General features: G+C 72.6%; 100 protein-coding genes and 5 pseudogenes (1 of these 105 only partly in view). 65 read left to right on the top strand and 40 right to left on the bottom strand.

Annotated elements, in window-relative coordinates; all coding sequences use genetic code 11:
* The 6 genes from LN251_RS01870 to LN251_RS01845 form a co-directional block, all read right to left on the bottom strand.
* Window positions 1–1,295 carry the 5' portion of an MFS transporter gene (locus LN251_RS01870; RefSeq protein ID WP_458242789.1) on the bottom strand. Its footprint begins 331 nt before the window's first position, so the window shows 1,295 of its 1,626 coding nt (coding positions 1–1,295); its start codon is at window positions 1,293–1,295; its stop codon lies off the left edge, out of view.
* A 112-nt stretch (window positions 1,296–1,407) separates the two neighbouring features.
* A complete protein-coding gene (locus tag LN251_RS01865; RefSeq protein ID WP_458242788.1) occupies window positions 1,408–4,089 on the bottom strand; it encodes a LuxR C-terminal-related transcriptional regulator in 2,682 nt (893 codons plus the stop codon).
* A 128-nt stretch (window positions 4,090–4,217) separates the two neighbouring features.
* Window positions 4,218–5,918 (bottom strand): allophanate hydrolase, encoded by a 1,701-nt coding sequence (atzF, locus tag LN251_RS01860; protein WP_458243244.1) that lies wholly within the window; start codon window positions 5,916–5,918, stop codon window positions 4,218–4,220.
* The gene (locus tag LN251_RS01855) at window positions 5,915–9,430 is read right to left on the bottom strand and encodes a 5-oxoprolinase/urea amidolyase family protein (protein ID WP_458242787.1); all 3,516 of its coding nucleotides are present in this window, start codon (window positions 9,428–9,430) and stop codon (window positions 5,915–5,917) included. Before LN251_RS01855 ends, atzF begins: the two co-directional genes overlap by 4 nt.
* Complete coding sequence (locus LN251_RS01850; RefSeq protein ID WP_458242786.1) at window positions 9,427–10,047, bottom strand: urea amidolyase associated protein UAAP2; 621 nt, start codon at window positions 10,045–10,047, stop codon at window positions 9,427–9,429. Before LN251_RS01850 ends, LN251_RS01855 begins: the two co-directional genes overlap by 4 nt.
* Window positions 10,044–10,868 (bottom strand): urea amidolyase associated protein UAAP1, encoded by an 825-nt coding sequence (locus LN251_RS01845; protein ID WP_249836608.1) that lies wholly within the window; start codon window positions 10,866–10,868, stop codon window positions 10,044–10,046. The genes LN251_RS01850 and LN251_RS01845 overlap by 4 nt, the downstream gene beginning before the upstream one ends.
* Window positions 10,869–11,080: 212 nt before the next feature.
* Between LN251_RS01845 and LN251_RS01840 the strand changes: the two genes are divergently transcribed.
* The 6 genes from LN251_RS01840 to LN251_RS01815 all read left to right on the top strand — a co-directional run bounded on the left by LN251_RS01840 (window position 11,081) and on the right by LN251_RS01815 (window position 16,524).
* Window positions 11,081–11,707: a TetR/AcrR family transcriptional regulator gene (locus LN251_RS01840; protein WP_458242785.1), complete on the top strand. Its 627-nt coding sequence runs from the start codon at window positions 11,081–11,083 to the stop codon at window positions 11,705–11,707.
* Window positions 11,708–11,987: 280 nt separating this feature from the next.
* Window positions 11,988–13,571: a sensor histidine kinase gene (locus LN251_RS01835; protein WP_458242784.1), complete on the top strand. Its 1,584-nt coding sequence runs from the start codon at window positions 11,988–11,990 to the stop codon at window positions 13,569–13,571.
* Entirely contained in the window at window positions 13,568–13,975 is a 408-nt protein-coding gene (locus tag LN251_RS01830; protein WP_058926362.1) for a roadblock/LC7 domain-containing protein, read from the top strand. The genes LN251_RS01835 and LN251_RS01830 overlap by 4 nt, the downstream gene beginning before the upstream one ends.
* The gene (locus LN251_RS01825) at window positions 13,972–14,379 is read left to right on the top strand and encodes a DUF742 domain-containing protein (protein WP_058926363.1); all 408 of its coding nucleotides are present in this window, start codon (window positions 13,972–13,974) and stop codon (window positions 14,377–14,379) included. Before LN251_RS01830 ends, LN251_RS01825 begins: the two co-directional genes overlap by 4 nt.
* On the top strand, window positions 14,360–14,980 hold the full coding sequence (locus tag LN251_RS01820) for a GTP-binding protein (protein WP_458242783.1): 621 nt from the start codon (window positions 14,360–14,362) through the stop codon (window positions 14,978–14,980). Before LN251_RS01825 ends, LN251_RS01820 begins: the two co-directional genes overlap by 20 nt.
* Before the next feature lie 53 nt (window positions 14,981–15,033).
* Entirely contained in the window at window positions 15,034–16,524 is a 1,491-nt protein-coding gene (locus LN251_RS01815) for a cytochrome P450 (protein ID WP_458242782.1), read from the top strand.
* Window positions 16,525–16,541: 17 nt separating this feature from the next.
* On the opposite strand, the gene LN251_RS01810 is transcribed toward LN251_RS01815, so the two are convergent.
* The 3 genes from LN251_RS01810 to LN251_RS01800 form a co-directional block, all read right to left on the bottom strand.
* Window positions 16,542–17,483, bottom strand: a complete 942-nt coding sequence (locus LN251_RS01810) for an RluA family pseudouridine synthase (RefSeq protein ID WP_458242781.1) — start codon at window positions 17,481–17,483, stop codon at window positions 16,542–16,544.
* A 44-nt stretch (window positions 17,484–17,527) separates the two neighbouring features.
* Window positions 17,528–18,604, bottom strand: coding sequence for a terpene synthase family protein (locus tag LN251_RS01805; protein WP_458242780.1), 1,077 nt, complete (start codon window positions 18,602–18,604; stop codon window positions 17,528–17,530).
* A 128-nt stretch (window positions 18,605–18,732) separates the two neighbouring features.
* On the bottom strand, window positions 18,733–20,247 hold the full coding sequence (locus LN251_RS01800; RefSeq protein ID WP_458242779.1) for a hypothetical protein: 1,515 nt from the start codon (window positions 20,245–20,247) through the stop codon (window positions 18,733–18,735).
* 511 nt (window positions 20,248–20,758) lie between these two features.
* Here LN251_RS01800 and LN251_RS01795 point away from each other — a divergent pair.
* Window positions 20,759–22,198 carry a cytochrome P450 gene (locus tag LN251_RS01795; RefSeq protein ID WP_458242778.1) on the top strand — a complete coding sequence of 480 codons (1,440 nt, stop codon included), beginning with the start codon at window positions 20,759–20,761 and terminating at the stop codon, window positions 22,196–22,198.
* A gap of 68 nt (window positions 22,199–22,266) precedes the next feature.
* Window positions 22,267–22,848, top strand: a complete 582-nt coding sequence (locus LN251_RS01790) for a GNAT family N-acetyltransferase (protein WP_458242777.1) — start codon at window positions 22,267–22,269, stop codon at window positions 22,846–22,848.
* On the opposite strand, the gene LN251_RS01785 is transcribed toward LN251_RS01790, so the two are convergent.
* The gene (locus LN251_RS01785) at window positions 22,845–24,362 is read right to left on the bottom strand and encodes an amino acid permease (RefSeq protein WP_458242776.1); all 1,518 of its coding nucleotides are present in this window, start codon (window positions 24,360–24,362) and stop codon (window positions 22,845–22,847) included. The genes LN251_RS01790 and LN251_RS01785 overlap by 4 nt on opposite strands.
* Window positions 24,363–24,593: 231 nt before the next feature.
* Here LN251_RS01785 and LN251_RS01780 point away from each other — a divergent pair, with 231 nt between their 5' ends.
* The 3 genes from LN251_RS01780 (at window position 24,594) to LN251_RS01770 (ending at window position 27,188) form a co-directional block, all read left to right on the top strand.
* Window positions 24,594–25,220 carry a PadR family transcriptional regulator gene (locus LN251_RS01780; RefSeq protein WP_458242775.1) on the top strand — a complete coding sequence of 209 codons (627 nt, stop codon included), beginning with the start codon at window positions 24,594–24,596 and terminating at the stop codon, window positions 25,218–25,220.
* A 178-nt stretch (window positions 25,221–25,398) separates the two neighbouring features.
* The gene (locus LN251_RS01775) at window positions 25,399–26,415 is read left to right on the top strand and encodes an ATP-binding cassette domain-containing protein (protein WP_458242774.1); all 1,017 of its coding nucleotides are present in this window, start codon (window positions 25,399–25,401) and stop codon (window positions 26,413–26,415) included.
* Entirely contained in the window at window positions 26,412–27,188 is a 777-nt protein-coding gene (locus tag LN251_RS01770) for an ABC transporter permease (RefSeq protein WP_458242773.1), read from the top strand. Before LN251_RS01775 ends, LN251_RS01770 begins: the two co-directional genes overlap by 4 nt.
* 101 nt (window positions 27,189–27,289) lie before the next feature.
* Here LN251_RS01770 and LN251_RS01765 read toward each other — a convergent pair whose 3' ends face one another.
* The 3 genes from LN251_RS01765 to LN251_RS01755 all read right to left on the bottom strand — a co-directional run bounded on the left by LN251_RS01765 (window position 27,290) and on the right by LN251_RS01755 (window position 29,555).
* Window positions 27,290–28,138: a siderophore-interacting protein gene (locus LN251_RS01765; protein ID WP_458242772.1), complete on the bottom strand. Its 849-nt coding sequence runs from the start codon at window positions 28,136–28,138 to the stop codon at window positions 27,290–27,292.
* 113 nt (window positions 28,139–28,251) lie between these two features.
* Entirely contained in the window at window positions 28,252–29,172 is a 921-nt protein-coding gene (locus LN251_RS01760; RefSeq protein ID WP_458242771.1) for a 5'-3' exonuclease, read from the bottom strand.
* Window positions 29,173–29,201: 29 nt separating this feature from the next.
* Window positions 29,202–29,555 carry a hypothetical protein gene (locus LN251_RS01755; protein WP_458242770.1) on the bottom strand — a complete coding sequence of 118 codons (354 nt, stop codon included), beginning with the start codon at window positions 29,553–29,555 and terminating at the stop codon, window positions 29,202–29,204.
* Window positions 29,556–29,696: 141 nt separating this feature from the next.
* On the opposite strand from LN251_RS01755, the gene LN251_RS01750 reads away from it, so the two are divergent.
* From LN251_RS01750 to LN251_RS01735, 4 genes and pseudogenes are all read left to right on the top strand, one after another.
* Window positions 29,697–30,749 carry a quaternary amine ABC transporter ATP-binding protein gene (locus LN251_RS01750; protein ID WP_458242769.1) on the top strand — a complete coding sequence of 351 codons (1,053 nt, stop codon included), beginning with the start codon at window positions 29,697–29,699 and terminating at the stop codon, window positions 30,747–30,749.
* Window positions 30,742–33,355 (top strand): annotated as a pseudogene (locus LN251_RS01745) (ABC transporter permease/substrate binding protein). The gene LN251_RS01750 and the pseudogene LN251_RS01745 overlap by 8 nt, the downstream one beginning before the upstream one ends.
* 350 nt (window positions 33,356–33,705) lie before the next feature.
* Entirely contained in the window at window positions 33,706–34,281 is a 576-nt protein-coding gene (locus LN251_RS01740) for a helix-turn-helix domain-containing protein (protein WP_458242768.1), read from the top strand.
* A complete protein-coding gene (locus LN251_RS01735) occupies window positions 34,281–35,006 on the top strand; it encodes a helical backbone metal receptor (protein ID WP_458242767.1) in 726 nt (241 codons plus the stop codon). Before LN251_RS01740 ends, LN251_RS01735 begins: the two co-directional genes overlap by 1 nt.
* Here the strand turns inward: LN251_RS01735 and LN251_RS01730 are convergent.
* The gene (locus LN251_RS01730; RefSeq protein ID WP_458242766.1) at window positions 34,918–36,081 is read right to left on the bottom strand and encodes a TDT family transporter; all 1,164 of its coding nucleotides are present in this window, start codon (window positions 36,079–36,081) and stop codon (window positions 34,918–34,920) included. The two genes, LN251_RS01735 and LN251_RS01730, sit on opposite strands and share 89 nt — an antisense overlap.
* A 70-nt stretch (window positions 36,082–36,151) precedes the next feature.
* Between LN251_RS01730 and LN251_RS01725 the strand changes: the two genes are divergently transcribed.
* Window positions 36,152–37,087: a LysR family transcriptional regulator gene (locus LN251_RS01725; protein WP_249836631.1), complete on the top strand. Its 936-nt coding sequence runs from the start codon at window positions 36,152–36,154 to the stop codon at window positions 37,085–37,087.
* A 114-nt stretch (window positions 37,088–37,201) separates the two neighbouring features.
* Here the strand turns inward: LN251_RS01725 and denD are convergent, their stop codons facing one another.
* On the bottom strand, window positions 37,202–38,206 hold the full coding sequence (gene denD, locus LN251_RS01720) for a D-erythronate dehydrogenase (protein ID WP_458242765.1): 1,005 nt from the start codon (window positions 38,204–38,206) through the stop codon (window positions 37,202–37,204).
* An 89-nt stretch (window positions 38,207–38,295) separates the two neighbouring features.
* Here denD and LN251_RS01715 point away from each other — a divergent pair, with 89 nt between their 5' ends.
* Complete coding sequence (locus tag LN251_RS01715) at window positions 38,296–39,264, top strand: phosphotransferase (RefSeq protein WP_458242764.1); 969 nt, start codon at window positions 38,296–38,298, stop codon at window positions 39,262–39,264.
* On the opposite strand, the gene LN251_RS01710 is transcribed toward LN251_RS01715, so the two are convergent.
* Window positions 39,233–39,919, bottom strand: coding sequence for a gamma-glutamyl-gamma-aminobutyrate hydrolase family protein (locus LN251_RS01710; RefSeq protein ID WP_458242763.1), 687 nt, complete (start codon window positions 39,917–39,919; stop codon window positions 39,233–39,235). The two genes, LN251_RS01715 and LN251_RS01710, sit on opposite strands and share 32 nt — an antisense overlap.
* 82 nt (window positions 39,920–40,001) lie before the next feature.
* On the bottom strand, window positions 40,002–40,736 hold the full coding sequence (locus tag LN251_RS01705) for a FadR/GntR family transcriptional regulator (RefSeq protein WP_458242762.1): 735 nt from the start codon (window positions 40,734–40,736) through the stop codon (window positions 40,002–40,004).
* An 85-nt stretch (window positions 40,737–40,821) separates the two neighbouring features.
* Between LN251_RS01705 and LN251_RS01700 the strand changes: the two genes are divergently transcribed.
* The 3 genes from LN251_RS01700 to LN251_RS01690 are packed head-to-tail and all read left to right on the top strand — an operon-like array spanning window position 40,822 to window position 44,352.
* Window positions 40,822–42,186, top strand: a complete 1,365-nt coding sequence (locus LN251_RS01700; RefSeq protein WP_458242761.1) for a glutamine synthetase family protein — start codon at window positions 40,822–40,824, stop codon at window positions 42,184–42,186.
* A gap of 7 nt (window positions 42,187–42,193) precedes the next feature.
* Window positions 42,194–43,573: an aldehyde dehydrogenase family protein gene (locus LN251_RS01695; RefSeq protein WP_458242760.1), complete on the top strand. Its 1,380-nt coding sequence runs from the start codon at window positions 42,194–42,196 to the stop codon at window positions 43,571–43,573.
* On the top strand, window positions 43,570–44,352 hold the full coding sequence (locus LN251_RS01690) for a 3-oxoacyl-ACP reductase (RefSeq protein ID WP_458242759.1): 783 nt from the start codon (window positions 43,570–43,572) through the stop codon (window positions 44,350–44,352). The genes LN251_RS01695 and LN251_RS01690 overlap by 4 nt, the downstream gene beginning before the upstream one ends.
* 6 nt (window positions 44,353–44,358) lie before the next feature.
* Here LN251_RS01690 and LN251_RS01685 read toward each other — a convergent pair whose 3' ends face one another.
* The 3 genes from LN251_RS01685 to LN251_RS01675 form a co-directional block, all read right to left on the bottom strand.
* Window positions 44,359–45,561, bottom strand: coding sequence for an amino acid deaminase/aldolase (locus tag LN251_RS01685; RefSeq protein ID WP_458242758.1), 1,203 nt, complete (start codon window positions 45,559–45,561; stop codon window positions 44,359–44,361).
* 1,082 nt (window positions 45,562–46,643) lie between these two features.
* Window positions 46,644–46,796 (bottom strand): hypothetical protein, encoded by a 153-nt coding sequence (locus LN251_RS01680; RefSeq protein WP_458242757.1) that lies wholly within the window; start codon window positions 46,794–46,796, stop codon window positions 46,644–46,646.
* A gap of 36 nt (window positions 46,797–46,832) precedes the next feature.
* Complete coding sequence (locus tag LN251_RS01675; RefSeq protein ID WP_458242756.1) at window positions 46,833–47,063, bottom strand: hypothetical protein; 231 nt, start codon at window positions 47,061–47,063, stop codon at window positions 46,833–46,835.
* 142 nt (window positions 47,064–47,205) lie between these two features.
* Between LN251_RS01675 and LN251_RS01670 the strand changes: the two genes are divergently transcribed.
* A complete protein-coding gene (locus LN251_RS01670; protein ID WP_458242755.1) occupies window positions 47,206–48,060 on the top strand; it encodes a hypothetical protein in 855 nt (284 codons plus the stop codon).
* A gap of 62 nt (window positions 48,061–48,122) precedes the next feature.
* Window positions 48,123–49,268, top strand: a complete 1,146-nt coding sequence (mycP, locus tag LN251_RS01665) for a type VII secretion-associated serine protease mycosin (RefSeq protein ID WP_458243243.1) — start codon at window positions 48,123–48,125, stop codon at window positions 49,266–49,268.
* A gap of 3 nt (window positions 49,269–49,271) precedes the next feature.
* Here the strand turns inward: mycP and LN251_RS01660 are convergent, their stop codons facing one another.
* Window positions 49,272–50,276 (bottom strand): serine hydrolase, encoded by a 1,005-nt coding sequence (locus LN251_RS01660; protein ID WP_458242754.1) that lies wholly within the window; start codon window positions 50,274–50,276, stop codon window positions 49,272–49,274.
* A 161-nt stretch (window positions 50,277–50,437) separates the two neighbouring features.
* On the opposite strand from LN251_RS01660, the gene LN251_RS01655 reads away from it, so the two are divergent.
* Entirely contained in the window at window positions 50,438–51,166 is a 729-nt protein-coding gene (locus LN251_RS01655) for an SseB family protein (protein WP_458242753.1), read from the top strand.
* A gap of 1 nt (window position 51,167) precedes the next feature.
* Here LN251_RS01655 and LN251_RS01650 read toward each other — a convergent pair whose 3' ends face one another.
* The gene (locus LN251_RS01650) at window positions 51,168–51,539 is read right to left on the bottom strand and encodes a DUF1844 domain-containing protein (RefSeq protein ID WP_351568828.1); all 372 of its coding nucleotides are present in this window, start codon (window positions 51,537–51,539) and stop codon (window positions 51,168–51,170) included.
* A 349-nt stretch (window positions 51,540–51,888) separates the two neighbouring features.
* Between LN251_RS01650 and infC the strand changes: the two are divergent.
* The 10 genes and pseudogenes from infC (at window position 51,889) to LN251_RS01600 (ending at window position 62,791) form a co-directional block, all read left to right on the top strand.
* Window positions 51,889–52,582, top strand: a pseudogene (gene infC / locus LN251_RS01645) (translation initiation factor IF-3).
* 112 nt (window positions 52,583–52,694) lie between these two features.
* Window positions 52,695–52,889: a 50S ribosomal protein L35 gene (gene rpmI / locus LN251_RS01640; RefSeq protein WP_004933563.1), complete on the top strand. Its 195-nt coding sequence runs from the start codon at window positions 52,695–52,697 to the stop codon at window positions 52,887–52,889.
* Window positions 52,890–52,990: 101 nt separating this feature from the next.
* Window positions 52,991–53,374 carry a 50S ribosomal protein L20 gene (rplT, locus tag LN251_RS01635; protein ID WP_004933571.1) on the top strand — a complete coding sequence of 128 codons (384 nt, stop codon included), beginning with the start codon at window positions 52,991–52,993 and terminating at the stop codon, window positions 53,372–53,374.
* 94 nt (window positions 53,375–53,468) lie between these two features.
* Window positions 53,469–54,311, top strand: a complete 843-nt coding sequence (locus tag LN251_RS01630) for a TrmH family RNA methyltransferase (RefSeq protein ID WP_458242752.1) — start codon at window positions 53,469–53,471, stop codon at window positions 54,309–54,311.
* Between the two features lie 54 nt (window positions 54,312–54,365).
* Window positions 54,366–55,502, top strand: a complete 1,137-nt coding sequence (locus LN251_RS01625; RefSeq protein ID WP_058926395.1) for a sensor histidine kinase — start codon at window positions 54,366–54,368, stop codon at window positions 55,500–55,502.
* Window positions 55,503–55,681: 179 nt separating this feature from the next.
* Complete coding sequence (gene pheS / locus LN251_RS01620; protein ID WP_458242751.1) at window positions 55,682–56,803, top strand: phenylalanine--tRNA ligase subunit alpha; 1,122 nt, start codon at window positions 55,682–55,684, stop codon at window positions 56,801–56,803.
* Window positions 56,803–59,313 carry a phenylalanine--tRNA ligase subunit beta gene (gene pheT / locus LN251_RS01615; RefSeq protein WP_458242750.1) on the top strand — a complete coding sequence of 837 codons (2,511 nt, stop codon included), beginning with the start codon at window positions 56,803–56,805 and terminating at the stop codon, window positions 59,311–59,313. Before pheS ends, pheT begins: the two co-directional genes overlap by 1 nt.
* A gap of 120 nt (window positions 59,314–59,433) precedes the next feature.
* A pseudogene (locus LN251_RS01610) lies at window positions 59,434–60,499 on the top strand (PP2C family protein-serine/threonine phosphatase).
* A gap of 330 nt (window positions 60,500–60,829) precedes the next feature.
* Entirely contained in the window at window positions 60,830–62,170 is a 1,341-nt protein-coding gene (locus LN251_RS01605) for a transcriptional regulator (protein ID WP_249836649.1), read from the top strand.
* A gap of 75 nt (window positions 62,171–62,245) precedes the next feature.
* On the top strand, window positions 62,246–62,791 hold the full coding sequence (locus LN251_RS01600) for an NUDIX hydrolase (protein ID WP_249836650.1): 546 nt from the start codon (window positions 62,246–62,248) through the stop codon (window positions 62,789–62,791).
* 27 nt (window positions 62,792–62,818) lie between these two features.
* Here the strand turns inward: LN251_RS01600 and LN251_RS01595 are convergent, their stop codons facing one another.
* Window positions 62,819–63,076, bottom strand: coding sequence for a hypothetical protein (locus LN251_RS01595; RefSeq protein ID WP_058926401.1), 258 nt, complete (start codon window positions 63,074–63,076; stop codon window positions 62,819–62,821).
* 223 nt (window positions 63,077–63,299) lie between these two features.
* A complete protein-coding gene (locus LN251_RS01590) occupies window positions 63,300–64,160 on the bottom strand; it encodes a 3-hydroxybutyryl-CoA dehydrogenase (protein ID WP_058926402.1) in 861 nt (286 codons plus the stop codon).
* A 187-nt stretch (window positions 64,161–64,347) separates the two neighbouring features.
* On the opposite strand from LN251_RS01590, the gene LN251_RS01585 reads away from it, so the two are divergent.
* Entirely contained in the window at window positions 64,348–65,607 is a 1,260-nt protein-coding gene (locus LN251_RS01585; protein ID WP_458242749.1) for a glycoside hydrolase family 10 protein, read from the top strand.
* Between the two features lies 1 nt (window position 65,608).
* On the opposite strand, the gene LN251_RS01580 is transcribed toward LN251_RS01585, so the two are convergent.
* Together LN251_RS01580 and LN251_RS01575 are read right to left on the bottom strand one after the other, a co-directional pair.
* On the bottom strand, window positions 65,609–65,803 hold the full coding sequence (locus LN251_RS01580; RefSeq protein ID WP_458242748.1) for a DUF1918 domain-containing protein: 195 nt from the start codon (window positions 65,801–65,803) through the stop codon (window positions 65,609–65,611).
* Between the two features lie 92 nt (window positions 65,804–65,895).
* Window positions 65,896–66,831, bottom strand: a complete 936-nt coding sequence (locus tag LN251_RS01575; RefSeq protein WP_458242747.1) for a DMT family transporter — start codon at window positions 66,829–66,831, stop codon at window positions 65,896–65,898.
* On the opposite strand from LN251_RS01575, the gene LN251_RS01570 reads away from it, so the two are divergent.
* From LN251_RS01570 to LN251_RS01560, 3 genes are all read left to right on the top strand, one after another.
* A complete protein-coding gene (locus LN251_RS01570; RefSeq protein ID WP_458242746.1) occupies window positions 66,830–68,266 on the top strand; it encodes an aminotransferase-like domain-containing protein in 1,437 nt (478 codons plus the stop codon). The genes LN251_RS01575 and LN251_RS01570 overlap by 2 nt on opposite strands.
* Window positions 68,267–68,306: 40 nt before the next feature.
* A complete protein-coding gene (locus LN251_RS01565) occupies window positions 68,307–68,750 on the top strand; it encodes a GNAT family N-acetyltransferase (protein WP_458242745.1) in 444 nt (147 codons plus the stop codon).
* Between the two features lie 117 nt (window positions 68,751–68,867).
* Window positions 68,868–69,446, top strand: a complete 579-nt coding sequence (locus tag LN251_RS01560) for a histidine phosphatase family protein (protein WP_249836656.1) — start codon at window positions 68,868–68,870, stop codon at window positions 69,444–69,446.
* On the opposite strand, the gene LN251_RS01555 is transcribed toward LN251_RS01560, so the two are convergent.
* Genes LN251_RS01555 through LN251_RS01545 form a run of 3 tightly spaced genes read right to left on the bottom strand, consistent with a single transcriptional unit; the run spans window position 69,443 to window position 70,823 of the window.
* Window positions 69,443–69,928 carry a DUF6314 family protein gene (locus LN251_RS01555; RefSeq protein ID WP_458242744.1) on the bottom strand — a complete coding sequence of 162 codons (486 nt, stop codon included), beginning with the start codon at window positions 69,926–69,928 and terminating at the stop codon, window positions 69,443–69,445. The genes LN251_RS01560 and LN251_RS01555 overlap by 4 nt on opposite strands.
* Window positions 69,929–69,963: 35 nt before the next feature.
* Window positions 69,964–70,404 (bottom strand): carboxymuconolactone decarboxylase family protein, encoded by a 441-nt coding sequence (locus LN251_RS01550; protein ID WP_458242743.1) that lies wholly within the window; start codon window positions 70,402–70,404, stop codon window positions 69,964–69,966.
* The gene (locus LN251_RS01545) at window positions 70,401–70,823 is read right to left on the bottom strand and encodes a MerR family transcriptional regulator (protein WP_458242742.1); all 423 of its coding nucleotides are present in this window, start codon (window positions 70,821–70,823) and stop codon (window positions 70,401–70,403) included. Before LN251_RS01545 ends, LN251_RS01550 begins: the two co-directional genes overlap by 4 nt.
* A gap of 311 nt (window positions 70,824–71,134) precedes the next feature.
* Here LN251_RS01545 and LN251_RS01540 point away from each other — a divergent pair, with 311 nt between their 5' ends.
* The 8 genes and pseudogenes from LN251_RS01540 to LN251_RS01505 all read left to right on the top strand — a co-directional run bounded on the left by LN251_RS01540 (window position 71,135) and on the right by LN251_RS01505 (window position 80,002).
* Window positions 71,135–73,741, top strand: coding sequence for a YfhO family protein (locus tag LN251_RS01540; protein ID WP_458242741.1), 2,607 nt, complete (start codon window positions 71,135–71,137; stop codon window positions 73,739–73,741).
* 19 nt (window positions 73,742–73,760) lie between these two features.
* Window positions 73,761–74,711: a glycosyltransferase family 2 protein gene (locus LN251_RS01535; RefSeq protein ID WP_458242740.1), complete on the top strand. Its 951-nt coding sequence runs from the start codon at window positions 73,761–73,763 to the stop codon at window positions 74,709–74,711.
* The gene (locus LN251_RS01530; RefSeq protein ID WP_458242739.1) at window positions 74,711–75,142 is read left to right on the top strand and encodes a GtrA family protein; all 432 of its coding nucleotides are present in this window, start codon (window positions 74,711–74,713) and stop codon (window positions 75,140–75,142) included. The genes LN251_RS01535 and LN251_RS01530 overlap by 1 nt, the downstream gene beginning before the upstream one ends.
* Before the next feature lie 34 nt (window positions 75,143–75,176).
* Window positions 75,177–76,205: an N-acetyl-gamma-glutamyl-phosphate reductase gene (gene argC, locus LN251_RS01525; protein WP_458242738.1), complete on the top strand. Its 1,029-nt coding sequence runs from the start codon at window positions 75,177–75,179 to the stop codon at window positions 76,203–76,205.
* Window positions 76,202–77,354 (top strand): annotated as a pseudogene (gene argJ / locus LN251_RS01520) (bifunctional glutamate N-acetyltransferase/amino-acid acetyltransferase ArgJ). The gene argC and the pseudogene argJ overlap by 4 nt, the downstream one beginning before the upstream one ends.
* A complete protein-coding gene (gene argB, locus LN251_RS01515) occupies window positions 77,351–78,259 on the top strand; it encodes an acetylglutamate kinase (protein ID WP_458242737.1) in 909 nt (302 codons plus the stop codon). The pseudogene argJ and the gene argB overlap by 4 nt, the downstream one beginning before the upstream one ends.
* Window positions 78,256–79,443, top strand: a complete 1,188-nt coding sequence (locus tag LN251_RS01510; RefSeq protein ID WP_458242736.1) for an acetylornithine transaminase — start codon at window positions 78,256–78,258, stop codon at window positions 79,441–79,443. Before argB ends, LN251_RS01510 begins: the two co-directional genes overlap by 4 nt.
* Window positions 79,444–79,462: 19 nt before the next feature.
* Entirely contained in the window at window positions 79,463–80,002 is a 540-nt protein-coding gene (locus LN251_RS01505) for an arginine repressor (RefSeq protein WP_058926418.1), read from the top strand.
* 483 nt (window positions 80,003–80,485) lie between these two features.
* Here LN251_RS01505 and LN251_RS01500 read toward each other — a convergent pair whose 3' ends face one another.
* The 5 genes from LN251_RS01500 to LN251_RS01480 all read right to left on the bottom strand — a co-directional run bounded on the left by LN251_RS01500 (window position 80,486) and on the right by LN251_RS01480 (window position 85,466).
* Window positions 80,486–81,223 (bottom strand): FAD:protein FMN transferase, encoded by a 738-nt coding sequence (locus LN251_RS01500; RefSeq protein ID WP_458242735.1) that lies wholly within the window; start codon window positions 81,221–81,223, stop codon window positions 80,486–80,488.
* 58 nt (window positions 81,224–81,281) lie between these two features.
* A complete protein-coding gene (locus LN251_RS01495; RefSeq protein WP_458242734.1) occupies window positions 81,282–82,118 on the bottom strand; it encodes an FMN-binding protein in 837 nt (278 codons plus the stop codon).
* A gap of 28 nt (window positions 82,119–82,146) precedes the next feature.
* The gene (locus tag LN251_RS01490; protein ID WP_249836670.1) at window positions 82,147–83,529 is read right to left on the bottom strand and encodes a ferredoxin reductase family protein; all 1,383 of its coding nucleotides are present in this window, start codon (window positions 83,527–83,529) and stop codon (window positions 82,147–82,149) included.
* Between the two features lie 76 nt (window positions 83,530–83,605).
* A complete protein-coding gene (locus LN251_RS01485) occupies window positions 83,606–84,094 on the bottom strand; it encodes an FMN-binding protein (RefSeq protein WP_458242733.1) in 489 nt (162 codons plus the stop codon).
* Window positions 84,095–84,113: 19 nt separating this feature from the next.
* Window positions 84,114–85,466, bottom strand: a complete 1,353-nt coding sequence (locus LN251_RS01480) for a ferredoxin reductase family protein (RefSeq protein ID WP_458242732.1) — start codon at window positions 85,464–85,466, stop codon at window positions 84,114–84,116.
* A gap of 151 nt (window positions 85,467–85,617) precedes the next feature.
* Between LN251_RS01480 and LN251_RS01475 the strand changes: the two genes are divergently transcribed.
* Window positions 85,618–86,355, top strand: a complete 738-nt coding sequence (locus tag LN251_RS01475) for a response regulator transcription factor (RefSeq protein ID WP_458242731.1) — start codon at window positions 85,618–85,620, stop codon at window positions 86,353–86,355.
* Entirely contained in the window at window positions 86,352–87,809 is a 1,458-nt protein-coding gene (locus LN251_RS01470) for a sensor histidine kinase (RefSeq protein ID WP_458242730.1), read from the top strand. Before LN251_RS01475 ends, LN251_RS01470 begins: the two co-directional genes overlap by 4 nt.
* A gap of 9 nt (window positions 87,810–87,818) precedes the next feature.
* Here LN251_RS01470 and LN251_RS01465 read toward each other — a convergent pair whose 3' ends face one another.
* Window positions 87,819–88,424, bottom strand: a complete 606-nt coding sequence (locus LN251_RS01465) for a pyridoxamine 5'-phosphate oxidase family protein (protein ID WP_458242729.1) — start codon at window positions 88,422–88,424, stop codon at window positions 87,819–87,821.
* A gap of 131 nt (window positions 88,425–88,555) precedes the next feature.
* Window positions 88,556–89,470 (bottom strand): hypothetical protein, encoded by a 915-nt coding sequence (locus LN251_RS01460; RefSeq protein ID WP_458242728.1) that lies wholly within the window; start codon window positions 89,468–89,470, stop codon window positions 88,556–88,558.
* A 197-nt stretch (window positions 89,471–89,667) separates the two neighbouring features.
* Here LN251_RS01460 and argH point away from each other — a divergent pair, with 197 nt between their 5' ends.
* The 4 genes and pseudogenes from argH to LN251_RS01440 all read left to right on the top strand — a co-directional run bounded on the left by argH (window position 89,668) and on the right by LN251_RS01440 (window position 94,406).
* Window positions 89,668–91,101, top strand: a complete 1,434-nt coding sequence (gene argH / locus LN251_RS01455) for an argininosuccinate lyase (RefSeq protein ID WP_458242727.1) — start codon at window positions 89,668–89,670, stop codon at window positions 91,099–91,101.
* Window positions 91,102–91,263: 162 nt separating this feature from the next.
* Window positions 91,264–92,235 (top strand): aldo/keto reductase, encoded by a 972-nt coding sequence (locus LN251_RS01450; protein ID WP_458242726.1) that lies wholly within the window; start codon window positions 91,264–91,266, stop codon window positions 92,233–92,235.
* Window positions 92,236–92,318: 83 nt separating this feature from the next.
* Window positions 92,319–92,886: pseudogene (locus LN251_RS01445) on the top strand (TetR/AcrR family transcriptional regulator).
* A complete protein-coding gene (locus tag LN251_RS01440) occupies window positions 92,883–94,406 on the top strand; it encodes an MFS transporter (RefSeq protein WP_458242725.1) in 1,524 nt (507 codons plus the stop codon). Before LN251_RS01445 ends, LN251_RS01440 begins: the two are co-directional and overlap by 4 nt.
* 117 nt (window positions 94,407–94,523) lie before the next feature.
* Here LN251_RS01440 and LN251_RS01435 read toward each other — a convergent pair whose 3' ends face one another.
* On the bottom strand, window positions 94,524–95,195 hold the full coding sequence (locus LN251_RS01435; protein ID WP_249841294.1) for a lysophospholipid acyltransferase family protein: 672 nt from the start codon (window positions 95,193–95,195) through the stop codon (window positions 94,524–94,526).
* A 333-nt stretch (window positions 95,196–95,528) separates the two neighbouring features.
* On the opposite strand from LN251_RS01435, the gene LN251_RS01430 reads away from it, so the two are divergent.
* The 3 genes from LN251_RS01430 to LN251_RS01420 all read left to right on the top strand — a co-directional run bounded on the left by LN251_RS01430 (window position 95,529) and on the right by LN251_RS01420 (window position 97,814).
* A complete protein-coding gene (locus LN251_RS01430) occupies window positions 95,529–96,689 on the top strand; it encodes a glycerophosphodiester phosphodiesterase (RefSeq protein ID WP_458242724.1) in 1,161 nt (386 codons plus the stop codon).
* Between the two features lie 74 nt (window positions 96,690–96,763).
* The gene (locus LN251_RS01425) at window positions 96,764–97,270 is read left to right on the top strand and encodes an RNA polymerase sigma factor (protein WP_458242723.1); all 507 of its coding nucleotides are present in this window, start codon (window positions 96,764–96,766) and stop codon (window positions 97,268–97,270) included.
* 46 nt (window positions 97,271–97,316) lie between these two features.
* Complete coding sequence (locus LN251_RS01420; protein ID WP_404152281.1) at window positions 97,317–97,814, top strand: GNAT family N-acetyltransferase; 498 nt, start codon at window positions 97,317–97,319, stop codon at window positions 97,812–97,814.
* Here LN251_RS01420 and LN251_RS01415 read toward each other — a convergent pair.
* Together LN251_RS01415 and LN251_RS01410 are read right to left on the bottom strand one after the other, a co-directional pair.
* Window positions 97,804–98,232: a hypothetical protein gene (locus tag LN251_RS01415; protein WP_458242722.1), complete on the bottom strand. Its 429-nt coding sequence runs from the start codon at window positions 98,230–98,232 to the stop codon at window positions 97,804–97,806. The genes LN251_RS01420 and LN251_RS01415 overlap by 11 nt on opposite strands.
* 1 nt (window position 98,233) lies before the next feature.
* Window positions 98,234–98,593, bottom strand: a complete 360-nt coding sequence (locus LN251_RS01410; protein WP_249841299.1) for a hypothetical protein — start codon at window positions 98,591–98,593, stop codon at window positions 98,234–98,236.
* A gap of 69 nt (window positions 98,594–98,662) precedes the next feature.
* On the opposite strand from LN251_RS01410, the gene LN251_RS01405 reads away from it, so the two are divergent.
* The 10 genes from LN251_RS01405 (at window position 98,663) to LN251_RS01360 (ending at window position 111,772) form a co-directional block, all read left to right on the top strand.
* On the top strand, window positions 98,663–99,313 hold the full coding sequence (locus LN251_RS01405; protein ID WP_458242721.1) for an HAD-IA family hydrolase: 651 nt from the start codon (window positions 98,663–98,665) through the stop codon (window positions 99,311–99,313).
* Between the two features lie 325 nt (window positions 99,314–99,638).
* A complete protein-coding gene (locus tag LN251_RS01400) occupies window positions 99,639–100,670 on the top strand; it encodes a methionine ABC transporter ATP-binding protein (RefSeq protein WP_458242720.1) in 1,032 nt (343 codons plus the stop codon).
* Window positions 100,667–101,404, top strand: coding sequence for a methionine ABC transporter permease (locus tag LN251_RS01395; RefSeq protein ID WP_383669724.1), 738 nt, complete (start codon window positions 100,667–100,669; stop codon window positions 101,402–101,404). Before LN251_RS01400 ends, LN251_RS01395 begins: the two co-directional genes overlap by 4 nt.
* A gap of 66 nt (window positions 101,405–101,470) precedes the next feature.
* Window positions 101,471–102,301: a MetQ/NlpA family ABC transporter substrate-binding protein gene (locus LN251_RS01390; RefSeq protein WP_458242719.1), complete on the top strand. Its 831-nt coding sequence runs from the start codon at window positions 101,471–101,473 to the stop codon at window positions 102,299–102,301.
* A 211-nt stretch (window positions 102,302–102,512) separates the two neighbouring features.
* A complete protein-coding gene (locus LN251_RS01385) occupies window positions 102,513–103,151 on the top strand; it encodes a GNAT family N-acetyltransferase (protein ID WP_458242718.1) in 639 nt (212 codons plus the stop codon).
* A 102-nt stretch (window positions 103,152–103,253) separates the two neighbouring features.
* The gene (gene cbiE / locus LN251_RS01380) at window positions 103,254–104,471 is read left to right on the top strand and encodes a precorrin-6y C5,15-methyltransferase (decarboxylating) subunit CbiE (RefSeq protein WP_458242717.1); all 1,218 of its coding nucleotides are present in this window, start codon (window positions 103,254–103,256) and stop codon (window positions 104,469–104,471) included.
* A gap of 442 nt (window positions 104,472–104,913) precedes the next feature.
* Entirely contained in the window at window positions 104,914–109,116 is a 4,203-nt protein-coding gene (gene cobT / locus LN251_RS01375) for a nicotinate-nucleotide--dimethylbenzimidazole phosphoribosyltransferase (protein ID WP_458242716.1), read from the top strand.
* 139 nt (window positions 109,117–109,255) lie between these two features.
* Complete coding sequence (cobA, locus tag LN251_RS01370) at window positions 109,256–110,488, top strand: uroporphyrinogen-III C-methyltransferase (RefSeq protein WP_458242715.1); 1,233 nt, start codon at window positions 109,256–109,258, stop codon at window positions 110,486–110,488.
* A 64-nt stretch (window positions 110,489–110,552) separates the two neighbouring features.
* On the top strand, window positions 110,553–111,371 hold the full coding sequence (locus tag LN251_RS01365; protein ID WP_058926445.1) for a TrmH family RNA methyltransferase: 819 nt from the start codon (window positions 110,553–110,555) through the stop codon (window positions 111,369–111,371).
* A gap of 2 nt (window positions 111,372–111,373) precedes the next feature.
* Window positions 111,374–111,772 (top strand): NUDIX domain-containing protein, encoded by a 399-nt coding sequence (locus tag LN251_RS01360; protein WP_458242714.1) that lies wholly within the window; start codon window positions 111,374–111,376, stop codon window positions 111,770–111,772.
* Window positions 111,773–111,977: 205 nt separating this feature from the next.
* On the opposite strand, the gene LN251_RS01355 is transcribed toward LN251_RS01360, so the two are convergent.
* Complete coding sequence (locus LN251_RS01355) at window positions 111,978–113,396, bottom strand: serine/threonine-protein kinase (protein ID WP_458243242.1); 1,419 nt, start codon at window positions 113,394–113,396, stop codon at window positions 111,978–111,980.
* Window positions 113,397–113,592: 196 nt separating this feature from the next.
* Here LN251_RS01355 and LN251_RS01350 point away from each other — a divergent pair, with 196 nt between their 5' ends.
* Complete coding sequence (locus LN251_RS01350; protein ID WP_458242713.1) at window positions 113,593–113,868, top strand: hypothetical protein; 276 nt, start codon at window positions 113,593–113,595, stop codon at window positions 113,866–113,868.
* The last annotated feature ends 90 nt before the right edge of the window (window positions 113,869–113,958 follow it).

The raw sequence follows: 113,958 nt of genomic DNA, 5'->3' as shown, positions 1-113,958 counted from the left end.
GCGGCGAGCGCGCCCAGGAGGATCGAGCCGATGAGTGCCGTGCCGAGCGCGGAGCCCAGGTTCTGGGCCGTGAACTGCAGGCCGCCGACCTCACTGCGTTCCTCCTCGCCGGCGGTCGACTGGACGACGTTGCCCAGCTGCGAGGCCAGCAGGCCGGTGCCGACCCCGACCAGGGCCATGGCGCCGGCGAACTGCAGGTCGTCGATGACCGGGTCGATGGTCGCCAGCAGCCATACGACGGCCCCCGCGAGGACGACCAGGGCCAGCCGGACGACCCGGCGCGGACCGGCCGCCCGGCCCAGCTTGGAGGCGAGCACGGAGGCCACGAGCATCGTGACCGAGACCGGAAGCAGCCTCAGGCCCGTCTGGAACGCGTCGAAGCCCTGCACCACCTGCAGGTACAGGGGGATGACGAAGAACAGCCCGAGCAGGATCAGGTTCTGGCCCAGCAGGGCCAGCAGGCCGGAGCGCAGGGCGGGCCTGCGCAGCAGGGGCAGATGGACGAGCGGGTCGGCACCCGTGGCCTCGCGGTGCCGCTCCCAGTGGGCGAAGCCCGCCAGGACGAGGACGCCGGCGCCGACGACGAAGAGGGTGGGGGAGAAGCCGAAGACGGTGAAGGGAGGGTTGCGGGGCGACACCCAGCCCCAGGTGCTGCTCTGCAGCACGCCGAGCACGCCCAGCGCCAGCCCGGACGCCGACAGCACGGCCCCGACCCCGTCGAGCCCGGGACGCCGGGCCGTCCGCGCGACCTCGGTGATCATCCGCCGGCACAGCAGCATGGCCAGCACGACCACGACCTCGCCCGCGAAGACCAGCCGCCAGGTCAGGTACGTCGTCACCCAGCCGCCCAGCAGCGGGCCGACCGCGATGCCGGCGCCGGCGAGTCCGCCGATCACGCCGTAGGCGACCGCGCGGTCCGGCCCGCGGTAGGACTCGGCGACCAGGGCCGCCATGGCCGGCAGCACCATGGCCGCACCGATCCCCTCGATGACCGACCAGCCCAGCGCCAGGACCCACACCGAGGGCGCCACGGCGGTCAGGGCGGACCCGGTGCCGTACACGACCAGTCCCAGGAAGAAGACGCGCCGGCGTCCCAGGATGTCGCCCAGCCTGCCCCCGATGATCATGAATGCGGCCATGACCAGCGCGTACAGCGTGATCACGGCCTGGATGGTGGTGACCTCGGTGTCGAAGTCCTTGACCAGCTGGCTGATCGAGACGTTCATCACCGAGGTGTCCAGGACCATCAGGAACTGGGCCGTCCCCAGCACGATCAGAGCGCGCCAGCGTTTCACTGTGCCCACCTCGCCGAGTCGGGCCGGAGCGGCGCCGGGTCGGGCGCCGGTCCCATCGCACCGGAAGCGGGGCACCGGGCGCCTCACCCGTCGCGGGCGAGCCGGGGTCCGCTCACAGCAGTCCCATGTCCCGGGCGCGCCGCACCGCGGCGCCGCGCCGGTTCACCGCCAGCTTCCGGTACAGGCTCTTCAGGTGCGTCTTGACGGTGTTCACCGACACGTACATGTCCGCGGCGATCTCCTGCGTCGACATCATCTGCGCCAGTCGCCGCAGGACGTCGCGCTCGCGTGCGCTCAGCTCCTCCACGACGATCGGCGCGGGCGGCGTCCCGGGCCCGGCCGGGTCCTCGCCGGCCGGGTGACCGGCGGTGAGCCAGCCCGCCGCCAGCCGGTCCAGCGGCGCCGTGACCAGCAGCGGCCGGATCCACCGCCCGGCGTCGAGGAACGGCCGCCGCAGCCGCTCGCGCCGGGCGTCGAGGAGGGCCTGCGCGACGAGCCTGCGGGCGGTGGCGGTGTCACCGGCGGCGTCCGCGGCCATGGCCTTGACCAGCGTCGCCCGGACGGTCACCGCCGGGCCGGTCCGGCCGTCGGCGCGGACGCTGTCGAGGAGGTCGATGGCCTCCTCCACGTTGCCGGCTGCGCACTGGATGCGAGCGGCCTCGGTGGCCCACGACGGCTGGTCGTCTCCCAGCTTCCGCAGGATCTCGGTGGCCTCCCCGGCCCGCCCTTCGGCCAGGCGGGCCGCCGACGTCACCAGCTTCTCGTGGCTCTCGGCCCACGGCGAGGCCACGACGGCGAAGACGTCCGGGTCGGCCGCCTCGACGGCCGCGCGGGCGTCGCCGCGGGCCAGCTGGAGCCGGGCGCTGACGATGGCCCGGCCGGCGGCCGTGACCGGATCGTGCGGGGCGGCGGAGTGCTCGGCCGCCTCGTCCAGGAGGGTCTTGGCCCGGCCCAGTTCGTTGCGGTCGACGGCGACGCCCGCCAGTACCACCTGCTCGATCCCGGAGCCGGCCGGCGGGGACGGGTCGAACCGCTCCGCCTCGGCGACCGCCTCCAGCGCCTTGTGCTCCGCCCTGCCGAGCCAGCCGTCCAGGTAGTCGATCAGCGCGAGGTGCCCCAGGGACTCCTTGCGGGCGAGCACGGTCGAGGCGCTGTCGGGTGCGTCGGCCGCCTTGGCCAGTGCGGCTCGTGCCTCCTCGAAACGCCCGGCCCACAGGCGCGTGGAGCCCAGGTGGGTGAGCAGGAGCGCGGGCAGCTCCGGGTGCTTGAGCAGCAGATCGGGGGCCACGTCCTGCCGCACCTCGTCGGCGGACTCGGCGGCCAGCTCCGCGCGGGTGGGGGAGCCGGTCAGCCGGGCCGCCAGGGCCTCCAGCAGTGCACAGCTCAGCCGTGCGGCCGCCGGATCACCGGTGACGCCGTCCAGCCGGGCGCGTGCCTGGCGCAGATGGGCGCTGCCGTGCCGGAAGTCGCCGTGCGAGAGGTCGCGGGCCGCCCGTACGAGTTCGGTGGCGGGGCTGGTGGTCTCGGGCCCCATCCCGGAGAACAGCTCGGCCAGGTCGTCGGAGCGCAGTCCGGTGAAGAACCGGCCGATGGCCAGGTCGTCGACGAGGGCGGCGGCGGTGAAGTCCCAGTCGCCCGCCGCGGCCCCGTGGGCGAGGGCCTCGGGCAGCGATCCCGCCTGCCGCAGCCACCGGGCGGCCCGCCGGTGCAGCTCGGGCGCCAGGCCGGGGCGGCGCACGCACAGGTGGGCGCGGAGTATCTCCCCGAACAGCGGGTGCAGCCGGTACCAGGAGTGGCCGAGCTGCTCGACGAAGGCGTTCTCCCGGTGCAGGTCGGCGAGGATGCGCGCGGAGTCGGCGCGCCCGGTCAACGTGTTGGCCAGATCCGGATTGAAGCGGTCCAGGACGCTGATCCGCAGCAGAAGGTCCTGTGTGGCCTCCGGCTGCCGTTTGAGCACCTCGGCCAGCAGGAAGTCGGCGATGGTGCTGCGGTCCGCCTCGAACTCCTTGAGATAGAGCTCCGGGTCCTGGCTCTCCTGCGCGGCGAGCGCGCACAGCCGCAGTCCCGCGGCCCAGCCCCGGGTGCGGTCCACGAGAGCCCGCGCCGCCGGCACGGACAGCCGCAGACCGTGCAGCCGGAGCAGCGCCACCGTCTCCTCGGGGGTGAAGGCCAGCTCGGCGGCGCGGATCTCCGTCAGTTCGCCGGCCGCCCGGTACCGGTGCAGCGAGAGCAGCGGTTCGGTACGGGTGACGAGGATCAGCCGCAGCCCCCGCCCGGCGTGCTGCAGCACGAACTCCAGCTGCTCGGCGACGTCCGGTTCCGTCACGCGCTCGTACTCGTCGAGGACGACGGTGACGGGCGGGTCGGCGGTGGCGAGGTCCTCGGCGATCGCCGACAGCAGCCTGCGGTCCACGTGGTGTGCGTCGGCGGGATCCTCGATGCGGTCCGAGAGGTGTCTGCCGCTGGTGCGCAGGGCCTGGAGGAAGTACGCCCAGAACATACCGGGCCGTTTCTCCTCCGCCTCCATGGTGAGCCAGGCCACCGGCCGTGCCTGGCCGGCGGCCCAGTCGGCGAGCAGCAGCGTCTTCCCGGCGCCGGCCGCTCCGTTGACCATGGTCAAGGGAGTCGGCGGCGAGTGGTCCAGACGCTCTTTGAGCCGCGGTCGCGCCAGGAAGGTGACAGGCCGCGACGGCAAGGTGAAGCGCGTGCGTAGGTAGGGGTCCCCGAGCGGATCTGTGTACTGTTCGGCCGATTCGAGCTGGTCCTCGTCGACAGACACGGCGCTCACCACCACAGTGCGTCAGGTCATGGGCAGCGCTCCCCATCGCTGATCATCCCATCGTTCTCCGGTCCGCGCTCGGCACACATGAGCCAAAGGTCTGCGGGCAGGGCCGAACGTCCCGGACCGAGCGACCTATGGGCCTACAACCCCCGGCCGGCCTCCCGGTACGCCCGCCAGCCGCCGTACGACGTGATGTCCTCGGCGTCCTCGAGGGCGCTCGGTTCGCACAGGAAACCGGGGACCAGGCTGCCGTCCGCCAGTTCCACAGGGCCCAGGGTCATCGGGCGGGGCAGGGCGGCCAGCAGGCGGCCCAGGCCCTCGGCCGGAAGGCGCCACACCTCGGCGTCGATCGCGGCCCCCGTCTCGCCGACCCGGACCAGACCGGGCTTCGGCGGGGTGGTCCGCAGTGCGTGCAGACGGTACGCCGGGGCGGTCGTGGTCGTGCGCTCCAGGCGGGCGCCCAGCGACAGCAGCTGGGGGTTCAGGGGCTGGCCCGACAGGTGGGCGCCGACCACCGCGACCCGGGTCTCCGGCCGGAGCAGGCCGGCGATCGTCGTCAGCCGCCGGTCCGTGAACGCCGGGCCGATGAGCATCACCCCGAACGGGAGCCCGTTCACCTCGCCCGCCGGTACGGCCACGGCCGCCAGGTCGAAGAGGTTGGTGGAGTTGGTGAAGCGGCCCAGGCGGGCGTTGGCGCCCAGCGGGTCGGCGGCGACCTCGGCCAGGGTGGGATGGCCGGGCGCGGTGGGCAGGAGCAGGGCGTCGGAGTCGGCGAGCTCGGCGAGGGCGCGGGCGCGCAGGACGGCGAGGCGGTCCAGGTCGGCGTAGAGCCGGTGGGCGGGGATGTCGCGGGCCCGGGTGATGATGCCGGTGACGGTGGGGTCCAGCCCCTCGGCGCCGTCGCGGACCGCTTTGTCGAGGAAGGCGCCCACCGCCGTGTAGCGCTCGGCCACGAACGCGCCCTCGTAGAGCATCGCCGCCGCCTCGGTGAACGGGGTGAGGTCGAGCGTGCGCACGTCGGCACCGGCCGACCTGAGCTGTGCCACGGCTGCCTCGTAGGCCTGTGCCCAGCCGTCGTCCAGTGCGCCGAGCCGGCCGGGCGCCGGGATCGCGACGCGCCAGGGGCCCGGTGCCCGCTGCGGGAGCGGGGGGAGTTCCCGGGCCGGCGGGGACGTCATGTACGACAGGGCCTGCTCGGCCTCCGGGAGGGTGCGGGCGAACACGGTCACGCAGTCGAGGGACGCGCAGGCCGGGACGACGCCCGTGGTGGGGACCAGGCCGCGGGTCGGTTTCAGGCCCACGATGCCGTTGAAGGCCGCCGGGACCCGGCCTGAGCCCGCGGTGTCCGTGCCGAGGGCGAAGTCGACGATGCCGAGGGCCACGGCGACCGCCGACCCGGAGCTGGAACCCCCGCTGATCCGGGCGGGGTCGTGGGCGTTGCGCACGGCGCCGTAGGGGGAGCGGGTGCCCACCAGGCCCGTCGCGAACTGGTCCAGGTTCGTCGTCCCCAGCACGATCGCGCCCGCCGCCCGAAGCCGGGCGACCACCGGTGCGTCGGACGCGGGCCGGTAGGCGTACGCCGGACAGCCCGCGGTCGTGGGCAGTCCGGCCACGTCGATGTTGCCCTTGGCCGCGAACAGGCGTCCGGCGAGCGGAAGCCGCTCACCGGCGGCGACGCGTTCGTCGACGGCCCGGGCCTCCGCCTCCACCTCCTGCCGCGGACGCAGGTCGATGAAGATCTCGGGCCGGTCAACCGCCTCGATGCGGGCGTGGGCGGCGCGGACACGGGAGAGAGCGGACATGGTGTGGGCCTCTTTCGCTTCCTCGACCGGAGCGGTCAGTTCGTCACCGGGGCCAGGACGAGCAGGGCCGTGCCCGCCTCCACCTGGTCGCCCGGTCGCGCCAGGATCTTCGTCACCACGCCGTCCGTCGGCGCGTGCACCCTGGACTCCATCTTCATCGCCTCCAGCGCGAGCAGCGGCTGCCCGGCCGACACCGTCTCGCCCGGCCGGACGTTCACCTGCCAGACCGAGGCGGCGAACTCGGCCTCCACCAGCCTGCCCCCGGGCGGGAGCACGACCTCGGCGGGCGCCGCCGGTGGCGCGGCCGCCGCCTCGGCGCGGGCGAACTCGCCCGCCGCCTCCCACGCCTCGCGCTCGGCCGCGAACGCCGCCTGCTGCCGGGCCCTGAACTCGCCGATGGCGTCGGCGTTCTCGGCCAGGAACGCCTGGTGGGCGGCGAGCGAGAAGGTGCCCTCCTCGATGCGCGGCACGAACCGGCCCGAGGTGATGTCGGCCCGCAGCTCCAGGAGTTGGTCCGGGCCGACGGGATACCACTTGATGCGGTCGAAGAAGCGCAGCAGCCAGGGGGAGCCCGGTGCGAAGGCGCCGCGCTGCTGCCAGCCCGACCAGACCTGGGTGGTGCGGCCGACGAACTGGTAGCCGCCGGGGCCCTCCATGCCGTAGACGCACAGGTAGGCCCCGCCGATGCCGACCGAGTTCTCGGCCGTCCAGGTGCGCGCCGGGTTGTACTTGGTGGTCACCAGGCGGTGACGGGGGTCGAGCGGGGTGGCCACGGGGGCGCCCAGGTACACGTCGCCCAGGCCCAGGACGAGGTATTCGGCGTCGAAGACCGTGTCGTAGACGTCGTTCACCGAGGCGAGGCCGTTGACGCGGCGGATGAACTCGATGTTCCACGGGCACCAGGGGGCGTCGTCGCGCACGCCCGCCATGTAGCGGGCGATCGCCTCGCGGGTCGCCGGGTCGTCCCAGGAGAGGGGGAGGTGGACCGTGCGGGAGGGCACGACGAGCTCGTCCGTGGGGGGCAGGGCCGTCGCGATCTCCCGTACCCGGCACAGGAGTTCGCGCTGCGGCAGGCGGCCGGGGTCGGTCCGGATCTGCAGTGAGCGGATGCCCGGGGTGAGGTCCGTGACGCCGTCCAGGTCCGCCGCGGCCACCGCTTCCATCAGCGCGTGGACGCGCATGCGCAGCGCCAGGTCCAGCTGCATGGGCCCGAACTCCACCAGCAGGTTGTCGTCGCCGCTGCGGCGGTAGGTGACGTCCCCGTCCCGGGCCAGTACGCCGCCGTCCACGATGTCCGCGCGCGGCGAGCCGTCGACGGCCACCGGCGCGAAGCGCACCGTGTCGCCGGGCCGGAGTTGCCCCAGCTTCCAGCGCTCGGCGCTGAGCACCGTCGCCGGGCACACGAAACCGCCAAGCGACGGCCCGTCCGGGCCGAGCAGCACCGGCATGTCACCGGTGTAGTCGACGGCGCCGACCGAGTACGGGGTGTCGTGGATGTTGGACGGGTGCAGGCCCGCCTCGCCGCCGTCGGCGCGGGCCCAGCGCGGCTTGGGGCCGACCAGGCGCACGCCCGTGCGCGCGGAGTTGAAGTGCACCTTCCAGTCGGCAGCGTAGAAGTCGCGGATGTCGTCCTCGGTGAAGAACTCCGGTGCCGCGTGCGGGCCTTCGACGGCGCCGATCCGCCACACGGCGCCGAAGGACGGCCGGTCCGCGGCCGGCACCGGCGCGCCGTCCCGGGTCTGTCGGCCGCCGTGCAGGACGTCACCGGTGCGCAGCGCCCGGCCGCCGTGGCCGCCGAACCCGCCCAGCGTGAAGGTGCTCGCGCTGCCGAGGAAGGCCGGGACGTCGAGGCCGCCCGCGACGAGGACGTAGGTGCGCAGGCCGTGCCGGGCCGGTGCGGCCGTCTCCAGGACGGCACCGGCGGGCACCGTCACCGGCTCCCACTGGGCGACCGGCGCACCGTCGACGGTGACCTCGGCGGGGGCGCCCGTCACACACACGGTCGTGGGGTGCGTGAACCGCAACGCCGGTCCCTTGAGCGTGCATTCGAGACCGGGGGCGCCCTCGTGGTTGCCGACGGCCCGGTTGCCGAGCCGGAAGGACAGGTCGTCCATCGGGCCGCACGGGGGCACACCCACCTGCCAGTGGCCGGTGCGGCCCGGCCAGTCCTGCACGGTGGTCAGGGTGCCGGCGGAGACGACCTCGATGCGGGGAGTGGGGTCGGTGACGCGGGCGAGGGTCGCCGTCGAATGACCGGCCGTGCGGAAGGCGTCGTCCGCCAGGGCCGCGCGGACCAGGCCCAGGTTCGTCTCGATGCCGTCGACGCGGGTGCGGGCCAGGGCCTCGTCGAGCCTGCGGAGCGCATGGGCGCGGTCGGAGCCGTAGGCGACGACCTTCGCCAGCATCGGGTCGTACGACGTCGTCACCTCGGTGCCGGTCTCCACCCAGCCGTCGACCCGCACGCCCGCCGGGAACTCCACCCGCGTCAACAGGCCCGCGCTGGGCCGGTGTTCACGGGAGGGGTCCTCGGCGTAGAGCCGGGCCTCGACGGCGTGGCCGCGCGGGGGGCCCGGGTCGCGGACGACGTCGCGTTCGCCGCGGGCCAGGCGCAGCATCCAGGCGACCAGGTCGACGCCGTACACCTCCTCGGTGACCGGATGCTCCACCTGCAGACGGGTGTTGACCTCCAGGAAGTAGGCCTCCTCCCGGGCGGCGTCGTAGACGAACTCGACCGTGCCGGCCGAGCGATAGCCGACGGAGGCGCACAGGTCGCGGGCGCTGGAGGCCAGCCGCGCGCGCACCTGGTCCGGGAGACCGGGGGCCGGTGCCTCCTCCACCACCTTCTGGTTGCGGCGCTGCAGCGAGCAGTCGCGGTCGCCGAAGGTGACGACCCTGCCGGCGCCGTCGCCGAAGACCTGCACCTCGACATGGCGGGCGTGTTCCACCAGGCGCTCCAGGAACACCCCGGCGGAGGCGAAGGAGGCGGCGGCGACCCGCTGGACGCGCTCCCAGGCGTCGGCCAGCTCCTCGGCCGACCGGCACGCCGACATGCCGATGCCACCGCCACCGCCGGTCGCCTTGAGCATGACGGGATAGCCGATGGCGGCCGCCTCGGCGAGCGCCTCGTCCAGTGACGCCAGCAGTCCCGTCCCCGGCGCCAGCGGCACCCCCGCCGCCTGGGCCGCCGCCCGCGCGGTGTGCTTGGCGCCGAACAGCTCCAGCTGCTCCGGCGCCGGCCCCACGAACACGATCCCGGCGTCCTCGCACCGGCGCGCGAACAGGGCGTCCTCGGACAGGAAGCCGTACCCGGGGTGGATGGCCCCCGCCCCGGTGTCCTTGGCCGCCTTCAGCACCAGGTCGGCGTCGAGGTACGACTCCTTCGCGGGCGCGGGGCCGAGCCGTACCGCCTCGTCGGCCAGGCGGACGTGCGGTGCCGAGCGGTCGGGGTCGGAGTACACGGCGACCGTGCGCAGGCCGAGTTCGCGGGCGGTGCGGATGATGCGCACGGCGATCTCGCCGCGGTTGGCGACCAGCAGCGTGTCGAAGGTCATCGTGCCCCTCCGGTGACCGTCATCTCCACCGCCGTCGGCTCGAAGCCGTTGCAGGGGTTGTTGATCTGGGGGCAGTTGGAGACGAGGACGAGGACGTCGCGCTCGGCGCGCAGGACGAGCCTCAGGCCCGGGGCGGAGAGACCGTCGACGATGCCCAGGGTGCCGTCCCGCTCGACCGGCACGTTCATGTACCAGTTGATGTTGGAGACCAGGTCGCGCTTGCCGAGGCCGTGCCGGGCGCCCTCGGCCAGGAAGTTGTCCACGCACGCGTGCTGCGCGTACGTGTGGTGACCGTAGCGCAGGGTGTTGGACTCCTTGGAGCAGGCCCCGCCGACGGTGTCGTGGCGGCCCACCTCGTCCTCGACCACCGTCATCAGCGGGCTGTGCTCGTTGGACATCAGCACGCTGCCCGTGGTCAGGAACAGGTTGCCCTGCGCCTGGATCGTGTCGGGCGCGCTGTAGCGGACGGCCGTGTCGTGGGCGTCGTACACGAGGAAGTCCACGGCCTGGTTGCCGTGCAGATCGGTGATGGTCAGCGTCTCGCCCTCGCGGACGATCGACGACCAGGCGGCGCGGGCCGGGACCACGGTCTGCGTACGAGCCGCGTCGGTTGTCATGCGAGCCCCCTGGAAGAGAGGAATCCGGCGGTGTTGAGGAAGGCGCGGCGGCCCTCGGGGGTGGCGTCCCACAGCGGGTCTCCCGGTGCGGTCGGCGCGGCGCGCCAGGCCAGTACCTCCAGCGGGGTGGAGACGTACTCCTCCCGCGGGTCGGCCGGGTGCGGCACGTTGGCGATCAGCACGGTGACGTCCTGCTCGGTGCGCAGCGTGACGCTGCCTCCGGGGCCGGCCGAGCCCGTGAAGTCGAGGGAGCCGTCCTCGCGGACGCGTACGCCCTGGAAGAAGGAGAGGGAGGGCGGCAGGTCACGCGGCTCCAGGCCGTTCTTGGCCGCCGCCAGTTTCAGCAGCTCCCGGCCGGCGGGGGAGGCCGACTGCGGGGTGCCGTCGCCGTACCGCCGGGTGTTGCGTACGAGGGTGGAGGTGCCGCACAGCGCGTCGTGCCGTCCGGAGGTGTCGGCGACGACCGACGCCAGGACCCGGCCCTGGTCGGACAGCAGCAGCCGGCCCTCGCCCAGGTAGGCGTTCCACTGCACCTTGACCGTGTCGGCGACGTTCAGCCGCTCCCAGGGCCGGTCGGCGACGTACAGCAGCAGATGGGCGCAGGCGTCGCCGCGCAGGTCGGTCAGGCGCAGCTCGGTGCCGCGGGCCAGCACGCGGTGCGTGTAGTTGCCGCCCGCCACCGTCTCCGCCCACAGCAGGTGACCCGCCTCGCAGGGCGGGGCGGGCCAGTCGGTCGCCGGGACGACGGGCATGGCCTCGGTGCGGGCGCCCTCCTGGGCGCGGGCATGGTCTCGGGCTCCGTACGTGGTCGCTGTCGCCATCGCGGACCTCCGGCTGCGGGGTGGCTCGTAGGGGGTGGGCCCCGGGGGGCTCCCGGGGTACTTCTGTCGATCGACGTATTTCTGTCGTTCGACAGAAATTAGAAGGGCCGGGCGGGTCGAGGGCGTTGCCCGCGCGTTGCCGGTCGGTTACCGGGTGCTCACCAAGATCACCGCGAGGCCGGTGGAAGGGCCGGTGTGCGAGGATCGACCGCATGGGGACGACAGGTGGGCGCCGGGTCGGCAGGCCACGGGCCGCCGGGCGGCCGGACAGCGGGCTCTCGCCGCGCGACGAACTGCTCACCGCCGCCGCCGAGTTGTTCACCACCCGCGGTTACGCGGCCACCTCCACCCGGGCGGTCGCCGAGCGGGCGGGCATGCGGCAGGCCTCCATGTACCACTACGTCTCCGGCAAGGAGGAACTCCTCGCCGAGCTGCTGGAGTCCACCGTCACGCCCTCGCTGGCCTGCGCCCGTGACCTGCTCGCCGACGACGCCCGGCCGGCCGGGGAGCGCCTGTGGGAACTGTGCCGCACGGACGTGGCGCTGCTGTGCGGCGGCCCGCACAACCTCGGCGGACTGTATCTGCTGCCCGAGGTGCGCGCCGAGCGGTTCGCCGGCTTCCATGCCGTACGCGCCGAACTCAAGGACGCCTACCGGCAGTTGCTCGCCGCGACGCCCGCCGGCGGGGCGCTCGCCAAGAGCGAGCTCGACCTCCGGACGGATCTGCTGTTCGGGCTGATCGAGGGCGTCATCCTCGTGCACCGCTCCGACCCCGACCGCCCGGTGGCGGTGTTCGCGGAGGCCACGGCGGACGCGGCCCTGCGCATCGCCGGCGTCTGAACCGGCCGCCGGGTCACGGCCGGAAGTCGACCTTCACTCGTCACGGTGAGTGATTGTCGCACCCGCATTCGCCGTCACTCGCTGTGTGCGACCGAGGGCGGTCCGTGTAAATGGAGCCGAGCGTACTCGCTCCCGGTGCCCCTTTTCAGGGGCTTGCTGAATATGACACGGCGATGACCCGGTCGGACTAAGCTCGCCCGCAGCGCACCGAGTTGAGATGTATTCGTGCGCTTGTTCCCTATATGTGCGACTCCCTGCCGATTCGTTTCAGAGGGCCTAAATGGTGAGTGTTCAATCCCCGCCCGGGCGCCGCGAACTGCCCTACGCTCGCGTGTTGTTGCTGCCCGCGATACTGATGGCCGCGGTGACCGGCGCCGCCGTCGCCGTGGTGACCGACCCGGCCCGGGCCGCCGTCGGCTGGTGCGGCGCCGCCGCCACGCTCCTGGTGATCGCGACGGCGGCCGAAGCGGTCCGGCGCGGTCGCGGCCTGCGGACCCTGCTCGAGCAGAGCGCCCGTCACACCGCGTATCTGGAACAGCGCATCGCCGGACACGAACAGCAGATGCTCCGCTTCGCACGCGAGATCGCCCCGAACGCGATCTACTGGCTGCGCAGGGGAAACTCGCCCACAGAGGTGATTCGCCAACTTCCCAAGGTCGACCCGAGCTACGCCGAACTGCCCGAGTCACAGCTGCGGTTGCTCAAGACGGTGCTCGACATCATCGACACCGAGGAAGCCATCCGTGACTCCTCGCAGCGCTCCTTCGTCAGCATCGCCCGCCGCGTCCAGGCGATCGTGCACCAGCAGGCCAAGGAACTCCGCGAGATGGAGGAGGACCACGGCCGCAACCCCGAGGTCTTCGACGACCTGCTGCGCATCGACCACGGCACCGCGCTGATCGGCCGGCTCGCCGACTCCATCTCCGTCCTCGGCGGCGGCCGCCCCGGCCGCCAGTGGCCGCAGCCCGTTCCGCTCTACAGCGTGCTGCGCGGCGCCATGTCCCGGATCCTGGAGTACCGGCGCATCTCGCTGGACACCATCGCCAAGGTCAACATCCGCGGCATCTCCGTCGAGCCGGTCATCCATGCCTGCGCCGAACTCCTCGACAACGCCACCCGCTACTCCCCGCCGCAGACCAAGGTGCACGTCACCGCCACCGAGGTGCAGACCGGCATCGCCATCGAGATCGAGGACGCCGGCGTCAGCCTCAGCGAGGAGGCCCGCGCCAAGGCCGAGGGCATGCTGGAGCGCGCCAAGGCCGGCGTCGACCTCCAGGAGCTCGGCGAGTCCCCGCGCCTCGGCCTCGCCGTCGTGGGCCGTCTGTGCAAGGCCTACGACATGCAGATCTCGCTGCGCGCCTCGGCGTACGGCGGCGTCCGCGCCGTACTCGTCGTGCCGCGCGTGATGGTGACCGAGGACATCGCGCCGGGCCTCGCCCACGGCATCGGCGCCACCGCCGCGCCCAAGCTCGACATCGGCGGCATCGAGGGCCCCAAGCGCGCCCCCAAGCGGCGCCGCCCCACCAGCCCGCGCATCCCCGCCGGCGTCTCCATGGAGGACGACGTCCCCGTGGTCACCGAGTGGACGGCCGGCGGTCTGCCGCAGCGGCGCAGCCGGGTCAAGACGCCGCTCAGCGTCCGGCTCGCCGAACAGGCCGCCGCCGAACGGGAGGCCGAGGAGGCCCGGTCCGCCTGGGCGGCGCCGGAACCCGAGCCCGAGCCGGAGAAGGACGAGCCCGAACCGGGCCTGTGGGTCGAGGCGTTCTGGAACGGCCTGAAGGGCACGCCCGACCCGTTCGACATCCCCCAGCCGACCAACGAGCCGGCCCGCCTTGAGGCCGACGACGAGAGGGACCCCAAGTGATCCAGCAGCGAGCCAACTTCGACTGGATGCTCAAGGATCTCGCCGATGGAGTACCGGGCATCGAGATGATCGTGGTGCTGTCCGCGGACGGCCTGCGCATCGCTCGCTACGGAGGCGACCCGGACGCGGCCGACCGCGTCGCCGCGGCCTGCGCGGGCCTGCAGAGCCTCGCGGGCGCGGTCGCCCAGGAGATCCCGGACAGCGACGGCCGGATGAAGATGGTCCTCATCGAGATCAACGGCGGCTACTTCTACCTCATGGCAGCCGGCCCCAACGCCTACCTCGCGGTCCTGTCGGACGTGGTCGCCGAACCGGGCCTGATGAGCAACCGGATGCGCGACCTCGTCGTCCGCATCGGCGCTCACCTCACCAGTCCACCTCGACGCAACGGGCAGGCCGTATGACTCCTCCGCAACGCCGGCGACGACAGCACAACCGGCAACCTCCCCCGCCGCCGACCCCGCGGACCGCCAAGCAGGGCGACGAGAAGGCCCCGGAACGGCTGTACGTCGTCGCCGGCCCGGATGGCGAGCGGGCGGACATCGACCTGGTGACCTTAATCGTGGCGCGCGCCGATCCGCCGCCCTCGGCCACACCGGAGCAGACGGCGACGCTCCGGTTGTGCGCGGCCCCCCTCTCGGTGGCCGAGCTCTCGGCCTATCTGAACCTGCCGTTCAGCGTGATGACCGTACTGCTCACCGAGATGCTGGCGGCCGAACTGGTGCAGGCGCGCGCCCCGATCGTACGGCAGGCGCTTCCCGACCGTTCCCTCCTCGAAGCGGTGATGCATGGACTTCAAAGGCTCTGACACCATCCCCGGACCACGCACAGAGGATCATCTGCCGCAGACGGCCCAGGCCGCGGTGAAGATCGTGATCGTGGGCGGCTTCGGAGTCGGCAAGACGACGATGGTCGGTTCGGTCAGCGAGATCAGGCCGCTGACCACCGAGGAGACCATGACGCAGGCCGGCGTCGGGGTCGACGACAACTACGGCTCCGAGTCGAAGACGGCCACCACCGTGGCCATGGACTTCGGCCGCATCAGCATCACCGACCAGCTGGTGCTCTACCTCTTCGGCACGCCCGGCCAGGAACGCTTCTGGTTCCTGTGGAACGGCCTGTTCGAAGGCGCGCTCGGCGCGGTCGTCCTGATCGACACGCGCCGCCTCGAGGTCAGCTTCGACGTCATAGGACGACTGGAGGAGCGGGGCGTGCCCTTCGTCGTCGCCGTCAACTCCTTCCCGGACGGGCCGCGTTACCCCATCGAGGACCTGCGCAGCGCCCTCGACCTGGCCGACGAGATCCCGATCATCGAGTGCGATGCGCGCCGCCGGGCCTCCAGCAGGGACGTCCTGATGACGCTCATGCGTTTCCTCCACGCCCTGGCCACGGCGAAGGCGCCGGCGTGAGCCCCGACCTCCCCCCTTACCCCTGATCCACCTCAGTTCCCGGAGCGACCATCGTGACGCCTGACCCCTTCTCCCCGACCGACATGGACGAGCCCCTGACCGTCCCACCCCCCGGCTGCCCCGCCCACGGCATCGGCCCCGGCGGGCTGCGCCGGCTGTACGGCCCCGGGACGGAGGATCTCAGGCCCGTGTACGAGGCGCTCCGTGCCGAGCACGGCCCGGTGGCACCGGCGCTGCTGCACGACGACCTGCCGATCTGGGTGGTGCTCGGCCACAGCGAGAACATGCAAATGGTGCGCACGGCCTCGCAGTTCACCCGTGACCTGCGCCTGTGGACCCCTCTGCGGCAGGGCATGGTCAAACCCGAGAACCCGCTCATGCCGCACCTCGCGTGGCAGCCCATCTGCAGTCACACCGAGGGCGACGAGCACCTGCGGCTGCGCGGCGCGGTCACCGGCGCCATGTCGACCATCGACCACCGGGGCATCCGCCGCTACATCAACCGCGCCACCCAGCACCTCGTCAACAAGTTCTGCGAGGAGGGCCGGGCCGACCTGGTCGGCCAGTTCGCCGAGTACCTGCCGATGGCCGTGATGTGCGAGATCCTCGGCATGCCCGACGAGTACAACGACCAGATCGTGCATGCCGCCCGCGACATGCTCAAGGGCAGCGAGACGGCCATCGCCAGCAACGCGTACATCATGGACGTCCTGATGCGGCTCACCGCGCGCCGCCGGGCCGACCCCCAGGACGACTTCACCAGCCACCTGATCAACCATCCGGCGCGGCTGACCGACGACGAGGTGGGCCAGCACCTGCGCGTCGTCCTGATCGCCGCTTACGAGGCCACCGCCAACCTCCTCGCGAACGTGCTGCGCGTGGTGCTCACCGATCCGCGGTTCCGCGCCCAGCTCAACGGCGGCCAGATGACGGTGCCCGAGGCGGTCGAGCAGTCCCTGTGGGACGAGCCGCCGTTCAGTACGATCCTCGGCTACTTCGCCAAACAGGACACCGAGCTGGGCGGCCAGCACATCCGCAAGGGCGACGGCCTCCTCTTCGGCATCGCGCCCGGCAACGTCGACCCGCGCGTCCGTCCGGATCTCACCGCCAACATGCAGGGCAACCGCTCCCACCTCGCCTTCGGCGGCGGCTCCCACGAGTGCCCGGGCCAGGACATCGGCCGTGCCATCGCCGACGTCGGCGTCGACGCGCTGCTGACCCGTCTCCCCGACGTCGAACTGGCCTGCCCCGAGGACGAGTTGCGCTGGCGGTCGACCATCTCCAACCAGCACCTGGTGGCCCTGCCGGTGGAGTTCGCGCCGAAGCCCCAGCAGGACGTCATGGAGCGGCTCACCATCTCCCCGGTGCCGCCCCAGCGCTCGAACGACTGGCAGATCGGCAGCGTGCAGACACAGCTTCCGCCTCAGCGACCCGCCGCCGAACCCGCCGCCGCGATGCCGGCCCCGACGCCTGCCGCCACCCCCGAACCGGCCGGCCGGCCGAATGTGTTCCGGCGCTTCCTGCGCTGGTGGCAGGGCGAATGAGCCGGCCGGCCACCGGGCTAACCGGCCCACTCGTCGTACGACGACCAGGCCCGCAGCCGACGTGAGCTGACGAACCGGTGCTCGTGCCCCGTGACCGGGTCGGTGAACTCCAGCGCACGCGCCAGCAGTTGGAGCGGCCGACGGAAATCACCCTCCGGCACGGGGCCGGTCACCACGGGGTAGAGGGGGTCGCCGAGGATCGGCACCCCCAATGCGCTCATGTGCACCCGGAGTTGGTGGGTCTGGCCGGTGTGCGGCTTCAGCCGGTACCGGGCGCGTCCGTCCCGCTTCTCCAGCAACTCGACCCGGCTCACGGCGTTTGGCTCGCCCGCGACCTCGCGGGCCGCGACCACCCCGCGCTCCTTGACGATCCGGCTGCGCACGGTGCGCGGCAGGTCGAGTGAGGGGTCGTGGGAGGCGACCGCCTCGTACTCCTTGCGCACCCGTCGCTCCTGGAACAGCGCCTGGTACCTGCCGCGCTCCTCGGGGCGCACCGTGAACAGCACCAGTCCGGCCGTCAGCCGGTCGAGCCGGTGCGCCGCCCCGAGCGTCGGGAGGTCCAGCTGCCGCCGCAACCGGGCCAGGGCGGTCTCGGCGACATGACTGCCGCGCGGGGTGGTGGCCAGGAAGTGCGGCTTGTCGGCCACGACCAGGTGCTCGTCGCGGTACACGATGTCGATCTCGAACGGCACCCGTTCCTCCGGGGGCAGCTCCCGGTGGAACCACACGTACATCCCCGGCACGTACGCCGCGTCCCACGGCACCGGACGCCCCGTGACATCGACGATCCGGCCCGCGTGGAACATCTGGTCGATCACCCCGGCCCCGGGCGCGAGCCGCGCCACGAGATGGTCCCGCACGGTCGCCCAGCCGCCCGCGGGCGGCAACCGCACCCGCACGGGATCCACCCCCGCGCGCTGCGGCAGGGGAGAGGGCGGGGGCGGGGTACGGCGTCTCATCGTGTCCAGCTTACGAAGGCGCCGGCCCCTCGCCGCCTACCCCCTCACCCGGCGACCCTGCTGGACAGCCGCCCCCACCAGGCGATCGACGGGATCTCCAGCGGGTCGAGGCCGGAGGGGCCCGGTGCGGGGCGCGTGGGGGTGATCCGGATGACGGGGCCGCCGTGCGGGACGGTGTGGCGGGGGCAGGTCGCCGCCCAGTCCAGGTGCCCGCGGATCATGGACGCGAGGTTGGCGAGATGGCCGGCCAGGGCGGGAGCCGCGGTCCCGTTCACCCGGTCGCACAGGCCCAGCCAGTGCTCCAGCACCCGGTCACGCATCGCCACGGCCTGGGCGAGGGCCTCGGCGGGACCGGCGCCGGTGGTGCGGGCGAGGACGTCGGGCAGGTTGTTGACGTCCACGACGCCCTCCCGTCGGTCCTTGGCGTAGCCGCAGATGTCGTTGTCCCATCCCAGGATGAGGCCGGTCATCTCGGTCAGCGCCCGTACCTCCGGTCGGTCCAGGTCCTCGGGCGCCGGTTCCGTGCCGTCCACGCAGGCCGCGAGGTCCGTGAGCGGCAGTATCCAGGTCGTGGCGAGGCGGTTGCGCACATAGGTGTCGAGGTCGGGCGGCAGCCGGCGGACATTGTGCGTGCTTTCGCGCACCTCGGCGGCGAGGGTGACACGGAAGTCCCGGACCAGGCGTGCCCGGAGAGCCGGGGACATCGACTGTCCCAGACGCCGGCCGATGTCGTGGAGCGCCCGTACCGTCGGTTCGGCCGGTTCGTCCGGGGGGCCGCCGTCGAGCGCCCGGTTGAGCGCCGAGGCGTACGCCGTGAACGCGTCGGGCCGACCGCGCAGCCGTCCCTCGTCGTTCAGGTCGTCGATCACGAACGTCAGGGTGAGCAGGGCGGCCATGGTCCGGGCGCCGGCCGGCGTGGCACGCGGGACGAAGCGGGCGGCGAGCCCGGCGATGTCCGCGGCGGCGAGGCGGGCCGCCTCGGCGTCGCCGCGGACGAGCCGGTGACGCACGCTCCAGTCGAGCTGGAACTCGGTGACGGAGGCGCGTTGCGGGTGGACCGCGCTGGGGATCGGGCACCACAGCGAGGGGGTGGGGAGCGATCCACTCGGCTGCTCGTTCATGCGTACTTCCTTCCTGGCCGCCGGTTCTCGGCGGGGCGCGGCCGACGGCTGGCGACATGGGCGGGCCGGTCGGGACGGGCCCCGGCGGCCGAGCGGTCCGTTGCGCTACGGCCGTGTCGCGGCCCGGGTCATGGCGTCGCCGGGTGCCGCAGCAGGTCCATGAGCCCTCGACAGGTCAGGGCGTGTGCCTGGGCGAGCACGTCGGTCAGGAACGGTCGTGGGCCGCTCATGAAGGGGTCCGGCTCGTCCCAGGTGCCGTCGTCCAGCTGAGTGTCGACGAGGAAGCGGGCGGCGCGCGCGAGAGCCTGCGGTGTGCTGGTCCGGGAGCGGACGAGGACGGTCGCGGCGAGGGCCGTCGCCGCCGGGCTGGAGGCACGTGCGCCGGGGAACGCGGGCCAGCCGCCGTCCCTGTGCTGGCCGGCCGCCAGGGTCCGCGCCTCGGAGCGGGCCGCGTCGGTGCTCCAGCCCACCACCGGACCGATCTCGGCGGCCGGGTAACCGGGGAAGACGTACCAGTCGGCGGTCCAGCGACGGGCACCGCGGTGCTGCTGGTGGAGCCAGTGAGCCGCCCGCCCGACCTCGACGCCGGCGCTGCCGTGGGCACGTATCCCGCCGACCATGTGGGCGACGGTGTCCTGGGCCACGGTGTCCCGGGACGATCTCCAGGTGGTCCACAGGCCCCGGTCGTCCTGGTTCTCGCGCGCGTGGACCACGACGGACGGCCAGGCGCGGCGGCCCTGTTCCGTGCCGGCCAGAGCCAGCAGGGTGTTCCCCGTGGTGTCCGCGTCACAGTCCAGTCCGCTGCCGGCGACCGCCGACGACACACTGCCCCAACCTCCTTGCGGCGACTGGGCGTCGGCCAGGAAGTCCAGGGCTTTGGGCCGGGCCAGCGAGTCGAACGCGGAGTTGCCGCGCAGGCAGCGCAGCATCAGGCCGGTGTCCCAGACGTCGAAGGTCGTGAACCGCCATGTTCCGTCCGGGTGTTGATCCGCGAGGAGCCTGGCCGTGGCGCGCTGCGTGGCGGCCCGCCCCGGCGCGACCCGGGTCAGTGCCAGGCAGGCCATGGCGGTGACGAGCGGCATCGCGTGGTACGAGCCGTCCGGTGCCTGTTCGGCGGTCAGCGCGGCGACCAGCCCTTCGTCCACCGGCAGGCCGACCGCGTGCCGGGCGATGAGCGCGGCGGACAGGAACTGGGCGCGATGCCAGCCGGTCAGCGAGGTGCCGTCCGCGTGACCGAGTGCCTTCGTGGCCTGGTCGAGCAGTTCGTACGGGGAGCAGCCCGGCGCGCCCGCGGCCACCCCCAGAGTCTGCAGAAGCAGCAGGCGCCGCCGGTGCGCGGCACTGTCGCGCGGAACGACGGGCAGCGGGGGAGGGTTGGTGACGTCGAGGGCGAGGGCACGAAGCCAGGCGTCCGCCGCCGCCGTGAAGGCGTCGTGTCCCTGGGGCTCGGCCTGCCGGAGCCAGGCACGCACACGGTCGTGGTGCGGCGCGGCGCATTCCGCCTTGGTCAGGGCGAAGGCCGCCAGGGCGTTCTCCAGGATGCGGGGGCGCGCGGGCGTCGCCCACGAGCCGTTGGGCCGCTGTAACTCCAGGCAGGCGGCGGCGGCGCGGTCCAGGCAGCGCCGTGTCTCGCGGGCCGGCACAGGCGTCCGGCTCAGAGGGTGCCATGCAGTACGGGAACTATTCATAACGGCTCAACTCCGCAGCGCAGGTGAGGGCCATGGGGGTTCCGATCAAGGCGTGCCGAGGAACAGCGTCGGGGACCACCTTCCCGCCCGCCACACCGCGCGACGCGCGTGCTGGTGCGCCCCAGCGCGCGCGGTCGTGACGTGCGGGCCTCAGTGCGTCTCACAATGAGGTTTGTGTCATCGGTAGTTGCAGGCTGCGGGCCTGAGCGGGGGGCGCACGGTGGCGTGCAGAGCAGGAACGGTCAGGTCCGCACCTCCATGTGACTAGACCCTACTTCCGTGCGCCCTCATGTGGTTGGCTTGCGTACCAAACTGACAGGGCACCTTCCGAGGGTCGCGGGTCGAGGGCATCGGCCCCACGCCCGCGGTCAGTTGTCGGGCACACCGCCGCGCGAGACGGTGGCCTCGAGGCGCGGCGCGACCTGATCTGTGCGGGTGGATGCGCACCCACAACGGTGGAGGACCGATGGCGCAGGCCGAGTACTCGTTCGTCACCGCGCCGGGGGCGTTGCCGCTGCTCGGCCACACACTGCGGTTCCTGCGCGACCCCCTGCGCTTCCTGCGTTCCCTGTCCGACGTCGGAGACGTCGTCACCATCCGGCTCGGACCCGTCAGCGCCGTCGTCGTCTGTGCTCCCGACCTCGTCCGCCGGGTCCTCGTGGACGACCGCACCTTCGACAAGGGCGGCTTCCTCTTCGACCGCAGCCGCGAGTTCCTGGGCAACGGCCTCGGCACCTGCCTGCACAAGGACCACCGCCGACAGCGACGGATGATCCAGCCGGCGTTCCACCGCACGCGCCTGCCGGGCTACGCGCGGGAGATGAGCGCACAGGCCCACGCGGTGACCGACGCGTGGCGGCACGGGCAGACCATCGACGTGCTGGCCGAGACGACGACGATCAGCCTGCGCACCACAGCGGCGACGATCTTCTCGGCCGCGCCCGCCGCCCTGCGCGAGTCACTGGCGGCCGATCTGGCGACGCTGGAAGAAGGCGTCTTCCGGCGCATGCTCCTGCCGCCGCACGTCGATGCCGTGCCCACACCGGGCAAGCGGCGCTACGACCGCGCGCACGCCCGGTCCCAGCAGACCATCCACCGCATCATCGCCGACTACCGGGCCGACGGCGTCGACCACGGCGACCTGATGTCCATGCTGCTGGCGGCCCAGGACGATCTCGCCGGCCCGGGCACCGAGGGGGCGCGGCTGTCCGACGAAGAGGTCAGGGACCAGGTCATGTCGTTCCTCTTCGCCAGCACGGACACGATCGGCAAGGCTCTCGCCTGGGCCCTGCACCTGCTCGGACGCCATCCCCACATCGCGGAGCGCCTGCACGCGGAGGTCGACGCCGTGCTCGGCGGCGGTGTCGCGGGCTTCGAGGATCTGCCGCGGCTGGAGATGACCCGGAACGTCATCACCGAGACCATGCGGCTGTATCCGCCGGGCTGGCTGCTGACCCGCACCACGACGGTCGACGCCGAACTCGGTGGCCTCCACCTCCCGGCCGGCACCGACGTCGCCTTCAGCCCCTACCAGATCCATCATCGCGGCGATCTGTTCACCGATCCGGAGCGTTTCGACCCCGAGCGATGGACGCCCGACCGGGCGGCGGCCGTCCCCCGTGAGGCGTTCCTGCCCTTCGGAGGAGGCGCGCGCAAATGCATCGGTGACGCGTACGCGTTGACGGAGGCCACCCTCGCGCTGGCGACCATCGCCGCTCGATGGCGACTGGAGCCCACACCCGGCCGACGGGTCAAGGCGGCGCCCTACGCGCTCGCCCTGGGACCGAAGGGGCTGTTCATGCGAACCGTCGCACGCGATGTCGCGGGACACGAAGCCCCGGGGCGCCCGGCGGCCTCGGGGAAGGGATCAGTGCGTCCGAAGGACACGTCGGCCCCACGGCCGTGAGGGAGTCGGCCGGTCCGGCGCCCGAAAAGCGTTGGGCGGGCGCCCTGATGGGGCGGCAGGATGCCCCCATGCCGTACACCGCCGACGAAGTCCTGCCCAAGGGCGCCCTCTCCCGTGCCCCGCAACCGCTGCTGGCCACCGGCGACGGGCTGGTCCTGCGGCCCTGGCGGGTCGAGGACGTGCCCGCTGTGCATGCGGCGTACCAGGACCCCCTCATGCACCAGTGGCACATCCGCCGCAGCGACTCCGAGGAGGAGGCCGCCGGGTGGATGCAGGAGTGGCTGACGGAGTGGGAGGGCGAGCGCAAGGCCCAGTGGGCCGTCGTCGACGCCGACACCGGCCGGCTGCTGGGACGGGTGGCCCTGCTGAGCATCGTGCTCGCGGAGGCGCAGGCCAAGGTCGCCTACTGGACCACGGCGGCGGCCAGGGGCCAGGGCGTCGCCACCCGCGCGACGCACACCCTGACCCGCTGGGCCTTCGACGAGATCGGCTTCCACCGCCTCGAACTCCTGCACGCCACCGCCAACCCGGCCTCCTGCCGGGTCGCCGCCAAGGCCCGCTTCGCCCTGGAGGGCACCAAGCGCCGCGCCGCCTACCACCAGGACGGCTGGCACGACATGCACCTGCACGCCCGCCTGCGCGACGACTAGACGGCGGCTTCCTGAACGGCCGGTTCCGGTACGGGAGTCGGAGCCTCGGCGGTCCTGCGGTACGCGCGGTAGGCGGCGCCGGTCAGGACGGTGGCGGCGAGGAAGAGGACCGTGAACCACTGGAAGTACCAGTGGCCGCCCGCCGGGTCGTACACCGCCGCCCGCGGCCAGGCCAGGTTGACGGTCATCAGCAGGCCGTAGAGCAGGGCCAGCGCGTTGACCGGGACGCCCCAGCGGCCCAGCGAGAACAGCTTCCCGCCCGTCTCGTCCGTGCCCCGCGAGCCGAACTCGCCGCGGACGCGGCGGACCAGCAGCGGGCCGGTGACCATCGCGTACGCCAGGTACAGCATCACGATGCAGGTGGTGCCGATGGCCAGGAAGGCGTCCGGCGAGGCGAAGTTGAGCAGGAGCAGCGCGGCGGCCAGGACGCCGACGACCACGGCCGGGGCGCTCGGCATACCGGTGCGCGGGTTGACCCGTGCCAGGCGTGCGGAGAAGGGGAGTTGTCCGTCGCGGGCCATGGAGAACAGCATCCGGCAGGCCGCCGTCTGGATGGCGAGGGTCGCCACCGCGATCGCCACCACCACGTCGGCGAGCAGGACCTTGCCGACCCCGTCGCCCAGGCTGCTGGTCAGGACGTAGCTGAGGCCGTCGACCCCGAGGTGCCCGTCGGTGAGGCTGGGCGCGGCGAGCAGTCCGCCGAGGATGATCAGCCCGCCCAGCAGGCCGGCGGCGGCGAGGGCGGTGAGGATCGTACGCGGCGCCGTACGGCGGGGGTTGTGCGTCTCCTCGCTCATCTCGCCCGCGCTGTCGAAGCCGATCATCACGTACGCCGCCGTGAACGACCCGACGAGCAGCGCCCCGAGCAGGCCGGAGCTCGCCGCGCCCTCGGTGTGGAACGTGATGCCGGGGGAGCGCTCGGAGTGGGTGAGCAGCAGGACGACGATCAGGACCGCGCCGATGATCTCGGCGGTCACGCCGACCCGGTTGACCACGGACATCACGCGGTTGTCGACGACGTTCACGATCGTGGTCAGCACGAGCAGGACCACGCCGAGGACCGCCGCGTTCGCCGCGCCGTCCGTCGAGGTCACCGCGGGGTCGGTGCCGACCAGTTGGAAGCCGGACCAGATCGCCGGCAGCACCATCTGCAGGGCCAGCGCCGCCGCGGCGACCACCACGATCTGCCCGATCACCATGATCCAGCCGGCGAACCAGCCGAAGGTGACGTTGGACAGGCGGGAGGACCACTGGTAGACGGCGCCCGAGATGGGGTAGCGGGCGGCGAGTTCGGCGAAGCACGCGGCCACCAGCAGCTGGCCGAGCAGCACCGCCGGCCACGCCCAGAAGAAGACGGGGCCGCCGAAGGCGTACCCGAAGGCGAAGAACTGGAAGACGGTCGTGAGGACCGAGATGAAGGAGAAGCCCGCCGCGAAGGAGGCGTACCGGCCCAGGCTGCGGTGCAGTTCCTGTCGGTAGCCGAATTCGGCGAGGGAATGGTCGGTTGTCGGCACGGCGGCACCTGCCTTCGGCACGGTCCTGCGAGCGGATTCCTGTCAGGCGACAGAAATTAGGGACGCGCTGTTTCGGCCGCGTCACGCGGGCGTGTCGGGGGCGGGCCCAAGTCCTCACGCGCTTGCCCCGCGCACGAAAACGCGATACATCGTGTGTATTGACGCTCGCGTTCGCATCGCGATATGTTCGGGCACGGATATTCGTCAGCGAGGTCATCAGGGGGTGTGGCGATGAAGCGGCGCAAGCTCGGCAACCCGCTCGCGCTCGCCGTGATGGTCACGCTCTGGCAGAAGCCCATGCACCCGTACGAGATCGCACAGACCCTTCGCCGCCAGGGCAAGGACACCAGCACGAAGATCAACTACGGCTCGCTCTACACCGTCGTGCAGAACCTCGAAAAGCACGGCTTCGTCGAGGTCACCGACGTGGAGCGGCAGGGCAACCGCCCCGAGCGCACGGTCTACGGCCTCACCGCGGCCGGCCGCGAGGAGGCGACCGAGTGGCTGTCGGACCTGCTGGCCGTCCCGGCCAAGGAGTACCCGGTCTTCGAGAGCGCGCTGTCCTTCGTCGGAGCCGTGCACCCCGATGAGGTGGTGCGGCTTCTTCGGGAGCGGCTGATGACCCTGGAGGTGGAGGCGGCGCGCTCCCGCGGGGCGCTGGAGAAGCTGTACGAGTCCGTGCCCCGGCTCTTCCTGGTGGAGGTCGAGTACCGCCTCCACATGGTCGAGGCCGAGGCGCAGTGGGTCCGCGGCTTCGTCGAGGAGATCGGCGACGGCAGGCTGCCGGGCGTCGACACCTGGCGCCGGTTCCACGAGACGGGCGAGCTGCCACCGGACTTCATGGAGGAGATCACCTAGATCACCCAGGAACGAACAGACCCCGGCAGGGCTGTTGCAGCAGCCTCGCCGGGGTCTCGAACCCCGAACTGACGCCGCCGTGCGGCAGGCCAGGCGATCGAGGTGCGGCACACCCAGGATAGCCCGGCCCTCCCCACGCGGATCAGTTGTCATCCGTTCACTCAGGAGAGCTGTCCTCATGAGCAGTACCCGTGCGCCCGCCGTCGAGGCGCGTCAGCTGATCAAGACCTATCCCGGCGACGTCACCGCCCTCAACGGCATGGACGTCACCGTCGAACCGGGCACCGTCTTCGGGCTCCTCGGCCCCAACGGCGCCGGCAAGTCCACCACCGTCAAGATCCTCACCACCCTGGCCCGGCCCGACTCGGGCACCGCCGCCGTCGCCGGGCACGACGTGCTGCGCCACCCCGACCGGGTGCGCCGCGCGATCGGCGTGGTCGCCCAGGGCTCCGGTGCCGACCCGGTCGCCACGGGCCGGGAGAACCTCCGGCTGCAGGGCAGGCTCTACGGACTGACGGGTGCCGCCCTCGACCTGCGGGTGGACGAGCTGCTGGACCGCTTCGGCCTCGCCGACGCGGGCCGGCGCCCCGTCAAGGGCTACTCCGGCGGCATGCGGCGCCGCCTCGACGTCGCCCTCGGCCTGGTCCACCGGCCCGAGGTGCTCTTCCTCGACGAGCCCACCACCGGCCTGGACCCCGAGGCCCGCACGGCGATGTGGGACGAGATCGACCGGCTCGCGGGGGAGGAGGGGCTGACGATCCTCCTCACCACGCACTACCTCGACGAGGCCGACCGCCTCGCCGAACGCGTCGCCATCGTCGACCGCGGCCGGGTCGTCGTCGAGGGCACCCCGGACGCCCTCAAGGGCGAACTGCGCGGCGACGCCGTCCACGTGGAGCTGCGGGAGGCGGTCGGCGAGGGCGGGCGCACCCTGCTCGACGGCGCCCTGAGCGGACTGTCCGGCATGCACGAGGTGCTCGTCGACGGCCGCCGCGTCAGCGTCCGCGCCGACGACGGGGCCGCCGCCGTACCGACACTCCTCGCCGCCCTGGAGCGGGCCGGCGTCAAGGTCGCCGCCGCGACTGTCGCCCGGCCCTCGCTCGACGACGTCTACCTGCGCTACGCCGGCCGCCGTTACTCCGAGGCCGAGGCCGAGTCCGACGGCGGCCTCGTCCTCGCCGGAGGTGCGCGATGAGCACGGCCGTCACCCAGACCTGGTACATGACGCAGCGTCAACTGATGGTGTTCACGCGGCAGCCCGCGTACGCGATCATCACGCTCATCCAGCCGGTGATCTGGCTGTTCCTGTTCGGCGGCCTCTTCAAGAAGGTCGTCGAGCTGGGCGGCTTCGGCACTACGACCTACCTCACCTATCTCGTCCCGGGCGTGGTCGCGATGAGCGCGCTGAGCTCCAACTTGTGGGCCGGCATGGGCACGTTGGAGGAGATCCAGCGGGGCACCCTGAACCGCTTCCTGACCACGCCGGTCAGCCGGGCCGCGCTGATGAACGGCAACGTCGTCAACAACGGCCTGGTCACCGCGTTCCAGTCGGTCGTCATCGTGCTGCTGGGCCTGGCCGGCGGCGCCGACTACCCGGGAGGCGTCGGGGGTGTGGTGATCCTGGTGCTGGCCTCGGTGCTGCTCGGCACGATCTTCGGGGCACTGTCCAACGCGCTCGGCATGCTGGTGCGGGAGCGGGAGTCGATCATCGGCATCAACACCTTCCTGCTGCTGCCGCTGACCTTCCTGTCGTCTGCCTTCATGGCACCGTCGCAGATGCCCTCCTGGATGCGGCACGTCGCCGACTTCAACCCGCTGAACTGGGCGATGGTCGCCGGCCGGTCGGCCCTGTCCGAGCACCCCGACTGGAACGCCGTACTCGGCCGGGGCGGGGCGCTGCTGGTGCTCGCGGTGGCGGCGGTGTGGCTGTCGATCCGCGCGTTCCGCTCGTACCAGCGGTCGGTGTGAGCCGGAACGCTGCGGGCGGTCGGAGCCGGCCTGTTCCGGTCGGTGTGAGCACATGACGTGAGGGGCGGCGCCCGGTCCGGGTGCCGCCCCTCACGGGGACCTCATGCGGCCGGGGCCGCGCCCTCCTGCTCCGCCTCGATGCGCGCGTTCCACTCCCGCTTGGAGGACTGCCAGCCGTCCTCGTTGTGGCCGAGGCGCCAGTAACCGGAGATCGACAGGTCCTCGCGCGGGATCTGCCGCTCGACCCGAAGCATCCGGCGCAGCTCCTTGACGAAGTGCGCCTCGCCGTGGACGAAGGCGTGCAGCCGGCCCTCGGGGAAGGCGAACGACCGTACGGCCTCCAGCAGCGCCTCGCCGAAGGGGCGGTCGCCGCGGTGCAGCCAGACGACCTCGATGTCGGAGTCGATCTTCTGCTCCTCCTCGGGGCCGGACACCTCCACGAAGGCGTGCGCCGTGGCCCCGGCGGGCAGCGACTCCAGGGAGCGGGCGATCGCGGGCAGCGCGCTCTCGTCGCCCACCAGCAGATGCCAGTCGGCGCTCACGTCGGGGGCATAGGCGCCGCCCGGCCCCATGAAGCGCACGGTCTCACCCGGCTGGACGCGCATCGCCCAGGGCCCGGCCAGACCCTCGTCGCCGTGGACGACGAAGTCCAGCGTCAGCTCGCGCGTCTCGGGGTCGAAGGCCCGCACCGTGTAGGTGCGGGTCACCGGCCACTGCTCGCGCGGCAGTTCCTCGCGGATGCGCTCCAGGTCGAAGGGCTCCGGGTAGGTCACACCCTCGCTCGGCGGGAACAGCAGCTTGACGTAGTGATCGGTGCAGGTGTCGGCCGCGAAACCGGCCAGCTCCTCGCCGCCGAGGACCACGCGCTGCATGTGCGGGGTCAGCCGTTCTGTGCGGACGACCTGCGCGGCATGAGCCTTCCGCGGCCTGCGAGCCGGACGTTCTGCCATGACGGCCTCCCCAGAATCCTTTGCTTAGGCTTACCTAAGTTAGCACCTCTGTCCGGTAACCACCTCGAGGAGAGGCGTCATCACCCGGGCCATTACCCAAACAAGACCATTGCTCATGCCCCGAGAGTGCTCAGCAGCCGCTGCAGCGAACCGCCCAGCCCCCATCGCGCCGCCAGGGCCTCCAGCGCCACCGCGTCGCGCGGGGCGCGCGGCAGGGCCGTGTCCACGTCCGGGAGCGGCACGTCGTCGGCGACCTTGACGACCTTCGGCGCCACGGCGACGTACGGCCGTGCCTCGTCCAGCCGCTTGCGCTGCGACGGCGTGAGCCTCGCCTTCGGATCGTCGACGGCGGCCATGATCCCCGCCAGGTCCCCGAACTCGGCCAGCAGCTTGGAGGCCGTCTTCTCGCCGATGCCCGGCACGCCCGGCAGGCCGTCGCTCGGGTCGCCGCGCAGCAGCGCCAGATCCGCGTACCCCGGCCCGTCGACCCCGTACTTCTCGCGCAGCCACGCCTCGTCCGTCAGCTGCAGGGTGCCCACGCCCTTGAGCGGGTACAGCACCCGCACCCCCCGGGCGTCGTCCACCAGCTGGTAGAGGTCGCGGTCGCCGGTGACGATGTCGACCGGGCTCTTCGCATGGGCCGTGAACGTGCCGATCACGTCGTCCGCCTCGTACGGCTCGACGCCCACGCGCGCGATGCCCAGCGCGTCCAGGACGGCCTCGATGACGGGCACCTGCGGCGACAGCGTGTCCGGCACCTCCTCCTCGTCCGGGCCCGCCGCGTGCTCCTCGGCGACGCGGTGCAGCTTGTAGGAGGGGATCAGGTCGACCCGCCACTGCGGGCGCCAGTCGGCGTCCATGCAGGCCACCAGGTCGCTCGGCCGGTGGTCCTTGACCAGGCGGTCGATGAATTCCAGCAGCCCGCGCACGGCGTTCACCGGCGTGCCGTCCGGGGCCTTCACGGACTCCGGGACGCCGAAGTAGGCGCGGAAGTAGAGCGAGGCGGTGTCGAGGAGCATCAGTCGTCCGGTCACGCTCGCATCATGCCGCACGGCACCGACAGTCACCCGCCGGCCAGCAGCCACCGGGTGCGCGGCGTCTCGGTCACCAGGGTGGCGGCGGCCGGCAGCGACACCAGGACGGCCGCCCACACCGGCATCAGCGACCACGACGCCACCACGGCCGCGACGAGCCGGAGCAGCACCAGCAGGACGGTCGCCCAGCCGGGGACCGCGACGACGACGTGCGCCTTGTCGCCCCGCGTGGAGAAGACCGTCGGCAGGCCGATCAACAGCACCACGGCGAGCACGGCCAGCGGCCAGGAGTACGCCCACAGCGCCCACGGCGTCGCGATCCAGGCCACCGGTTCCGTCGCGAAACGCAGGCCGGAGGCACGTCTGCCGTCGGGTCGGTCCACGGTCGTCCCCCGGTGAACGGCGATGTGAAGCAGCGGCGGTGATCCTACGCACCCCTTGTGAACCGGACCACTGTCGCGTTTGGGCCGGTCGGACCAGGGCAGGCGCCGCCCCGTTCACCGCCCCCGAGACCAGAGGCAAGCGTGTCAGCGAGACTTGAGGCCGAGCAGCTCTACAAGGTGTTCGGCAGACGACCGGACGAGGCAGTCGAACGGCTCAGGCGGGGAGCCGACCGGGAGGAGCTGCGCGCCGACGGCACCACCGCCGCCGTGATCGACGCCTCCTTCACCGTGGACCCCGGCGAGATCTTCGTCGTCATGGGCCTGTCCGGCTCGGGCAAGTCCACCCTGCTGCGCATGCTCAACGGCCTGCTGGAGCCGACCGCCGGGCACGTCCGCTTCGACGGCCAGGACCTGACCGCGCTGGGCGCCCGCGAGCTGCGCGAGGTCCGCGCCCACAAGATCAGCATGGTCTTCCAGCACTTCGCGCTGTTCCCGCACCGCAGCGTGCTGGACAACGCCGCCTACGGCCTGGCCGTGCAGGGCGTGCCCCGCGCCGAGCGCGAGCGTCGCGCCGGCGAGGCGCTGGCCCTGTGCGGACTGGCCGGCTGGGAGAAGTCCTGGCCCGACGAGCTGTCCGGCGGCATGCAGCAGCGCGTGGGCCTCGCCCGCGCCCTCGCCACCGACGCCGACCTGCTCCTCATGGACGAGTCCTTCAGCGCCCTGGACCCGCTGATCCGCCGCGACATGCAGGACCAGCTCCTCGAGCTGCAGCGGACGCTGAAGAAGACCATCGTCTTCATCACTCACGACCTCAACGAGGCCATGCGGCTGGGCGACCGGATCGCCGTCATGCGCGACGGCCGCATCGTCCAGACCGGCACGGCCGAGGACATCCTCGTGCGTCCGGCCGACGACTACGTCGCCTCCTTCACCAAGGACGTCGACCGCTCCCGTGTCCTGACCGCGTCCGCCGTCATGGACACCGATCTGCGCGGCGACGAGGCCGACTGCGGCTGCGAGAGCGGGTGTGAGACCGCGACCCCGGACACCCCGTTCACCGAACTGTGCGCGATCAGCGCCCGCGTGTCCCACCCGGTGATCGTCCTGGACGACGAACGCCGGCTCGTGGGGGTGGTCCCGACCCGGCGGCTGGTCGGCTTCCTCGCCGACGGGGAGGTGCCGGCCCATGCCTAGGATCCCTCTCGGCGACTGGGTCAACAGCGCCGTCGACTGGCTGCTGCACCACGTCTCCTGGCTCTTCGACTTCCTCAAGACGGTCTTCACCGGCACCTACGACGGCATCGACGCCGTCCTGCAGGCCCCCGAGCCGCTGCTCCTCGCGGGCATCTTCGCCGTGCTCGCCTTCTGGCTGCGCGGCACGCTCGCCGGTGTCCTCACCTTCGCCGGGTTCGCCTTCATCGACTCGCTCGAACTGTGGGACGACGCGATGGTGACCCTCTCGCTCGTCCTCGTCGCCACGATCATCGCGCTGCTGGTCTCCGTGCCGCTGGGCATCTGGGCCGCGCGCTCCGACCGGGTCAGCTCGGTCGTCCGCCCGGTCCTGGACTTCATGCAGACGCTGCCCGCGATGATCTACCTCATCCCGGCCATCCTGTTCTTCGGCACCGGCGCCTCCGCGGGCATCGTCGCGACCCTGATCTTCGCGCTCGCCCCCGGCGTGCGCATGACCGAGCTGGGCATCCGGCAGGTCGACGCCGAACTGGTCGAGGCGGCCGACGCGTTCGGCACCACACCCCGCGACACCCTGCTGCGCGTGCAGCTGCCGCTCGCCCTGCCCACCGTCATGGCGGGCGTCAACCAGGTCATCATGCTGGGCCTGTCCATGGCGGCCATCGCCGGCATGGTCGGCACCGGCGGTCTCGGCGGCGACGTCAACGAGGCCATCGGCCAGCTCGACGTCGGCCTCGGCTCCGAGGCGGGCGTCGCCATCGTCATCCTCGCCATCTACCTGGACCGGATGACCGGCGCCCTGGGCACCCACGTCTCCCCGCTCGGCCGCCGCGCCGCCGCCAGGGCGCGCTCCGCCCGGGGCCTGAAGATCTGGTCCTACCGCCCCCGCTCCCAGGTCGCCATGATCGGCGTCGTGATCCTCGCCCTCGTCGCGGGCGGCATGGGCGTGTTCGGCGGGGCCTCCGGCGGCTCCACCGCCGTCGCCGACGCCAAGGACGTCGGCCAGGGCAAGAAGGTCACCCTCGGCTACGTCCCCTGGGACGACGGCGTCGCCTCCACCTTCCTGTGGAAGGAGATCCTCCAGGAGCGCGGCTTCCAGGTGGACGCCCGGCAGTTCGACGCGGGCCCGCTCTACACCTCGGTCGCCTCGGGCGACGTCGACCTCATGACGGGCGCCTGGCTGCCGACCACCCACGAGCAGTACTGGAAGAAGTACGGCGACAGGCTCGACGACCTCGGCGCCTGGTACGGCAAGACCTCGCTGGAGCTCAGCGTGCCGTCGTACATGAAGGGCATCGACTCCCTCGACGACCTCAAGGGCAAGGCCGCGCGCTTCGGCGGGAAGATCACCGGCATCGAGTCCAGCGCCGGCGAGACGGCCCTGCTCAAGAGCAAGGTCCTCAAGGAGTACGGCCTGGACAAGGAGTACAAGGTCGTCGACAGCTCCACCCCGGCCATGCTGGCCGAGCTGAAGCGGGCCTACAGCCAGAAGCAGCCGATCGTCGTCACGCTCTGGTCGCCGCACTGGGCGTACAACGACTACCAGCTCACCAAGCTGAAGGACCCCAAGGGCGCCTGGGGCTCCGGCGACGGCATCCACACCGTCGCCCGCAAGGGCTTCGCCGGCGACAACCCGGTCGTCGGCGGATGGCTGAAGGACTTCAAGCTGGACGAGAGGCAGCTCACCTCCCTGGAAGCCGAGATCAACAAGGCGGGCAAGGGCAGGCAGCAGGACGCCGTCCGCGCCTGGCTGAAGAAGAACCCGGGCGTGGTCGACAAGCTGGCACCCGTGCGCGACAGCGCCGCGCCCGCCGAGGCCCCGGCGGGCCGTGAACGTCGCCTGGTTCCCCTGGGACGAGGACATCGCCGTCACCTACCTGTGGAAGAACGTCCTGCAGCGGCGCGGCTACAAGCTGAACCTCAAGCAGATGGACGTCGGACCCGTCTACACGGGACTGGCCTCCGGGGACCTCGACGTCAACTTCGACGCCTGGTTGCCGTATGCCCAGAAGAACTACTGGGACAAGAGCAAGGACAGCCTGACGGACCTCGGCACCTGGTACCGGCCCACCTCGCTGGAGGTCGCCGTGCCCTCCTACGTCAAGGGTGTGAAGACCTACGAGGACCTCAAGGGCAAGGCGGACCTCTTCGGCGGGAAGATCATCGGGATCGAGCCGGGGACCGGCGAGATGAACCTGCTCAAGACCAAGGTGCTGCCCGGCTACGGCCTGGACAAGGAGTACAAGGTCGTCGACGGCTCCACCCCCGCGATGCTGGCCGAACTCAAGCGCGCCTACGCCAGGAAGCAGCCGGTCGCCGTCGTGCTCTGGTCGCCGCACTGGGCCTACAGCCGCTACGACCTGACCAAGCTCCAGGACGGCCGGAAACTCTTCGGCGAGGGCAACACCATCCGCACCGTCGCCAACGAGACGTTCCCCGGGCGGTACCCGCAACTCACCAAGTGGATCAAGGGATTCCATATGAGTGAGGCCGAGCTCGGCAGCCTGGAGAGCGAGATCAACCGGCGCGGTCAGGGCCACGAGGAGGAAGCCGTCGCCGCCTGGCTGAAGGAACACCCCGGCATGGTCGACCGGATGACCCCGCAGTAAGGCGGTCGGCGCCTGTGCGTTATCGGCCGGATCCGTACCGTGTCCAAGGGTGCGGTAAGGATCCGGCCAACCACGGAGCGCTACCCCGACCCCAAGCCTCTTCGCTCTCCCCGCTCTCCCCGCTGGTCAGTCACTTCGGTCCGAAGGCGAAATCCGGACCCGTCGACTCCGTGGAACTGGTCTACTGGCGATAGTTGGCGCATTGACCACACGCCTCGTTTACGGGTGCGTGACGGGCACATGAAACGGTTTGCCGAACCTGCGTAAGGTGCAGAGAAGCCATCAGGGCCACCGCACCCGACGGCGGCGCACACACGACGGACCGACGAGCGAAGGAGGGAGCCGGAGCGATGGGCGACCACAAAGACCTCAAGGAGCAGCCCCTGCGCGTGGGTGCGGCGGTGCGCCGCAGGCGCCGGGCCCTGGATCTCACCCTCGCCGTCGTGGCCGAGCGCAGCGGCCTGTCGGTGCCCTTCCTGAGCCAGATCGAGAACGACCGGGCCCGCCCCAGCAGCACGTCGCTGGAGAAGGTCGCCGACGCCCTGCGCACCACCGCGGTCGAACTCCTCGCCGCCGCCGACCCGGCGTGCAGCGTCGACGTCGTGCGCGCCGAGGGCCCCGAGCCCGCGCTGGAGCCCCGGGTGCGTTCCCTCGTCCGCGGCCACCACCAGATGCACGCCTCGGAGTTCACCGGCGACCACGACGCGGGCCGTGAATTCCAGTACCGCAACGACCAGTTGATGTACGTCGCCGACGGCGCCGTGGAGATCGAGGCGGAGGGCCGCGCCTACCGGCTCGGCCGCGGCGACACCCTGTACCTCACCGGCGGGGTACGCCACCGCTGGCGGGCGACCGTCGCCGACACCCGGCTGATCGTCGTCGCGGTGGCCGAACACGTCGAGGCGGTCCAGGACCGGCCGCGGTAGTGCCGCCACGCGTCGTCTCGCTCGTCCCCTCCCTGACCGAGGCGGTCGCCGTCTCCGTCCCCGGCGCCCTGGTCGGCGCCACCGACTGGTGCAGCCACCCCGCCGGGCTCGACGTCGCCCGCGTCGGCGGCACGAAGAACCCCCGGCCGGACAGCGTCATCGCCCTCGCCCCCGACCTCGTGATCGCCAACGAGGAGGAGAACCGCGAGGACGACCTCGCCGTCCTGCGCACGGCGGGCGTCGAGGTCCTGGTGACCGAGGTGCGGGACGTGCCGCAGGCCCTCCGGGAACTGGACCGGGTGCTGACAGCCTGCGGTGCGCGGACCCGGCCGCGCTGGCTGGACGAGGCGGAGCGGACCTGGACGGAACTGCCCCGGCCCGCGCAGCGCACCACCGCCGTCGTCCCCGTCTGGCGCCGGCCGTGGATGGTGCTGGGCCGGGACACCTTCGCGGGCGACGTGCTCGCCCGGCTCGGCGTGGACCACCTGTACGCCGGCCACCCCGACCGCTATCCCCGCGTCCCCCTCGACGCACTGCGGGCGGCGGCCCCGGACGTCGTCGTCCTGCCCGACGAGCCCTACCGCTTCACGGCCGAGGACGGCCCGGAGGCGTTCCCCGGCCTGCGCTGCGCACTCGTCAGCGGACGGCATCTGACCTGGTACGGACCCTCACTGGCACAGGCGCCACGGGTGCTGGCCGAGGCGCTGCGAGGAGCGCGCCGCTGAACAGGCCGCGCGCGGTGTGCACGGCGGCGACAGCCCAGGCGGTGACGAGACCGGCGTACAGCCCGACGGCGAGCCAGTCGTACACGACGAGCCCGGTGTGCCGGGCCAGTGCCTCGGCGCCGGTGACGCAGGTGCCGACGGGGAAGGTGAAGGCCCACCAGGTCATCGTGAAGCGCATGCCGTGCCGGCGGGCCCGCAGCACTTGGGCGCCGGCGAACACCAGCCACAGCAGCGCGTACCCCATCACCGGCACGCCGTAGAGCACCGCGAGGACCCGCAGACCCCCCTCGTACGGGGCCGGTACGACACCGGGCGCGAAGTCCGCGAACTTGCCGACGGCGGTGGTGGACTGCCCCAGGGGGCCCAGCACCAGGAAGAGCGTGGGCGTCAGCACGAGCGGCAGCGGGCCGCCTGTGATCAGCCGGGCGAAGACCAGCGGCAGCGTCACCAGGGTGGCGAGCAGGCTGAGCCCGAACAGCGCCAGGCAGCCCAGCAGCAGGGTCTCGCGGGGCTGCCCGGGCGGCAGATGCGGCACGAGCAGCGGCCCGAGCGCCGCGGACACCATCGGCGCGACCAGCGGCAGCAGCCACACCGGCGAGGCCTGCCCCGGCGCCACCTCCTGCCGTACGGCCATCAGGTACGGCACCGCGACGGCGGCCGCCAGCCCCACGACCGTCCCGGCCGTGAACAGCACGGCGTCCAGCGCGAGGGCGACACCCGGGCCGGTCCAGTCGCGGCCGACGGTGAGAGCGCCCCCGCCGACGGCCAGCAGGGCCATCGCGAGGCAGCCGTAGAAGGGCGCGATCCCGGGATCGAGGAGGTGGGCGCGGGCCTGGTCGCGGTGGTGGGCCCAGTGCAGCGCGCGGGCGGCGAGGAGGACGAGGAGCAGCACGAGGGAGAGGGCCCAGACGGACGCGCAGGCGGTGCGCAGGCCGGGGAGGTGGACGGGGAGGCCGGCGCCGGCGGTGGCGACGATCGCGGTCCCCATGACGGCGGCGTACCAGTTGGGTCCGAGGTGACGGACGGCGCCGGCGCGCGGGAGCTCCCGGATGACGGGGTGGGCTGCGGTGACCATGGGACCACCGTCTCGCCGCCGCGAGCCGCCGACCAGGGATCATGGCTCTATGAGGACATAAGCTGGGGTTATGAGCGACGTGGAGGAGCAGGCGGCCGCCCGGTCGGGACCCGGTGGCTCGCTCGCGCACCGGGTGCCGGATCTCGGCGCGCTGGAGCTGCTGCTGGCGGTGGCCCGGCTGGGCAGCCTGGGCGGGGCCGCCCGGGAGGTGGGCATCAGCCAGCCGGCGGCCAGCAGCCGCATCCGGTCCATGGAGCGCCAGCTGGGGGTGGCGCTCGTCGACCGGTCGCCGCGCGGGTCCCGGCTGACGGACGCCGGCGCGCTGGTCACCGACTGGGCGCGGCGGATCGTCGAGGCGGCGGAGGCGTTCGACGCGGGCGCGCAGGCGCTGCGGGACCGCCGGGACTCGCGGCTGCGGGTGGCGGCGAGCATGACGATCGCGGAGTACCTGCTGCCGGGGTGGCTGCTGGCCCTCCGTGCGGGGCGGCCGGACACGGCGGTGTCCCTGCTGGCCGGAAACTCCGCGGCGGTGGCGGAGCGGCTGCTGGCCGGGGAGGCGGACCTGGGGTTCGTGGAGGGGGTCAGCGTTCCGGCCGGCCTCGACTCGGCCGTCATCGCCCGCGACCGCCTGATCGTCGTGACCGCGCCGGGGCACGCCTGGGCCCGCCGCCGGCGGCCGCTGGAGGCGTCCGAGCTGGCGGCGACGCCGCTGATCCTCAGGGAGAAGGGCTCGGGGACGCGGCAGGTGCTGGACGCGGCGCTGGGCGGGCTGGCCAGACCGCTGATCGAGCTGTCCTCGACGACCGCGGTGAAGGCGGCTGTGGTGAGCGGCGCGGGGCCGGCGGTGCTCAGCGAACTCGCCGTGGGGGAGGAGCTGGCGCTGCGGCGGCTGGTGCGGGTGCCGGTGGAGGGGGTGGCGCTCGCGCGGGATCTGCGGGCCGTGTGGCCCACGGGGCATCGGCCGGTGGGGCCGGCGCGGGATCTTCTGTCGCTGACGCGGGGGTAGTGCGCGTGTGGCTGCCGGTTCCCTGGGGGCTGCCGCCCCCAGACCCCCGCTTCGGCCCTGGACGGGCCTTGTCCTCGAACTCCCCCAGAGGGGGTGCCCCCAGACGGGCTGAGATCAGCTCGGTGACGACGCCTGGTCGTTGATGTAGTCCCGCAGGACCGTCTCGAAGTCCGGGTCCGGGTGCAGGCCCAGCGCCGCCGCGCGAGCGGGGTCCACCGCCGCTGGCCAGGAGGCGACGATGGCCTCGACGGCGGGGTCGGGGGAGACGGTGACCAGGTCGGCGACCGCGTCGCCGGACACGCGACGCAGGGTGGAGAGGATCTCGGCCACCGACACCGACAGGGCGGGCAGGTTGACCGGGAGGGTGCCGGTGAGCCGGCCCGGTACCGTGCCGCGGTCGGCCTCCGCCAGGCGCAGCAGGGCCTCCACGGTGCGCCTCGGTGAGGCCAGGGCGACCCGCAGGGCGGGGTCGACGGGGCAGACGGCCGGGAGCCCGGCGAGGGGCTCGCGGACGATGCCGGAGAGGAAGCCGGACGCGGCGGCGTTGGGCTTTCCCGGCCGCACCGTCACCGTCATCAGCCGGGCCACGCGTCCGTCGACGAAGCCGCGGCGCGTGAAGTCCGCGACGAGCTGCTCGCAGACCAGTTTCTGGGTGCCGTAACTCGTCCGGGGCAGGGGGAGCGTCGCCTCGTCGACCACCGGGGGCAGCGGGAGCGCCGGGTCGCCGCCGTAGACGGCGACGCTGCTGGAGAACACCAGCCGCGGCACCGGTCCGCCGGACTCCGACTGGGCCCGGGCGGCCTCCAGCAGCGCGCGGGTCGTGTCCAGGTTGGCGCGCATGCCGAGGTCGAAGTCCGCCTCGCACTCCGCCGAGACGGCGGCGGCGAGGTGGAAGACCACGTCGACGGGCTCGGCGAACACCTCGTCGAGCCGGTCGGCCAGCTCGCCGTGCACCACCTGTACGCGCGGGTCGGACGGCAGCGGGGACTCCTGCGGCACGATCCGGTCCGCGAGCACCAGCCGGCCGACGGGTTCCCCGCGGAAGCCGCCCCGCGCGAGCAGGGCCGCGGCGAGCCTGCCGCCCACGAAGCCGAAACCGCCCGTGACCACGATCCTCATGCGCTGCTTCCTGCCCAGGAGACGGTCAGATCATCCCCGCGCGGAAACGCGGTGGCGCCGTCCGCCGCCCGGCACGCACCATGGCGCGCATGAACCCCACCGCACCGCCCGCCTCCGGGGTCCGCACCCCTTGGGAGGAACTCCCCGCAGCCGTACGTGACGCGGTCGCCGGTGTGCTCGGCGGGGCCGTCGTGCGCGCCGAGACCCAGAGCGGCGGATTCTCCCCGGGAGTCGCCAGCCGCGTCGCCACGGGCCACGGCCGCCGTGCCTTCGTGAAGGCCGTCAGTGTGGACGCCAACCCGCACAGCCCTGCCCTGCACCGCGCGGAGGCCCGCAACGCCGCCGCCCTGCCGCCCGCCGTCCCCGCCCCGCGTCTGCTCGGCAGCCACGACGACGGCACCTGGGTCGCGCTCGTCTTCGAGGAGATCGACGGCCGCCAGCCCCATGTCCCCTGGCAGGAGGCGGAGTTGAGGCTCGTGCTGGACGCGGTGGCCGAGCTCGGCCGGAGTCTCACGCCGTCCCCGGTCGCCGCGCCGCCCGCGGCCGAGGCGCTCGCCGAGGACTTCTCCGGCTGGCGGCGGCTGTGCGAACAGCCGGAGGGGGAGCTGCGCGGGCGCCTCGACGCCTGGACCCTGGACCGGCTGGCCCTCCTCGCCGACCTCGCCGACGGGTGGACGGACGCCGCGGCCGGCGACACCCTCGCCCACGCCGACCTGCGCGCCGACAACATGCTGCTGACCGCCGACGGCCGTGTGGTCTTCGTGGACTGGCCGCACGCCGTGCGCGCCGCCCCCTGGTTCGACCTGCTGGTCATGTTGCCGTGCGTGCGTGCCCAGGGCGGGCCGGACCCGGAGGAGGTGTTCGCCGCGCACCCGCTGGGCCGGGACGCGGACCCGGACGCCGTCACCGCCACGCTCGCCGCCCTCGCGGGCTTCTTCGTGGAGCACTCCTTGCGGCCGGCCCCGCCCGGCCTGCCCACGCTGCGCGCCTTCCAGCGCGCCCAGGGCGAGGCCGCGACGGCCTGGCTCAGGAGGCGGCTCGCACCAGGGCCTGCATGACGCGCAGGTCGTCGCCCATCTCGGGATGCCACTGCACGCCGAGGACCCAGCGGTCGGCGGTGGGCACCTCCACGGCCTCCACCGTGCCGTCCGCCGCGTAGGCCGACGGCATCAGGCCCGTGCCGAGCCGGTCCAGGGCCTGGTGGTGGTACGTCGGTACGGACGTCTCCTCCGGGGCGATCTCGGCGTACCGCGTGCCCGGTACCGGCTTGACCGGGTGCCGGCCGAAGACGCCGACCTCCACGGCGTGGCCGTCGAGGTGCTGGACGAGCGTGCCGCCGAGGGCGACGTTCAGCAGCTGCATGCCCCGGCAGATGCCGAGCAGCGGCAGGCGCGCGGCCAGGGCCGCCTCGATCAGGGCCAGCTCCCAGGTGTCCCGGGCAGGGGCCGGCGGACCGGTCCGTGGGTCGCGCTCGGCGCCGTAGCGCTCCGGGTCGACGTCCGGGCCGCCCGCGATCACCAGCCCGTCGAGCCGGGCGACGGTGGCCGCCGCGTGTTCGGGCGCGTCCGGCGGCAGCATCGCGGTCAGCCCGCCGGCCCGCTGCACCAGCCGCGGGTAGCCGGCCGGCAGCAGCGCGGCCGGCAGCTCCCACACGCCCCAGCGCGCCCCGGCCTCCAGATACGTGCTGACGCCGATCAGCGGCCTGCCCGCCATGCGCCCTCCCACTCCTGCAATGGACTGTTCCCATACCTTTTCCCAGGAGTGCCGTGCACGGCAAGGCTTCCGGGCGGGAGGCTCACGCCAGGAAGCCCCTGAGCAGCGCCGCCGTCCCCGCGCAGTGCTCGCGCATCATCTCCCGCGCCCCGTCCGCGTCCCCGTCGAGCACGGCCTCGACCAGGGCGGTGTGCTGGCGCTGCGAGTGCTCCAGGTTGCGCACCAGGAGCGGGATGCAGTCGAGCAGGTCGTTCACCGAGGCCCGTACCGCCGCGTACTGGGCGGTGAGCGTGGGCGAGCCGCACAGCTCCGCCAGCGTCAGGTGCAGCAGCGTGTCCAGGCGGCGGTACTCCGACAGGGGCGCCTCATGGGTGCGGGCCAGCGCCTCGCGCAGCCGGTCCGCCTGCTCGGCCGTCAGCCCGTGCGCGGCGCACAGACCCGCGGCCCCGACCTCCAGCACCTCCCGGAAGCGCAGCACGTCCTCGATGTCGACCTCGGAGATCCGCCGCCGCAGCTCGTCCTCGCCGCCCGCGTCCGGGCGGGGCAGGACGAAGGTGCCGCCGTAGCGCCCGCGGCGGGACTCCACCAGTCCCTGCTCCTGCAGCACCTTCAGCACCTCGCGCAGCGTCACCCGGCTGATCCCGAGCCGCTCCGCCAGCTCCCGCTCGGCCGGCAGCCGTTCGCCGCCCGGCACCAGACCCAGGCGTACGACCTGCAGGATCTGCTCCAGCGCCTCCTCGAAGCCGTTCCCCGCCCGCACCGGCCTGAGCACCGGCGTCAACCGGTCCTCCAGGCCGCCGTCCGGATCGAGCGACATACCGCCGCACCCCCTTCCCAAGCAATGGTTCTCCCGAATACCTTATGGCTTCCGGCTGACCGTAGAAGCCGAAGGAGGCTTTCCCGTGGCAGACCGCACACCCCCGCTCTCCGTCGAGGAGCTGCACGCCCTCGTCGCGAGCGGTGAGATCGACACTGTCGTCCTGGCCTTCCCCGACATGCAAGGGCGCCTCCAGGGCAAGCGGTTCGCCGCACGCTTCTTCCTCGACGAGGTCCTCCACCACGGCACCGAGGGCTGCAACTACCTGCTCGCCGTCGACACCGACATGAACACGGTCGACGGCTACGCCATGTCCTCCTGGGACCGCGGCTACGGCGACTTCGCCATGCACCCCGACCTGACCACCCTGCGCCGCGTCCCGTGGAACGCCGGCACCGCCATGGTGATCGCCGACCTCGCCTGGGCCGACGGCTCCCCGGTCGTCGCCGCCCCCCGCCAGATCCTGCGCCGCCAGCTCGACCGGCTCGCCGAGCACGGCCTGACAGCCAAGGTCGGCACCGAGCTGGAGTTCATCGTCTTCAAGGACACCTACGAACAGGCCTGGGACGCGCACTACCGAGGGCTGACCCCGGCGAACCAGTACAACATCGACTACTCGGTGCTGGGCACCGGCCGCATCGAGCCCCTGCTGCGCCGCATCCGCAACGAGATGGCCGCCGCGGGCCTGACCGTGGAGTCCGCCAAGGGCGAGTGCAACCCCGGCCAGCACGAGATCGCCTTCCGCTACGACGACGCCCTCGTCACCTGCGACCAGCACGCGATCTACAAGACCGGGACCAAGGAGATCGCCTCCCAGGAGGGCGTGTCGATCACCTTCATGGCCAAGTACAACGAGCGCGAGGGCAACTCCTGCCACATCCACCTGTCGCTGGCGGACGCCGCGGGGAACAACGTCATGCCGGGCGACGGCGAGGGCGGCATGTCCGACGTCATGCGGCACTTCCTCGCCGGACAGCTCGCCGCCCTGCGGGACTTCTCCCTCCTGTACGCCCCCAACATCAACTCCTACAAGCGGTTCCAGCCGGGCTCCTTCGCCCCGACCGCCGTCGCGTGGGGCCACGACAACCGCACCTGCGCGCTGCGCGTGGTCGGGCACGGCCGCTCCCTGCGCTTCGAGAACCGGCTGCCCGGCGGCGACGTCAACCCGCACCTCGCCGTCGCCGGACTGGTCGCCGCCGGGCTGTACGGCATCGAGCAGAAGCTCGCGCTGCCCGAACCCTGCCCGGGCAACGCCTACACGGCTCAGTTCGAGCACGTCCCCACCACCCTGCGGGAGGCCGCCGAGCTCTGGGAGAACAGCCCGATCGCCAAGGCCGCCTTCGGCGACGAGGTCGTCGCGCACTACCGCAACATGGCGCGCGTCGAACTGGACGCCTTCGACGCGGCGGTCACCGACTGGGAGCTGCGCCGCTCCTTCGAACGCATGTGAGGCTCTGTTGTCCACCGAGCACGAACTCGTCGTACTGAACCCCGCCACCGAGGAGGTCCTCGCCACCGTCCCGGCCGCGACCGCGGCAGACGTCGACGCCGCCGTCGTACGCGCCACTGCGGCCCAGGCCAGGTGGGCCGCCCTGCCGCCCGCCGACCGCGCCCGGCTGCTGCGCCGGTTCGCCGCGACGGTCGACGAGCACGTCGAGGAACTGGCCCGCCTGGAGGTCCGCGAGGCCGGGCACACCGTCGGCAACGCCCGCTGGGAGGCCGGAAACGTCCGCGACCTGCTGGACTACGCCGCCGGGGGAGTGGAGCGGCTGACCGGCCGGCAGATCCCGGTGGCCGGCGGCCTCGACGTCACGATCCTCGAACCGCTGGGTGTCGTGGGTGTCATCGCGCCCTGGAACTTCCCCCTGCCCATCGCCGCCTGGGGCACCGCCCCCGCGCTGGCGGCGGGCAACGCCGTGCTCCTCAAGCCCGCCGAGACGACCCCGCTGACCGCGCTGCGGCTGGCCGAACTCGCCCTGGAGGCCGGGCTGCCGGAGGGGCTGTTCCAGGTGCTCCCCGGACACGGTCCGGTCGCGGGCAACGCCCTCGTCGAGCACCCCGACGTCGCGAAGATCGTCTTCACCGGGTCGACCACCGTGGGCAAGCAGGTGCTGGCCAAGGGCTCGGCGCTCCTCAAGCGCGTCACCCTCGAACTCGGCGGCAAGAGCCCCAACATCGTCTTCGCCGACGCCGACCTCGAGGCCGCCGCCGCGGCCGCCCCCATGTCCTTCCTCGACAACTCCGGCCAGGACTGCTGCGCCCGCAGCCGCATCCTCGTCCAGCGCTCCGTGCACGACCGCTTCCTGGACCTGCTGAGCCCGGCCGTCGAGGCGGTCAGGGTCGGCGACCCGGCGGACGAGCAGACCCAGATGGGCCCGCTGATCTCCAAGTCCCAGCTGGAACGGGTGCGTTCGTACGTCGACTCCGGCGCTCCCGGGATCCGCGGCAAGGCCCCCGAGGGCCCCGGCTTCTGGTTCCCGCCCACCGTCCTCACCGGCGTCGAACCGCACGCGCGTGTGGCCGTCGAGGAGGTCTTCGGCCCCGTCGCCGTCGTCCTGCCCTTCGACGACGAGGCGGACGCCGTACGCCTGGCCAACGCCACCGACTACGGCCTCTCCGGCTCCATCTGGACCCGAGACGTCGGCCGCGCCCTGCGCGTCTCGAAGGCCGTGCGGGCCGGCAACCTGTCCGTCAACTCCCACTCCAGCGTCCGCTACTGGACCCCCTTCGGCGGCTTCAAGCAGTCCGGCATCGGCCGCGAACTCGGCCCAGACGCCCTGACCGCCTTCACTGAGACCAAGAACGTCTTCATCAGCACGGAAGGCCCCGCACAGTGACCGACAACATCGTTTGCCGTCGCCTCGTCGGCCGCACGGCCGTCATCACCGGCGCCGGCAGCGGCATCGGCCTCGCCACCACCCGCCGGCTCGCCTCCGAAGGGGCGCACGTCGTCTGCGGCGACGTCGACGAGGTCCGCGGCAAGGCGGCCGCCGAGGAGGTCGGCGGCCTGTTCGTGAAGGTCGACGTCACCGACCCCGAGCAGGTCGAGGCCCTCTTCAAGACGGCCTTCGACACCTACGGCAGCGTCGACATCGCCTTCAACAACGCCGGCATCTCCCCACCCGACGACGACTCCATCCTGGAGACCGGCCTGGAGGCCTGGAAACGCGTCCAGGAGGTCAACCTGACCTCCGTCTACCTGTGCTGCAAGGCCGCCATCCCCTACATGCGGCGCCAGGGCAGGGGCTCCATCATCAACACGGCGTCCTTCGTGGCCCGGATGGGCGCGGCGACCTCCCAGATCTCCTACACCGCCTCCAAGGGCGGTGTCCTCGCCATGTCCCGCGAACTGGGCGTGCAGTTCGCCCGCGAGGGCATCCGCGTGAACGCCCTGTGCCCCGGACCGGTCAACACCCCGCTGCTGCGGGAGCTGTTCGCCAAGGACCCCGAGCGGGCCGCCCGCCGCCTGGTGCACATCCCCGTCGGCCGGTTCGCCGAGGCGGAGGAGATCGCCGCCGCCGTCGCCTTCCTGGCCAGCGACGACTCCTCCTTCGTCAACGCCAGCGACTTCCTGGTGGACGGCGGGATCTCGGGGGCGTACGTCACGCCGCTGTAGGCCCGCTCACAGGAACGTGTGACCCTCGCCCCGGTACGTCGGGACCGTCGCCGTCACCGTGTCGCCCTCGACGAGGTGCAGCTCCTCGAACCGCTCGCACAGCTCGCCGGCCTTGGCGTGCCGGAACCACACCCGGTCGCCGATCAGCAGATCGTCGGCCGGCGAGCCGAGCAGCGGGGTCTGCACCTCGCCGGGCCCCTCCTGCGGGTCGTAGCGCAGCCCCTCCGGCAGGTACGGCACCGGGAGCCGGTCGGGGCCCGGGGCGCCGGAGGCGGGATAGCCGCCGCCGAGGCAGGTGACGACCCCGACGCCGGGCCGCCGCACGACCGGCATCGCGAACAGCGCGGCCGGACGCCCGGTGAACGACGTGTAGTTGTCGAACAGCCGCGGCACGTACAGGCCGGACCCGGCGCCGATCTCGGTGACGGCGTCCTCGGCGGCCGTGTGCTGCACGCTGCCGGTACCGCCCCCGTTGACGAACTCCAGATCCGGTACGACGGCCCGCACCGCGCGCACCACCTCGGCGCGCCGCTCGGCCAGCTCCCGGCGGGCGGTGGCCTGCATCAGCCGGACGGCTCGCGACCGGAAGGGCTTGCCGGCGACGGAGTCGCCCACACCGGCGATGTGGCCCTCGTAGGCCATGATCCCGACCGCCTTGAACCCGGGGCGCTCGGCCACGAACCGTGCCAGGTCGGCCACTTGGGCGGGGGAGTGCAGCGGGGAGCGTCGTGCGCCCACCCGCACCCGGCCCCCGAACATCCGCAGCGAGGTGTCCAACTCCAGGCAGACCCGGATGACTTCACGTCCGCCGTCACGTGCCTCGTCGATCAGCCGGAGCTGCGCCGGGTCGTCGATCATCACGGTGACCGCGGCGGCGAGCTTGGGGTCGGAGGCCAGTTCGGCGTACCCCGCCCGGTCCGCGGACGGGTAGGCGAGCAGGACGTCGTCGAATCCCCCGCGCGCCAGCCACAGGGACTCGGCCAGGGTGAAGGACATGATGCCCGCGAACCCGTCCTTCGCCAGGACCCGCTCCAGCAGCGCCCGGCAGCGCACGGACTTGCTGGCGACGCGGATCGGCTTGCCGCCGGCCCGGCGGACGAGATCGTCCGCGTTGGCGTCGAAGGCGTCCAGATCGACGATCGCGAGAGGGGCTTCGAGGTGGGCGGTGGCCCGGTCGTAACGGGCCCGGTCGGCGGCGCGCGCAGTCATGAACGAAGCCTGCCAGACAGGATTACCGCAGGGTAGGGGGACGTTCCGGGCAGATGCCCCGGGCTCGCGGACTGGTTCCCGTTCCCACAGGGTCACGCCGTAGAGTGACGCGCACGTACGGCGGACGGGCGAGTGCCGCATACGCTGCACCGGGATGCCGGTCCGCTCGTACGGGTATGCGTGATCGGGACGGACCGTCCGCGCCGGAATCGGCGCCGAGTGAATGAGCGCAACGACCACGGCTCGCGTACGTGTAGACGGCCCGGGGCACGAGGAAACGGGGGGTGCATGACCACGGAACCGCGGCACGCCTCTTTTCCGCCACGCCCGTCCCGTCCACCGACGGTGGGGACCGAGGGCTCCGAGGCGCAGAGCGAGACCGCTGCGGCGACCGGTGGGGCGGGCCCCGACGCGTCGCCCGGCGGCGGGAGAAACGGGAGTGCGGTGTCCGGCGGCGAGGGTTCACGACCGGTGTCCGACAGGTCCGGCGGGCGTTCCCCCGCCGAAGCGGCGGCGTTCGGCCCCACCGGCGTGTGGTCGCCCTGGCGCAACGCCGAGCCCTTCGAGGCGTTCGGAACGCGCACGCCGCCCACCGGCAGAGCGGGAACGGCGCCGCGCACGGGCACGGGAGCACCGGCGGACCCGGCGTCCACGCGACCGGCCCCGGGCGGCAGAGGCGACACCCCCCGCGCGAGCACGGGGACCTCCGGCTCCCAGACCCCACCGCCGCCCCAGGCGTCGGCGCGCTTCCCGGACACTCCGCCGGCCGTCGGCCGAGACCAGGACCAGGCCGCGACGCCCCCGGCGAAGCCCCGCACCCCACCGGCCCCGCCACGAGACGTATCGAGTCCGTCCCGGCCCTCGGGCTCGCCGGCACCGCCGATGCCGCAGGCCCGCCCGTCGTCCGCGGGCCCGACCCCGCAGGCGCGTCCGGCCTCGGGTTCGTCGGCGCCGCCCATGCCGGAGGGCCGCCCGTCCTCGGCCGGTCCGGCTCGGCCGCGTCCCGCGTCGGGGTCGGCGCGGGCCTCGGGCTCCACGCCGCCCATGCCCGCGACTCGACCTTCTTCCGCGAGGCCCATGCCTCAAGCACGTCCGGAGTCGACGGCGTCCGGTGCGGAGCGGGCCTCGGGTTCGTCGGCGCCGCCCATGCCGGAGGGCCGCCCGTCCTCGGCCGGTCCGGCTCGGCCGCGTCCCGCGTCGGGGTCGGCGCGGGCCTCGGGCTCCACGCCGCCCATGCCCGCGACCCGACCTTCTCCCGCGAGGCCCATGCCTCAAGCACGCCCGGAGTCGACGGCGTCCGGTGCGGAGCGGGCCTCGGGTTCGTCGGCGCCGCCCATGCCGGAAGCTCGCCCGTCCTCGGCCGGTCCGATGCCGCAGACGCGTCCCTCGTCCGGGGCCGCCGGGGTGTCCGGTGGCCGGGTGCCGGGTTCGGTCGTGCCGCCCGTGCCCGGAACCCGCCCGGGCCCCGGCCCCGCCCCCGCCGCCCCACGTCGTACCGGCACCGCTCCGGTCGGCGCCCCACGCCATCCGGCGGCCGGCCCGCGCCCCACCGACCCTCCGGTGCCTCCCATGCCCCCCGGGCGGCCGGCGTCCGGGCCGGCGGCGAGTGTGACTCCTGATCCGGCGTTGTCGTGGAGTGCGCCGATGGCCCCCGGCGGGGAGGCCGGGAGCATGCGGCCCGTGGTGTCGTTCGGGGAGCCCGAGGGGTACGACGAGCGGGTTCGGCCGCGGCCGCTCGGCGGGCGGGTGCGCTCGCGGACCCTCGCCGTCGCCACCTGCCTCGTACTGGGGCTGGGCCTCATCGGCGGTGCCGCGACCGGGAGCTGGCTGCTCGGCGACTCCGGGGACGGCGGCGCCGAGGGCACGTTCGTCACGGCCCGCGGACTGTGGCACAGCGTGCCCGTGGACCGGCTGTTCCCGCGGACCGTGCTGGGCACGGGAGCAGGCCCCGGCGGCGCCGACCGCACCTGGACGCGCATAGCCGTCGCCCCGGACAGCGGCTGCAAGGACGCCTTCGACCCGCTGCTCGCCAAGGCGCTCGCGCCCGTCGGCTGCGAGCGACTGGTACGGGCCACGTACACCGACGCCACCCAGAGCTTCGTCACCACCGTCGGCCTGCTGTTCACCAAGGGCGACCAGGCCGCCATGTCCTCCCTCGCCAAGCGCTTCCAGGACGACGGCCTCGGCGACCGCGCCGACCTCATGCCCCGCCCCTACGCGGCGCAGGACACGGCCGCCGCCCGCTTCGGCCCCGGACAGCGCGCCTCGTGGACGATCTCGGTCCTCAAAGACGCCCCCGTCGTGGTCTACGCCGTCTCCGGCTGGGCCGACGGCCGCACCGTCGACACCCCGCAGCCCGCCGACCAGGCCACCCAGTCCGGCGCCGGCACGGCCCCCGCCCAGGCCGGCCTCGGCAACGAGGCGCAGGGCCTCGCCGACCGCATCGAACGCGCCCTGCGCAAGGACATCGCGGGCCCGGCCACGGAGCAGCCCTCATGAACCGCCGTACCGGAAACCGCCGTAGCGAAGACCGTCGCACCGGATACCGCCGTACCGGAGCCATGGGTCTCCTCCTCGCGGGCTCCCTGGTGCTGGTGCCGTCCACCTCCGCGCACGCCGACGGCATACGCGGTCAGGAGTGGGCCCTGGACGCCATGCACACCCAGCAGGCCTGGCAGACCACCAAGGGCAGGGGCGTCACCGTCGCCGTCCTGGACACCGGTGTCGAGGCCGACCACCCGGACCTCGTCGGCAACGTCCTGGCCACCAAGGACATGATCGGCTTCGGGGCGCAGGAGGGGGACCGCGCCTGGGCCCGGCACGGGACCGCGATGGCCGGCATCATCGCCGGCCACGGACACGGCCCCGGCAACGCCGACGGCGTCATGGGCATCGCCCCCGAGGCCAGGATCCTGCCGGTGCGGGTGATCCTGGAGGACGGCGACAGCGCCCGCGGCAAGGCCCGCTCCACCCGGGGCAACGCCCTCGCCGAGGGCATCCGCTGGGCCGCCGACCACGGCGCCGACGTCATCAACCTCTCCCTGGGCGACGACTCGGCCTCCGCCCACCCCGAGCCCGCCGAGGATGAGGCGATCCAGTACGCCCTCAAGAAGAACGTCACCGTCGTCGCCTCCGCCGGCAACGGCGGCAAGAAGGGCGACCACGTCTCCTACCCTGCCGCCTACCCCGGTGTCATCGCGGCGACCGCCGTGGACCGCTTCGGCGCCCGCGCGGACTTCTCCACCCGCCGCTGGTACGCCACGGTCAGCGCCCCCGGCGACGACGTCGTCATCGCCGACCCCGACCACAAGTACTACGAAGGCTGGGGCACCAGCGCGGCCTCGGCCTTCGTCTCGGGCGCCGTGGCACTCGTCAAGGCGGCCCACCCGGGCCTGACCCCGGCCCAGGTCAAGCAGCTCCTGGAGGACACCGCCCGCGACGCCCCGGCCGGCGGACGCGACGACTCCCGCGGCTTCGGCATGGTCGACCCGGCCGCCGCGATCAAGGCCGCCGGCCGTCTGAAGCCGAAGGACCTGCGGGCGGTCTCCTCCACCGACAAGTACTTCGGCCCCGGCCCGGACGCCGCCGAGTCCGGCGACGACACCAGCGACTGGGCCGCCCCGCTCGCGGGCGGCCTCGGCGGCGTCCTGCTCGTCGCCGCCGTGGTGCTCTGGCGCGGCCGCCGCCCCCGCCCCGAGAGCGTCTAGAGGCTACGGGGTCGGGGTGGCCGCGGCGGACGGGGACGCCGATGCCGACGCACCGTCACCGTCCCCGGTGAACACCGCCACCGCCGTCCTCGCCGCCGCCTCGACCAGCGAAATGCCTTTCGCCTGCGTCGAGTTGCCGTCGGACAGTACGGCGACCAGGAACGTGCGACCGCCCGCCGTGACCCGGCCGATGCTGTTGACGTCCCACAGTCCGGTGGTGCTGCGGGGCAGCCAGCCGTTCTTCAGCGCCCAGGCCGTGCCGTCGGCCGCGGCCGACACACCCCACTGCTGATCGGCCTCGATCCGCCCCATCAGCCCCTGCAGGTACGACCGCGAGGCGGCGGTCAGCTTCGAGTCCTCCCCGAACACCTGCCGCAGCAGGGTGAGTTGGTCGGCCGCCGTGGTCCGGGTCAGCCCCCACAGGGCGCCGTCACCGCCCTCGGTGCCGGTCAGCCCGAACCTCTTGTTCGCCGCGTCCAGCCCGTCGGCCCGCCCGATGACGTCCCACAGGGCGGAGGCCGACGCGTTGTCGCTGTTCTCGATCATCTTGGTGGCGTACGCCTTCTCGGCCGCCGTCAGACGGCGGTCCTCGTCCTGGGCCCGCAGCAGCAGTGCCGCGAGGATGTCGACCTTGACGATGCTCGCCGTGTCGAAGGCGCCGTCCTCGTACGCGGCGCTCTCGCCGGAGTCCAGGTCCAGTACCGCCACCGACACCGCCGCCCCGTCCTCGACGCTCAGCGACTCCATCGCCTCGCCGAGCAGCGCGTCGTGATCCACCGTCGGCTCCGCCACGGTCTCCACCGATTCCCTCCCGTCGGCCGTGGCCGAGGAGGAGGCCGACGCCCGCGACGATACGGGGGCCGTGCCCGAGTGCGCCTGCGCCTTCACGTACACCGTCCCCGCGGCGGTGAAGCCGACCACGGCGACCACGGCGAGGGCGGTGCCGAGCAGCGGACGGGTCCGGGAGGGGCGGGCGCGGCGGCCGCGGCGGGCTCTGGGGGACTCCATGCCCGCGATGCTCGGGGCGGCGACTGTGCGCGCCGTAAGACGGACGTGAGATCCACGTCAGGGAAATCTGAGAAAGCCGTGAAGGCGGTGAACACCCGGTTTCCGGGGCCGCACAAGCCCAGCAGCATTCCCCCGATACCCGCCCGATAGGGTCGGTGACCGTGGCGAACAAGAACATTCCCGACCCCGGCTTCTCCGACGACGACGGCTCCGCCGACCCCCGGCTGAGCGCCGCGCTCGCCGCCTGGGCCGCGGACCGCACCGCGCTGGGACCGGTCCTGGAGGCGCTCAAGGGCGCCCGGCTGCTGGTGCCCGTCGTGGCCGTGCTCGGCGAGGTCGAGGAGGACGAGAACGGGCTGCGCCGCGAGAAGACCTCCGACATGGCCGTGCCCACCCTCAAGGCCGGGAACCGGACCGCGCTGCCGGCCTTCACCTCCACCGAGTCGCTGGCCCGCTGGGACCCCGCGGCGCGCCCCGTCGCCGTACCCCTGCACCAGGCGCTGCAGGCCGCCGCGCACGAGAAGGCGGACACGGTGGTGCTGGACATGGCCGGACCGGTGCCCTTCGAGCTGACGGGACCGGCCCTGCTCGCGCTCGCCGAGGGCCGTACGACGACCGACCCGCTCGCCGACCCGGCGGTGCGGGAGGCGGTACGGGCCGCGGTCGCCGCCGAGTCCGCCGTGCTCAGCGCCTACCTCGGGCCCGGGCAGGCCGACGGCACCCTGGCCCTCGTGCTCGAGGAGTCCGCCGCGCCGGCCGAGGCCGCGCGGGCCGTCGCCGAGCGGCTCGCCGGTGACGACACACTGAGGGCCCGCCTGGTGCGCGGCCTCGACCTGGCACTGCTGCCGGCCGGGACGACGCCTCCGGGCGAGCCCCTGTACGTGCGCTGACCTACTTGCCGTAGACCGGGCCCGTGTACTTCTCGCCCGGGCCCTGGCCCGGCTCGTCGGGCACGAGCGAGGCCTCGCGGAAGGCCAGCTGCAGCGACTTCAGGCCGTCGCGCAGCGGGGCCGCGTGGAAGGAGCTGATCTCCGTCGCGGAGGCGTCCAGCAGACCGGCGAGGGCCGCGACCAGCTTGCGGGCCTCGTCCAGGTCCTTGTACTTGTCGCCCTCCTCGGTCAGGCCCAGCTTCACCGCGGCGGCGCTCATCAGGTTGACGGCGACCGTCACGATCACCTCGACCGCGGGCACCTCGGCGATGTCGCGGGTCATGGCGTCGAAGTCGGCGGGGGACTCGGGGGACTCAGGAGGGGTGTCACTCATGCCCCACACGATAGGGCCCGGTGCACGCCGGTTCGCACCACCCCCGGACAGCTGCTAACCTTGTGTGACGACCGGCCGGACATGCCAGCAGTACCAGTGCCCGGCCCACAAGTGGAGGCTCCGATCTCCCACCCGACCGCCCTCCGGGACGGCGGGTCACCCCGGTCAGGCGGCCACCATCGTTCCGTACGGACGATGGAGTCGCCCGAAAGCGCGCCCCGCGATCATCGCGTCGGTGCTCCGGCAGTGTATTTGGAGCCCCGCCTGTGATCGTCCGGGGCATTTTTTGTGCTTCGGCGCGGTTAGGTCTGTCGAAAAGAGACAAAACGCGGCCGTCCGCCAGATGGCCGTGTGGTGCTAACCGAGGAGGATCCATCAGCGCCGAGCCCCGCATCAACGACCGGATTCGCGTTCCCGAGGTGCGACTTGTCGGTCCCAGTGGCGAGCAGGTGGGCATCGTCCCGCTGGCCAAGGCACTGGAGCTTGCCCAGGAGTACGACCTCGACCTCGTCGAGGTAGCGGCGACCGCCCGTCCGCCCGTGTGCAAGCTCATGGACTACGGGAAGTTCAAGTACGAGTCGGCCATGAAGGCCCGTGAGGCGCGCAAGAACCAGGCGCACACGGTCATCAAGGAGATGAAGCTCCGGCCGAAGATCGACCCGCACGACTATGACACCAAGAAGGGTCACGTCGTCCGGTTCCTCAAGCAGGGCGACAAGGTCAAGATCACGATCATGTTCCGTGGTCGCGAGCAGTCCCGGCCCGAGCTGGGCTACCGACTGCTGCAGCGTCTCGCGGAGGACGTCCAGGACCTCGGTTTCGTCGAGTCGAACCCGAAGCAGGACGGCCGCAACATGATCATGGTTCTCGGTCCGCACAAGAAGAAGACCGAGGCGATGGCCGAGGCTCGCCAGGCGCAGGAAGCCCGCAAGGCAGAAGCGAAGGCCAACCCCGGCAAGTCGCAGAACGCCGCGGACACCGAGAACGCCGTGGAGACCGAGGCGCCCGCCGAGGACCCCGCCGAGGCTTCCGCCGAGGCGTGATCCCGGGGACGCGAGTCCCAGGACGCAGTAACCGATACAAGAGCGACGTTCCGACGTGCCCGGTTTTCGTGACCGGGCACCGGAGCGCCACCGACGAGGAGATAACGGCGCTATGCCGAAGAACAAGTCGCACAGCGGTGCCAGCAAGCGCTTCAAGGTCACCGGCTCCGGCAAGGTGCTCCGTGAGCGCGCCGGCAAGCGCCACCTGCTCGAGCACAAGTCGTCCCGCGTGACGCGTCGCCTCACCGGCAACGCCGAGATGGCCCCGGGCGACGCCGCGAAGATCAAGAAGCTTCTCGGCAAGTGACGTGCCCGGCGCTCCACCTGAGCGCCGCGCGTCTGGACCGGGACCCCATCGATACCGGGCCGTGTGAGTCCCCCCACGGCCCCGCTACAAGGAGTTAACAAGTGGCACGCGTCAAGCGGGCAGTCAACGCCCACAAGAAGCGCCGGGCGATCCTCGAGCAGGCCTCCGGCTACCGCGGTCAGCGTTCGCGCCTGTACCGCAAGGCCAAGGAGCAGGTCACCCACTCGCTGGTCTACAACTACAACGACCGCAAGAAGCGCAAGGGCGACTTCCGTCAGCTGTGGATCCAGCGCATCAACGCCGCTGCCCGCGCCAACGGCATCACGTACAACCGCTTCATCCAGGGTCTGAAGGCCGCGAACGTCGAGGTCGACCGCAAGATCCTGGCCGAGCTGGCCGTCAACGACGCCACCGCGTTCGCCGCGCTGGTCGAGGTCGCCCAGAAGGCGCTGCCCGCCGACGTCAACGCCCCCAAGGCGGCCTGACGCCGCGCTCGGCCCGAGCCGACGTGACTGGACGGACCCGCGGGCTGATGCCCGCGGGTCCGTTGTGCTGAGTGGAAACGAAGGTGAGCACCGCATGCCCCCCGTCAGCCCCGAGCTGATCTCCCCCCGGTCCCCCCGCGTGTCGGCCGCACGGCGGCTCGCCAAACGGAACTTCCGGGGCAAGGAGCGGCTGTTCCTCGCCGAGGGGCCGCAGGCCGTGCGGGAGGCCGCAGGGCACGGGCTGGTGGAGCTGTTCGCCACCGTCGAGGCCGCCGAGCGGTACGCCGACATCGTGGGCGAGGCCCGGGACGCGGACGCCCGGGTGCACCTCGCCTCCGAGCAGGTCATCGCCGACATCTCGACGACCGTCACTCCCCAGGGACTCGTGGGGATCTGCCGGTTCCTGGACACGCCGTTCGAGGAGATCCTCGCCGCCCGCCCGAAGCTGGTCGCCGTGCTCGCCAACGTGCGGGACCCCGGCAACGCAGGCACCGTCCTGCGCTGCGCCGACGCCGCCGGGGCCGAGGCCGTCGTGCTGACCGACGCCTCCGTCGACCTGTACAACCCCAAGGCCGTACGGGCCTCCGTCGGCTCCCTCTTCCACCTCCCCGTGGCCGTCGGCGTCCCCGTCGACGAGGCCGTCGCCGGACTCAAGCGCATCGGCGTCCGCGTCCTCGCGGCCGACGGCGCCGGCACCGACGACCTCGACGACGAGCTCGACAAGGGCACCATGGGCGGGCCCACCGCATGGGTGTTCGGGAACGAGGCGTGGGGGCTGCCGGAGGAGACCCGCGCCCTCACGGACGCCGTGGTGCGCGTCCCGATCCACGGGAAGGCCGAAAGCCTGAACCTCGCCACCGCGGCCGCCGTATGTCTGTATGCGTCGGCCCGTGCACAGCGCGCCTCCGGAGGGTGCCGCTCCGTCACCGAGAGCTAGTAGGGTGACCAGCTCGGGGGGCCACCTGCGCCGTCGAGAGGTGGGGTTTCGGGGATGAGTGTCGGCACGGGCAGGGCACGGGGAGCACAGGACGCGCCGCACGCGCCCGCGCCCCGGCACGGTGAACCCACCGGGCTCGGCATCGACCCCGACGACCTGCCCGACGGCCTGGTCGTCGCCGACGAGCAGGGCCACGTCGTCTGCTTCAACGCCGCCGCCGAACGGATCACCGCAGTCCCCGCCGAGGAGGCCCTGGGACAGCGGCTGGAGAAGGCCCTGCCCCTGGAGGACCTAGAGGGGCGCCGCTGGTGGCAGCTGACCGACCCCTACGGCGGACTCGCCATCCGGCAGCGGCAGCCCGAGCGCAACCTCCTGCTGCCCGGCGGCCGGGAGGTCCTCGTGTCGGCCCGCTATGTGCGCACCGAACCCACCGGGCCCGTCCGCCGCGTCGTCGTCTCCCTGCGCGACACCGAGGCCCGCCGCCGCACCGAACGCAGCCACGCCGAGCTGATAGCCACCGTCGCCCACGAACTGCGCTCGCCGCTGACCTCGGTCAAGGGCTTCACCGCCACGCTGCTGGCCAAGTGGGCGAGGTTCACCGACGACCAGAAGCGGCTGATGCTGGAGACCGTCGACGCCGACGCCGACCGGGTCACCCGGCTCATCGCCGAGCTGCTGGACATCTCCCGCATCGACAGCGGGCGGCTGGAGGTACGGCGCCAGCCCGTCGACATCGGGGCGGCCGTCGGCCGGCACATCCAGGCGTACGTCGCCGCGGGGCAGCCCGCCGACCGGTTCCTGCTCCGCCTGGAGCAGCCGCTGCCCGCCCTGTGGGCCGACCCCGACAAGATCGACCAGGTGCTGAGCAACCTGCTGGAAAATGCCGTGCGCCACGGCGAGGGAACCGTCACGATCGACATCACGGCCACGGAGTCCCCGCGTGAGGGCGAGGACACCGGCACGTCGGTCACGGTGAGCGACGAGGGGCCCGGCATCCCGGAGGAATCCATGAACCGCGTCTTCACCCGCTTCTGGCGGGGCAGCAAGCGCGGCGGCACGGGCCTCGGGCTCTACATCGTCAAGGGCATCGTCGAGGCCCACGGCGGCACCATCACCGTCGGCCGGGGCCCCCAGGGCGGCGCCGAGTTCCGATTTACGTTGCCCGTGGCGGCCCCGGCGTATCTCACCTGAGAGCCGGCAAGCGGTCCACGGGCGCATTCGCACACCGGAGGGCGGCTCCCGGACAGGCGCGGCCCTCCACCCCGTTAGACTCGGCCCTTGGCACCCTTGTGTCCCATGGACGGCCCTCTGACCTCTGCGTGAGTCGGTGACGGGGACCTTCAGCCAGCCAACCGGAAGCACGGGAAGAGATGTCGGCACCGAATAAGTCGTACGACCCTGTCGAGGTCGAGGCGTTGAAACCGGAAGAGATCGAGCGCATGCGGGACGAGGCGTTCGCCGCCTTCGCCGCCGCGGACTCCCTCGACAAGCTCCAGGAGGCCAAGGTCGCCCACACCGGCGGCGCCTCCCCGCTGGCCCTCGCCAACCGGGAGATCGGCGCCCTGCCCCCGCACGCCAAGGCCGCCGCCGGCAAGCTCGTCGGCCAGGCCCGCGGCGCCGTGAACAAGGCGCTGGCCGCCCGCCAGGCCGAGCTCGAGTCCGAGCGGGACGCCCGGGTGCTGGTCGAGGAGTCGGTGGACGTCACACTGCCCTACGACCGCGTACCGGCCGGCGCCCGGCACCCGCTGACCACCCTGTCGGAGCGCATCGAGGACGTCTTCGTGGCCATGGGCTACGAGGTCGCCGAGGGCCCGCAGGTCGAGGCGGAGTGGTTCAACTTCGACGCCCTCAACATCGGCCCGGACCACCCGGCGCGCGGCGAGCACGACACGTTCTTCGTGCAGGGCCCGCAGGGCGGCACCGAGTCCGGTGTCGTGCTGCGCACCCACACCTCGCCCGTGCAGATCCGCTCGCTGCTCAACCGCGAGCTGCCGGTGTACGTGATCTGCCCCGGCGTGGTGTACCGCACCGACGAGCTCGACGCCACGCACACCCCGGTCTTCCGCCAGGTCGAGCTGCTCGCCGTGGACGAGGGCCTGACCATGGCCGACCTCAAGGGCACCATGGACCACATGGTCCAGTCGCTGTTCGGCGAGGGCATGAAGACCCGGCTGCGGCCGAACTTCTTCCCGTTCACCGAGCCGTCCGCCGAGATGGACATGGTGTGCTACGTCTGCCGCGGCGAGTCCGTCGGCAACCCCGACCGCCCCTGCCGCACCTGTTCCAGCGAGGGCTGGATCGAGCTCGGCGGCTGCGGCATGGTCAACCCGCGGGTGCTCACCGCCTGCGGCGTCGACCCGGAGAAGTACAGCGGCTTCGCCTTCGGGTTCGGCATCGAGCGGATGCTGATGTTCCGCCACAACGTCGAGGACATGCGAGACATGGTCGAGGGTGACGTCCGGTTCACCCGGCCGTTCGGGATGGAGATCTGATGCGGGTCCCGCTTTCTTGGCTGCGGGAGTACGTCGACCTGCCGGCGACGGAAACCGGCCGTGACGTCCAGGAGAAGCTCGTCTCGGCCGGGCTCGAGGTGGAGACCGTCGAGCACCTCGGCGCCGACCTCAAGGGCCCTCTGGTCGTCGGCCAGGTGCTGACCATCGAGGAGCTGGAGGGCTTCAAGAAGCCGATCCGCTTCTGCACGGTCGACGTCGGCCGGGCCAACGGCACCGGCGAGCCCCAGGAGATCGTCTGCGGCGCCCGCAACTTCGCCGTCGGCGACAAGGTCGTCGTGGTCCTGCCCGGCGCCACCCTGCCCGGCGGCTTCTCCATCGCCGCCCGCAAGACCTACGGCAAGACCTCCCACGGCATGATCTGCTCCAGCGACGAGCTGGGCATGGGCGACGACGGCACGCACGGCATCATCGTGCTGCCGCCGGAGACCGAGGTCGGCAAGGACGCCGTCGAGCTGCTCGAACTCGTCGACGAGGTCCTGGACATCGCCGTCACCGCCAACCGCGGAGACTGCCTGTCCATCCGCGGCGTCGCCCGCGAGACGGCCCTCGCCTACGGCCTGCCGCTGCGCGACCCGGCCCTGATCGACGTGCCCGGTCCGAACGCCTTCGGCTACCCCGTCCAGGTCACCGACCCGCACGGCTGCGACCGCTTCACCGCCCGCACGGTGACCGGCCTGAGCCCCGAGGCCCGCTCCCCGATCTGGCTGCAGCGCCGCCTGCAGAAGGTCGGCGTGCGCCCGATCTCGCTCGCCGTCGACGTCACCAACTACGTGATGATGGAGCTCGGCCAGCCCCTGCACGCCTACGACCGCACCCTGGTCCAGGGCACCATCGGCGTGCGCCGCGCCGAGCCGGGCGAGAAGCTCGTCACCCTCGACGGCGTCGAGCGCAAGCTGGACGCCGAGGACCTCGTCATCACCGACGACCGCGGCCCGATCGGGCTCGCGGGCGTGATGGGCGGCGCCAACACCGAGATCGCCGACCACGCGGAGGGCGAGGGCACGACCGACGTCGTCATCGAGGCCGCGCACTTCAACGCGGTCTCCATCGCCCGTACCTCCCGCCGCCACAAGCTGTCCTCCGAGGCCTCCCGCCGCTTCGAGCGGGGTGTGGACCCGCAGGCCGCCGCCGCTGCCGCGCAGCGCACGGTCGACCTGCTGGTCCTCCTCGCGGGCGGCACCGCGGAGGCCGGCGTCACCGAGGTCGTCGCGCCGTCCGCGCCGCACACCATCGCCGTGGCGGCCGACCACCCCGACAAGGTGGCGGGCGTCGAGTACGGTCGGGAGACGGTCGTACGGCGGCTGCAGGAGATCGGCTGCGACGTGTACGGGCAGGACGAGCTGATCGTCACCGTGCCGTCCTGGCGCCCCGACCTCCAGGAGATCAACGACCTCGCCGAGGAGGTCATCCGCCTGGAGGGCTACGAGAACCTGCCCTCGACGCTGCCCAAGCCCCCGTCGGGCCGCGGTCTGACGCACCGGCAGCGGCTGCACCGCCGGGTCGGCCGCGCGCTGGCCGGCGCGGGCTACGTGGAGGCTCCGAACTACCCGTTCCTCAGCGAGCAGGTCTTCGACCAACTGCTGCTGGAGGCCGACGACCCGGGGCGCCGGGTCGTGAAGCTCACCAACCCGCTCAGCGACGAGGAGCCCGCGCTCCGCACCTCGCTGCTGCCGGGCCTGCTGGGTGCCCTGCGGCGCAACGTCGGCCGCGGCTCGCACGACCTGGCCCTGTTCGAGACCGGGCTGGTGTTCCACCCGCGCGAGGAGCAGAAGGTCGCCGTCGCCCTGCCCGTCGACCGGCGTCCGACCGACGAGGAGATCGCCGAGCTCGACGCCGCGCTGCCGGAGCAGCCGCGGCACGTCGCCGCCGTCCTCGCGGGCGCCCGCGAGCAGGCCGGCTGGTGGGGCAAGGGCCGCCCCGCCGACTGGGCCGACGCCATCGAGGCGGGACGCGCGGTCGCCCGGGAGGCCGGTGCGCAGCTGCAGGTCCGCAAGGGCCAGTACGGCCCCTGGCACCCCGGTCGCTGTGCCGAGTTCACGGTCGTCGCGGACGGCGCGGAGATCGTCGTCGGGCACGCCGGCGAGCTGCACCCGCGGGTGGTCAAGGCGCTCGGGCTGCCCGAGCGGACCTGTGCGGTGGAGCTGAACCTCGACGCGCTGGAGCGGGTCGGCGACGACACGCCCCAGGCGCCGAGCATCTCCACGTTCCCGGTGGCCACGCAGGACGTCGCCCTCGTCGTCGACAAGTTCGTGCCGGCCGTCGAGGTGGAGGCCGCCCTGCGCGACGGCGCGGGTGAACTCCTGGAGTCCATCCGGCTGTTCGACGTGTACGAGAACGAGGAGCAGCTCGGCGAGGGCCGCAAGTCGCTGGCGTACGCGCTGCGCTTCCGTGCCGACGACCGGACCCTGACCGTCGACGAGGCGTCCGCGGCCCGGGACGCGGCGGTCGCCGTGGCGGGCGACCGCACCGGGGCCGTCCTGCGGGGCTAGCCGGCACACCCTTCCCTCATTCGGGTGGCAACTCCGGGTGATCTGGTCGTATCGGACCATTCGCTCGACACAATCGGACCGGCCTTTCGAGGCCGGTCCGTCTGTGCTCTCGGGGCCTTTATGGGGGGCCATCGACATGATCAGGGTCAGGTCTCGCCTCTTCTGCAAGCGCTTGCTCCCCGCCAGGGCCGCCCCTCCTCCGGGGAGCCACGGCCCGTCACCTGCAAGCTGGCCCGCCCGCTCGCCCAGCAGAACGGGCTGCGGGCGCGCATCGTCACCAGTGCCGTGTTCTTCGTCGTCGGGACCGGGCTGGTCCTGCAGGCCCGGCGGGCGCTGCTGCGGGAGTTGCGGGGGGCCGGGGCGGTCGCCTGTGCGGCGCAGAGGGTGCTGGTGCGGCCCCTGCCCGCGCGGGTCGCCGGCTGAACCTCGCCGCGAACCAGCTGTCGGCCGATCCCGGTGCGGTCATCGGCGGAGACCTCTACGAGGTCATCGCCACCGAGCACGGGGCGCGGGTCGTGATGGGCGACGTGCGCGGGCACGGCCTCGCCGCCACGGTCGCCGCGGTCCTGGGCAGTTTCCGCGAAGCCGTGCACGACGAACCGGACCTGGGGCGCGTGCTGCGGCGGCTGGAGCGGGCGCTCGCCCGGCATCTGCGCGAGCGGGCGCGCGGGGAGCATCCCTCCGCCGGGGGCGAGCCGGACCATCCGGTCGCCGAGGAGTTCGTCACCGTACTGCTGCTGGAGATCCGGCCGGACGGCGAGGCGCACGTCCTCAACTGCGGGCACCCCTGGCCGTATCTGCTCGGACCGGCCCGGGCCGAACCGCTGTCGGGGCCGAACCGCTGCCTCCCCTCGGGCCGTTCCCGCTGCCCGCCGAACCGCCGGCCGTCGGCTGCGGCCGCTTGCTGCCCTGCGAGGCGCTGTTCCTGCACACCGACGGTGTCGAGGACGCCCGGGACGGACGGGGTCGGTTCTTTCCGCTGCCGGCCGTGCTCGCCGAGGCCGCCGGCGCCGGGCCCGTCTGCCCGCAGTCGGTGCTGCGCGCCGTCCTCGCCGCACTCCTGCGGCACGTCAGAGGCAGACCGGCCGACGGCGTCGCGCTGCTCGTCGTGCACAACGACCGCCGGCACGTCGTACGACAACCTCCCGGTGAGCCGGTCGGACACCGGGCGCACCGCCTCACGTGACGTCGAGGCCGCGAACCGTCACGCACCCCCACGGTGCGCCCGGCGCTCCCGCGTGGTCTCGGCGGGTTCGGTCATCGCTCGGGGCCCGGCGCGCCGTCCCCCCGCCACGGAGTGTCGGGCAGGCAGCGGGGTGGACGGCGCGGAAGCGGGCCGCCGCACTGTACGAGGGGGAGCCGGCGGCCCGGCCGGCCTCTTGCGAGGCATTTCAGTCAACCGGCTGGAAACTCTCCGCGACAGTGCGCGCACCCTGCGGATTCTTGTACTCCGTTCACACCCCGTGTGAAGGCGCTCCCACTACTCTGTCGGCACCGAGGCTCCCGGGGGGCACCCATGCAGCCCAACACTCTGCTCGACGCGATCCTGGACGAGGCGGGGATCTCGCACGCGGGGCTGGCCGCGCACGTCAATCAGGCGGGGCGCGCACGCGGTCTCGCCCTGCGGTACGAACACACCGCCGTGGCGCGGTGGTTGAAGGGCCAGCGGCCGCGCGGTCAGGTGCCCGACCTCATCTGCGAGGTCCTGGCGGTCCGGCTGCACCGCCCCGTCACCCTCGACGACATCGGCCTGGGCGTGCCGGGGGAGCCGTCGGCCCCGCACGGCACGTCCCTGTCCGGCTTCGTCGAGCGTGCCACCGCGCTGTGGCGTTCCGACGAGCAGCAGCGCCCGCACATCCTGGGCGCGCCCGCGGTGACGGGCACGCCCGCGGTCATGCCGGTGTGGGAGTGGGAGAACCCGCCCGAGGACGTCGACGTGTCGCGCGGGGGCAGGCACCGGGTGACGCCCGCCGACCTCGAGATGCTGCGCGCCGCCCGCACCCACTACGAGCAGATGTACCGCAAGGCGGGCGGCATAGCGACCCGCACCCGGATCGTGGGGTTCCTCAACGCCGAGGCCGCGCCGCTGCTGCGGGGCAGCTACACCGACGCGACGGGCCGTCAACTGCACCGTGCCACGGGCGGGTTGGTGGCGATCGCCGGCATCTGCGCCTACGACTCCGACGCCCACGGCCTCGCCCAGCGCTACTTCCACCAGGCCCTGCGGCTGGCGAAGGCGAGCGGGGACCGGGGACTGGGCGCCTATGTGATCGCCCTGCTGGTCAACCAGTCCCTGTTCATGCGGGAGTACCGGCAGGCCGTCGCCTTCGCGGAGGCCGCGCTGCGCGCCGCGGGCAAGCACATCACGCCCGCCCTGGCCTGCGACCTGTACGCGATGCAGGCGAAGGCGTACGCCCACCTCGGCGACGGCACGACCGCCCTGTCCTGCATCCGGCGTGCCGAGCAGGCCGCCGAACGCATCCGGCGCGGGTACGAGCCCGACGAGACCGGCTATGTCCAGCCCGGTCTGGTCAACGTCCAGGTGGCGGAGGCGCTGCTCAGCCTCGGTGAGCTCGTGGCGGCGGGGGAGCACGCGGCGGCCGCCGTGGACAACCCGGCGCACGACCGGGGGCGCGTACACCGGCTCGCGATGCTGAGCACGATCGAACTGCGCCGCGGCAACGCCGACAACGCGGTGGCCATCGCGGTGCAGATGGCCGAGCAGGCGCGCGGGATGGAGTCGCAGCGGCTGCGCGACAGACTCCGGGCGGTGCGCGAACACCTGGTGCGCAGCGGCTGCGCGGGCACCGCCGAGGCCGCCGAACTCATCGACGGGGCCCTGCGCGTCCCTCTGTAGACCGGTCGCCGAGCACCGCCGCGCCACAGTCCCTGCTGCGATATTGCCACTTACTCGACGGAAGGTGGCAGAACCGTGCAGTGGACGAAACAGAACGAACAAACTGTGTACTCAAACCGCTGGTTCAGCGTCAACCTCGCGGATGTCGAACTGCCGGACGGCCGGCATCTCGATCACTTCCTCATACGGCTGCGGCCCGTTGCCGTGGCCACGGTGGTCAACGAGGCCAACGAGGTCCTCCTCCTGTGGCGCCACCGCTTCATCACCGACAGCTGGGGGTGGGAACTCGCGGCGGGCGTCGTCGAGGACGGCGAGGACGTCGTCCACGCGGCCGCCAGGGAACTGGAGGAGGAGACCGGCTGGCGGCCGGGACCCCTGCACCACCTCATGAGCGTGGAGCCGTCCAACGGCCTCACCGACGCCCGGCACCACATCTACTGGTCGGACGAGGGTGAGTACGTCGGGCCCCCCGTGGACGACTTCGAGTCGGACCGCCGGGAATGGGTCTCCCTCAAGCTCGTCCCCGACATGGTCGCCCGCGGGGAGGTCCCGGCCGCCAACATGGCGGCCGCGTTACTGCTCCTGCATCACCTCAGGCTGGGGCAGGACGCCACACCCTGAGCCCCCACCCGCGTCCTGGTCCCGCCTTCAGTGGCCCAGGGCCTGCCATATCGTCGCCACGAGCGCCCCCACCGCGGTCAGCGTCGCGATCGCCGGCAGCGGCCAGCGGGCGTGTTCCAGTGCGATGATCCGTGCGCTCAGGTCGTCGATCTCCTTGTCGGTCTCCTCGGTGCGATGGTTGAGCAGGGCCAGTCCTCCCTCGACACGCGCGTAGGCGACATCGAGCCGACGGCGTAACTCTGCGAGTTCTCCATGGACCACGGGATGCTCGGGGTCGGCGGTCACGAGTCCGCTCCTTTCCGTAGTCGTCACATCCCTTGCATGCGCATGAAGAGTCAACTCGCCTGGTGGGCGCGAGGGGAGCGTGTGCGCGCGGCATATGCGGGCCCGGCGCGCACACGGTGTGTGAATGGCGCGGGCCCGGCACTCCGCGGAGTGCCGGGCCCGCGACCGTCGCACTGTGTCACCGGCACCCTGGAAGGGGCACTGTGCACGCAGGGGACGGCCGTCAGTCGTAGGTGTAGAAGCCCGAGCCGGTCTTCCGGCCGAGCCGGCCGGCGTCGACCATGCGCTGGAGCAGCGGGGGAGCGGCGTAGAGCGGCTCCTTGTACTCCTCGTACATCGAGCTCGCGATGGAGGCGATGGTGTCCAGACCGATCAGGTCGGACAGCTTCAGCGGGCCCATCGGGTGGGCGCAGCCCATCTCCATGCCGTTGTCGATGTCGTCACGGCCCGCTATGCCCGACTCGAACATGCGGATCGCGGAGAGCAGGTAGGGCACCAGCAGGGCGTTGACGACGAAGCCGGAGCGGTCCTGGGCGCGGATCGCGTGCTTGCCGAGCACCTTCTCGGCGAAGACCTGGGCGCGGCTGAGGGTGCCCTCGGAGGTGGTGAGCGCCGGGATCAGCTCGACCAGCTTCTGCACCGGGGCCGGGTTGAAGAAGTGGATGCCGACGATGTGGTCCGGGCGCGAGGTGGCGACCGCGAGCTTCACCAGCGGGATGGAGGAGGTGTTGGAGGCCAGGATGGCGTCCGGCCGGGTCACCACCTGGTCGAGGACCTGGAAGATCTCGGTCTTGACCTGCTCGTTCTCGACGACGGCCTCGATCACCAGGTCACGGTCGGCGAACTCGCCGAGGTCCGTGGTGAAGCTCAGCCGCGCCTGGGTCGCGTCCCGCTCCTCCTCGCTGATCTTGCCGCGCTCGGCCGCCTTGCCCAGGGAGTTGAACAGCCGGGTCCGGCCGATCTCCAGGGCCTCGCCGGTGGTCTCGGCGACCTTCACGTCCAGGCCGGACCGGGCGCACACTTCGGCGATGCCCGCTCCCATCTGGCCGCAGCCGACCACTCCGACGCGCTCGATGTCGGTCACATCGTCCCCTTCGCTGATCTACGAATCGGGCAGGTTACCCGCTGGTTCGGCGCCTGCTCCAAACCTGCACGTTACCTCCGGCGATCGTTGATCGATCGTTCGGGTACCGCGTGGCAGGCTGACGCCGGAGGGTGCCCGGGTCGACAATCGCGCCGGGACTCGCTCATCGGCACACGGAGGTCGGGGAATGCTGCACCGTAGGTCCGGTCTGTCACGGCGGGTGTTCGCGGTGACCGCCCTGTCGGCTCTCGCCGCGGGAGGCGGTGCCGCGGCGGCGGGTGCGGCGACGGCGGGCGGCGAGCCGAAGCGCCGGCGGGCCGCGCGCGAGATGCGGGGCGTGTGGGTGGCGACCGTGACCAACCGCGACTGGCCCTCGAAACCGGGGCTGACGGCCGACCGGCAGCGCGCCGAACTCGTCGCGATCCTCGACCGCGCGGTGCAGGACCGCCTCAACACCGTGATCTTCCAGGTGCGCCCGACGGCCGACGCGCTGTGGCCCTCGCCGTACGAGCCCTGGTCGCAGGTGCTCACCGGCACCCAGGGCGGCGCCCCGGGCTGGGACCCGCTGGGCACGGCCGTCGAGCAGGCCCACGCCCGCGGCCTGGAACTGCACGCCTGGTTCAACCCGTACCGCATCGCCAACCACACCGATCCGGGAAGGCTCGTCGCCACGCACCCCGCGCGCGTGCACCCGGACTGGGTGGTGACGTACGGCGGGAAGATGTACTACAACCCCGGCCTGCCCGAGGTCCGCGCCTTCGTGGAGAAGGCGATCCTCGACGCGGTGCGCAAGTACCCCCTCGACGCCGTCCACTTCGACGACTACTTCTATCCCTACCCGGTGGCCGGCCAGACCTTCGACGACGACGCGGCCTACGACCGCTACGGCGGCGGCTTCGCGAGCCGCGCCGACTGGCGCCGGGACAACATCGACAAGCTGGTGCGCGAGACGGCGGCCGGCATCAAGCGGATCCGCCCGGCCGCGCAGTTCGGCATCAGCCCGTTCGGCGTGTGGCGCAACGCGGCCACCGACTCCCGCGGTTCGGACACCAGGGCCGGTGTGCAGACGTACGACGACCTGTGCGCGGACACCCGCAAGTGGGTGCGGAAGAACTGGATCGACTACATCTGCCCGCAGATCTACTGGAACATCGGCTTCGCCGCCGCCGACTACGCCGAGCTGCTGCCCTGGTGGGCGGAGGTGGCGAAGGGCACCGCGACCAGGCTGTACATCGGTGAGGCCCTGTACAAGGCCGGCGACCCGGCACAGTCCGCGGCCTGGCAGGACCCCGCCGAACTGTCCCGGCACCTCACCCTGGGCGCGGACCACCCGGAGGTGCGCGGGCACGTGTACTTCGCCGCCAGGGACGTGGCGGCGGACCCGATCGGCGCGATGGCGAGGGTGGTCGCCGACCACTACCAGCGGCCGGCGAGGCCCCCGCGCTGAATCACGCCTGTGTTTCCCTGTGCCGGATCTCGGTGTCGGGGCCCGGTGAGCAGATGCCCGTGTGCCCGTCCTGGAAGCGGACGCGGTACGGAGGGGTGCCCTCCTGGCCCATGACTTCGACGATCTCGCCGACCTTGTCCTGTTGGCCTACCACCCTGCCGTGCTGGACAAGCTGGTCGCCCACGGTTGCACGCATCTTCGGTGCCTCCTCAGCAAGTGGGGGAGAAGCGGTCCGTGGCCCTGAGTCTACGGCGCCGAACGGCGGTGGGAAGGGGGCCGTTGGGCCCCTCAGCCCCGGGCCCGCTGGGTCACCGCGATGCACACCAGCACCGCCGCGGCCGTCAGCGGGGCGGCCACCGTCAGGTGCTCGCCGAGCAGCAGCACCGACCACACCAGTGTGAGCAGGGGCTGGCCCAGCTGCAACTGGCTGGCCTTCGGGATGCCGATGGCCGCCATGCCGCGGTACCAGACGACCAGCCCGAGGAACTGCGAGCCCGCCGCCACCCACAGCAGTCCCGCCACGGCGTGCCCGGTCAGGCGAACGGGTTCGTACGACAGCGCGAGCGCCGCGGCCGGCACGGACAGCGGCAGGCACAGCACCAGCGCCCAGCCGATGACCTGCCAGCCCGGCATGACCCGCGCCAACCGGCCGCCCTCGGTGTAGCCGGCCGCGCACACCAGCAGCGCCGCGAACAGGTACAGGTCGGCGGCCGTCAGCGCCCCGCCGCTCTGCTGCACGGTGAACGCGACGACCGCGGCCGCGCCCGCGAGGGCCGCCGCCCAGAACGTGCGCGAGGGGCGGTGGCCCATGCGCAGGGCCGACAGCAGCGCGGTCGTCAGCGGCAGCAGGCCGACCACGACCGCGGCGTGCGCGGTGGTCGAGGTGCGCAGGGCCAGCGTCGTCAGCAGCGGGAAGCCGAGGACGACACCGGCGGCGACGACCGCGAGGCCCGCCCAGTGCCGGCGGTGCGGTACCGGTACCCGCAGTGCCAGCAGACAGCCCCCGGCGATGACCGCGGCGAGCACGCTGCGCACGGCGACCAGCGACCACGGCCCGAAGCCCTCCAGCCCCCAGGCTGTGGCGGGGAAGGTGAGGGAGAAGGCGGTGACACCGAGCGCGGCCTGCAGGGTGCCGGAGCGCCGGTCCGCCGGTGCCGCCGGATCGGGGGTGCGGGCGCTGACCGCTATCGTGGTCGCCGTAGTAGCGCTACTCTGTGCTCTCATGCAACAGCGTAGCAGTGTGGCTGAGCTGGCGGAACAGCTGAAACAAGAGCTGAACCGCTACTCACCCGGTGGAAAGCTGCCGTCGAGTCGGGTCCTGGTCGAGCGGTTCCGGGTCAGCCCGGTGACCGTCTCGCGCGCCCTGGCCCAGCTGGCCGCCGAGGGCCTGGTGGTGACCCGGCCGGGGGCGGGCTCCTTCCGGGCCGCGCCGCGCGCCGCCGGAGCGCCCGTCGGCGACACCTCCTGGCAGGAGGTCGCGCTGAGCGCCGACGGCGCCGGCGACCTCGTCCCGCGCACGGTCGACGCCTCCGGCGTGGTCGTCTCGCTCGCCGCCCCGCCGCCCGGCGTCATCGAGTTCAACGGCGGCTATCTGCATCCCTCGCTGCAGCCGGAGCGGGCGATGGCGGCCGCCCTGTCCCGGGCCGGCCGCCGCCCCGGGGCCTGGGGGCGGCCGCCGATGGAGGGGCTGGAGGAACTGCGGGAGTGGTTCGCGCGCAGCATCGGCGGCGGGGTCACCGCGGCCGGGGTGCAGATCGCCGCCGGCGGCCAGTCCGCGCTGACCACCGCCCTGCGCGCACTCGCCCCGCCCGGCGCGCCGGTGCTCGTCGAATCGCCCACCTATCCCGGCATGCTGGCCATCGCGCGGGCGGCGGGACTGCGTCCCGTCCCGGTCCCGGTGGACGCCGACGGCGTCCGGCCGTCGCTGCTCGCCGACGCCTTCCGGGCCACCGGCGCCCGGGTCTTCGTGTGCCAGCCCCTGTTCCAGAACCCGACCGGCGCCGTGCTCGCCCCCGAGCGGCGCGGGGAGGTGCTGCGCATCGCGCGTGCGGCGGGCGCCTTCGTCGTCGAGGACGACTTCGTACGGCGGCTCGTGCACGAGGACGCCGGGCCGCTGCCCAGCCCGCTCGCCGCCGACGACCCCGACGGAGTCGTCGTCCACGTCTGCTCCCTGACCAAGGTGACCTCGCCGAGTTTCCGGCTGTGCGCCCTGGCCGCCCACGGCCCGGTCCTGGAACGGCTGCGCGCCATCCAGGTCGTGGACACCTTCTTCGTCCCCCGCCCGTTGCAGGAGGCGGCCCTCGAACTCGTCGGCTCACCGGCCTGGCCCCGCCATCTGCGGGCGGTCTCGGCGGAGTTGAGGGCACGCCGCGACACCATGACGGCGGCCCTGCGCCGGGAACTGCCCGAACTCGCCCTGCCGCACGTCCCGTCCGGCGGCTACCACCTCTGGCTCCGCCTCCCCGACGGGACCGAGGAGGCCGCCCTCGCCTCGGCCGCCCTGCGCGCCGGCGTCGCCCTCACCCCCGGCCGCCCCTACTTCAGCGCCGAACCCCCCGCCGCCCACGTGCGGTTGAGCTTCGCGGCGGTGGCCGGGGCGGGCGAGATCACGGAAGGGGTGCGCCGGCTGCGCACCGCCTGCGAGGAGGTGCTGGGATAACCGCTCGACGGCGGTGACCGGGGCCTGCGAGCATCCCGGCATGACCGACAGCGACACCCCGGACCTGCCCGAGGGCTACGAGCTCTCCACCGACCCCGGCCGCCTCGACACCGACCGCGTGCACCGCTGGCTGTCCACCGACGCGTACTGGGCGATCGGGCGGTCGCGGGAGAAGCAGGAGCGCGCGATCGAGGGATCGCTCAACTTCGGGGTGTACGAGAGGGTTTCCGGGGATCAGGTGGCCTATGCGCGGGTCGTCACCGATCGCGCCACCTTCGCCTGGCTGTGCGACGTCTATGTCGATCCGTCCGTGCGCGGCAAGGGCGTCGGCACGGCGATGGTGACGGCCGTACGGGAGCACCTGCGGCCTTTCGGGCTGCGGCGCGTCCTGCTCGCCACGTCCGACGCGCACGGCGTCTACGAGAAGGCGGGCTTCGCCGGGCTGGAGCGGCCCGAGATCTGGATGGCGCTCGAGTTCGGCTGAGCCGCTTCGGGTGACTTGTCCGCCAAATCCTGACCCACGGGTAAGGTTTCGGCCACCCTCGGTGACTCGTGAGCGACAGCCCTTGACCAGTAATACTTCACGATTCACCATCACCGCATGCAACTCAGGGTCACATTCCTCGCCGCCGCTCGCAGCGCCCCGCTGCTCGCCGAGCGCTTCGAGGACGACCGTCCGCTGGACCAGGCCGGCTGGGAGGAGGTGCAGCGCGTCGCCCACGAGCTGATCCCGCTCGCGGCGGCCGAGCTGCGCTACTGCTCACCCACGCCGCGCAGCCGGGCCACGGGCGACGCCCTCGGTTACGCACCGCTGGTGCAGCTCGCCCTGCGCGACTGCGACATGGGCCGCTGGCGCGGGCTCACTCTGGGCGAGGCGATGGCCCGGGAGCCGCAGGCGGTGGACGCCTGGCTCGCCGACCCGCGTTCCGCCCCGCACGGCGGGGAGTCGCTGCTGACCTTCATCGGCCGGGTCGGCGGCTGGCTCGACACCCGGCCCGTCGAGGACGGCGGCCGGATCGTCGCCGTCGCCGAGCCCTCCGTCGTCCGCGCCGCCCTCGTCTACGCCCTCAAGGCCCCGCCGTCGACGTACTGGAACCTCGACGTACGCCCCCTGTCGACGACCACCGTCACCGGCAGCGCGGGCCGCTGGAACCTCCGCTTCGACGCGGTGCCGGCCTAGCCTCCGCCCGCGCGGATGTACTCCGTCACCAGGACGAGGTCCTTCGCGGGACCCCGCACCCGCCACACGGTCCGCCAGCGGTCGGCGTCGCGAACGGTGAACTCGCCGCGGTAGAGGTCCGCCGAGCAGGGATGGTCGGCCACATGGCGGCCGGTGGAGAGGTCCAGGCCGTGGAAGGGGCGGCCGTCGGCGAAGCGCACGTCGGCCGTTCCCGGCGTGCTCCCGGGCAGGAAGCGCAGGGTGCGTTCGGCGGGGCGCGCGACGCCCTGCCAGACGAACGTGCCCGACTCGACGTGCAGCAGTCCGCCGCCCTTCAGTGGGCCGAAGTCGGTCGTCCCCTCGAAGCGCCCCTCGTCGCCGCCCGCGAGATCCCGCACCGTGCGCGTCACGTGCCAGCGCCCGCCGAGATACGCCAGGACGTCGGGCACGGGCCAAAAGGAGTCCGCCCGCACGCCTTCCTCCCGGTCCGGCGGTGCGTTCATGTCCCCGACCCTACGCCGCCCGCCGGCCACCGGGATCAGGCGGCGCCGGCCGGGGCGGTGTCGACGGGCCGCTGTCCGAGCGGCAGCAGTCCGCGCTCGGCGAAGACCTTCTTCGCGGCGAAGGTCGCGTTCAGGGCCTTAGGTATGCCGCAGTACACCGCCGAGTGGGTCAGCGCCTCGATGATCTGCTCGGGCGTGAGGCCCACGTTCAACGCCGCGTTGACATGCACGTCGAGCTGCGCCTCACAGCCGCCGAGCGCGGTGAGCATGCCCAGCGTCACCAACTGGCGGTCGCGCGGGGCGAGTCCGGGACGGTCGTAGATCTCACCGAAGGCCCAGGCGACGATCTGGTGGCCCAGTTCGGGGTTGATGTCGGCGAGCGAGTCGACGACCCGCTGACCCGCCTCCCCGTCGACCCGCTTCAGGACCTCCAGGCCGTGGGCGAAACGCTCTTCACGGGTGGTGCTCTCGTTCATGTCGGGTCTTCCGTCCCCGGCTGCCCGTCGAGCAGCCGTTCGTAGTGGGCGATCTTGGCGTCCAGCGCGCGGGCGTTGCGGCGCAGCGCCCGCATCCGGTCGGCCAGCTCGGCGCGGTGCTCGCGCAGCATCGCCAGCCGGTCGGCGACCGAGGCGTCCCCCTGCGCCCGCAGCCGCGCGTACCGCTGCATGCCGGAGATCGGCATTCCGGTGTCGCGCAGCCGCAGCAGGAACTCCAGCCAGAGCAGGTCGGCCGCCTCGTAGCGGCGCTGGTTGCCGGTGGTCCGGCCGACCCGCTCGATGAGACCGGCCTTCTCGTAGTAGCGCAGGGTGTCGTGCGACAGACCCGTGCGCTCGGCGACCTCGGCGATGGTCAGGGTCGGCTCCGGGTCCTGCGGGAGGGGGTGTCCGGTGGTCATGACAAGAACGGTAGAACCTGGAGCGCGCTCCAGGTCAAGCGGCTCCTCCCCCGGGCGTGGCCGGTGTTCTCAGTTCACCGCCACATCACGCGCCGGGGAATTCCCGTTTCCCGCCTGTTCATTTTTCTCTCGAATTCAAGCCCAGAGTCATTCGGAACAGACATTGTCACTTCCTGCCGACGGGGCAACCTATGGGGAATTCGATCCGTCTAACCCCGCGAATCGACGACCCGCGGGGAGTAACGAGCAATGCAGCGCCCTATCCTGTCCAGAATCGCCTCGAGTGGTATTTCCCCCGGAAACACACTGCAGTGAAACAGCGCCTCGCGAACCGGCCGGGGCGCGCGGCCGCGCTGCTCGCGGCGCTCGTCACGACCGCGGTGTCGTGCGCCGCGGACGCGCTCGCCCGCAGCCGGCCCTTCGGCCCCCGCACCCGTGACGTCAACGACCTGGGAAACCAGTACGTCCCTTTCCACGCCCACCTGTGGGACCTGCTGCACGGCCGCGCCGACGGCGGACTCCTCGTCAACTGGCAGTCCGGGTACGGCTCCAGCTTCCTGCCCGACCTCGGCACCTATCTCGGCAGCCCGTTCGCCCTGCTCGTCGGGGTGTTCCCGCGGGACGAGATCGACCTCGCGGTGTACGTGATCACGGTGCTGAAGACGGCGTCGGCGGGCGCCGCCATGGCCGTGCTGCTGCTCAGCCTGCGGCCCGGCCGCTGGTGGGCGGCGGGCCTGCTCGGTGCCTCCTACGCGCTGTGCGGCTGGAGCGTCGCGGTCGGCTCGTACAACCCGATGTGGCTGGACGGACTCTTGGCGCTGCCGCTGCTGTGCCTGGTGGGCGAGTGGACCCTGCGCCGGCGCCGGCCGCTGCTCGGCGTGCTCGTCGTGGCCCTCGCCTGGACCGCCAACTTCTACACCGCGTACATGGCCACCCTCGCCGCCGGCCTCGTCCTGCTGCTGCGGCTGGGGCTCAGCGGCCTCCCGGCCCGGCGGCGGCTCGGGACGGCCGGACGCGCGGCCGCCACCGTCGTACTGGGCGTGGGCTTGGCAGCCCCGCTGGTCACGGTGGTCTGGTTCGGCACCCGGCACGCCTACCCGGGCAGGACCGTGGCCTTCCGGCCGGTGTCCACGCCGGACCTGCTGGCCCGCCTCCTGCCGACGACGTACAGCTTCGGCAGTCCCGCCCTCTACGCCGGCACCGCGGCGCTTCTGCTCGCCCTCGCCCTGCCCTTCCACCGGGCGGCCCCGCGCCGGGTGCGGGCCGGCTGGCCCCTGCTGCTCACAGCGGTCGCGCTGTCGTTCCAGTGGGGCCCGACGCACCTCGTCTGGCACGCCTTCGCCACCCCGCAGGGCAGCCCCTACCGGCAGGCCTTCGTCCTGTGCGCCCTGCTGGTGATCACCGCCTGGCACACCCTGTCCCACGGCCTGCCCGGTCCGCGCGCCCGGGGCGCGGCGGGCGCCCTGCTCGCCCTGCTCACGGCGGTCGCGAGCCGGAGCACGCTGATGAAGCCCGTGAGCTGGGCGGTACTGGTGCTCGCGGTCGCGGGCGCGACCGGCGGGCTGGCGCTGCTCCGGGCGGCCGAGAGCCGCCGAGCGGCCTCCGGCGGTGGTTCGCCGCTCACCGCCCGCCGCCGTACCGCCCTGGCCGTGCTCGCCCTCGCCCTGCTCTTCGGTGGTCAGTTCGGCGAGGCGACGGCGACCTCCTTCGTGGCGACCCGGCAGCGCTACGGGCACATGGACGACTACGCCCCCTGGGGCGCCCGGCAGCGCGCACAGGCGCAGGCCGTCGCGCGGGCCGACGGCTGGCCCCGCTACCGCACCGACCCGGGCCGCGAGCAGACCGTCGGCAACGACCCGCTCATGGTCGGCGGCCAGGGCGCCCAGTACTACAGCAGCCTCACCTCGGACGTCCTCAGCCGCACCCTCACCGCGCTGGGCGGCGGCTGGACCTCCCGCGGTCGCAGCGTGCAGAGCCTGGACGATCCCGTCACCGACGCGATCTTCTCGGTCGGGGCGCGCGTGCACTCGCCCACCGACCCCCACCAGGGCTATCTGCCGCAGGTGGGCGGCCCGTCGAGCGTCTCCCGGCAAGACGTGCCGCCGCTCGTGACGGTGCGGCCCCGGCCCGACGCGACGCCCTTCGGCCCGTCGCCGTACCGCAACCAGGAACTGCTGCTCGGCAGCCGTGTCTACACCGTTCCCCGGATCGCCGTGCACGACGACGCGGGGGAGCCGGTCCGGGCCGGGCGGGTCGGATCGGGCAACGCCCTGGCCGCACCGTTGATCACGGCGGACTGCCCGGCCGGGAGCCAGGTCCAGCTGTGGGCCCCGTACTTCTCCGGCACCGCCCGCCTGACGGACCGGACCGCGTTCTTCCGCTCCGCCCGCCCCCGCAACCGTGCCGCCATGGAGCCGCTCGGCACCGCCCCGGCCTCCGGACGGGTCCGCATCCGGCTGACCCCCGACCGCCCCGGCAGCATCCCTCAGGGCGCCGTCGGCTGCCTGGACACCGCCCGGCTGCGCGCGGCCGTGGAGCGCCTCAAGGCCTCCGGCGCCACCCGCGTCACCGTCTCCGATGCCACCGTCCGGGCCGAACTGCCCGCCGGCAGCAAGGGGATCGCGGTCGTGGCGGCACCCCGCATCGCCGGCTGGCGCTGCGCCACCGGCGACGGCGCCGCCGTACCGGCGTCCGACCACCACGGCCTGATCGCCGTTCCCCTCGACGGCACCTCGACCACTGTGACCTGCACCTTCCACCCGCCCGGGCTGCGGCTCGGCACCAGTGTCGGGGCCGGCTCGCTGCTGACCCTGGCCCTGCTCGGCGTCCTGGCCGCCGTCCGCCGACGACGCGGCACACCGCCCTCCTCCCCGTCCCTGCCCACCCGACCGCGCGAGCGCGTGCCCGGCGCTGCCTGACCGCGTCCCAGGGGGACCCATGCTCATATCGATCGTCGCACCCTGCTACAACGAGGAAGCCGTCCTCGACCGCTTCCACGAAGAGGTCCAGAAGGTCGCGGAGGAACTCCTCCCGCTCGGCCACGACATGGAGTTCGTCTACGTCGACGACGGCAGCCGCGACCGCACCCTCGCCGTCCTGCAGCGGCTGGCCGACCGCGACGCCCGCGTCCGGTACGTCTCGCTCAGCCGCAACTTCGGCAAGGAGGCGGCCCTGCTCGCCGGTCTGCGCCATGCCACGGGTGACAGCGTCGTCGTCATGGACGCCGACCTCCAGCACCCGCCGGCGCTGATCCGGCGCATGGTGGAGCTGCGCGCCAAGGGCTACGACCAGGTCATCGCCCGCCGCACCCGCACCGGCGACAGACTGACCCGCACCTTGGCCGCCCGCCTCTACTACCGCCTGGTCAACCGGCTCGTCGACGTCCGGCTGGTCGACGGCGTCGGCGACTTCCGGCTGCTGTCCCGCCGGGTCGTGGACGCGGTGGTGAACCTCACCGAGTACAACCGCTTCTCCAAAGGGCTCTTCGCGTGGGTGGGCTTCCCCAGCACCACCTTCGAGTACGAGAACGCCGCCCGGGAGGCCGGCCGCAGCTCCTGGAGCATGCGCGGACTGCTCAACTACGGCCTGGACGGACTCCTGTCCTTCAACAACCGCCCCCTGCGCGCCGCACTCCACCTGGGCATGGTCCTGCTGCTGATCGCAGGCCTGTACACGGCGTGGATCGTGGGCGCCGCGCTCGTCAACGGCGTGCAGACGCCCGGCTACGTCACCATCATCACCGCCGTCACCGGCCTGGCCGGAGTCCAGATGGTCATGCTCGGGGTGATCGGGGAGTACACCGGCCGGATCTACTACGAGGTCAAGGGACGCCCGCACTTCCTGGTGAAGGCGACCAACGTCGAACGCGCGAAGAACCTCGTTCCGTGATGTCCCGGCAGCTTGTGATGTTCGCCGTCATCGGCGTCGTGAACACCGGCACGTATTACGGCCTCTACCTGTTGTTCCTCACGGGTGTTCCGTATCTCGCGGCGCATGTTCTCGCGTCCCTGCTCAGTATGGTCGGTTCCTTTTTCCTCAATGCGCGGTTCACCTACCGGACACCTCCCACCTGGCGGAAATTCCTGCTGTTCCCCCTGTCGAACGCCACCAATTTCGCGGTCACGACCGCGGGCCTGTACGTGATCGTGGACGTGCTGCACGCCGGAAGCCGTTTCGCGCCGCTGCTCGCCTCCCTCTGGGCGATCCCGGCGACCTTCGTCGTCTCCCGCTGGGTGATGCTGCCCGGGGCCGTGCCCACCCGGCGCGAACCCGCCGCGGCACCGCATGACGATGCACGGGATTGCATAAAAGTGCAGTGAAACGTATAGTCATGCCGTCCAGGAGGAGGATGACATGGCAGTACGTGCGGCGGTGGCCGGAGCGAGTGGATACGCGGGCGGTGAACTCCTGCGCCTGCTGCTCGCGCACCCGGACATCGAGATCGGCGCCCTGACCGGCAACTCCAACGCCGGCCAGCGGCTCGGCGCGCTCCAGCCGCATCTGCTGCCGCTGGCCGACCGCGTGCTCGAGGAGACCACCCCCGAGGTCCTCTCCGGCCACGACGTCGTCTTCCTGGCCCTGCCCCACGGCCAGTCCGCCGCCGTCGCCGAACAGCTCGGCCCGGACGTCCTGGTCGTCGACATGGGCGCCGACTTCCGGCTGAAGGACGCGGCCGACTGGGAACGGTTCTACGGCTCCGCCCACGCCGGGACCTGGCCGTACGGCCTCCCCGAACTGCCGGGCGCCCGCGCCGCGCTGGAGGGGTCCAGGCGCATCGCGGTGCCCGGCTGCTATCCGACCGCCGCCACTCTGGCCCTCTTCCCCGCCTACGCCGCCGGACTCGCCGGGAACGAGGCCGTGATCGTCGCCGCTTCCGGCACCTCCGGCGCGGGCAAGGCGCCCAAGGCGCACCTGCTCGGCAGCGAGGTCATGGGCTCCATGTCGCCCTACGGCGTCGGCGGCGGCCACCGGCACACCCCCGAGATGATCCAGAACCTCAGCGCGGCGGCGGGGGAGCGGGTGTCCGTCTCCTTCACGCCGACCCTGGCCCCCATGCCCCGTGGCATCCTCGCCACCTGCAGCGCGAAGGCCGTCGCGGGCGTGACGGCGGAGTCCGTCCGGGCCGCCTACGAGAAGGCCTTCGCCGACGAGCCCTTCGTCCACCTGCTTCCCGAGGGCCAGTGGCCCGCCACGGCGTCCGTCTACGGTTCCAACGCCGTTCAGGTGCAGGTCGCGTACGACGAGGCCGCCGGCCGCATCATCGCGATCAGCGCCATCGACAACCTGACCAAGGGCACCGCTGGCGGTGCCGTCCAGAGCATGAACCTCGCCCTCGGACTCGACGAGACGACGGGGCTTTCCACGATCGGAGTCGCACCGTGAGCGTCACGGCAGCCAAGGGATTCACGGCGGCGGGCATCGCCGCCGGGATCAAGGAGAACGGCAACCCGGACCTGGCCCTCGTGGTCAACAACGGTCCGCGCCGCGCCGCCGCCGGCGTCTTCACCTCCAACCGTGTGAAGGCCGCGCCCGTGCTGTGGTCCGAGCAGGTCCTCAAGGGCGGCCAGGTGTCCGCGGTCGTCCTCAACTCCGGCGGCGCCAACGCCTGTACGGGACCGAAGGGCTTCCAGGACACGCACGCGACCGCCGAGAAGGCGGCCGAGGTGCTCGGGCGGGCCCCCATCGAGGTCGCCGTCTGCTCGACGGGCCTCATCGGCGTCCTCCTCCCGATGGACAAGCTGCTCGCGGGAGTCGAGACGGCCGCCGCCCAGCTCTCCGAGCACGGCGGTGAGAAGGCCGCCATCGCCATCAAGACCACCGACACCGTCCACAAGACGTCCGTCGTCTCCAAGGACGGCTGGACCGTCGGCGGCATGGCGAAGGGCGCGGGCATGCTCGCCCCCGGCCTGGCCACCATGCTGGTCGTCCTCACCACCGACGCCGTCCTCACCGACGACGCACTCGACAGCGCGCTGCGGGCCGCGACCCGCACGACCTTCGACCGCGTCGACTCCGACGGCTGCATGTCCACCAACGACACCGTGCTGCTGCTCGCCTCCGGCGCCTCCGACGTCACCCCGGAGTACGCGGAGTTCGCGGAGGCCGTACGGCAGGTCTGCGACGACCTCGGCCAGCAGCTCATCCGCGACGCCGAGGGCGCCAGCAAGGACATCAAGGTCGAGGTCGTGGGCGCGGCGACCGAGGACGACGCCGTCGAGGTGGGCCGCTCCATCGCCCGCAACAACCTCCTCAAGTGCGCCCTCCACGGCGAGGACCCCAACTGGGGCCGCGTGCTCTCCGCGATCGGCACGACGAAGGGCCGCCTTCGAGCCGGACCGGCTCAACGTCGCCATCAACGGCGTCTGGGTGTGCAAGAACGGCGGCGTAGGCGAGGACCGCGACAAGGTCGACATGCGCTACCGCGAGGTGCACATCGTCGCCGACCTCGCCGCCGGGTCCGAGACCGCCACCATCTGGACCAACGACCTCACCGCCGACTACGTCCACGAGAACAGCGCCTACAGCTCATGAGCACCACACGCAAACACACCGCGCTGCCCAAGGCCCAGATCCTCATCGAGGCGCTGCCCTGGCTGGTCCGGCACAACGGCAAGACGGTCGTCATCAAGTTCGGCGGCAACGCCATGATCGACGAGGACCTGAAGGCCGCCTTCGCCCAGGACGTCGTCTTCCTGCACCACGCCGGCCTCAAGCCGGTCGTCGTGCACGGCGGCGGCCCGCAGATCAGCGCCGCCCTCGACAAGCACGGCATCGTCAGCGAGTTCAAGGCCGGCCTGCGCGTCACCACCGAGGACGCCATGGACGTCGTACGGATGGTGCTGGCCGGGCAGGTGCAGCGCGAGCTGGTCAACCTGCTCAACGAACACGGGCCGCTGGCCGTCGGGTTGACCGGCGAGGACGCGCACACCATCACCGCCACCAAGCACCAGCCCGAGATCGACGGGGAGTTGGTCGACATCGGGCGGGTGGGCGAGATCACCGAGATCGACACGGGCGCGATCGAGGCTCTGCTCGCCGACGGCCGCATCCCGGTCGTCTCCTCGATCGCCCGGAGCCAGGACGACGGACATGTCTACAACGTCAATGCTGATACGGCGGCTGCGGCACTCGCTGCTGCGCTGGGAGCGGAGACTCTCATGGTCCTCACGGACGTGGAGGGTCTCTATGAGGACTGGCCGCACAGCGACGAGGTGATCAGCCGCCTGACCGCTTCCCAACTGGAGAAGCTGCTCCCGGAGTTGAGCTCCGGCATGGTGCCGAAGATGGAGGGCTGCCTGCACGCCGTGCGGAACGGGGTCAACACCGCCCGCGTCATCGACGGCCGGGTCCAGCACTCGATCCTGTTGGAGATCTTCACCGACGAGGGCATCGGCACGATGGTCGTGCCCGACGCCGAAGAGGGGGACGTCGCATGACCGCCAACGAAGAGCTCACCCAGCGGTGGCAGGGCTCGCTCATGGACAACTACGGAACCCCGCTGCTGCCCCTGGTGCGCGGTGAGGGCACGAAGCTGTGGGACGCCGACGGCAAGGAGTACCTCGACTTCGTCGGCGGCATCGCGGTCAACGCCCTCGGGCACGCCCATCCGGCGATCGTCGAGGCCGTGAGCACGCAGATCGGCTCCCTCGGCCACATCTCCAACTTCTTCATGGCCGACCCGACGGTGACCCTGGCCGAGCGGCTGCTGCAGCTCTTCGGCCGGGACGGCCGCGTCTTCTTCTGCAACTCCGGCGCCGAGGCCAACGAGGCCGCCTTCAAGATCGGCCGGCTGACCGGGCGCACGCACGTCGTCGCCACCGAGGGCGGCTTCCACGGCCGCACCATGGGCGCCCTGGCGATGACCGGCCAGGAGGGCAAGCGGACGCCCTTCCTGCCGCTGCCCGGCGAGGTCACGCACGTCCCCTACGGCGACGCGCAGGCGCTGGCCGCCGCCGTCACCGAGGACACCGCGCTGGTCATCCTCGAACCGATCCAGGGCGAGATCGGCGTGGTCACCCCGCCGCCGGGCTACCTCAAGGCGGCCCGCGCCATCACCGCCGCGAACGGCGCGCTGCTGGTCCTCGACGAGGTGCAGACCGGCGTCGGCCGGACCGGGCACTGGTTCGAGTACCAGGCGCACGAAGGGGTCCTGCCGGACGTCGTCACGCTGGCGAAGGGTCTGGGCGGCGGGCTGCCGCTCGGCGCGACGGTCGCCTTCGGGCGGGCCGCGGAGCTGCTGCAGCCGGGCCACCACGGCTCGACCTTCGGCGGCAACCCGGTCGCCTGCGCCGCCGGACTCGCCGTGATCGACACGATCGCGAACGAGGGGCTGCTGGACAACGTCAAGCGGCAGGGCGAGAAGCTGCGGGAGGGAATCGAGTCACTGGGCGACCCGTTGATCGCCCATGTCCGGGGTGCGGGCCTGCTGCTGGGTATCGTGCTCACCGAGCCGCTCGCGCCCCAGGTGCGCCAGGCGGCTCAGGAGGCCGGGTTCCTGGTGAACGCGCCCGCCGCCGACGTCGTACGGCTCATGCCGCCGCTGAATATCGGCGACGATGAGGTGGACGCGCTCCTGCGGGCACTTCCCGGCATCCTGGACGCGGCCAAGGGGGACGGATGATCCGGAGAAACGAACGACGATGAGTCAGGCGCAGGACGACGCACAGCACGCGGGGCCTGCCGTGCCGCAGACGCGGACAGCGCGGCATCGCCGGATCGTGGACATCCTCAACCGGCAACCGGTCCGCTCGCAGAGCCAGTTGGCGAAGCTTCTCGCCGACGACGGCCTGAACGTCACGCAGGCGACGCTCAGCCGGGACCTCGACGAGCTCAACGCGGTCAAGATCCGCAACACCGACGGCGACCTGATCTACGCGGTGCCCAGTGAGGGCGGTTTCCGCACCCCGCGCGCGCCGCTGGGCGGGTCGGCGAAGGAGGAGCGGATGCGGCGGTTGTCGCAGGAGCTGCTGATCTCCGCGGAGGCCTCGGCGAACCTCGTGGTCCTGCGCACACCCCCGGGGGCGGCGCAGTTCCTGGCCTCGGCCATCGACCAGGCCGAACTGCACGACATCCTCGGCACGATCGCCGGCGACGACACCCTCCTGCTGATCAGCCGCGAGCCCACAGGCGGCCAGGCCCTGGCAGAACACCTGCTGCGGCTGGCCCAGAACGGCCACTGAGCGGACGGCCCGGGCGCACGCCACCCGCGGGCCCTTCGCCCGGGGGCCGGCGTGCGGCGAGGCGTTGCGCCCACGGGGCGGCGGTGGGTGTGCGGCCTGGTCTCGCGACCTGTGGTGGTGGCATGTGTGGGGCGCGGCCGCCTTGCGCCTGCGTGATGGTGGCCGCGTGTGCGGCGAGGCGTTGCGTCCATGCGGCGGCGGTGGGTGTGCGGCCTGGTCTCGCGACCTGCGGTGGTGGCATGTGCGGCGTGTGCGGCGAGGCGTTGCCCCCACGGGGTGTTGGTCATGTGTGCGGAGCGGCCTTGCGTCCATGCGGGCGGCCTCGCGCCCATGCGGTGGATCGCCGCGAGCCGTGCGCGGCCGGTCACGCCCGCGCGGTGGTGGCCGTGTCCAGGCGCAGCCCGTGCCCCTCGGCGGCACGCAGTCGCCCGGGCTGGGACGCGCCGGGCCCCGGCGCGGTCCGTGCGCCACGGCGGCATGCGGTCAGCCCAGCCGGGACGCCAAGCCCCCCGTGCAGCGGACCTCGTCGCCCGCCGTGATGAGCAGGGCCTCCACGTCCGGCAGGGACTCCAGCCAGCGCAGGCCGTCCCGTGAGCCCATCGCGAACGCGGCCGTCGCCCAGCAGTCCGCCCAGGTCAGCCGGGGGGCGACCACCGTCACGGCCACCAGGTCGGTGACCGCGGACCGGCCCGTCCTCGGGTCGACGATGTGGGCCCCGCGCTCCGCCGTGCCCGACGTCGCCACGGCCAGCTCGTCGGCACCGGCCGCCGAGACCACCGCGGCCAAACCGCCAGGGCGCAGCGGGTCGGCGACACCCACCCGCCAGGCGCGGTGCTCCTCCGGCACGCCGAACATCTGGACGTCGCCGCCGCCGTTGACGCTGACGCCGGTCGCGCCGGCCGCGCGCAGCCGGAGGGCGGCGCGCTCGGCCGCCCAGCCCTTGACGATGCCGGTGGGGTCCAGCCGCTTCTGGTAGTGCATGCTGAACCAGCCGTCACTCACCCGCTCCGCCTCCGCGCCCAGTTCGAGCACCTCGGCGATGTCCGGGTCGCACGCCTCCAGGTCCAGCTCCCCGCGCGCCAGCCGGGACACCTGGCTGTCCTCGCGGTAGGTGCTGAACAGTTCGTTCACCCGGTGCAGTCCGGCGATCGCCTCGTCGAGCGCCGCCTCGACCGCACCGGGCTCCCCGCCGCGGACGTCGAAGGAGAAGACGGTCCCCATGACCTCCTCCGCGTGCCGGCGTACCGCGACGGGAGCATCCGCAGACTCGGCCACTAGCTCAGCCACCGGCCTGGTCCAGCGCCGACTGCAGCGACTGCTTGTAGCCGCCGCTGGTGTACGTGGCCCCGGACACCGAGTCGATCTTCGCGCTGCCGGCCGCCACCGCCTCCTGGTTCAGCTTGGGGATCGACAGGGCCGTCTTCTGGTCGCTGAGGCCGCCCTTGGGCGCCTGCACCGCCTCCGCCTTGGTGATCTTGCCGTTGCTGACCGTGATCCGGACCTGGACCGGCCCGTACTGGGTCTGCGCGACGGCCCCGGTGACGGTCTTCGCCTGGGCGGCGCCCGAGGACCCCGAACCACCGCCCTGGGAACCCGAACCGCCGCCCTGCGACGGGGCACCGGCACCCTGGGAGGGGCTCGCGCCGCTCTGCGAGGAACCGGCGCTCGCCTTCATCTTGTCGAGCGCCGCCTGCAGCGACTGCTTGTAGCCGTTGCTCGTGTACGTCGCCCCCGACACCGAGTCGATGGCGGCGCTCTGTGCCGCGACCGTCTCCTGGGTGAGCTTGGGGATGGACAGGGCCGTCTTCTGGTCGCTGGTGCCGCCCTTGGGCGCCTGGATGGCCTCCGCCTTGGTGATCTTTCCGTTGGCGACGGTCAGCCGGACCTGGACGTTGCCGTACTCCGTCTGGACCACGCTGCCGTCGACCGTGCCGTTGCCGGTGGCCGAGCTGCCGCCCTGGGGCGACTCCTGGGCCGCCTGGGTCTGCTGCGGGGCCGCGCCGGCCGCCTGGGCGTTGGGGTCCGACGCCGGCTTCAGCGACAGCAGCAGCACGACACCCGAGACGGTGGCGGCGGTGGCCAGCACGACACGCCGGACGGGGTGACTCTTCTTCATCGTTCCGAGGCTCCTGAAGTCCCGTCGCTCACATCTCGAACGACTCGTGATGGATGCGGCGGGCGGGCACTCCCGCACCGCGCAGTGCTTCGTACACGGTCTGCGCGAACCCGGCCGGCCCGCACATGAACACGTCGTGCTCGTCGATGTCCGGCAGCTTCTGCCGCAGCCGCTCCGCCGAGATGTCGGGGCGCTCCCCGTCAGGGCTGTTGACGGCGTACATCAGCCGGGCGCCGCGGTCGTCGGCGATGGCGGCGAGCTCGTCCCACAGGGCCAGGTCCTGCGTGGTGTTGGCCCGGTACAGCAGGGTGATGTCACCGGCCGCGCCGGGCAGCGTCTCGAACAGCGCCCGCATCGGCGTGATGCCGACGCCGCCGGCGACCAGCAGCACCTTGCCGCGGCTGCGCCGCTGCGCGGTCATCGCGCCGTACGGCCCCTCCGCCCACACCCGCGTGCCGGGCGTCAGCTCACGCAGCCGGGCGCTGTGGTCGCCGATCGCCTTCACGGTGATCCGCAGCATGTCCGGGCGCGGCGCCGCCGACAACGAGTAGGGGTGCGAGCTGAACCGCATGCCGGGCGCCAGGAACCGCCAGCGGAAGAACTGCCCCGCCTCCGCGCCCATCCGGTGCAGCTTGCGCCCGCCGATCAGCACCGACACGATGCCCGGCGTCTCCTCGATGACCGCCTCGACGCGCATGCGGTGCCGCATGTTCAGCCGGATCGGGACGAGGACGCGGTACCAGAGGACCAGCGCGGTGACCGACCCGTACAGCGCGTACCAGAAGGTCTTCGCGGTCGGCTCGACGGCGAAGTCGTTGCCGGTGGTGATCTGGTGCCAGAACGTCAGGAACACCGCGGCGTACGTCAGCAGGTGGACGTGGTACCAGGTGTCGTACCCCATCCGGCGGCGCACCGGGCCGATCGACGTCAGCCCGATGAGCACGAACAGTCCGCTGCCGATGGCCGCCTTGCCCATGTCCGGCAGCTGGTTGATGGAGTCGATCGTCTGCTGGACGATGTCGCCGAGCGTCTTGCCGGCCTGCAGCGCGTAGCCCCACATGGTGAGGAAGATGTGCGCCGCGATGAGGCTGAGCGTGTAGCGGCCGCTCATCGCGTGCCAGCGGGCCACCCGGTCGGATCCGACCCGCCGCTCCAGGGCGGGCACCCGGGCCATCTGCAGCACGACGAGTGCCATCAGGTAGCCCGCCAACAGGCCGGTGATCCGGCCCGCGTTGAGGATCCTGCCGTTGTTGTCGGCGATGGACGGCGTGTTGTTCCACCACAGCCACATCACCGCCGCGGCGCCCGCCCAGACGGCGAGCAGCAGAACGGTCGCCGGGGAACGGCGCGGGCGGATGCGGCGCATCGTCTGGCGGCGGGCGGCGCGGCCGCCTGCGAGCGTGGTGGTCACGATTCCTCCGGGAGCGGGGGCAAGGGGGGTGGCGTGGTCCCTTGGCCCTGAGATACGTGCCACGACGCCTGTGCGTTCAGCCGCGTGCCGAGTCGAGTGCCGACTGGAGTGACTGGCGGTAACCGTCGCTCGTGTAGGTGGCACCGGACACGGTGTCGATGTTCGCGCTCTGCGCCTGCAGCGCCTCGCTGCGCAGACGGGGCAGGGCGTAGCTGTTGATCTCCTGGTCGCGTGGGTTGTCCGACGGCGACTGCACGGCCGTCACCTCGGTGAGCTTGCCGCCCTTGAGGGTGATCTTCACCTGGACCGGACCCCAGCGGGTCTGGATCGTGTTGCCGGTGACGGTCTTCGTGCCGGACGTGCTCGACCCGCCGGAACTGCTCGATCCACCGGAGCTGCTCGACCCGCTCGACGCGCTCGAACTGCTGGACGGCGCGGGTACCGCCACGGCGGCCGCCGGTGAGGAATGCGGCTTCAGCGACAGCAGCATCACCATGCCGGAGACGGTGGCGGCGCTCGCCAGCACGATGCGGCGCAGCGGACGGTTCTTCTTCAGCGCGTGCACGGTTGGGGCCTCACAGCTCTCAGAATTCGAACGACTCGTGGTGGATGCGGCGGTCCGGCACTCCGGCGGCGCGCAGCTCCTCGTACAGGTCCTGGGCGAAGCCGTGCGGGCCGCAGATGTACACGTCGTAGGCGGCCAGGCCCGGGAAGGTGGCCCGCAGCGACTGCGCGGTCAGGTTCGGGCGCCGGCCGTCCGGCCCGTTGAGCGCGTACAGCACCTTCGCGCCGCGCCAGCGGGCGACGGCCTCCAGCTCCCCACCGAGCGCGAGGTCCTCGGAGGTGCGGGCCCGGTACAGCAGCGTCACGTCTCCGGGCAGGGTCTCGAACAGCGCCCGCATGGGGGTGATACCGACACCGGCGGCGATCAGCAGCGACTTCGCCGAGGTCTGCCGGTCCGCGGTCATCGAGCCGTACGGGCCCTCCGCCCACACCCGGGTGCCCGGCCGCAGCAGCGAGACGGCCGCGCTGTGGCCGCCGAGCGCCTTGACCGTGATCCGCAGCAGGTCCTGGCGCGGCGGCGCCGACAGCGAGTACGGCGTCGACGTCCAGCCCATGCCCTCACCGAGGAAGCGCCAGCGGAAGAACTGCCCCGCCTCGGCACCCATCTCGTCCAGGTGCCGGCCGCGCATGACGACCGAGTACACGCCCGGCGCCTCGCGGTGCACCGACTCCACCCGCAGCCGGTGGCGCAGGTTCAGCCGTACCGGCGCGAGGAGCCGGAACCACACCACCAGGGCCGCGACACCCAGGTACAGGGCGTACCAGGCGGCCGTCGCGACCGCGTGGCCGTTGAAGTCGTTGCCCAGCGCCAGCTGGTGGCTGAAGGCCAGGAAGACGGCCGCGTACGTCAGCAGGTGGACGTAGTACCAGAACTCGTAGCTCAGCCGCCGTCGCGCGGCCCGCGCCGAGGTGATGCCCACCGCGAACAGGATGACCGTGCCGGCCGTGGTCTTGAGCATCTCCGGATAGTCCATGACCACGGTGACCGTCTCGTGCCACAGCGAGGCCCGGTCCTGGGCCGCGTAGCCGAGGAGGATCAGCACGACGTGCGCGACGAGCAGGCTGATCGTGTAGCGGCCGGCCATCGCGTGCCAGCGGGCCACCCGGTCGGAGCCGACCCGCCGCTCCAGCAGCGGCACGCGCGCCATCAGGCCGACGAGCACCGCGCAGGCGTACCCGCACAGCAGTCCTGCGATGCGCCCGGCGTCGGTCAGCCAGCCCGCCGTGCCGACCACGGAGGCGGTGTCCGCCCACCACAGGGCGACCACGGCCGCGGCGCCGGCCCACAGCAGCGCGAGCACGGCACCGGCGGGGGAGCGCGGCGCGGCCGGCGTCACGGCAGGGGCCGTCCGCCGGTCGTACACGGTGGTCATATGTGCGTCCTTTCGCCTTCTATGCGACGCAAGGGTGCCGTCGTAACTTCTCAGGACCCTCTGAAACGGGCGCCGCCGAGGCCACTCAGAGAAAACTCAGAGCCACGAGAGAGGCCCGCCGGGCCCCGCGAGGAGCGATCCTGGTGAGGAGATGAACACCAGATCAGGCCGCCCCGCCCTCACCCGCCCCGACGGCACCCCGCTGCGCGTCCTCGTCGTCGACGACGACCCCGACCTCGCCGAAGTGCTCTGCGGCGCCCTGCGCTACGAAGGCTGGCAGGTGCGCACGGCCGGCGACGGTGCGGCGGCGCTCGCCGAGGCCCGCGAGCTGATGCCCGACGCCGTCGTCCTGGACGTGATGCTCCCCGACACCGACGGCTTCGCCGTGCTGCGCTCCCTGCACTCCGTGAAACCCGACGTCTGCGTGCTGTTCCTGACCGCCCGGGACGCGGTCGAGGACCGCATCGCGGGCATCACCGCGGGCGGCGACGACTACGTCACCAAGCCCTTCAGCCTGGAGGAGGTCGTCGCCCGGGTACGCGGCCTGCTGCGCCGCGCCGGCATGGCCCGCCAGCTGGAGGAGGGCCCGCAGCTGGTCGTCGGCGACCTGGTCATGGACGAGGACTCCCACGAGGTCACCCGGGGCGGGGAACTGATCGAGCTGTCGCCGACCGAGTTCGAGCTGCTCCGCTTCCTAATGCGCAATCCGCGCCGCGTCCTGAGCAAGACGCAGATCCTCGACCGCGTCTGGTCCTACGACTTCGGCGGCCGCGCCCACGTCGTCGAGCTGTACATCTCCTACCTGCGCAAGAAGGTCGACGCGGGCCGGGAACCGATGATCCACACGGTCCGCGGCGCCGGGTACGTGCTGAAGCCGGTGAGCCCATGAGGTTCCTGCGCCGTCTGCCGCGCCCGCGCACCCTCAGGGCCCGGCTGACCGTCGGCCTGGTCGTCCTGCTCGCCGTCAGCTGCGCCGCGGTCGGCGTGGCGGCCGTGATCGAACTGGACGGGTTCCTCGTCAGCCGGCTCGACCAGCAGCTCGCCCAGGCCGGCAACCGCTTCCCGGAGAGCCTGGAGCACAAGGGGCTGCCGCTCGACGACCACGACGGCGACGAGCACGGCGACACCCGCCGGCAGACCACCGGCACCTTCGGGGCCCGGCTGGTCGGCGACACCGTCACCAACGCGGCCGTCGTCCGTCCCGGCAGCGTCACCGACGTGCCCCTGAGCACGGCGGACCAGCGGCAACTGGCCGACGTCCCGGTCGACGGCCGGGCCCACAGCGTCGAGCTGTCCACGCTGGACTCCTACCGGGTGAAGGCGTCCCAGGGCATCGACGGCGACGTCCTGATCACCGGCCTCCCTCTGGAACCGGTGGAGGCCGCCGTCCACCGTCTGATCCTGGTCGCCGCCGTCGTCTTCGGCCTGGCCCTCACCGTCACCGGCGTGGCCGGCGCCCTGTGGGTCCGCTGGTCGCTGCGGCCGCTGAGCCGGGTCGCGGCCACCGCCACCCGGGTCAGCGAACTGCCGCTGGCCAGCGGCGAGGTGGCGCTGCCGCCGCGCGCCCCCGAGTCGGACCCGCGCAGCGAGGTCGGCCAGGTCGCCGGCGCCTTCAACCGCATGCTGGGCCATGTCGAGGACGCGCTGACCAAGCGGCACGCCAGCGAGGAGCGGCTGCGCAGCTTCGCCGCCGACGCCAGCCACGAGCTGCGCACCCCGGTCGCCTCCGTCCGCGGCCACGCGGAACTGGCCCTGCTGCACCCGGGCCCGGTGCCGCCGAAGATCACCCGTGCCCTCGAACGCATCGCCGCCGAGTCCGGCCGGATGGGCGAGATGGTCGACGAGATGCTGCTCCTGGCGCGGCTGGACGCGGGCCGGCCGCTGGAACGCCACCCCGTCGACCTCACCATGCTGGTCCTGGACGCCGTCACCGACGCCCGGGCCGCCGGCCCCGACCACCGCTGGTCGCTGGATCTGCCGGAGGAACCGGTCTCGGTGGACGGCGACGCCCACCGGCTGCAGCAGGTGCTGGCCAACCTGCTGACCAACGCGCGCGTGCACACGCCCGCCGGCACCAAGGTCACGGTGTCCCTGGAGATGGAGGGCAGGGCCGTCCTGCTGAAGGTGCACGACGACGGGCCCGGCGTGCCCAAGGACGTGCAGCCGACCATCTTCGAGCGCTTCACCCGGGCCGAACACCGCCGCCGCTCGGACGCCCCCGGCGGCGGCGCGGGCCTCGGCCTGTCGATCGTCGCCGCGGTGGCGGAGGCGCACGGCGGAAGCGTGGAGCTGGAGAGCCGGCCCGGGGCGACCACGTTCACGGTGCGGCTCCGCGCGTCGTGACGGGCGTGCTCAGGCCGGGCGTGGCGCTCGGGCCGGGGAGGGCGGCAGCGGCAACGGCAGCCCCGGCAGCCCGTCCATGCTGGTGGCGATGTGGTCCTTCTTGGTGAAGTAGTCGCTCAGTGACGCGTCGTCCTCGCGCGCGAAGCGCCTGCCGTGCAGATCGCGGTCCTCGTCGTACGTCATGAACGGCACCGCGTATCCGCAGGTGTCGCGGACGAGTTCGGCGGTCACGACGATGATCGCGCGCAGGCCGTGCGTGGTCGGGTCGATGTCGGGGAAGCGGGCGAGGAGTTCCTCGAACCGGGGGTCGTCACGGAAGACCGGTTCACCGCGCCCGTGCACCCGCACGATGTTCGGCGGCCCCTGGAAGGCGCACCACATCAGGGTGATCCGCCCGTTCTCCCGCAGATGGGCGATCGTCTCGGCGTTGGACCCGGCGAAGTCCAGGTAGGCCACGGTGAGTTCGTCGAGCACCGCGAAGGAGCCCTTGAGGCCCTTGGGGGAGAGGTTGACCGTGCCGTCGCCGGAGAGGGGAGCGGTCGCGGTGAAGAAGAGGGGCTGCTCCTCGATGAAGGTGCGCAGCCGGCCGTCTATACGCTCATAAGTTTTTCCCACACCTGACGATTATGAGCGCAAGTCTTTCGTTCGTCTAAGGAATTGCGCTCCCGGCCGCCGTGGGGGCCCCGGCCCCCTGCCGCGGCCGCCCCGGCCGGCGCTGAATCGGGGCGGCCACAGCGCCTGTCACGTCACTTGGTGAGCGTGCAGGCGGCCAGGGAGTCCAGGCCGGTCGGCTTCGTCGACGTACGGCCGATGGCCGTGGCGATGCGGTCGACGGTCGACTTCCGCTTGTCCGCGAGCGGGCCGAGGATGGCGTTGTTGACGAAGTTGGGGCCGCCCTGGCCGACGGTGGACACGAGGCGCTTGTTGGCCTCGTCGATCTGGGTCTGCAGCAGGGTGAGGTTGCGGGTGACCTCTGCCTGGGCGGAGGCGGGGATCGCGGGCAGCTTCGAGGCGACGTCCGGGCATGTGATCGTGCCGGCGCCGGTCGCGGCGTTGGCGTTGCCCCCGGCGTTGGCGTTTGCGTTGCCCCCGGCGTTGTTTCCGGCGCCCGCGTTGCCTGCGTTGCCTGCGTTGCCCGCATTACCCGCGTTGCCGTTGCCGTTGCCGTTGGCGTTGCCGGCCGCGTTGCCGTTGCCGGCGCCGCCCGCACCCGCTCCGTTCAGCGTGCACGCCGCGAGCGCGTCCAGGCCGGTCGGCTTGGCCGCCGTACGGCCGATGGCCGTGGCGATGCGGTTGACCGTGGCCACGCGCTTGTCCTTGAGCGGGCCGAGGATGGCGTTGTTGACGAAGTTGGGGCCGCCCTGGCCGACGGTGGACACGAGGCGCTTGTTGGCCTCGTCGATCTGGGTCTGCAGCAGCGTGAGGTTGCGGGTGACCTCTGCCTGGGCGGAGGCCGGGATCGCGGGCAGCTTCGAGGCGACGTCCGGGCACGTGATCGTGCCGGGCGAGGCCGCCAGGGTCCGCGCGTCGGTGCCGTTGCCCTTGGAGGGCGTCCCGGCGAGGGCGGTACCGGCGATGATCGCCCCGGACAGCGCCACGGCGGCGGCGCCGCCGAGGATGACGACGCGACGCTTGTTGTACTTCGGAAGAGCCCTGGACATGCGACTGCCTCACTCGGGTCTCGGGTGACAGGGGTGTCACTGCTGTGTGGCTGGTGTGTACAAACGCGGCGCCTGCGTTCGGCGTGAGGTACGTGAAAGCGGTTGCGGGTGTTCAACAGCCTCGCGAATTGACGAATCATGCATTGCTCTGCATACTCATGCATGACGGTTCGGACTCTTCCCTAGGAGCAACGCAAGTGAGCAGCAACAGCGGTGACGTCCGGCTCTGGGGCGGCCGGTTCGCCGACGGTCCCGCCGAGGCCCTGGCGAAGCTGTCCGCGTCCGTCCACTTCGACTGGCGGCTGGCGCCGTACGACATCGCCGGCTCGCGTGCCCACGCGCGCGTGCTGCACAAGGCCGGGCTCCTGACCGAGGACGAGCTGGGGCGCATGATCGCCGGGCTCGACCAGCTGGAGGCCGACGTGGCCGACGGCTCCTTCGTCGGCACCATCGCCGACGAGGACGTGCACACCGCCCTGGAGCGCGGCCTGCTGGAGCGTCTCGGCCCGGACCTCGGCGGCAAGCTGCGCGCGGGCCGCTCCCGCAACGACCAGGTCGCGACCCTGTTCCGGATGTACCTGCGCGACCACGCCCGCGTGATCGGCGGCCTGATCGCCGAGCTGCAGGACGCCCTGATCGGCCTGGCCGAGGCCCACCCGGACGTCGCGATGCCCGGCCGTACGCACCTCCAGCACGCCCAGCCGGTCCTCTTCGCCCACCATGTCCTGGCCCATGTGCAGTCGCTGTCCCGGGACGCCGAGCGGCTGCGCCAGTGGGACGAGCGCACGGCGGTGTCGCCGTACGGCTCGGGCGCCCTCGCGGGCTCCTCCCTCGGTCTCGACCCGGAGGCGGTGGCGAAGGACCTCGGCTTCGAGCACGGCAGCGTCGGCAACTCCATCGACGGCACGGCCTCCCGCGACTTCGTCGCCGAGTTCGCCTTCATCACGGCGATGATCGGCGTGAACCTCTCCCGCATCGCCGAGGAGGTCATCATCTGGAACACGAAGGAGTTCTCCTTCGTGACCCTGCACGACGCGTTCTCCACGGGCTCGTCGATCATGCCGCAGAAGAAGAACCCGGACATCGCCGAGCTGGCGCGCGGCAAGTCGGGCCGCCTGATCGGCAACCTGACGGGCCTGATGGCCACCCTCAAGGCCCTGCCGCTCGCCTACAACCGCGACCTGCAGGAGGACAAGGAGCCGGTCTTCGACTCCATCGACCAGCTGGAGGTCCTGCTCCCGGCCTTCACCGGCATGATGGCGACGCTCACCGTGCACCGCGAGCGCATGGAGGAACTGGCCCCCGCCGGCTTCTCCCTGGCCACCGACATCGCCGAGTGGCTGGTCAAGCAGAACGTCCCCTTCCGTGTCGCGCACGAGGTCGCCGGCGAGTGCGTGAAGGCCGCCGAGGCCGAGGGCAAGGAGCTGGACGAGCTGACGGACGAGCAGTTCGCCAAGATCTCCGCCCATCTGACCCCGGAGGTCCGCACGGTCCTCAACGTGCCGGGCGCCCTCGCCTCCCGCGACGGCCGAGGCGGTACGGCGCCCAGCGCGGTCGCCGTCCAACTGGCGGAGGTCAAGGAGAACGTGGCGGCCCAGCACACCTGGGCGACGGCCCGGCAGCGCACCTGAGGGGGCGCGGGGCTGTGTCGATGACGGCTCCGCCGCGTGGGCGCGACAGGCCACGACCGGCGCGCACGCGCCGACGCACCGCACCCACCGAGCTCTGAGGCGAACGGCCCCGCGGGCTACGTTGGTCGGGAACCGAACCGGACCCGACCCACGGAGCCCGCGATGCCCTTCGCCCGACTGGCCGCCGCAACCACCCCCACCTGCCACATCGGACTGGGCCTCGCCGCCGTCGGCCGCCCCGGCTACATCAACCTCGGCCGGGACGAGGACCTCGGGGAGCACCGCACGGTCGAAGACCTGCGCGCCCGGACCCACGAACTCCTCGACGCCGCCTACGTGCAGGGCGTCCGCTATTTCGACGCGGCCCGCTCCTACGGCCGCTCGGAGGAGTTCCTCGCCGAATGGCTCAACGCCCGGCCGAGCTTCGACGACATCGTCGTCGGGAGCAAGTGGGGCTACACCTACACCGCCGACTGGGCGACGGACGCCGAGACGCACGAGGTCAAGGACCACGGCGTCCGCACCTACGAGCGTCAGCGCGCCGAGACCGCCGCCCTGCTGGGCGACCGCCTCGACCTCTACCAGATCCACTCGGTGACCCCGGACAGCCCGGCCCTGACCGACAAGGAACTGCACGCCGAACTCGCCGAGGCCGCCGCCCAGGGTCTTACCATCGGCTTCTCCACCAGCGGCCCGGCCCAGGCGGACGCCGTCCGCGCCGCCCTCGCGGTGACGGTCGACGGCGAGCCCCTCTTCCGTACCGTCCAGTCGACGTACAACGCCCTGGAGACCTCGGCGGCCCCCGCCCTGGCCGAAGCGCACGACGCCGGCCTCACCGTGATTGTCAAGGAGGGCATGGCCAACGGCCGGCTCGCGGCCCCGCACGCCCCCGAAGCCCTGAAGGCCGTGGCGGAGGAGACCTCCCTCGGCTGCGACGCCGTCGCCCTCGCCCTGATCCTCCGGCAGCCCTGGGCGGGCGTCGTCCTCTCCGGCGCCGCGACCGTCGCCCAGCTCGCCTCCAATCTGCACGCGGCCGCGGTGGACCTCGAGGAGGACCAGCTGGCCCGCCTGGCCGCGCTCGCCGAGGAGCCGCGGGCCTACTGGGAGAAGCGCAGCAGCCTGCCCTGGCACTGAGACACCGACCCGTACCCCCCACCGGGTGAGTCGCGCATGCGTCGTGTGAGACATGAATGTCTCACATGGGCTATGGTTATCTCATGCCTGTCGACCGTGACCACGTCCTCCGCTCCGCCGCGGCCCTGCTGACCCGCAAGTCCACCGCGACGATGGACGAGGTCGCCAAGGCCGCCGGCATCAGCCGCGCCACCCTGCACCGGCACTTCGCGGGCCGCGACGCGCTCGTTCGGGCACTGGAGTCGCTCGGCATCACCGAGTGCGAGGCGGCACTGGACACGGCCGCGCTCGACGAGGGACCAGCGCCCGACGCCGTGCGGCGTCTCGTACGGACGCTGGAGCCGTCGGCCGCCCTGCTCGCCTTCCTCTACACCGAGAACCAGCTCTTCGAGGGTGAGCAGCAGAACGCGGGCTGGACCAGGATCGACGACTGCATCGCGGCCCTGTTCCGGCGCGGACAGGCGGCCGGCGAGTTCCGCATCGACCTCACCCCGGGCCTGGCTCACCGAGGCGCTGTACGGCCTGCTGGCCTCCGGTGCCTGGGCGGTGACCGAGGGCCGAGTGGCCCGCAAGGACTTCACCCACATGATCACCGAGCTGCTGCTCGGCGGCGCACTGCGCCAGGACACTCCCCGAAGGAAGGAATCATGACCAGCACCCTGCAGCCGGCGACCACGACCGAGGCGGTGAAGCGCCCGGGCCGCTGGACGGCGCTGGCCGTCCTCGTCCTCGCCGTGCTGCTGGTGGCCGTCGACGCGACCGTCCTCGGTCTCGCGACCCCCTACATCAGCGAGGACCTGAACCCCACCGGCACCCAGCTCCTGTGGATCGGCGACGTCTACTCCTTCGTCATCGCCGGCCTGCTCGTCTCCATGGGCAGCCTCGGCGACCGCATCGGCCGCAAGCGCATCCTGCTCGGCGGCGCCACGGCGTTCGGGGCGATATCGGTCCTCAACGCCTACGCCACGACACCGGAGATGATGATCGTGGCCCGCGCCCTGCTCGGCGTCGCGGGCGCGACCCTCATGCCGGCCACCCTCGCCCTGATCCGCAACCTCTTCCACGACCCGCGCGAACGCAGCCTCGCCATCGGCATCTGGGGAGCGACCGCCTCCGCGGGCACGGCGGTCGGCCCCATCGTGGGCGGCTTCCTGCTGGAGCACTTCTGGTGGGGCTCGGTCTTCCTGATCAACCTGCCCGTGATGGCCGTCCTCGTCGTCGTCGGCATCCGCACCCTGCCCGAGTCCCGCAACCCGAACCCCGGCCCCTGGGACCTGACCAGCGTCCTGCTGTCCCTGGTCGGTGTGATCGGTGTCGTCTACGCGGTCAAGGAAGCGGCGACCCACGGCCTCGCCCTGCCCTCGCTCGCCGTCGGCGCACTGGGCGCGGCGGCCCTGACCTGGTTCGTCCGCCGCCAGCTCACGCTTGCCACCCCCCTGCTGGACATGCGGCTGTTCCGCAACCGCGGTTTCAGCGCCGCGGTCCTGGCCGACCTGCTGACCATTCTGGGCCTGTCCGGCCTGGTGTTCTTCCTCTCCCAGTACCTGCAACTGGTCCAGGGCAGGGGTCCGTTGGAGGCCGGGCTCGCCGAAGTCCCCGCGGCGGTGGGCGCGGTGGCGGCCGGTCTGGTCGCGGGCCGGGCGGCCCGCCGCTTCTCGGTGCGCGCGGTCGTCGCGGGCGGCCTCGCGGCGGTGGGCCTGGCCCTGGCCGGGCTGACGGTCCTCGACGCGTCGACCGGCTACGGCATCCTCGGCGCCGCCCTGCTGGTGGTGGGCGTGGGCGCGGGCTTCTCCTTCACGGTCACCGCGGACGTCATCCTCTCCTCGGTGCCCAAGGAGCAGGCGGGCGCGGCCTCCGCGGTCTCGGAGACGGCGTACGAACTCGGCGCGGCCCTGGGCATCGCCCTGCTCGGCACCATCGTCACGGGCGTCTACCGGAGCTTCACCGCTCCGGCGGGCACCCCCTCAGGGGCACACGAATCCCTGGGCGGCGCGGTCGAGGCGGCGGCCGGGATGCCGACGGCGGCGGGCCGGGAACTCCTGTCCGCGGCCCGCGACTCCTTCGTCGACGGCCTCTCGATCGCGATGGGCGTGGGAGCGACCGTCCTCCTGACCACGGCAACCGCAGCATGGTTCCTGCTCCGAAACCAACACCTGGAGACCCACCCCTAAAGGGGCGCGAGCAACCGGACCGTCGGCCCACCAGGGGCGCGAGGAACCGCGCACAGTCCCCTCACCCACAGCGCCCCTCACCCACGGCACCGTCAGTCCGGCCGAACCGTCGGAGACCTACGCCGCCTTCGCCTTGGTGGCGTACATGTCCACGTACTCCTGGCCGGACAGCCGCATGACCTCCGCCATCACGGAGTCCGTCACGGCCCGCAGCACGTAGCGGTCGCGGTCCATCCCCTCGTACCGGGAGAACTCCATGGCCGGGCCGAAGCGAACCGTCACCTTCGCGGGCCGCGGCATCCCCGCGCCGCCCGGCTGGATCTTGTCCGTGCCGATCATGGCGAAGGGGACGACGGGCGCGCCGGTCATCAGCGTCAGCCGCGCGATGCCGGTGCGCCCCCGGTACAGCCGCCCGTCGGGGGAGCGGGTGCCCTCGGGGTAGATGCCGAACACCCGGCCCTCCTCCAGGATCCGGCGCCCGGTCATCAGCGCGGCCACGCCGCCCTTGCCGCCGTCCCGGTCGACCGGGATCATGCCGACGCCGGTGAAGAACCACGCCATCAGCCGGCCCTTGAGGCCCTTGCCGGTGACGTACTCGTCCTTGCCGATGAAGCACACCTGCCGGTCGCACACGAGCGGCAGGATCATCGAGTCGATGAAGGTGACGTGGTTGCCGGCCAGGATGACGGGGCCGTCTCCGGGGATGTTCTCCACGCCTTCCACCTGTGGGCGGAACATCAGGCGCATGATCGGTCCGAGCACTGCCTTGATGAGCGCGAAGCGGGACAACGGGCCCTCCGATGTCAAGGGTTTCGATATGAGTCTGTGCAGGTGAGGACGATACTCCCGGGCCCGGGGGTCGCGCACATCGGGTTCACCGGGGTCTTACGGACTGTTGACATACATTTACCTGCGGTGACGCCGTGTTGCTCACCGGTAACCGGCCCGGAACCTGTGACGCACGTCGCGTACACCGAAAGAGGGGGGCCGACACCTCGTCAGATCTCCTTTCCCGTACGACATCGGGCGTCACCCGCGTGTTCCGGCCACGGTCTCCCGCCCGTCATGTCCACGCACCTACGATCGGCCCGCATCAAGGAGCCCACGGCAGGGGAGGCGTTCATGGGAACGCAGGAGAACGATCAGGCAGGCGGCACGGGGCGCCGGGCGCTTCTCGGCGCGGCGGTGCTGGGCGCCGGCGGAGCCGTACTCGGCCTGTCCACGGCCGCGAGAGCCGCCGAGGCGCGGCCCGGCGGCGGGCTGGGCGGCCTGCCCAAGCCGACGATCATCGGCCACCGCGGCACCGCCGGCTACCGGCCGGAGCACACCTTCGGCTCGTACGACCTGGCCCTCGACATGGGCGCCGACATCGTCGAGGCCGGCGACCTGTGCCCGACCAAGGACGGTCATCTGGTCTGCCGGCACGAGCCGGAGATCGGCGGGACCACCGACGTCGCCGACCACCCCGAGTTCGCCGGCCGCAGGACCACCAAGGTGCTCGACGGCGTCGCCACCACCGGCTGGTTCACCGAGGACTTCACGCTCGCCGAGCTCAAGACGCTGCGCGCGATCGAGCGCATCCCGGCCAACCGCCCGCACAACGCGCTCTACAACGGCCGCTGGGAGATCCCCACCTTCGAGGAAGTCCTGCGGTGGCAGGACGAGCAGACCCGCCGGCGCGGCAAGCAGGTGTGGATCTACCCCGAGACCAAGCACCCCACCTACTTCCGCAAGCTGGGCCTGGGGCTGGAGGAACGCGTCGCCAAACTGCTGCACAAGCACGGCAAGGACCGGCGGAACTCCCCGGTCATCCTGCAGTCCTTCGAGCCGACCAGCATCCAGCGGCTGAACAAGCTCGTCGACAACCCCCTCGTCGTGCTGCTGTCCGGCGCGACCACCCGCCCCTGGGACTTCGTCGAGTCGGGCGACCCGCGCACCGTCGCCGACCTGATCACCCCCAAGGGGCTCAGGGAGATCGCCGGCTACGCGCAGGGCATCGGCCCGACCCTGGACCTGGTCATCACCAAGAAGGCGGACGGCAGCCTCGACAAGGAGACCCCCCTGGTCTCCGACGCGCACAGGGTCGGCCTGATCCTGCACCCGTACACCATGCGCAACGAGAACCCCTTCCTGCCGGCGGAGTACCGCAGGGGCACGGACGCGGACGGCTACGGCGACGCCTTCGGCGCCTTCAAGCGCTATTTCGCCACCGGCATCGACGGCGTCTTCACCGACAACGCCGACACGGGCCTGCTGGCCCGCGCGGACTTCGTCAACGGCTGAGCGCCGCACCCCGGTTGGGGTGAACGGCCGGCCGCCCGGGCAACCCGGCACCGGGCGGCCGCGTCGGTCCGCATATGACGCACGACCTGCTCACCGCCCTGCGCCCGCTGCTCACCGCCGAGGCCTCGGCCGAGGCACCCGCCTCCGGGACCGAACCGGCCGACCTGGAGCAGGCGGTCTGGCTCCGCCTGCTGGAACGCCTCGACGCGGACGGCCCGCCCCTCGACCCGCCGGGCTGGCTGCGCCGCGCCGTCCGCTCCGAGGCCCGCCGCAGCCGCCGTACGGCCCGTCTCGAACGGCCCTACGGCGCCGAGCCCGCCGACCACACCGAGCGGGACCCCGCCGACCTCGTCCTCGCCGCCGCCCGCCGCACTGCCCTGCGCGACGCGGTGCGTCGGCTGCCCGGTCGCTGCCCCGGTCTGATCGAGGCCCTGCTCTCGCCGAAAGACCTGACATACAGGGAAATCGCGGGGGAGTTGGGTATGTCACAGGGAAGTCTGGGCCCGGAACGCTCCAGATGCCTGGGATGTCTTCGCCGTTTGCTCACATCGGAGGTTGCGGCGCGCGAAGGGCGGGGATAGGAGTGGGGGACAACGTGGCGATCAGGTGAGCGGGAGGCGTGCGCACATGGGCATGAGCGTGACCATCTCGGTGGCGACCGAGCAGGACACAGAGCAGATCTTCAAGCTCCAGTACCTGTGCTTCCAGAGTGAGGCGGCGCTGTACGGCAACTACCGCATCGACCCGCTCGTCCAGTCCCTGGAATCGGTCCGCCAGGAGGTGGCCGCCGACTGCGTCTTCGTCGCGCGGCTCGGCGAGGAGGTCGTCGGCTCGGTGCGCGGCCGCGTCACCGAGGACGGTGCCGCGTCCATCGGCAAGCTCTGCGTCCACCCCCGCCTGCAGGGCCACGGCATCGGCGCGCGGCTGCTGCGCGCGGCCGAGACGGCCCTGGTGGAGGAGCGCGGGGCGAAGAAGTTCCGCCTGTTCACGGGCCACCGCAGCGAGGGCAACCTGCGGCTGTACCGTCGCGTGGGCTACCAGACGGTGGGCACGTCCGAGGGCACCGACGGCGTACCGATGATCATCCTGGAGAAGCCCGCGGAGGCTTACGTCGCTACGGCGTGACCGTGCGGTTCCTGCGCAGCCAGTACAGGGCGGACAGCGGCAGCAGCACCGGGATGAAGACGTAGCCCATGCCGTAGTCCGACCAGACCGTCGCGTCCGGGAAGGCCGACGGCTCGACCAGGGTCCAGGTACCGACGATCAGCACGCCCGCGAGTTCGGCGGCGCAGCACACCTGCGCCGCCTTGCGGGCCCTCTCGCCGCCGCGCACCAGCGTGTACGTGATGAACCCGTACACCACGCCCGCGACCGCCGACAGCGAGTAGGCGAGCGGCGCCCGGTCGAACTCGGTCGCGATCTGGTAGACCGAGCGCGAGACCGCGCCGACGACCATCACGCCGTAGAACCAGACGAGCAGCATGCCGGGCCCGCTGATGAGGCGCTTGGGCTTGTCGTCCACGTTGTCGTCCACGGCGGTCATCTCACCCTCCCCAGATGTCATAGAGCCGCACCTCCAGCACGGCGAGCACCACACCGCCGGCGGCGGCCGTCACCGAGCCCCAGCGCGTCCGCTCGGCCAGCGACATGAACCCGGCCGCGGGGACGCAGGCGAAGGCACCGATCAGATACGCCACGAAGATCGTCGTGCCCTGCTCCGGCTTCTCGCCCCGCGCCAGCTGCACGATCCCGATCACCAGCTGGACCAGGGCCAGCACGGACACCACGGCCATCCCGATGAAGTGCCAGTCCTTGGTGGGCTCGTCGCGGTAGGCCGCCCACCCGCACCAGGCGGCGAGCAGCAGCGCGGCGACGCCGGTCACCAGCGTCAGGGCATCAAGCATGTCGTGACCTTATTACGGCCGAAACCGGCCGCCGCCGCCGACCCCGCCGTACGCCGTAGGGTCTAGACCATGACGATCCACGCGCAAGCCCTCCTGTTCGACAACGACGGCACCCTCGTCTCCTCCCTCGACTCCGTGAACCGCTGCTGGACGCTGTGGGCCCGTGAGTACGGCATCACCGCCGAGGAGTTCGGCCGCGTCGAGCTGCACGGACGCACCGCCGTGGAGATAGCCGCCGACCTGCTGCCCGCCGAGGTGGTGCCGGAGGCGGTCGCGCGGATCGAGCTGCTGGAGGTGGAGGACGTCCCGAACGGGGGCGTGCGGCTGCTGCCCGGCACGGCCGGCTTTCTGGCCTCGCTGCCCGCCGACCGCTGGGCCATGGTCACCTCCGCCACCCGGCGCCTGGCCGAGGCCCGGCTCGACGCCGTCGGCATCCTGCCCAAGACGCTGATCGCCGCCGACGACGTCACCCGCGGCAAGCCCGACCCCGAGCCCTACCTCCTCGCCGCCCGGCAGCTGGGCGTCGACCCGGCCGACTGCGTCGTCTTCGAGGACGCCCCGGCGGGCCTCGCGGCCGGCCGCGCCGCCGGAATGACCACCGTGGCGTTGGCCACAACCCACCGGGCCCAAGAGCTCGACGCCGACCTCGTGGTGAAGGACCTGTCGGCCTTGTCCGCACTGGTCACCGACCGGGGAGTGGAGATCTCCGCCCGCGCCTGACACCTGTCCACCGCCGTCCACGATGTGGGACGGCGGTTCTTGGTCACGTCGATGCCTCTGATTTACTGACCGCATGACCACGACGAGCTGCCGCACCCTTGCGACCGAGGCGACCATGACGCCCGGTGCTCGTTGTATGTGTCGAATGTGCGCCTTCTAGAGGGCCCCCGCACCATCTTGAGCCTCGCGCCCCGAAGCGAGCCGCCGTGGCATGTCCGTGCGCGCTGAACGCCGCACGAGACCGAGCCCCCGCGCATGAACCCTTCCTCCCGTACCAGGGCACACCCACGCCCGCGTACGGACTCGACAGTGACGGAAAACCCCTGTGATCACGACATCGGGCCTGACCAAGGTCTACCGCTCGCGCGGTCGTGAGGTCACCGCCCTGGACGGCGTCGACCTGCACGTCCGCGAAGGCGAGGTGTACGGCGTCATCGGCCAGTCCGGCGCCGGCAAGTCCTCGCTCATCCGCTGCGTCAACCTGCTGGAGCGTCCGACGTCCGGGACGGTCACCGTCGCCGGGCAGGACCTCACCGCCCTCGCCGGCCGCGGCCCCCGCGCGGGCCGGGAGCTGCGGCGGGCGCGCAGCCGGATCGGCATGGTCTTCCAGTACTTCAACCTGCTGTCCTCGCGCACCGTCCAGGACAACGTCGAACTGCCGCTGGAGATTCTCGGCACGTCCGGCAGGGAGCGCTCGCGCAAGGCGCTGGAGCTGCTGGACCTCGTCGGGCTCGCCGACAAGGCGCGGGCCTACCCCGCCCAGCTCTCCGGCGGCCAGAAGCAGCGCGTCGGCATCGCCCGCGCCCTGGCCGGCGACCCCGAGGTGCTGCTCTCCGACGAGGCCACCAGCGCCCTCGACCCGGAGACCACCCGCTCGATCCTGGCGCTGCTGCGCGACCTGAACCGGCAGCTGGGTCTCACGGTCCTGCTCATCACCCATGAGATGGACGTCGTGAAGTCGGTCTGCGACTCGGCCGCCCTGATGGAGAACGGCCGCGTCGTCGAGTCCGGCACGGTGAGCGAACTGCTCGCCACCCCGGGCTCCGAGCTGGCCTCGGCCCTCTTCCCGCTCGGCGGCGAGGCGTCCGGCGACGACCGCACGGTCGTCGACGTCACCTTCCAGGGCGAGGCCGCCACCCAGCCGGTCGTCTCCCAGCTCTCCCGCACCTACAACATCGACATATCGATCCTCGGCGCGGCCATCGACACCGTCGGCGGCCTCCAGGTCGGCCGCATGCGCATCGAGCTGCCCGGCCGCTACGAGGACAACGTCGTGCCGATCGGCTTCCTGCGCGAACAGGGACTGCAGATCGACGTCGTCGGCGAGAGCCGGCCGGTGAAGGAAGGTGCCAAGTGAGCTGGTCCGAGATGCAGCCCCTGCTGTCCCAGGCGTGTTGGGACACGCTGTACATGGTCGGCTGGTCCACGCTCATCGCCGTCGTCGGCGGGCTACCGCTCGGCATCCTGCTCGTCCTGACCGACCGGGGCGGACTGCTGCAGAACATCGTGGCGAACAAGGTCATCGGACAGGTCGTGAACATCGCCCGCTCGATGCCGTTCATCATCCTGATGGTCGCGCTGATGACCTTCACCCGCTGGATCACCGGCACCACCATCGGCCGCGAGGCCGCCATCGTGCCGCTCGCCATCGGCGCCATCCCGTTCTTCGCGCGCCTCGTCGAGACGGCTGTCCGCGAAGTGGACGGCGGGCTCGTCGAGGCCGTGCAGGCGATGGGCGGCAACACCTGGACGATCGTGCGCAAGGTGCTCGTCCCCGAGGCACTGCCGTCCCTCATCGCCAGCACCACGACCACCGTCGTCGCCCTGATCGGCTACTCCGCCATGGCCGGCACGGTCGGCGCGGGCGGACTCGGCGACATCGCCATCCGCTACGGCTACCAGCGCTTCGAGACCGAGCTGATGTGGATCACCGTCGCGATCCTCGCCGTGGTCATCTCGCTCATCCAGTTCGCCGGCGACCTCGCCGCCCGCTCGCTGCACCGCCGGGGCGGCCGCTCCGGCCCGGCACCCAGGCTGCGGCTGCTCAAGGCCACGGACCCCGCGTCGGCCGACGTCGGCAAGGCCGCGTAACCGCGCTTCAGACTTCCCGCCCACCGAACAGCGGGATCGCTCCACCCAAAAGGAAAGGCACTTTTCGTGCGTAACACCGCAAAGCTCAGCACCGCCGTCCTCGCCGCCGGAGCCCTCACCTTCGGGCTCACCGCCTGCGGCTCGAGCGACGACTCGGCCTCCTCCGACTACAGCGGACCGCTGGTCGTCGCCGCGAGCCCGACCCCGCACGCCGAGATCCTGAACTTCGTCGAGAAGAGCCTCGCCAAGAAGGCCGGACTCGACCTGCAGGTCAAGGAGTTCCAGGACTACATCGTCCCGAACACCGCCACCGAGGACGGCTCGGTCGACGCCAACTACTTCCAGAACCAGCCCTACCTCGACGACTTCAACAAGAAGCGCGGCACCCACATCGTGCCCGTCGTCACGGTGCACCTGGAGCCCCTCGGCCTGTACTCCCACAAGGTCAGGAAGGTGGACGCGCTCAAGAGCGGCGCGACCGTCGCCGTTCCCAACGACGCCGTGAACGAGGCGCGCGCACTGAAGCTGCTCGCGGCCAACGGCCTCATCACGCTCAAGGACGGCGCGGGCAACGAGGCGACCCCGCAGGACATCACCAAGAACCCGAAGAACCTCAAGTTCAAGGAGGTCGAGGCGGCCCAGACCGCACGCTCCCTGGACGACGTGGACGCCGCGGTCGTCAACGGCAACTACGCCATCTCCGCGGGGATCAAGCCCGCCAAGGAGGCGCTCGTCCTGGAGTCCGCGAAGAACAGCCCGTACGGCAACTTCCTCGCGGTGAAGAAGGGCAACGAGAAGGACCCGCGGGTCAAGAAGCTGGCCAAGCTGCTCACTTCGCCCGAGGTGAAGAAGTTCATCGAGGACAAGTACCAGGGCTCGGTCATCCCCTCCTTCTGAGCCTCCTTCCGGGCCTCTTTCCGGGTCTCTTCCGGGGGCCTCTTTCCGACCCGAAGCGATCGGTGCCGAGGGCACGTATACGGCGTATCGCCACGCACGGGGTCTACTCGCTCACTGCGAGTGGACCCCGTGGTGCGGTCCGGCGGGTCCATGCTGCATGCTGGGCAGTTCAGCAGGACTTGCAGGTTTTCCGAAGGTTACGGAGCGGCGCATGAGTGGCACCTTCCCCAACGTCTCCATCAGCACGGAGCGGTTGGTGCTGCGGCCCCTGGATGAGGACGACGTGCCCGCCCTGGCCGAGATGATGAACGACGAGCAGGTGGGCGCCTGGACGAGCGTCCCCCAGCCCTACACCGAGGAACTGGCCCGCGTCTGGATCACCGAGCGGGCGCGCGCCGAGCGCGAGGCGGGGCGCGGACTCACCTTCGCCGTCACGGAGTTCCTCACCCAGCGCCTGGTCGGCGTCGTCCAACTCGCCAGAACCAACTGGCACGTCCGCTCCACCGAACTGTCGTACATCATCGCCCCCTGGGCCCGCGGCGAGGGTTACGCCTCCGAGGCCGCGCTCGCCACCGCCCAATGGCTGCTCGGCGACCAGAAGTTCGAGCGCATCGAGCTGCGCACGGCGGCCGACAACACCGCCTCCCAGCAGGTCGCCCAGAAGATCGGCTGTATCAGCGAAGGCGTCCTGCGCAACGCCTGCATAGCGCGCGTCCGCGCGGACGACGGCACCTGGAACGACGTACGCACCGACTACATCGTGTGGAGCCTGCTCCCCGAGGACCTGGACGGCGCCGGCGAGCAGCTTGCCGACAGCAACGGTTTCACGTCGTTCCCCGACTGGAACTAGGACCCGGGGACCGAGGAGGACGGCGCCGCCGCAGCGGCCGCCTCCGCCACCAGGTACCCTCACGGAGCCCGACCTGCGTGAACCCCCTGGAGACTGACGACCATGGCCGACCGCGTCACGGTGATCGGCTGGGACGGCTCGCCGCTGACCGCCGCGGCTCGCTCCGCCCTCGGCGCCGCCACCCTGGTGGCCGGGGCCGCCCACCACCTGGCGTTGCCCGAGGTGCCGCCCTCCGCCGAGCGCATCCGGCTCGGCAGCGTCGCCCTCGCCGCCCGCCGCATCGCCGGACACCGGGGCACCGCCGTCGTCCTCGCGGACGGCGACCCGGGGTTCTTCGGCGTCGTACGGACCCTGCGCGCACCCGAGTTCGGCCTGGAGGTCGAGGTCGTCCCCGCGGTCTCCTCCGTCGCCGCCGCCTTCGCGCGCGCCGGCATGCCCTGGGACGATGCACAGGTGGTCGTCGCACATAGGCGCACCCTGCGACGCGCGGTGAACGTATGCCGAGCCCACACCAAGGTGGCCGTACTCACCTCACCGGGCGCCGGCCCCGCCGAACTCGGCCTGCTCCTGGAGGGCGTGCACCGCACCTTCGTCATCTGCGAGGAACTGGGCACCGAACGCGAGCAGGTCACCGTCGTCACCTCCGACAAGGCCCCCGACCACACCTGGCGCGACCCGAACGTCGTCATCGTCATCGGCGGCCCGGCCGGAGCGGGGGAGAGCGGCGGCTGGCTCGCCGGACGCGACCCCGGCGCCGGCCCGCGCGGCTGGACGCAGCCCGGCGAGACCTACGACGGCCCGCTCGGCGAGGGCGAGACCGATCTGCTCCGGGCCGCCCAACTGGCCCGGCTGGGACCGCGCGTCGGGGACCTCGTCTGGGACATCGGCTGCGGCAGCGGCGCGTTCGCCGTCGAGGCCGCCCGCGCCGGCGCCGCCGTCATCGCCGTCGACCGGAAGCTGGACGCCTGCGCCCGCACGGACGCCGCCGCCCGCCGCTTCGGCGTCCAGGCGCAGATCATCCAGGGTGCCGCCCCGCACGTCCTGGAGAACCTGCCCGAGCCGGACGTCGTCCGCGTCGGCGGCGGGGGAGCGGCCGTCGTCTCGGCGGTCGCCGACCGCCGTCCGCAGCGCATCGTCACGCACGCCGCGACCCGCGACGCCGCCGAACTCATCGGCCGCGACCTGACGGAGCACGGCTACGACGTGGAGTGCGCCCTCCTCCAGTCCGTCGAACTCGACACGCGGGCCTGGACGGAGACGGAGCGGAGCGTCGCGTTCTTGCTCACGGGAGACCTGGGGCGGCGCGAAGCGCCTCGTTGAGGGGCGGTGGTCGGGTGACCGGCGGGCGCGCTCCCGGAGCGCGCGGCGTGACTCCGCTGCCGTCCCAGTGATCCTGTTTTCTTCCCTCCCGGTGATCCGGTAGTCCTATCGCTCGCGGTAGGCTGGCCGACCGTTGTACCGCACCGGGTGGCCCGGCAGTTCGTTCGCCAATGTCCGGAAAACGCGCCCCTTTTGGGGTGGGTGCGGTACGGCAGAACCGGAGGACGCGCAACGTGGCGCAGTCCACAGCGGGCCGTCGCGGATCAAGCTGTCGCGAAGGAGGGACGACCGGGACAATGCCACTGAATGGCTTTGTCGCCTTTTATGGGCGGGTCGTTCGTGCCGCTGGGCACACACGCTCGTTCTTCACTGCGGGAGCGGTCGGTGCGCCGTTCCCGGTGAGCCGGACCGAGAAGCACTAACCGATGGGCGAGGGGTACGCATGACCGACACCGGCCAGGTCCCGGGCGAGGGGCTGCCGGAGAACGCAGGCATGGCTGAGCAGCCGGGCGTTCCCGCGCCCGGTGCGTACGCCTACCTCTCCGAGACCCCCGCCGAGGACGAAGACCTGTTGCTGCTGCCGGGCGCGCAGAGCCCCTGGGGCAACGAGGTCGCGCCGCCCGCGCCCGAGCCGGTCGTCGAGACCGTGCACGAGCCGGGCCCGCACGAGATGTCCGGCCGTGACAGCGGCTCGGTCGACCTCGGTGGCGTCCGTCTGCCCGAGGCGCCGACCACCCCGATCCCGCCGGTCACCCCGCGCCGCCCGCTCCACCTCGGGCCGCCCGTCCCCGACGCGTCCGCCAGCCCGGTCCGCTCCCTGGCCGACCGCGGCCCCGCGGGCGCCCCGGTGCGTCAGCCGGGCCCGCCTACGGTCGGCCCCGAGTACCTCGACGCCCCCCAGGGGCGTGCCGCGTCCCCGCAGGGGGCCACCCCCTGGAGCGCCCAGGCGCCGGGCGTGGCCCAGGCGCCGGTCGGCACCGAGGCCACGACTGCGGAAACGGTTGTTCCCGCGCAGGGACAGCACGAGGCGCAGGCCGAGCCGGTCGGCGCGGCCCAGGCCGTCATGGCCCGCATCGCGACGGAGGCGGGGGGCGCCGCGCAGGGGCAGGACGGTGCGTACGCGGTTCAGAGCGGTGACGACGCGCACTACACGCAGGCAGGCGGTGCGGACGGCACGGCCGAGGCACAGGGCCCGGAGAGCGGGCAGGTACCCGTGGGAGTGGCCGCCGCGGACGGTGGACACCTCGCCCGAGCGGTGGCCGCGGCAGGCGGGTTCGCTCCCGACGCCGGTCAGCCGGCCGGCGCCTACCCTGCGGAAGGCGCGCCGACGGCCCACGGAAACCTTCCGGACGGCACGCCGACGGCTGCCGGGCACTTGGGGGCGGACGGTACGCCGCCGGCTGCCGGGCACCTGGGACCGGACGGCACGCCGACGGCTGCCGGGCATCCCGTGGCCGACGGCGTCCCGGCGATCCCTGGGACGCTCGCGGCGGACGGCACGCAGGCCGACGCGGCCGGTGCGCCGGTCGACGGTGGGCCTGTCGCCTCTGGTGCCCCCGCGGGCGATGTCTCGGGCGCCCACGCGGGCGATGCCGAGGGCGGGCAGGACGCGTCGGGCGGTCCGGCGGCTCACGGCGCCGATGGTGCGCCGGTCGAGACCGGACCCGCCGCTCCGGGCGCGCACGCGGCCGATGCCGTAGACACGGGCGTCGGCGGGTTCGCCGTGGACGGTACGCAGGTCGCGCCGGGGGAGCCCGCGGCCGAGGGCGACCACGCGGGAGCCGGTGAGTTCGCCGCGGAGGGCGGACCCGGGGACCAGGGTGTCCCCGTGACCGACGTGGGTGACCACGGCGTCGCTCCGTTCGCCGCGGACGGCGGGCCTGCGGGCCCGGGCGTCCCTGCCGCCGAGGCCGGGCACCCGGACCAGGACGCGTTCGTCGGGGAGGGCGAACCCGCACATCCGGGCGTCCCCGCAGCCGACGCCGAGCACACGGGCACCGAGCATGCCCCTCCGATCGTCCCCGACGCGGAGACGGACGCCGCCACCACCGGGCCCGTGACGAATGGTGCGTCTGTCGCTGAGGCCCCTGAGGCCATGGCGGTCCCCGAGGCCGGCCAGGCAGCGGACGCCGACACCGGTCGGCTGCCCGCGGCCGCGTACGCTCCCGACGTCGCCTCGATGCCCGCGGGCGCGCAGTTCGCCGAGAGTGCCGCGCCCGAGGGCGCCCAGCTCATCGACGCCGCCGTCCCCGAGACCGGCCAGATCCCCGGCGCCCCGGGCGCCGAGCCGGCGGCCGTGTCCGCGGCGCAGGCCGGGCCCGAGGCGGGCCACGCCCTGGACGGCTCGGCGCTCCAGGCCGCCGTACCGCAGGCCGCGCCCGTCGACGCCGCCCAGGTCGTCGATCCGGCCGTGGCGGCGGACGCCCCCGACACCGTCGTCACCCCCGAGCCGTCGGAAGCCACCCTCCCGTCGGCCCCCGACCCGACGCAGCCCCCGCAGCCGGCGGACGGCTCCGCGGCACCGACCGGAGACGCCACCATCGCCACCGACCCTTCCCCCCAGCCCGTGGACGGCGAGCACCTCGCCCAGGTCCCCGGCCCGCTCGTCGAGGCAGGGGCCGTACCCCAGCCCGCCGACCCCGCGCAGACGCCCCCGCCGGCCGGTGACAACCCGTCCCTCGGCCGGTTCGTGCCGGTGTCCGGCTCCGTGCCGACCACCCCGCACCTCGCACCGACACCGCCGCACGCGCTCACCCTCCCCGCGGAGGCCGCGCAGGAGCCGGCCGCCACGGTCCCCGCCCCGCGCGAGGCCGACCACGAACCCGTACAGCACGCGGACGACCTGGACACCCGGGGCGCCGACCAGGAAGAAGAGAGCAAGGCCGCAGTGGAAGACGTACGACAGTCCACCGGCCCGGCCGCGCCCGCCTACGACGACGCCGAGCGCGAGGCCGTCCTGAAGGTCATGCGCGAGCGCCGCGACATCCGCAACGGCTTCCGCAGCGACCCCATCCCGCACGAGGTGCTGCTGCGCGTCCTGGAGGCCGCGCACACCGCCCCGTCCGTGGGCCACTCGCAGCCTTGGGACTTCGTCGTCATCCGCTCCGCCGACACCCGGCGCAGCATGCACGAACTGGCCATGCGGCAGCGCGACGCGTACGCGAAGTCGCTGCCCAAGGGCCGGGCGAAGCAGTTCAAGGAACTGAAGATCGAGGCGATCCTCGACACCCCGGTGAACATCGTCGTCACCGCCGACCCGACCCGCGGCGGCCGCCACACCCTGGGCCGGCACACCCAGCCCCAGATGGCCCCCTACTCCGCCGCGCTCGCCGTGGAGAACCTGTGGCTCGCCGCCCGCGCCGAGGGCCTGGGCGTCGGCTGGGTCAGCTTCTTCGACGAGCGCGAGATGGTCCGCGCGCTCGGGCTGCCCGAGCACCTGGAGGTCATCGCCTACCTGTGCGTCGGGTACGTCGACGAGTTCCCGGACGAGCCCGAGCTGATGCAGGCCGGCTGGTCCAAGCGCCGCCCGCTGTCGTGGGTCGTGCACGAGGAGACGTACGGCCGCCGCGCCCTGCCCGGCGAGGAGCCGCACGACCTGCTCGGCGAGACCGTCGCCCAGATCCGCCCGCTGGACGCCAAGGCGCTCGGCGAGGCCTGGGAGCGGCAGAAGCGCATGACGAAGCCGGCCGGCGCGCTCGGCATGCTGGAGATCATCTCCGCCCAGCTGTCCGGCCTGTCCCGGCAGTGCCCGCCGCCGATCCCGGAGCCCGCAGCCGTCGCGATCTTCGCCGGCGACCACGGCGTCCACGCCCAGGGCGTCACCCCCTGGCCGCAGGAGGTGACCGCCCAGATGGTCGCCAACTTCCTCGGCGGCGGCGCGGTCTGCAACGCCTTCGCCGGCCAGGTCGGCGCCGAGGTGTGCGTCGTGGACGTCGGTGTCGCCACCGACCTCCCGGCGACCCCCGGCCTGCTGCCCCGCAAGATCCGCGCGGGCACGTCCGACATGACCACCGGCCCCGCGATGAGCCGCGAGGAGGCCAAGCTGGCCATCGAGGTGGGCATCGAGACCGCCCGCGACCTGGTGGCCGCCGGCAACAAGGCCCTGCTGACCGGTGAGATGGGCATCGCCAACACGACCGCGTCGGCGGCCCTGATCTCGGTGTTCACCGGCGCCGACCCGGCCGAGGTCACCGGCCGCGGCACCGGCATCAACGACGAGACGCTGGCCCGCAAGACCGAGGTGGTCCGGCGCGCCCTCGAACTGCACCAGCCGGACCCGGCCGACCCCATCGGCGTCCTCGCCGCGATCGGCGGCTTCGAACACGCGGCGATGGTCGGCCTGTTGCTGGGCGGAGCGTCCCTGCGCACGCCGGTGATCCTCGACGGCGTCAGCGCCGGGGCCGCCGCCCTGGTCGCCCGCGCCATCGCCCCGGAGGTCCTCGCGGCCTGCATCGCGGGCCACCGCAGCGCCGAGCCCGGTCACGTGGCCGCCCTGAACAAGCTGGGCCTGCGCCCCCTGGTCGACCTCGACCTGCGCCTCGGCGAGGGCACGGGCGCGCTGCTCGCCCTGCCGCTGGTGCAGAGCACGGCCCGTGCCATGCACGAGGTGGCGACCTTCGACTCGGCGGGCGTCACCGAGAAGTGAGCCCCGGCCGGGATGGGACCGCCGTCACAGCGGGCGTCCCCGTCCCGGCCGTAGGCTGAGCGCACCATCGAAACACGCACGTCAGGGCTGCTCCAGCGCCGTAGCGCCCATCGCTTTGCCAGGACGAGGAGCCGCCCTCATGGCCGAACACCCCGCCTATCCCGTAGGCCTCCGCCTCACCGGCCGCAAAGTGGTCGTCCTCGGCGGCGGCCAGGTCGCCCAGCGCCGCCTCCCGGCCCTCGTCGCGGCGGGCGCGGACGTCCTCCTCGTCTCGCCGGAGGCCACTCCCTCCGTCGAGGCGATGGCGGGGGCCGGCGAGATCACCTGGGAGCGGCGCGAGTACGCCGAGGGGGACCTGGCGGACGCCTGGTACGCCCTGATCGCCACCAGCGACGCCGGGGCGAACGTCCGTGCCTCGGCCGAGGCGGAGGCCCACCGTGTGTGGTGCGTGCGCTCCGACGACGCCGACGCCGCCACCGCCTGGACCCCGGCCACCGGCACCAGCGAGGGCGTGACGGTCGCCGTCCTCACCAGCCGCGCCCGCGGCCGCGACCCCCGGCACACCGCCGCCATCCGCGACGCGGTCGTCGAGGGCCTGCGCGACGGCACGCTGGTCGCCCCGCACTTCCGTACCCGCACCCCCGGCGTCGCCCTGGTCGGCGGCGGCCCCGGCGACCCGGACCTGATCACCGTGCGCGGCCGCCGTCTGCTCGCCGAGGCCGACGTCGTCATCACCGACCACCTGGGCCCCCGCGACCTGCTCGCCGAGCTGTCCCCGGGCGTCGAGGTGATCGACGCGGCGAAGCTGCCGTTCGGTCGCTTCATGGCCCAGGAGGCCATCAACAACGCGCTGATCGAACACGCCAAGCAGGGCAAGTCGGTCGTCCGGCTCAAGGGCGGCGACCCGTTCGTCTACGGCCGGGGGATGGAGGAGGTCAACGCGCTCGCGGAGGCCGGCATCCCGTGCACGGTCGTGCCCGGCATCTCCAGCTCGATCTCGGTGCCGGGCGCGGCCGGCATCCCGGTCACCCACCGCGGCGTCGCACACGAGTTCACGGTGGTCAGCGGGCACATCGCCCCTGACGACGAGCGTTCCCTCGTCGACTGGCCCTCGCTCGCCAAGCTGACCGGGACGCTCGTGATCCTCATGGGCGTGAAAACGATCGGCAAGGTCGCCGAGACGCTCATCGCGCACGGCAAGTCGCCCGACACCCCGGTCGCGCTGATCCAGGAGGGCACGACGGCCGCCCAGCGGCGCGTCGACGCCACCCTCGCCACGGTCGTCGAGACCGTCGTCGCGCAGGCGGTACGGGCGCCGGCGGTCATCGTGGTCGGCGCCGTCGTGAACGTGGGCCCGGAGACCTCGGCGTAACCCGGGGTAACACAACTCGCTCCCAGCCGTTGGCACCACACCCAGGACAAGGCAGTATCACCCTGTGGCCGATCTCATCACCGTCGAGGATCCCGACGACCCGCGCCTGCGCGACTACACAGGCCTGACCGACGTAGAGCTGCGCCGCAAACGCGAACCGGCCGAGGGCCTGTTCATCGCCGAGGGCGAGAAGGTCATCAGACGGGCCAAGGACACCGGCTACGAGATGCGCTCGATGCTGCTGTCCGCCAAGTGGGTCGACGTCATGCGCGACGTCATCGACGAGCTCCCCGCCCCGGTCTACGCCGTCAGCCCGGAGCTCGCCGAGCAGGTCACCGGCTACCACGTGCACCGGGGCGCGCTCGCCTCGATGCAGCGCAAGCCGCTGCCGACCGCGGCCGAACTCCTGCAGACCGCACGCCGCGTGGTGGTCATGGAGTCGGTCAACGACCACACCAACATCGGCGCGATCTTCCGCTCGGCGGCTGCCCTGGGCATGGACGCGGTCCTGCTCTCGCCCGACTGCGCCGACCCGCTGTACCGCCGGAGCGTCAAGGTCTCCATGGGCGCGGTCTTCTCCGTCCCCTACGCGCGCCTCGACACCTGGCCCAAGGGCCTGGAGTCGGTGCGCGAGGCCGGCTTCACGCTGCTCGCCCTCACCCCCGACGAGAAGGCCAAGACCCTCGACGAGACCGCCCCGCACCGGATGGACCGCGTCGCCCTGATGCTCGGCGCCGAGGGCGACGGCCTGTCCACGCAGGCACTGGTCGCCGCCGACGAATGGGTACGCATCCCGATGTCCCACGGCGTGGACTCCCTGAACGTCGGCGCGGCGGCCGCGGTCGCCTTCTACGCGGTGGCCACCGGCCGCCCCCAGGGGTGACCGTGCCGCGGGGCGAGGCGATCGTCGCGATCCTGCGCCGGGGCGACCGGCTGCTGGCCGTCCGCCGCGGCCCCGGCGTCGTGCGCCCCGGCTACTGGCAGCCCCTCAGCGGCAAGGTCGAGGCGGGGGAGAGCCAGCCGGAGGCGGTCGTCCGGGAGGTGCGCGAAGAGGTCGGCCTCACGGCGGCACCCCTGGCCAAGGTCTGGGAGTCGGAGACCGACGACGGCCGCTTCCGCCTCCACTGGTGGACGGCCGACGCACCCACCGGCGACGTCGTCCCCGACCCCGACGAGGTGGGGGACTTCCGCTGGGTCACCCCCGAGGAGTTCCTCGCCCTGGACCCGGTCTTCGACGGCGACCGCGAGTTCTTCACCCACGTCCTGCCGAACCTGGAGCCCTAGACTAGGGCCTGTCGTTTGGGGTCTGACACGCCCATCTGCGGCGTTGTCGTCACTCGCCGGCTCCCCCACTCTCGGCTTCGCTCGAGCGGGGGGACTCCCATCGCGTCGACTCCCTCCTCCGCCTTGCAGCTGCACGCACCAGACCCCGCTCGGGTCGGTCCTGAAGCGCCCTCTGCGGCAGCCGAGCTGATCCGAACGACAGGCCCTAGCTCGACGGGCTCCGCCCCGGCTCCCCTTGCTGCTGGTGCTGTCGTACGACGTGGCCGTCGTCGCCGAGACCGCGCGACGGCCCCTGGCAGCCCTGGGCCGCGGCGATGCCGAGCGCGACCAGCAGCGTCACGACCACGAACACGAACAGCCGCTGCCGCAGCAGCCGCGGATTGGCCGGCCGCCGTCCCGTCCCGGTGGTCCGGGGCGCCGGACGTCCGGCCCCGCTGCGCGGCGCGGGCCGGCTTCCGCTGCCGGAACGGCTGCCGCCTCGCGAGGCGGGCGTGGGCCTGGACCCCGAACGCGAGGACCCCGCCCCGCCGGCCCGGGAGGAGGACCCCCCGCGTGAGGACGGGCCGCCGCGCGACTGGCCGCCGCCGGTCGACGCACCACCGCCCCGGGACGGGGCCCCGCCCTGCGACGGGGCGGCCCCGCGTGACGAGGGGGACGTGCCGCGCGGCGGGGGAGTCCCCTGCGGACGCCTGCGCTGCGGCTCGCGCAGCGTCTCCGGGTAGGTGTCGGAGAGACGGCCGGTGGGCCGGTCCGCCTCGCCCGTCCGCGGCGCCGGCGGACGCACCTCCGCGAGACCCACGGCCTCACGGGCGGCGATCTCCTTCAGGCGCAGCGACAGCTGAAGCGTGCTGGGCCGCTCCTCGGGGTCCTTCGCCAGGCACGCCCGCACCAGCGGAGCCAGCGCGTCCGGGACGCCGTGCAGCTGCGGCTCCTCGTGCACCACCCGGTACAGCATGACCTCCGAACTGCCGTGTCCGAAGGGCGAGTCGGCCATCGACGCGTAGGCCAGGGTCGCCCCCAGCGCGAACACGTCCGTCGCCGGCGTCACGGCGGCACCCCGCACCTGCTCCGGGGCGAGGAACCCGGGGGAGCCGACGGCCGTGCCGACGTGGGTGAGCGTCGAGGCCCCCGTCGCCCAGGCGATGCCGAAGTCGATGATCCGCGGCCCCTTGGGGGACAGCAGGATGTTGGACGGCTTGAGATCCCGGTGCACCACACCGGCCTCGTGCACCGCGACCAGCCCCTCCGACAGGGCGGCCCCCACGGCCGCGACGTCCGCCGCGGCCAGTGCACCCTCGTCGGCGATCTTGTCGTGCAGCGAGGGCCCGGGCACGTACTGCGTGGCGAACCAGGGCCGGTCCGCGTCCAGGTCGGCGGCGACCAGCCGGGCCGTGCACCCGCCCCTGATCCGCCGCGCCGCCGAGACCTCACGCGCGAACCGCGACCGGAACTCCTGGTCCTCCGCCAGATCGGGCCGGATTACCTTCAGTGCCACCCGCTGCCCCTTCTTGTCGGAGCCCAGGTACACCACGCCCATCCCGCCCGCGCCGAGCCGTCTGTGAAGCCTGAACGAGCCGACGACGCGCGGGTCCTCGCGCCTCAGGCGCATCATCGCCATGTTCATCCCCGCTGCCCGGTCCGTGTGACGTGGCACAGCTTACGTTTCCACGGCCGCCCGCGCGCAGAGGCCGCGCCCTCTCGCCCAGATCGATTGTCAGTGCCGGGTGGGAGACTTGAGGGGTGGTCAGGGAGCACGGCGGCAGGCGGACTTGCCGCTCACTGTGCTGCCAACCACCCATCACAGAAGGGGGATTGAACCCGTGAAGGGTGACCGTGTGGAGATAGTGGTGGACGCGGGGGACACGACCCGCACCTACGAGGTGGTGGCGAGCCGGGCGGGCCGCAGGGTGGAGACGGCGGTACGCCGAGGTGTGGTGGAAGTGAGCGAAGTCACCCGAAACGGATCGGTGGTCCGCACCGCCCGTTTCATGGCGAACCGGGTCCTGGCCCTGGTCGAGCAGCCGATCCCGAGGGAGGACAGCTCGGAAAAGCGCGCAGACATCGGGCACCCCCTCGGGGAAGACCCTGAGACCTAGGTCCTCGTCTCCACCCAGGGGAGTACTCCTCGCCCGGCGGCTCATCCTCCGGGAGGCCCGCCAATCGGTACGAGGGCATGACGACCCGAG

The organism is Streptomyces sp. MAI_2237 (assembly GCF_054189285.1).
This window is presented reverse-complemented; position numbering and strand designations above follow the sequence as displayed.

Excerpts from the sequence above, each read along its gene's own strand:
- LN251_RS01855 (WP_458242787.1), bottom strand. The coding sequence starts at position 9,430 with ATGACCTTCGACACGCTGCTGGTCGCCAACCGCGGCGAGATCGCCGTG.
- LN251_RS01850 (WP_458242786.1), bottom strand. The coding sequence starts at position 10,047 with ATGACAACCGACGCGGCTCGTACGCAGACCGTGGTCCCGGCCCGCGCC.
- LN251_RS01845 (WP_249836608.1), bottom strand. The coding sequence starts at position 10,868 with ATGGCGACAGCGACCACGTACGGAGCCCGAGACCATGCCCGCGCCCAG.
- LN251_RS01840 (WP_458242785.1), top strand. The coding sequence starts at position 11,081 with ATGGGGACGACAGGTGGGCGCCGGGTCGGCAGGCCACGGGCCGCCGGG.
- LN251_RS01835 (WP_458242784.1), top strand. The coding sequence starts at position 11,988 with ATGGTGAGTGTTCAATCCCCGCCCGGGCGCCGCGAACTGCCCTACGCT.
- LN251_RS01825 (WP_058926363.1), top strand. The coding sequence starts at position 13,972 with ATGACTCCTCCGCAACGCCGGCGACGACAGCACAACCGGCAACCTCCC.
- LN251_RS01820 (WP_458242783.1), top strand. The coding sequence starts at position 14,360 with ATGGACTTCAAAGGCTCTGACACCATCCCCGGACCACGCACAGAGGAT.
- LN251_RS01810 (WP_458242781.1), bottom strand. The coding sequence starts at position 17,483 with ATGAGACGCCGTACCCCGCCCCCGCCCTCTCCCCTGCCGCAGCGCGCG.
- LN251_RS01805 (WP_458242780.1), bottom strand. The coding sequence starts at position 18,604 with ATGAACGAGCAGCCGAGTGGATCGCTCCCCACCCCCTCGCTGTGGTGC.
- LN251_RS01795 (WP_458242778.1), top strand. The coding sequence starts at position 20,759 with ATGGCGCAGGCCGAGTACTCGTTCGTCACCGCGCCGGGGGCGTTGCCG.
- LN251_RS01790 (WP_458242777.1), top strand. The coding sequence starts at position 22,267 with ATGCCGTACACCGCCGACGAAGTCCTGCCCAAGGGCGCCCTCTCCCGT.
- LN251_RS01780 (WP_458242775.1), top strand. The coding sequence starts at position 24,594 with ATGAAGCGGCGCAAGCTCGGCAACCCGCTCGCGCTCGCCGTGATGGTC.
- LN251_RS01775 (WP_458242774.1), top strand. The coding sequence starts at position 25,399 with ATGAGCAGTACCCGTGCGCCCGCCGTCGAGGCGCGTCAGCTGATCAAG.
- LN251_RS01770 (WP_458242773.1), top strand. The coding sequence starts at position 26,412 with ATGAGCACGGCCGTCACCCAGACCTGGTACATGACGCAGCGTCAACTG.
- LN251_RS01765 (WP_458242772.1), bottom strand. The coding sequence starts at position 28,138 with ATGGCAGAACGTCCGGCTCGCAGGCCGCGGAAGGCTCATGCCGCGCAG.
- LN251_RS01740 (WP_458242768.1), top strand. The coding sequence starts at position 33,706 with ATGGGCGACCACAAAGACCTCAAGGAGCAGCCCCTGCGCGTGGGTGCG.
- LN251_RS01730 (WP_458242766.1), bottom strand. The coding sequence starts at position 36,081 with ATGGTCACCGCAGCCCACCCCGTCATCCGGGAGCTCCCGCGCGCCGGC.
- LN251_RS01725 (WP_249836631.1), top strand. The coding sequence starts at position 36,152 with ATGAGCGACGTGGAGGAGCAGGCGGCCGCCCGGTCGGGACCCGGTGGC.
- denD (WP_458242765.1), bottom strand. The coding sequence starts at position 38,206 with ATGAGGATCGTGGTCACGGGCGGTTTCGGCTTCGTGGGCGGCAGGCTC.
- LN251_RS01715 (WP_458242764.1), top strand. The coding sequence starts at position 38,296 with ATGAACCCCACCGCACCGCCCGCCTCCGGGGTCCGCACCCCTTGGGAG.
- LN251_RS01710 (WP_458242763.1), bottom strand. The coding sequence starts at position 39,919 with ATGGCGGGCAGGCCGCTGATCGGCGTCAGCACGTATCTGGAGGCCGGG.
- LN251_RS01705 (WP_458242762.1), bottom strand. The coding sequence starts at position 40,736 with ATGTCGCTCGATCCGGACGGCGGCCTGGAGGACCGGTTGACGCCGGTG.
- LN251_RS01685 (WP_458242758.1), bottom strand. The coding sequence starts at position 45,561 with ATGACTGCGCGCGCCGCCGACCGGGCCCGTTACGACCGGGCCACCGCC.
- LN251_RS01680 (WP_458242757.1), bottom strand. The coding sequence starts at position 46,796 with ATGGGCGGCGTGGAGCCCGAGGCCCGCGCCGACCCCGACGCGGGACGC.
- LN251_RS01670 (WP_458242755.1), top strand. The coding sequence starts at position 47,206 with ATGGCCCCCGGCGGGGAGGCCGGGAGCATGCGGCCCGTGGTGTCGTTC.
- mycP (WP_458243243.1), top strand. The coding sequence starts at position 48,123 with ATGGGTCTCCTCCTCGCGGGCTCCCTGGTGCTGGTGCCGTCCACCTCC.
- LN251_RS01660 (WP_458242754.1), bottom strand. The coding sequence starts at position 50,276 with ATGGAGTCCCCCAGAGCCCGCCGCGGCCGCCGCGCCCGCCCCTCCCGG.
- LN251_RS01650 (WP_351568828.1), bottom strand. The coding sequence starts at position 51,539 with ATGAGTGACACCCCTCCTGAGTCCCCCGAGTCCCCCGCCGACTTCGAC.
- rpmI (WP_004933563.1), top strand. The coding sequence starts at position 52,695 with ATGCCGAAGAACAAGTCGCACAGCGGTGCCAGCAAGCGCTTCAAGGTC.
- LN251_RS01630 (WP_458242752.1), top strand. The coding sequence starts at position 53,469 with ATGCCCCCCGTCAGCCCCGAGCTGATCTCCCCCCGGTCCCCCCGCGTG.
- LN251_RS01625 (WP_058926395.1), top strand. The coding sequence starts at position 54,366 with ATGAGTGTCGGCACGGGCAGGGCACGGGGAGCACAGGACGCGCCGCAC.
- pheS (WP_458242751.1), top strand. The coding sequence starts at position 55,682 with ATGTCGGCACCGAATAAGTCGTACGACCCTGTCGAGGTCGAGGCGTTG.
- pheT (WP_458242750.1), top strand. The coding sequence starts at position 56,803 with ATGCGGGTCCCGCTTTCTTGGCTGCGGGAGTACGTCGACCTGCCGGCG.
- LN251_RS01605 (WP_249836649.1), top strand. The coding sequence starts at position 60,830 with ATGCAGCCCAACACTCTGCTCGACGCGATCCTGGACGAGGCGGGGATC.
- LN251_RS01585 (WP_458242749.1), top strand. The coding sequence starts at position 64,348 with ATGCTGCACCGTAGGTCCGGTCTGTCACGGCGGGTGTTCGCGGTGACC.
- LN251_RS01580 (WP_458242748.1), bottom strand. The coding sequence starts at position 65,803 with ATGCGTGCAACCGTGGGCGACCAGCTTGTCCAGCACGGCAGGGTGGTA.
- LN251_RS01570 (WP_458242746.1), top strand. The coding sequence starts at position 66,830 with ATGCAACAGCGTAGCAGTGTGGCTGAGCTGGCGGAACAGCTGAAACAA.
- LN251_RS01575 (WP_458242747.1), bottom strand. The coding sequence starts at position 66,831 with ATGAGAGCACAGAGTAGCGCTACTACGGCGACCACGATAGCGGTCAGC.
- LN251_RS01565 (WP_458242745.1), top strand. The coding sequence starts at position 68,307 with ATGACCGACAGCGACACCCCGGACCTGCCCGAGGGCTACGAGCTCTCC.
- LN251_RS01560 (WP_249836656.1), top strand. The coding sequence starts at position 68,868 with ATGCAACTCAGGGTCACATTCCTCGCCGCCGCTCGCAGCGCCCCGCTG.
- LN251_RS01555 (WP_458242744.1), bottom strand. The coding sequence starts at position 69,928 with ATGAACGCACCGCCGGACCGGGAGGAAGGCGTGCGGGCGGACTCCTTT.
- LN251_RS01550 (WP_458242743.1), bottom strand. The coding sequence starts at position 70,404 with ATGAACGAGAGCACCACCCGTGAAGAGCGTTTCGCCCACGGCCTGGAG.
- LN251_RS01545 (WP_458242742.1), bottom strand. The coding sequence starts at position 70,823 with ATGACCACCGGACACCCCCTCCCGCAGGACCCGGAGCCGACCCTGACC.
- LN251_RS01535 (WP_458242740.1), top strand. The coding sequence starts at position 73,761 with ATGCTCATATCGATCGTCGCACCCTGCTACAACGAGGAAGCCGTCCTC.
- LN251_RS01530 (WP_458242739.1), top strand. The coding sequence starts at position 74,711 with ATGTCCCGGCAGCTTGTGATGTTCGCCGTCATCGGCGTCGTGAACACC.
- argC (WP_458242738.1), top strand. The coding sequence starts at position 75,177 with ATGGCAGTACGTGCGGCGGTGGCCGGAGCGAGTGGATACGCGGGCGGT.
- argB (WP_458242737.1), top strand. The coding sequence starts at position 77,351 with ATGAGCACCACACGCAAACACACCGCGCTGCCCAAGGCCCAGATCCTC.
- LN251_RS01510 (WP_458242736.1), top strand. The coding sequence starts at position 78,256 with ATGACCGCCAACGAAGAGCTCACCCAGCGGTGGCAGGGCTCGCTCATG.
- LN251_RS01505 (WP_058926418.1), top strand. The coding sequence starts at position 79,463 with ATGAGTCAGGCGCAGGACGACGCACAGCACGCGGGGCCTGCCGTGCCG.
- LN251_RS01500 (WP_458242735.1), bottom strand. The coding sequence starts at position 81,223 with ATGGGGACCGTCTTCTCCTTCGACGTCCGCGGCGGGGAGCCCGGTGCG.
- LN251_RS01495 (WP_458242734.1), bottom strand. The coding sequence starts at position 82,118 with ATGAAGAAGAGTCACCCCGTCCGGCGTGTCGTGCTGGCCACCGCCGCC.
- LN251_RS01480 (WP_458242732.1), bottom strand. The coding sequence starts at position 85,466 with ATGACCACCGTGTACGACCGGCGGACGGCCCCTGCCGTGACGCCGGCC.
- LN251_RS01475 (WP_458242731.1), top strand. The coding sequence starts at position 85,618 with ATGAACACCAGATCAGGCCGCCCCGCCCTCACCCGCCCCGACGGCACC.
- LN251_RS01470 (WP_458242730.1), top strand. The coding sequence starts at position 86,352 with ATGAGGTTCCTGCGCCGTCTGCCGCGCCCGCGCACCCTCAGGGCCCGG.
- LN251_RS01460 (WP_458242728.1), bottom strand. The coding sequence starts at position 89,470 with ATGTCCAGGGCTCTTCCGAAGTACAACAAGCGTCGCGTCGTCATCCTC.
- LN251_RS01450 (WP_458242726.1), top strand. The coding sequence starts at position 91,264 with ATGCCCTTCGCCCGACTGGCCGCCGCAACCACCCCCACCTGCCACATC.
- LN251_RS01440 (WP_458242725.1), top strand. The coding sequence starts at position 92,883 with ATGACCAGCACCCTGCAGCCGGCGACCACGACCGAGGCGGTGAAGCGC.
- LN251_RS01430 (WP_458242724.1), top strand. The coding sequence starts at position 95,529 with ATGGGAACGCAGGAGAACGATCAGGCAGGCGGCACGGGGCGCCGGGCG.
- LN251_RS01425 (WP_458242723.1), top strand. The coding sequence starts at position 96,764 with ATGACGCACGACCTGCTCACCGCCCTGCGCCCGCTGCTCACCGCCGAG.
- LN251_RS01420 (WP_404152281.1), top strand. The coding sequence starts at position 97,317 with ATGGGCATGAGCGTGACCATCTCGGTGGCGACCGAGCAGGACACAGAG.
- LN251_RS01415 (WP_458242722.1), bottom strand. The coding sequence starts at position 98,232 with ATGACCGCCGTGGACGACAACGTGGACGACAAGCCCAAGCGCCTCATC.
- LN251_RS01410 (WP_249841299.1), bottom strand. The coding sequence starts at position 98,593 with ATGCTTGATGCCCTGACGCTGGTGACCGGCGTCGCCGCGCTGCTGCTC.
- LN251_RS01405 (WP_458242721.1), top strand. The coding sequence starts at position 98,663 with ATGACGATCCACGCGCAAGCCCTCCTGTTCGACAACGACGGCACCCTC.
- LN251_RS01385 (WP_458242718.1), top strand. The coding sequence starts at position 102,513 with ATGAGTGGCACCTTCCCCAACGTCTCCATCAGCACGGAGCGGTTGGTG.
- cbiE (WP_458242717.1), top strand. The coding sequence starts at position 103,254 with ATGGCCGACCGCGTCACGGTGATCGGCTGGGACGGCTCGCCGCTGACC.
- cobT (WP_458242716.1), top strand. The coding sequence starts at position 104,914 with ATGACCGACACCGGCCAGGTCCCGGGCGAGGGGCTGCCGGAGAACGCA.
- cobA (WP_458242715.1), top strand. The coding sequence starts at position 109,256 with ATGGCCGAACACCCCGCCTATCCCGTAGGCCTCCGCCTCACCGGCCGC.
- LN251_RS01355 (WP_458243242.1), bottom strand. The coding sequence starts at position 113,396 with ATGAACATGGCGATGATGCGCCTGAGGCGCGAGGACCCGCGCGTCGTC.